Annotated in this window: 91 protein-coding genes, 1 tRNA gene and 2 pseudogenes (1 of these 94 cut by a window edge); 46 read left to right on the plus strand and 48 right to left on the minus strand. The window is 46.0% G+C overall.

Going from position 1 to position 99,156, the window contains the following annotated elements; genetic code table 11:
- The 9 genes from PMG71_RS15290 to PMG71_RS15330 form a co-directional block, all read right to left on the minus strand.
- On the minus strand, nt 1-240 hold the start of the coding sequence (locus tag PMG71_RS15290; RefSeq protein ID WP_283754572.1) for a bile acid:sodium symporter family protein. 639 nt of this gene lie to the left of the window's left edge; only the first 240 of its 879 coding nucleotides appear in the window; the start codon lies at nt 238-240; its stop codon lies beyond the left edge, outside the window.
- Nucleotides 241-323: 83 nt separating this feature from the next.
- Nucleotides 324-5,045 (minus strand): glutamate synthase-related protein, encoded by a 4,722-nt coding sequence (locus tag PMG71_RS15295; RefSeq protein ID WP_283754573.1) that lies wholly within the window; start codon nt 5,043-5,045, stop codon nt 324-326.
- A 465-nt stretch (nt 5,046-5,510) separates the two neighbouring features.
- Nucleotides 5,511-5,780: a ParE family toxin-like protein gene (locus tag PMG71_RS15300; protein WP_283754574.1), complete on the minus strand. Its 270-nt coding sequence runs from the start codon at nt 5,778-5,780 to the stop codon at nt 5,511-5,513.
- Nucleotides 5,777-6,010 carry a hypothetical protein gene (locus tag PMG71_RS15305; protein WP_283754575.1) on the minus strand — a complete coding sequence of 78 codons (234 nt, stop codon included), beginning with the start codon at nt 6,008-6,010 and terminating at the stop codon, nt 5,777-5,779. The genes PMG71_RS15300 and PMG71_RS15305 overlap by 4 nt, the downstream gene beginning before the upstream one ends.
- A 49-nt stretch (nt 6,011-6,059) precedes the next feature.
- A complete protein-coding gene (locus tag PMG71_RS15310; protein WP_283754576.1) occupies nt 6,060-6,458 on the minus strand; it encodes a retropepsin-like aspartic protease in 399 nt (132 codons plus the stop codon).
- Nucleotides 6,455-6,682 carry a hypothetical protein gene (locus PMG71_RS15315; protein ID WP_283754577.1) on the minus strand — a complete coding sequence of 76 codons (228 nt, stop codon included), beginning with the start codon at nt 6,680-6,682 and terminating at the stop codon, nt 6,455-6,457. The genes PMG71_RS15310 and PMG71_RS15315 overlap by 4 nt, the downstream gene beginning before the upstream one ends.
- A 260-nt stretch (nt 6,683-6,942) precedes the next feature.
- A complete protein-coding gene (locus PMG71_RS15320) occupies nt 6,943-7,173 on the minus strand; it encodes a hypothetical protein (protein ID WP_283754578.1) in 231 nt (76 codons plus the stop codon).
- Nucleotides 7,154-7,432, minus strand: coding sequence for a BrnT family toxin (locus PMG71_RS15325; RefSeq protein WP_283754579.1), 279 nt, complete (start codon nt 7,430-7,432; stop codon nt 7,154-7,156). Before PMG71_RS15325 ends, PMG71_RS15320 begins: the two co-directional genes overlap by 20 nt.
- A gap of 33 nt (nt 7,433-7,465) precedes the next feature.
- Entirely contained in the window at nt 7,466-7,642 is a 177-nt protein-coding gene (locus PMG71_RS15330; protein ID WP_283754580.1) for a hypothetical protein, read from the minus strand.
- Between PMG71_RS15330 and PMG71_RS15335 the strand changes: the two genes are divergently transcribed.
- The gene (locus tag PMG71_RS15335; protein ID WP_283754581.1) at nt 7,641-7,922 is read left to right on the plus strand and encodes a hypothetical protein; all 282 of its coding nucleotides are present in this window, start codon (nt 7,641-7,643) and stop codon (nt 7,920-7,922) included. The genes PMG71_RS15330 and PMG71_RS15335 overlap by 2 nt on opposite strands.
- Here the strand turns inward: PMG71_RS15335 and PMG71_RS15340 are convergent, their stop codons facing one another.
- Together PMG71_RS15340 and PMG71_RS15345 are read right to left on the minus strand one after the other, a co-directional pair.
- Nucleotides 7,923-8,204: a type II toxin-antitoxin system RelE/ParE family toxin gene (locus PMG71_RS15340; protein WP_283754582.1), complete on the minus strand. Its 282-nt coding sequence runs from the start codon at nt 8,202-8,204 to the stop codon at nt 7,923-7,925. It lies immediately after the preceding gene.
- Complete coding sequence (locus PMG71_RS15345; protein ID WP_283754583.1) at nt 8,182-8,412, minus strand: hypothetical protein; 231 nt, start codon at nt 8,410-8,412, stop codon at nt 8,182-8,184. The genes PMG71_RS15340 and PMG71_RS15345 overlap by 23 nt, the downstream gene beginning before the upstream one ends.
- Before the next feature lie 593 nt (nt 8,413-9,005).
- Here PMG71_RS15345 and PMG71_RS15350 point away from each other — a divergent pair.
- The 10 genes from PMG71_RS15350 (at nt 9,006) to PMG71_RS15395 (ending at nt 18,496) form a co-directional block, all read left to right on the plus strand.
- On the plus strand, nt 9,006-10,862 hold the full coding sequence (locus PMG71_RS15350; protein WP_283754584.1) for a phosphodiester glycosidase family protein: 1,857 nt from the start codon (nt 9,006-9,008) through the stop codon (nt 10,860-10,862).
- A 112-nt stretch (nt 10,863-10,974) separates the two neighbouring features.
- Complete coding sequence (locus PMG71_RS15355) at nt 10,975-11,646, plus strand: Uma2 family endonuclease (RefSeq protein WP_283754585.1); 672 nt, start codon at nt 10,975-10,977, stop codon at nt 11,644-11,646.
- Between the two features lie 102 nt (nt 11,647-11,748).
- On the plus strand, nt 11,749-12,198 hold the full coding sequence (locus tag PMG71_RS15360; RefSeq protein WP_283754586.1) for a cupin domain-containing protein: 450 nt from the start codon (nt 11,749-11,751) through the stop codon (nt 12,196-12,198).
- Nucleotides 12,199-12,225: 27 nt separating this feature from the next.
- Nucleotides 12,226-12,552, plus strand: a complete 327-nt coding sequence (locus PMG71_RS15365; RefSeq protein ID WP_283754587.1) for a HesB/IscA family protein — start codon at nt 12,226-12,228, stop codon at nt 12,550-12,552.
- Between the two features lie 116 nt (nt 12,553-12,668).
- The gene (gene rpsL / locus PMG71_RS15370; RefSeq protein WP_271936249.1) at nt 12,669-13,040 is read left to right on the plus strand and encodes a 30S ribosomal protein S12; all 372 of its coding nucleotides are present in this window, start codon (nt 12,669-12,671) and stop codon (nt 13,038-13,040) included.
- A 118-nt stretch (nt 13,041-13,158) separates the two neighbouring features.
- On the plus strand, nt 13,159-13,629 hold the full coding sequence (gene rpsG / locus PMG71_RS15375) for a 30S ribosomal protein S7 (protein ID WP_283754588.1): 471 nt from the start codon (nt 13,159-13,161) through the stop codon (nt 13,627-13,629).
- A gap of 189 nt (nt 13,630-13,818) precedes the next feature.
- Nucleotides 13,819-15,894 (plus strand): elongation factor G, encoded by a 2,076-nt coding sequence (gene fusA, locus PMG71_RS15380; protein WP_283754589.1) that lies wholly within the window; start codon nt 13,819-13,821, stop codon nt 15,892-15,894.
- A gap of 145 nt (nt 15,895-16,039) precedes the next feature.
- Nucleotides 16,040-17,269, plus strand: a complete 1,230-nt coding sequence (gene tuf, locus PMG71_RS15385) for an elongation factor Tu (RefSeq protein ID WP_283754590.1) — start codon at nt 16,040-16,042, stop codon at nt 17,267-17,269.
- A 116-nt stretch (nt 17,270-17,385) separates the two neighbouring features.
- A complete protein-coding gene (rpsJ, locus tag PMG71_RS15390) occupies nt 17,386-17,703 on the plus strand; it encodes a 30S ribosomal protein S10 (protein ID WP_271936222.1) in 318 nt (105 codons plus the stop codon).
- A gap of 148 nt (nt 17,704-17,851) precedes the next feature.
- Nucleotides 17,852-18,496, plus strand: coding sequence for an LON peptidase substrate-binding domain-containing protein (locus tag PMG71_RS15395; protein WP_283754591.1), 645 nt, complete (start codon nt 17,852-17,854; stop codon nt 18,494-18,496).
- 25 nt (nt 18,497-18,521) lie between these two features.
- On the opposite strand, the gene pheA is transcribed toward PMG71_RS15395, so the two are convergent.
- Both pheA and PMG71_RS15405 read right to left on the minus strand, forming a co-directional pair.
- The gene (gene pheA / locus PMG71_RS15400) at nt 18,522-19,379 is read right to left on the minus strand and encodes a prephenate dehydratase (protein ID WP_347179300.1); all 858 of its coding nucleotides are present in this window, start codon (nt 19,377-19,379) and stop codon (nt 18,522-18,524) included.
- A gap of 42 nt (nt 19,380-19,421) precedes the next feature.
- On the minus strand, nt 19,422-21,293 hold the full coding sequence (locus PMG71_RS15405) for a hypothetical protein (protein ID WP_283754593.1): 1,872 nt from the start codon (nt 21,291-21,293) through the stop codon (nt 19,422-19,424).
- Nucleotides 21,294-21,439: 146 nt separating this feature from the next.
- Here PMG71_RS15405 and trpD point away from each other — a divergent pair, with 146 nt between their 5' ends.
- From trpD to PMG71_RS15430, 5 genes and pseudogenes are all read left to right on the plus strand, one after another.
- The gene (gene trpD / locus PMG71_RS15410) at nt 21,440-22,561 is read left to right on the plus strand and encodes an anthranilate phosphoribosyltransferase (protein ID WP_283754594.1); all 1,122 of its coding nucleotides are present in this window, start codon (nt 21,440-21,442) and stop codon (nt 22,559-22,561) included.
- Between the two features lie 174 nt (nt 22,562-22,735).
- Nucleotides 22,736-23,524, plus strand: a pseudogene (locus PMG71_RS15415) (thiazole synthase); the annotation flags it as partial.
- Between the two features lie 380 nt (nt 23,525-23,904).
- Nucleotides 23,905-24,879 carry an HpcH/HpaI aldolase/citrate lyase family protein gene (locus PMG71_RS15420; protein ID WP_283754596.1) on the plus strand — a complete coding sequence of 325 codons (975 nt, stop codon included), beginning with the start codon at nt 23,905-23,907 and terminating at the stop codon, nt 24,877-24,879.
- A 10-nt stretch (nt 24,880-24,889) separates the two neighbouring features.
- Nucleotides 24,890-25,642 carry an SDR family NAD(P)-dependent oxidoreductase gene (locus PMG71_RS15425; RefSeq protein ID WP_283754597.1) on the plus strand — a complete coding sequence of 251 codons (753 nt, stop codon included), beginning with the start codon at nt 24,890-24,892 and terminating at the stop codon, nt 25,640-25,642.
- A 27-nt stretch (nt 25,643-25,669) separates the two neighbouring features.
- Complete coding sequence (locus PMG71_RS15430; protein ID WP_283754598.1) at nt 25,670-27,172, plus strand: MmgE/PrpD family protein; 1,503 nt, start codon at nt 25,670-25,672, stop codon at nt 27,170-27,172.
- 419 nt (nt 27,173-27,591) lie between these two features.
- On the opposite strand, the gene PMG71_RS15435 is transcribed toward PMG71_RS15430, so the two are convergent.
- From PMG71_RS15435 to PMG71_RS15455, 5 genes are all read right to left on the minus strand, one after another.
- Nucleotides 27,592-28,698, minus strand: a complete 1,107-nt coding sequence (locus tag PMG71_RS15435; protein ID WP_283754599.1) for an AbrB family transcriptional regulator — start codon at nt 28,696-28,698, stop codon at nt 27,592-27,594.
- A 65-nt stretch (nt 28,699-28,763) separates the two neighbouring features.
- Nucleotides 28,764-29,174: a hypothetical protein gene (locus PMG71_RS15440; RefSeq protein WP_283754600.1), complete on the minus strand. Its 411-nt coding sequence runs from the start codon at nt 29,172-29,174 to the stop codon at nt 28,764-28,766.
- Nucleotides 29,175-29,273: 99 nt separating this feature from the next.
- Nucleotides 29,274-30,260, minus strand: coding sequence for a protein translocase subunit SecF (secF, locus tag PMG71_RS15445; protein ID WP_283754601.1), 987 nt, complete (start codon nt 30,258-30,260; stop codon nt 29,274-29,276).
- Nucleotides 30,261-30,263: 3 nt separating this feature from the next.
- Nucleotides 30,264-31,670: a protein translocase subunit SecD gene (gene secD / locus PMG71_RS15450; RefSeq protein ID WP_283754602.1), complete on the minus strand. Its 1,407-nt coding sequence runs from the start codon at nt 31,668-31,670 to the stop codon at nt 30,264-30,266.
- 154 nt (nt 31,671-31,824) lie between these two features.
- Complete coding sequence (locus PMG71_RS15455) at nt 31,825-32,808, minus strand: alpha-ketoacid dehydrogenase subunit beta (protein WP_283754603.1); 984 nt, start codon at nt 32,806-32,808, stop codon at nt 31,825-31,827.
- A 227-nt stretch (nt 32,809-33,035) separates the two neighbouring features.
- On the opposite strand from PMG71_RS15455, the gene PMG71_RS15460 reads away from it, so the two are divergent.
- From PMG71_RS15460 to PMG71_RS15485, 6 genes are all read left to right on the plus strand, one after another.
- Nucleotides 33,036-33,626 carry a GNAT family N-acetyltransferase gene (locus PMG71_RS15460; RefSeq protein WP_283754604.1) on the plus strand — a complete coding sequence of 197 codons (591 nt, stop codon included), beginning with the start codon at nt 33,036-33,038 and terminating at the stop codon, nt 33,624-33,626.
- Nucleotides 33,626-33,997, plus strand: a complete 372-nt coding sequence (locus PMG71_RS15465; RefSeq protein WP_283754605.1) for an SET domain-containing protein-lysine N-methyltransferase — start codon at nt 33,626-33,628, stop codon at nt 33,995-33,997. The genes PMG71_RS15460 and PMG71_RS15465 overlap by 1 nt, the downstream gene beginning before the upstream one ends.
- Before the next feature lie 39 nt (nt 33,998-34,036).
- A complete protein-coding gene (locus tag PMG71_RS15470; RefSeq protein WP_283754606.1) occupies nt 34,037-34,942 on the plus strand; it encodes a Uma2 family endonuclease in 906 nt (301 codons plus the stop codon).
- A gap of 15 nt (nt 34,943-34,957) precedes the next feature.
- Nucleotides 34,958-35,794 carry a Uma2 family endonuclease gene (locus PMG71_RS15475; RefSeq protein WP_283754607.1) on the plus strand — a complete coding sequence of 279 codons (837 nt, stop codon included), beginning with the start codon at nt 34,958-34,960 and terminating at the stop codon, nt 35,792-35,794.
- Nucleotides 35,795-35,894: 100 nt separating this feature from the next.
- Nucleotides 35,895-36,314, plus strand: coding sequence for an element excision factor XisH family protein (locus tag PMG71_RS15480; RefSeq protein WP_283754608.1), 420 nt, complete (start codon nt 35,895-35,897; stop codon nt 36,312-36,314).
- Nucleotides 36,302-36,637 (plus strand): XisI protein, encoded by a 336-nt coding sequence (locus PMG71_RS15485; protein WP_283754609.1) that lies wholly within the window; start codon nt 36,302-36,304, stop codon nt 36,635-36,637. Before PMG71_RS15480 ends, PMG71_RS15485 begins: the two co-directional genes overlap by 13 nt.
- 26 nt (nt 36,638-36,663) lie before the next feature.
- Here the strand turns inward: PMG71_RS15485 and PMG71_RS15490 are convergent, their stop codons facing one another.
- Nucleotides 36,664-37,518, minus strand: a complete 855-nt coding sequence (locus PMG71_RS15490; RefSeq protein WP_283754610.1) for a tetratricopeptide repeat protein — start codon at nt 37,516-37,518, stop codon at nt 36,664-36,666.
- Between the two features lie 204 nt (nt 37,519-37,722).
- Here PMG71_RS15490 and PMG71_RS15495 point away from each other — a divergent pair, with 204 nt between their 5' ends.
- Nucleotides 37,723-38,058, plus strand: coding sequence for a XisI protein (locus PMG71_RS15495; protein ID WP_283754611.1), 336 nt, complete (start codon nt 37,723-37,725; stop codon nt 38,056-38,058).
- A 202-nt stretch (nt 38,059-38,260) separates the two neighbouring features.
- Here the strand turns inward: PMG71_RS15495 and ruvB are convergent, their stop codons facing one another.
- The gene (ruvB, locus tag PMG71_RS15500; RefSeq protein WP_283754612.1) at nt 38,261-39,373 is read right to left on the minus strand and encodes a Holliday junction branch migration DNA helicase RuvB; all 1,113 of its coding nucleotides are present in this window, start codon (nt 39,371-39,373) and stop codon (nt 38,261-38,263) included.
- 157 nt (nt 39,374-39,530) lie between these two features.
- Here ruvB and PMG71_RS15505 point away from each other — a divergent pair, with 157 nt between their 5' ends.
- Nucleotides 39,531-40,067, plus strand: coding sequence for a hypothetical protein (locus tag PMG71_RS15505; protein WP_283754613.1), 537 nt, complete (start codon nt 39,531-39,533; stop codon nt 40,065-40,067).
- A gap of 74 nt (nt 40,068-40,141) precedes the next feature.
- On the opposite strand, the gene PMG71_RS15510 is transcribed toward PMG71_RS15505, so the two are convergent.
- On the minus strand, nt 40,142-41,389 hold the full coding sequence (locus PMG71_RS15510) for an FAD-dependent hydroxylase (RefSeq protein WP_283754614.1): 1,248 nt from the start codon (nt 41,387-41,389) through the stop codon (nt 40,142-40,144).
- A gap of 96 nt (nt 41,390-41,485) precedes the next feature.
- Nucleotides 41,486-41,737: a glutaredoxin family protein gene (locus PMG71_RS15515; RefSeq protein WP_347179301.1), complete on the minus strand. Its 252-nt coding sequence runs from the start codon at nt 41,735-41,737 to the stop codon at nt 41,486-41,488.
- Between the two features lie 141 nt (nt 41,738-41,878).
- Between PMG71_RS15515 and PMG71_RS15520 the strand changes: the two genes are divergently transcribed.
- Nucleotides 41,879-42,616, plus strand: coding sequence for a phosphoadenylyl-sulfate reductase (locus tag PMG71_RS15520; RefSeq protein ID WP_283754616.1), 738 nt, complete (start codon nt 41,879-41,881; stop codon nt 42,614-42,616).
- Between the two features lie 51 nt (nt 42,617-42,667).
- Here PMG71_RS15520 and PMG71_RS15525 read toward each other — a convergent pair whose 3' ends face one another.
- Nucleotides 42,668-43,291, minus strand: a complete 624-nt coding sequence (locus tag PMG71_RS15525; RefSeq protein WP_283754617.1) for a hypothetical protein — start codon at nt 43,289-43,291, stop codon at nt 42,668-42,670.
- Nucleotides 43,292-43,311: 20 nt separating this feature from the next.
- Nucleotides 43,312-44,394: a peptidoglycan-binding protein gene (locus tag PMG71_RS15530; RefSeq protein ID WP_283754618.1), complete on the minus strand. Its 1,083-nt coding sequence runs from the start codon at nt 44,392-44,394 to the stop codon at nt 43,312-43,314.
- A 229-nt stretch (nt 44,395-44,623) separates the two neighbouring features.
- Here PMG71_RS15530 and PMG71_RS15535 point away from each other — a divergent pair, with 229 nt between their 5' ends.
- The 3 genes from PMG71_RS15535 (at nt 44,624) to PMG71_RS15545 (ending at nt 47,160) form a co-directional block, all read left to right on the plus strand.
- On the plus strand, nt 44,624-44,914 hold the full coding sequence (locus PMG71_RS15535) for a nucleotidyltransferase family protein (RefSeq protein WP_283754619.1): 291 nt from the start codon (nt 44,624-44,626) through the stop codon (nt 44,912-44,914).
- Nucleotides 44,904-45,263 carry a HepT-like ribonuclease domain-containing protein gene (locus PMG71_RS15540; RefSeq protein WP_283754620.1) on the plus strand — a complete coding sequence of 120 codons (360 nt, stop codon included), beginning with the start codon at nt 44,904-44,906 and terminating at the stop codon, nt 45,261-45,263. Before PMG71_RS15535 ends, PMG71_RS15540 begins: the two co-directional genes overlap by 11 nt.
- A 151-nt stretch (nt 45,264-45,414) precedes the next feature.
- A complete protein-coding gene (locus PMG71_RS15545; protein ID WP_283754621.1) occupies nt 45,415-47,160 on the plus strand; it encodes an ABC transporter ATP-binding protein in 1,746 nt (581 codons plus the stop codon).
- Between the two features lie 59 nt (nt 47,161-47,219).
- Here PMG71_RS15545 and PMG71_RS15550 read toward each other — a convergent pair whose 3' ends face one another.
- On the minus strand, nt 47,220-49,103 hold the full coding sequence (locus PMG71_RS15550; RefSeq protein WP_283754622.1) for a tetratricopeptide repeat protein: 1,884 nt from the start codon (nt 49,101-49,103) through the stop codon (nt 47,220-47,222).
- A 249-nt stretch (nt 49,104-49,352) separates the two neighbouring features.
- On the opposite strand from PMG71_RS15550, the gene PMG71_RS15555 reads away from it, so the two are divergent.
- The 3 genes from PMG71_RS15555 to PMG71_RS15565 all read left to right on the plus strand — a co-directional run bounded on the left by PMG71_RS15555 (nt 49,353) and on the right by PMG71_RS15565 (nt 53,249).
- The gene (locus PMG71_RS15555; RefSeq protein WP_283754623.1) at nt 49,353-50,639 is read left to right on the plus strand and encodes an FAD-binding oxidoreductase; all 1,287 of its coding nucleotides are present in this window, start codon (nt 49,353-49,355) and stop codon (nt 50,637-50,639) included.
- Between the two features lie 131 nt (nt 50,640-50,770).
- Nucleotides 50,771-51,802: an ABC transporter substrate-binding protein gene (locus PMG71_RS15560; RefSeq protein ID WP_283754624.1), complete on the plus strand. Its 1,032-nt coding sequence runs from the start codon at nt 50,771-50,773 to the stop codon at nt 51,800-51,802.
- A 13-nt stretch (nt 51,803-51,815) separates the two neighbouring features.
- Nucleotides 51,816-53,249, plus strand: coding sequence for an ATP-binding protein (locus PMG71_RS15565; protein WP_283754625.1), 1,434 nt, complete (start codon nt 51,816-51,818; stop codon nt 53,247-53,249).
- Nucleotides 53,250-53,443: 194 nt separating this feature from the next.
- Here the strand turns inward: PMG71_RS15565 and PMG71_RS15570 are convergent, their stop codons facing one another.
- From PMG71_RS15570 to PMG71_RS15585, 4 genes are all read right to left on the minus strand, one after another.
- Nucleotides 53,444-54,397: a HEAT repeat domain-containing protein gene (locus PMG71_RS15570; RefSeq protein WP_283754626.1), complete on the minus strand. Its 954-nt coding sequence runs from the start codon at nt 54,395-54,397 to the stop codon at nt 53,444-53,446.
- A gap of 282 nt (nt 54,398-54,679) precedes the next feature.
- Nucleotides 54,680-56,038, minus strand: a complete 1,359-nt coding sequence (locus PMG71_RS15575; protein ID WP_283754627.1) for a glycosyltransferase family 4 protein — start codon at nt 56,036-56,038, stop codon at nt 54,680-54,682.
- 232 nt (nt 56,039-56,270) lie between these two features.
- Nucleotides 56,271-57,725, minus strand: coding sequence for a sulfotransferase domain-containing protein (locus tag PMG71_RS15580; RefSeq protein ID WP_283754628.1), 1,455 nt, complete (start codon nt 57,723-57,725; stop codon nt 56,271-56,273).
- Nucleotides 57,726-57,732: 7 nt separating this feature from the next.
- Nucleotides 57,733-58,728 carry a glycosyltransferase family 2 protein gene (locus tag PMG71_RS15585; protein WP_283754629.1) on the minus strand — a complete coding sequence of 332 codons (996 nt, stop codon included), beginning with the start codon at nt 58,726-58,728 and terminating at the stop codon, nt 57,733-57,735.
- A 16-nt stretch (nt 58,729-58,744) separates the two neighbouring features.
- On the opposite strand from PMG71_RS15585, the gene PMG71_RS15590 reads away from it, so the two are divergent.
- Nucleotides 58,745-59,308, plus strand: coding sequence for a Uma2 family endonuclease (locus tag PMG71_RS15590; RefSeq protein WP_283754630.1), 564 nt, complete (start codon nt 58,745-58,747; stop codon nt 59,306-59,308).
- Nucleotides 59,309-59,315: 7 nt separating this feature from the next.
- On the opposite strand, the gene proX (PMG71_RS15595) is transcribed toward PMG71_RS15590, so the two are convergent.
- From proX (PMG71_RS15595) to PMG71_RS15625, 7 genes are all read right to left on the minus strand, one after another.
- Entirely contained in the window at nt 59,316-60,359 is a 1,044-nt protein-coding gene (gene proX, locus PMG71_RS15595) for a glycine betaine/L-proline ABC transporter substrate-binding protein ProX (protein ID WP_283754631.1), read from the minus strand.
- A gap of 70 nt (nt 60,360-60,429) precedes the next feature.
- Complete coding sequence (gene proX / locus PMG71_RS15600; RefSeq protein ID WP_283754632.1) at nt 60,430-61,449, minus strand: glycine betaine/L-proline ABC transporter substrate-binding protein ProX; 1,020 nt, start codon at nt 61,447-61,449, stop codon at nt 60,430-60,432.
- A gap of 36 nt (nt 61,450-61,485) precedes the next feature.
- Nucleotides 61,486-62,526, minus strand: a complete 1,041-nt coding sequence (gene proX, locus PMG71_RS15605; protein ID WP_283754633.1) for a glycine betaine/L-proline ABC transporter substrate-binding protein ProX — start codon at nt 62,524-62,526, stop codon at nt 61,486-61,488.
- Complete coding sequence (locus tag PMG71_RS15610) at nt 62,523-66,146, minus strand: glycosyltransferase (RefSeq protein WP_283754634.1); 3,624 nt, start codon at nt 66,144-66,146, stop codon at nt 62,523-62,525. The genes proX (PMG71_RS15605) and PMG71_RS15610 overlap by 4 nt, the downstream gene beginning before the upstream one ends.
- A gap of 343 nt (nt 66,147-66,489) precedes the next feature.
- On the minus strand, nt 66,490-66,774 hold the full coding sequence (locus PMG71_RS15615; RefSeq protein ID WP_283754635.1) for a hypothetical protein: 285 nt from the start codon (nt 66,772-66,774) through the stop codon (nt 66,490-66,492).
- Nucleotides 66,734-67,096, minus strand: coding sequence for a DUF6972 family protein (locus tag PMG71_RS15620; RefSeq protein WP_283754636.1), 363 nt, complete (start codon nt 67,094-67,096; stop codon nt 66,734-66,736). Before PMG71_RS15620 ends, PMG71_RS15615 begins: the two co-directional genes overlap by 41 nt.
- A gap of 554 nt (nt 67,097-67,650) precedes the next feature.
- Nucleotides 67,651-68,958, minus strand: coding sequence for a serine/threonine-protein kinase (locus PMG71_RS15625; RefSeq protein WP_283754637.1), 1,308 nt, complete (start codon nt 68,956-68,958; stop codon nt 67,651-67,653).
- Between the two features lie 339 nt (nt 68,959-69,297).
- Here PMG71_RS15625 and PMG71_RS15630 point away from each other — a divergent pair, with 339 nt between their 5' ends.
- Both PMG71_RS15630 and PMG71_RS15635 read left to right on the plus strand, forming a co-directional pair.
- The gene (locus tag PMG71_RS15630) at nt 69,298-69,711 is read left to right on the plus strand and encodes a XisH family protein (protein WP_283754638.1); all 414 of its coding nucleotides are present in this window, start codon (nt 69,298-69,300) and stop codon (nt 69,709-69,711) included.
- Entirely contained in the window at nt 69,699-70,034 is a 336-nt protein-coding gene (locus PMG71_RS15635) for a XisI protein (protein WP_283754639.1), read from the plus strand. Before PMG71_RS15630 ends, PMG71_RS15635 begins: the two co-directional genes overlap by 13 nt.
- A 222-nt stretch (nt 70,035-70,256) precedes the next feature.
- Here the strand turns inward: PMG71_RS15635 and PMG71_RS15640 are convergent, their stop codons facing one another.
- Nucleotides 70,257-71,300 (minus strand): serine/threonine protein kinase, encoded by a 1,044-nt coding sequence (locus PMG71_RS15640; protein ID WP_283754640.1) that lies wholly within the window; start codon nt 71,298-71,300, stop codon nt 70,257-70,259.
- A 157-nt stretch (nt 71,301-71,457) separates the two neighbouring features.
- On the opposite strand from PMG71_RS15640, the gene PMG71_RS15645 reads away from it, so the two are divergent.
- From PMG71_RS15645 to PMG71_RS15655, 3 genes are read left to right on the plus strand one after another with little or no spacing between them, the layout of a single operon-like run.
- A complete protein-coding gene (locus PMG71_RS15645) occupies nt 71,458-73,572 on the plus strand; it encodes a hypothetical protein (protein ID WP_283754641.1) in 2,115 nt (704 codons plus the stop codon).
- Nucleotides 73,573-73,580: 8 nt separating this feature from the next.
- Complete coding sequence (locus tag PMG71_RS15650) at nt 73,581-74,066, plus strand: hypothetical protein (protein ID WP_283754642.1); 486 nt, start codon at nt 73,581-73,583, stop codon at nt 74,064-74,066.
- 38 nt (nt 74,067-74,104) lie between these two features.
- Nucleotides 74,105-74,482, plus strand: coding sequence for a hypothetical protein (locus PMG71_RS15655; protein WP_283754643.1), 378 nt, complete (start codon nt 74,105-74,107; stop codon nt 74,480-74,482).
- A 27-nt stretch (nt 74,483-74,509) separates the two neighbouring features.
- Here PMG71_RS15655 and PMG71_RS15660 read toward each other — a convergent pair whose 3' ends face one another.
- The 7 genes from PMG71_RS15660 to PMG71_RS15690 all read right to left on the minus strand — a co-directional run bounded on the left by PMG71_RS15660 (nt 74,510) and on the right by PMG71_RS15690 (nt 80,133).
- Entirely contained in the window at nt 74,510-75,910 is a 1,401-nt protein-coding gene (locus tag PMG71_RS15660) for an MlaD family protein (RefSeq protein ID WP_283754644.1), read from the minus strand.
- Between the two features lie 39 nt (nt 75,911-75,949).
- Nucleotides 75,950-76,732 (minus strand): ABC transporter ATP-binding protein, encoded by a 783-nt coding sequence (locus PMG71_RS15665; RefSeq protein WP_283754645.1) that lies wholly within the window; start codon nt 76,730-76,732, stop codon nt 75,950-75,952.
- Nucleotides 76,733-77,039: 307 nt separating this feature from the next.
- A tRNA-Leu gene (locus PMG71_RS15670) sits at nt 77,040-77,123 on the minus strand.
- 85 nt (nt 77,124-77,208) lie between these two features.
- Entirely contained in the window at nt 77,209-78,363 is a 1,155-nt protein-coding gene (locus tag PMG71_RS15675) for an ABC transporter permease (RefSeq protein WP_283754646.1), read from the minus strand.
- A 101-nt stretch (nt 78,364-78,464) separates the two neighbouring features.
- Nucleotides 78,465-78,650: a hypothetical protein gene (locus PMG71_RS15680; RefSeq protein ID WP_283754647.1), complete on the minus strand. Its 186-nt coding sequence runs from the start codon at nt 78,648-78,650 to the stop codon at nt 78,465-78,467.
- Between the two features lie 83 nt (nt 78,651-78,733).
- On the minus strand, nt 78,734-78,916 hold the full coding sequence (locus PMG71_RS15685) for a hypothetical protein (RefSeq protein ID WP_283754648.1): 183 nt from the start codon (nt 78,914-78,916) through the stop codon (nt 78,734-78,736).
- Nucleotides 78,917-78,918: 2 nt separating this feature from the next.
- Nucleotides 78,919-80,133 carry a hypothetical protein gene (locus tag PMG71_RS15690; RefSeq protein WP_283754649.1) on the minus strand — a complete coding sequence of 405 codons (1,215 nt, stop codon included), beginning with the start codon at nt 80,131-80,133 and terminating at the stop codon, nt 78,919-78,921.
- 168 nt (nt 80,134-80,301) lie between these two features.
- On the opposite strand from PMG71_RS15690, the gene crtR reads away from it, so the two are divergent.
- The 3 genes and pseudogenes from crtR (at nt 80,302) to PMG71_RS15705 (ending at nt 83,828) form a co-directional block, all read left to right on the plus strand.
- On the plus strand, nt 80,302-81,201 hold the full coding sequence (crtR, locus tag PMG71_RS15695) for a beta-carotene hydroxylase (RefSeq protein ID WP_347179302.1): 900 nt from the start codon (nt 80,302-80,304) through the stop codon (nt 81,199-81,201).
- 59 nt (nt 81,202-81,260) lie between these two features.
- Nucleotides 81,261-81,428: pseudogene (locus tag PMG71_RS15700) on the plus strand (DUF433 domain-containing protein); the annotation flags it as partial.
- Nucleotides 81,429-81,485: 57 nt separating this feature from the next.
- Nucleotides 81,486-83,828, plus strand: a complete 2,343-nt coding sequence (locus tag PMG71_RS15705; RefSeq protein ID WP_283754652.1) for a pentapeptide repeat-containing protein — start codon at nt 81,486-81,488, stop codon at nt 83,826-83,828.
- Nucleotides 83,829-83,939: 111 nt separating this feature from the next.
- On the opposite strand, the gene PMG71_RS15710 is transcribed toward PMG71_RS15705, so the two are convergent.
- Nucleotides 83,940-86,291, minus strand: coding sequence for a S8 family serine peptidase (locus PMG71_RS15710; protein WP_283754653.1), 2,352 nt, complete (start codon nt 86,289-86,291; stop codon nt 83,940-83,942).
- A 68-nt stretch (nt 86,292-86,359) separates the two neighbouring features.
- Here PMG71_RS15710 and PMG71_RS15715 point away from each other — a divergent pair, with 68 nt between their 5' ends.
- Nucleotides 86,360-87,109, plus strand: a complete 750-nt coding sequence (locus PMG71_RS15715; protein WP_283754654.1) for a GUN4 domain-containing protein — start codon at nt 86,360-86,362, stop codon at nt 87,107-87,109.
- Nucleotides 87,110-87,140: 31 nt separating this feature from the next.
- Here the strand turns inward: PMG71_RS15715 and PMG71_RS15720 are convergent, their stop codons facing one another.
- The 3 genes from PMG71_RS15720 to PMG71_RS15730 are packed head-to-tail and all read right to left on the minus strand — an operon-like array spanning nt 87,141 to nt 89,876.
- Nucleotides 87,141-87,380, minus strand: a complete 240-nt coding sequence (locus PMG71_RS15720) for a hypothetical protein (protein ID WP_283754655.1) — start codon at nt 87,378-87,380, stop codon at nt 87,141-87,143.
- Nucleotides 87,381-87,414: 34 nt separating this feature from the next.
- Nucleotides 87,415-89,301 carry a mechanosensitive ion channel domain-containing protein gene (locus PMG71_RS15725; RefSeq protein WP_283754656.1) on the minus strand — a complete coding sequence of 629 codons (1,887 nt, stop codon included), beginning with the start codon at nt 89,299-89,301 and terminating at the stop codon, nt 87,415-87,417.
- Nucleotides 89,298-89,876 (minus strand): FHA domain-containing protein, encoded by a 579-nt coding sequence (locus tag PMG71_RS15730; protein ID WP_283754657.1) that lies wholly within the window; start codon nt 89,874-89,876, stop codon nt 89,298-89,300. Before PMG71_RS15730 ends, PMG71_RS15725 begins: the two co-directional genes overlap by 4 nt.
- Before the next feature lie 143 nt (nt 89,877-90,019).
- On the opposite strand from PMG71_RS15730, the gene phnC reads away from it, so the two are divergent.
- The 5 genes from phnC to glyS all read left to right on the plus strand — a co-directional run bounded on the left by phnC (nt 90,020) and on the right by glyS (nt 99,006).
- Nucleotides 90,020-90,760, plus strand: a complete 741-nt coding sequence (phnC, locus tag PMG71_RS15735; protein WP_283754658.1) for a phosphonate ABC transporter ATP-binding protein — start codon at nt 90,020-90,022, stop codon at nt 90,758-90,760.
- 132 nt (nt 90,761-90,892) lie between these two features.
- Nucleotides 90,893-94,357 carry a PAS domain S-box protein gene (locus PMG71_RS15740; RefSeq protein ID WP_283754659.1) on the plus strand — a complete coding sequence of 1,155 codons (3,465 nt, stop codon included), beginning with the start codon at nt 90,893-90,895 and terminating at the stop codon, nt 94,355-94,357.
- Between the two features lie 103 nt (nt 94,358-94,460).
- A complete protein-coding gene (locus tag PMG71_RS15745) occupies nt 94,461-95,963 on the plus strand; it encodes an adenylate/guanylate cyclase domain-containing protein (RefSeq protein WP_283754660.1) in 1,503 nt (500 codons plus the stop codon).
- Entirely contained in the window at nt 95,960-96,823 is an 864-nt protein-coding gene (locus PMG71_RS15750; protein ID WP_283754661.1) for a DMT family transporter, read from the plus strand. Before PMG71_RS15745 ends, PMG71_RS15750 begins: the two co-directional genes overlap by 4 nt.
- A 44-nt stretch (nt 96,824-96,867) precedes the next feature.
- Nucleotides 96,868-99,006 (plus strand): glycine--tRNA ligase subunit beta, encoded by a 2,139-nt coding sequence (glyS, locus tag PMG71_RS15755; protein ID WP_283754662.1) that lies wholly within the window; start codon nt 96,868-96,870, stop codon nt 99,004-99,006.
- Nucleotides 99,007-99,156 lie beyond the last annotated feature (150 nt).

The following is a 99,156-nucleotide window of genomic DNA, read 5'->3' on the forward strand; positions in this document are numbered from 1 at the left end:
CATGGTAGCCAAACCAAGTCGCACGGAAAAACTCATGGGAATCATCAGCTCAATTATCATCGCGGCTAAGGGAACGAAGATAAATGAGGCTAATAAACAGCGAATCAGTAGATTGGGTTTTCGCCACAGTAGCGACAGGTTCTTATATCCCTGAGAAAGCCCAATCGATAGCATCAGAATGAATAGGGTGAGTTGAGCATAGCTGCTCAAAATGGCTTGGATATCGAGGTCAATAGACATAATATCAAGTAAAAATTAAACCTTAAAAAGTGACAGCATGGTGCGTTACGCTTTCGCTAACGCACCCTACTTTTAACTGTCAATTAGGCCTGAACCGCCACCTTATCCGTAACCGGATTATCCGTCACTTCTGGAGAATTCGCTTCGGAAGGGGGAACCACTTGCCAGAACTTAGGTAGATAGGTTTCCCAATTCTCTAAAATCCGTTTTGCCTTCGGACTTCCGGTGCGGGAGTGATGGGACTCAATCAACTCTCGCAGAGAACTTGCACCTACCGAAGAGGTCACCCGTTGGATAGAGACAATTTCGGTATTAATTTTTTCCGAGAAATGTTCATCTTCATCCAGGATATAGGCTAGTCCTCCGGTCATGCCTGCGCCCACATTGCGCCCAGTTGCTCCGAGAACCACAACCACACCGCCAGTCATATATTCGCAACAATGGTCGCCTGCGCCTTCGATAACGGCTCGGCCGAGGGAGTTGCGGACGGCAAACCGCTCTCCGGCTTGACCATTGGCAAACAGGATGCCGCCGGTTGCTCCATAGAGACAGGTGTTGCCGACAATGACATTTTCCGAGGGGTCAAATGTGGCATTCGTTGCTGGAACGATAACAATTTCGCCGCCATGCATTCCTTTACCCACATAGTCATTGGCATCTCCTGTTAGGTGGAGGTGCATTCCAGGTAAATTAAACGCGCCAAAACTTTGGCCGGCATTTCCGGTAAAGGAGAGTTTCAGCTCTCCGGTAAAGCCGCTATTGCCATAGCGACGGGCAATTTCCCCAGAAATTCGCGCACCCACGGAACGGTCAGTGTTGACGATTTCCCAGGTTTTGCTCACTTGGGTTTGCTGCTCGATCGCCTGTTTGATCTCCCCGTCGGCTAGAATTTCGTCATCTAGAACCGGGCCATTGGAGTGAACCGGGCCATGATCGAGCCAACTGCGATCGCCTGTCGTATCCGGCAGATCATCAATGAGCGATCGCACATGGATATGATTGGTTTTGGTTAACTTCACATCCCGTACTTGCAACAAGTCAGCCCGACCAATAACGTCACTTAAAGAACGATAACCCAACCGAGCCAACAGTTGGCGCACTTCCTCAGCCACAAAATAGAAGAAATTGACCACATGGCCGGGAACACCGGTGAACTTCTGGCGCAGTCTCTCCTGTTGGGTTGCTACTCCTACGGGGCAATTATTGGTGTGGCAGATGCGAGCCATAATGCAGCCTTCCGCGATCATGGCAATGGAGCCAAACCCATATTCTTCAGCCCCCAGAAGTGCCGCCATCAGGACATCCCATCCGGTTTTTAGACCGCCATCGGCACGGAGTAAGACGCGATCGCGCAATCCATTTTCGATCAGCATCCGATGCACTTCAGTAACTCCCAATTCCCAGGGAACGCCCGCATGTTTAATCGAACTGAGGGGACTCGCACCCGTTCCCCCATCATGGCCAGAAATTTGGATCACATCCGCATTGGCTTTGGCGACTCCACAGGCAACCGTACCAATACCCACTTCTGCCACCAGTTTGACGCTCACCCCTGCATTCGGATTAATTTGGTGCAGGTCAAAGATGAGCTGGGCTAAGTCCTCAATGGAATAAATATCATGGTGGGGAGGCGGAGAAATCAGAGGAACACCCGGTTTAGAGCGCCGCAACATGGCGATATAGGGACTCACCTTTTTACCGGGAAGTTGACCCCCTTCACCCGGTTTCGCGCCCTGAGCCATCTTAATCTCAATCTGCTTGGCATTCATCAGATATTCGGGAGTCACCCCAAAGCGTCCCGAAGCCACCTGTTTAATGGCGCTGCTGGCCGTATCTCCGGTTTGTAGACCTTTGAGATGGGCAAAACTCGTGCTATTGCCTTCACCATCGACATCATTGAGGATGGTATAGCGTAGGGAATCTTCGCCGCCTTCTCCAGAGTTAGACTTGCCACCAATACGGTTCATGGCGATCGCCAAGGTCTCATGGGCTTCCCGGCCCAAGGATCCTAGGGACATGCCCCCGGTACAGAAGCGCTTAACGATACTTTCGACCGGTTCCACGTCTTCAAGGGGGATGGGTTGGGTATCGGGGCGAAACTCCAACAAGTCCCGCAAAGCGCAGGGGGGACGCTCTTGGAGGATGTTTTGATAGAGCTGGTAATGATCGTAACCTTCCAGGTTGGGTTTACCGTTTTCACCGCCAGAGGTAAGGGCGGGTTCACGGGATTTTTGGTCATCCAACCCAGATGTTGGTGAACCCGCCCCTACAGCGCGAACGGCCTTATGCAATGCCTTGGACATTTCCGGCGAATTCATGTGATATTCTAAGCCGGTGCGGTACTGGATAAAGCCGCGATTTTCCAGTTTTTTGCCGTCGAGTTCTGGGAATGCTTTGGCGTGGAATTGCAGCGTTTCTTGGGCCAACTCATCTAGGGATAAGCCACCGACTCTGCTGACTGTGCCTTCAAAGGCGAGATCGAGCAAGTCTTCCCCAATGCCGATCGCCTCAAAAATTTGCGCCCCATGATAGGAGGAAAGGAGAGAGATCCCCATTTTAGAGAGGATTTTCAGCAGTCCCAACTCGATCGCATGGCGGTAGTTGTTAAGGGCTTGTTCCATGGAAATTTTGGGCAGTTTTCCGCGCTCCATGAAGCCTTGGGTGCGATCGCTACTCCACCAATGGCGCACGGTTTCTAAAGCCAAATAGGGACAAACGGCTGAAGCGCCATAACCGACTAAGCAGGCTACATGATGGGTACTCCAACATTGAGCGGTGTCTACCACAATAGAGGTTTCACAGCGCAGTTTATTGCGAATCAGATGGTAATGAACCGCACCAGTGGCGACCATGGGAGGGATATAGGTTTGTTCTGGCGTAATGTTGCGGTCTGTGAGAACTACGACTTTCGCTCCTTCTCGGACTGCGGCATCTACGCGATCGCACAATTGGTCAATCGCCTCCTTCAAAGACTCTCCCACCGGGTAGAGCGTCGAAACTTCCCGCGCTTGCAACAGGGAATGCTCCAAAGTAGATAACTCCGCCTCACTTAAAATGGGCGTAGGAAGGCGCAATTGGGTGGTTTTGCGAGATTGAGGATCGAGTAAGTTCGGATGGTCACCCAAACGAATTTGCAAGGACATCACCAATTTTTCCCGCAGGGGGTCAATGGGGGGGTTGGTGACCTGAGCGAAGCGCTGCTTAAAGTAGTCATACAGCACATGGGGCTTACTCGACAGCACCGCCAAGGGAATATCATCGCCCATGCAGAAGGTTGGCTCTTTGCCGGTTTCTGCCATCGCTTGCACCACCATGTCCACATCTTCGGAGGTATAGCCAAAGGCGGTTTGAGACTTGATCAGGGTTGCCTCATCCAGGTTCATATGGGTATCCCAAGGCAGTTCATCGAGATCGTGGGTTCCCGCTTTCAACCATTCCCCATAGGGGTATTGACTGGCGACCTGTTGTTTAATTTCCCAGTTGTGCAGCACCTGGTGGTTTTCTAGGTCAATGGCCATCATTTGTCCAGGGCCTAAACGACCTTTTTCAATAACCTCGGATTCATCGAGGAGGATGCTACCGGTTTCTGAGGCAATCACAATATAGCCGTCTTTGGTTAAGCTGTAGCGAGCCGGACGCAGACCATTGCGATCGAGGGCTGCACCCACATAGCGACCATCGCTAAACACCAGAAGGGCTGGGCCATCCCAGGGTTCTTGGATACCCGCGTAGTATTCGTAAAAGTCGATAATTTCTTGATGGTCGTCGAGAGCGGGTTGATTGTGGAAGGCTTCGGGAACCAGGATCATTAAGGCTTCCATGGGGGTGCGTCCGGAGAGTACCATCAACTCGAAGACGTTATCGAGGTTAGCGGAGTCGGAGGCACTGCGGTTGGTCATGGGAAGCAGTTCTTTTAGGCGATCGCCCCATACAGGAGAGGTAAATTCTACCTCGCGAGTCCGCATCCAGTTCAAGTTGCCCAACAGGGTGTTAATCTCGCCATTGTGTCCCAACATCCGCAAAGGTTGCGCCAATGACCATCTAGGCATCGTATTTGTACTGAAGCGACGGTGAAAAATAGCATAACAACTGGTGTAGAGCGGATTCTTTAGATCTAGGTAAAAGTCTCCCAGGATAACCGATCGTACCATGCCTTTGTACAGAATTTGGCGGGTAGAAAAGGAAACAATATAAATATCGACTCCGGAGCGATCGGCATCTAAATGGGTTTTCTTCCGGGTCAAATACAACAGGCGTTCTAACTCCACTCCCGATAAATGAGGGGATTCTACCAGCAGTTGCTCAATTTGCGGTTCATTTTCCCTTGCTTGGGGGCCCAAAATCTCCAAGTTTACCGGCACTACCCGCCATCCAATGACCTTTAAGCCTTCTTCTTTCAGATGTTGCTCAAATAAGGCTTTGGCTTTATTTCGGGCTGCCCCATCTTGGGGTAAAAAGACCATTGCCACCCCCATGTGGCTAGGACTCGGTAGGGTAATACCTTCTTTCTGGCTCCAGTCTTGAAATAAGTCCCAGGGAATACCAGTCATCACCCCCGCACCATCTCCAGAGTCTTGGTCAGCGCTACACCCTCCCCGATGTTCTAAGCAGGTTAACCCGGATAAGGCTTTGGTGATTAAATCATGGCTGGCGATGCCTTGGGGGTGAGCAATTACACCTACCCCGCAAGCATCTCGCTCTTCGGTGAGTTGGCGTAAAACTTTGGGTTCTCGTCCTGAAGTCCCTAGGTCGGAAGAGCCGGTCAGTGGGCGATGCAGTTGATCTTGATTTAAGGTGTTGTCCATGGAATTCTTCAAAAGGTGTTTTCGGATTGGAAGTTGTGGACTGTGCTTCTTGTGCTACAAGTGCTGCTAAACTCAGCTATGCAGCCATCATATCCCTATTGATCGATAGGATTTCGTATCCATTACTGCTGGATGTGGGCAGATTTGTTGCTTTGGGTCGGGACAAGTGAATCCAGAGGGTGCTGTGGTTTGACTGGCCCCGATTTTGATGTGGATAATGATTGTATCGAATTCTAGTCAGTTCTGGCAATGGTTTCTGAGCGCGATACCTTCGGGAACGCCTCTTCCAGTATAGTCATTTTAATTAACATTGACACACCAAGATCTATCTACAGCAAGGGCATCTGTAGGGGCGAACGGCCGTTCGCCCCTACAACCATGTCCCATCCTTAATTAAAACAACTATAATTCAGTCATGTTCACTATCGTGATCAACAGCTTTGCAGTTATTGTAACTGGGTCTGACTACAACCGACGAAGTAACTGATCGTATTCTGTATGTATACCAATCCAAAACCAGTAAATACGATCGTCTTCTAATAACCCAAGAACTCGGTAGTTTAAACTTATACGAGCTGAATAAATGGATGGATTCTGGCGAACTTGTTTGAAATGAAGACTATTATGGTAAGGATCTAATCGCCAAAGGTCATAAGCTTTAGCTGCTTGTTCTTGAACTGAAGCAGGAAGTTCATCAAGTTTTTGACGAAAGGCTTTTGTGACACTTGATTTCATGGCGACTGAGGAGGAAAAACTTCATCAAGAGGTGTTGTTTCACCTGCTGCGATTTCTTTCCTGACGCTCTGGGCGATCGCCTCCCACTGCTCATCTGTAGTGGCTTCAAATCGTGCTGTCCAGTTCAGTTCGTCTTGGATCTCAGCCAGCAGACGAGCGGCGATCGCATCCTGCTGATCTTCGGGTAATTGCTTCAGTTGGGCGATCGCCTCTTCGAGTAATTGAGTCATATTCACGCTTCCAATTGATGGGTGTTCCTCTCATTGTAGCAAAGCCAACTTAACTCAAGGAAATTTCACCTTTAAAAACATCAATAATTGCCTTTTCTTCCCTGAGAAAATCAATTCCTAATAGTCCATTGGCAAAAGAACTCAGAGGTAAATCCATCGCTACTACAGAAAAATCCTCTTTACGGACTCCTAAACAATTAAACCAAGGAACAGAGACAATCGGCAATTTTACGGTAGCTGAAGCAGTCACAATCGTAGTGGTTTGAAGGGGGTGTTCCAAGTCACACCCTAAACATTCTAGGATTTGGCAGGGCAACACAGTATAACTTGAGCCTGTATCAAGCAATAATCTTAAAACAATGGGACTCTCCCTAGCTCGTCCTACTGATGCTCTCAACCAAAGTAAATTCCCCTGTCGATTTAGGCGATAGATTCTACGAGAACTCATAAAATAAAGGCCACATCTTCAGGAATTGGCCCTACATATTCGATCGCTAGGGGTTGCTCAGGAATAGAAGCCAACATTTCATAGATGTGTGACGGGTTGGGAGAATGAGCCAGCACTTCCCCTTCTATAACCTGCATCTGGTCATCAAGGTCTCTATAGGCAATCAGCAACCATTCCCCTTGATAATGTTGTTTCATTTCTTCAAAGGTCATTAGCTCAGACATTTTCTTGCTCTATCCGATCGCAGTCTTCCTGAATTGTTTCTACCATAATTTGTAGATCTTCGGGTAATTGTTTCAGTTGGGCGATTCGCTGCGCGATACCTTCGGGAACGCCTCTTCGAGTAATTGAGTCATATTCACGCTTCCAATCGATGGCTTTGCCCGTTATTCTAACGAAACTGACTGGGTTTATGGCGATCGCTCCGCTATACCTTCGGGAATGCCCCCCATTTTGCCATGAGAGGCCATTTTCTCATCAATGATTAGCGGCTCTGGCGTTGTGCGATTTCCATCAATAATCGTAAGGCTTCATTCACGGATTCTTCACTTGGAAAGGCTTTTGCCACATCAGGATCAAGCAAAACTAGATTATTGCCTGCTCGATAACGTTCCACATATTTTCCTTTGACTCCCCCTGTTAACTGGGAAAAATCATACTCAGGTCGCAGTTCATCATCCATTTCATTATTAATGTTATTCGTTTCCTTCTTCATAAAATCTTTGTTCCTGACGAGTGACTTTACGGGCACTAATAATTCTTACCTTCTCCGATCGCTCCGTATGTGCAACAATCAGAAGCTGCTTCCACCTAGATAAACCAATAATAATATAGCGACTTTCCCCAACTGAATGGTCTGGATCGGTAAATGTCAGAGATAGAGGATCGTTAAAGACAGTAGCTGCTTCTGGGAATGAAACTTGATGTTTCTCATAGTTTAACTTGGCTTTATCTGGGTTCCACTCAAATTCCATTGGTAGTCTAGAGAGGCGATCGCTCCTGAAATCCTAAGCCGATTCTAAATGCGTTACCGGAATGACTTCAGTTCTCTCTGGCAATTTCGCTCCGGTTGCCACCTGATGGACTTCATAAAGAATATCGGCTGCATAATAGCGATTACCACAGTTGTCGCAGACTCCAATGGTGACATTATCTGGATTTTCCGGTGCAGCTTCCCTCGGCATGTCAATTGCGGCTGAATATTTATCAGAAAATACTCGCATGACAACTGAGCAAATCCAGGCAGCTCTTTTACCAGCTTTAGCGGGAGGAACTAACTTTTCGGATTGGCGCGATTGGGATCGGGATAGTTTTCGAGCTTATCCCAATAACTATTCAGATACAGGAGTTCGCATTTACTATGATGCCGTAGATCCCCGTCCAGGTGGCTTCGGAATCATTGATGTGACAGTTAACGCTCATCGGTTAATCAAAGTTCCTCCGATCAGAGTCAATTTTGCTTAACTAATAAACTTCGTCATGACTGCCAATATCAATTAAAAAAATCACTTCTTCATCTCCATCTTCTTCATCAGAAAAAGCGAAAATAATCCGGCAATTATAAGCCACAGAACACGACCATAATCCGTTTAAGCTGCCCGTTAATTTATGAGATTTTAAGGAAGGAGTAAAGGGATCGGTAGCGAGAACTTTTAATACCTCGATCGCCTTAGCTTGTAATTGAGGGTGCTTCTTGGCCAATTTCTTAAACGCTCTCTTAAAGCTACTGCTCCAGACTATCTCCATCCTCATCCTCAAGTAAATCAGCAATGAGATTGTCCACTGTTCCTCGTTTAGCAGTTCCTTGCTGAAATTCTTGCTTCAGCATTTCAGCATTAGCAGCAATTTCTAAACGTCGCTGTTCAATTCTTCGCTTGCGGATTAACTCAAATAAATAATCTTGATCTTCAATAGATAACTGTTCGATGGAATTAATTAATTCTTGCATTTTCATGGATTTAACTTAAATGTCTGTAAAGGTTTTCATGAATGATTACAATGACGATATCCATGTTGATAATATATCCTATTTTCAGCGAAGTCGTGAAAATGTTTCCCTCAAACCATAATAATCAAGCGATATCTATGCGGACGGATGTGAAAACCGGATGGAGAAGATAACGATTCCAAGGATTTGACACTCCTCGACCTAAAGGTACGAGGATTCTTTAAAAGGAGATATCCACCGTTGGACATTGCTCGAACCACAACTCCCAATACCGTTTTTAGTCGAATACCAGTGTTGTGCGATAGGCGGTGTCAATTGCCGCTACTCTGTCCGGTGTTGCCACCATTCAGGCTACTTGTAAGTATTGTGCTTCACTCGCTCAAAGTCTTTGCTTGTGGGGGCTGTGTTCAGAGTGTTTCCACCAAGCTAACCATTTCGGTTAGCCGTCTTTTAACTGAGTGTCCCACCACGCTTGAGTTTCACCCGCCTTTAAGGTCAATGTGGCTTCTCCCTTATTATAACGTAAAGCCGTCCTAGAAGGACGGGGTTTCTACCCAATTTTGTGATGATTTTAGTTAGGGTTGTGGAGTGTGCAATTGATGCTGTCATTATTTTATGTTTCGCTGTTGGGCGCTGGGATTTTTGCTAGTGCGAATGTGCTTCCAGTTAAGGCTTGTGAGAATGGGTTAACTGAAGTTTGTCTATCAAGCCTGACAAGATCCCCCCAACCCCCCTTTCCAAGGGGGGCAGTCAGGCAAGTCCCCCTTATTAAGGGGGATTTAGGGGGATCGAGGATTCCCACTCAAGGGAATCAGATCATCATTAATGGTCAAACTTTACCCATTGCTTGGAAACAATGGCAGGATAATGATCAAGTCCGGATTGCGATCAGTGATGTGGGTTTGGCTTCCGGTTTTGGAGTGGAGTTGCTGAGTACCTCGAATCCTGCTCTACAACCGATTCAGTGGTATGGAACTCCGGGGCAAACTCGGTGGACGCTTCCGGCTCAGGTAACCTCGACGGGGCGATATGTGGAGGTGACGGAGTGGGTGCAAGAATTGGGATGGCGGATGGTTCCCCAGGGAACTGTGCTGAGGGTGGAAACGGCTTCAAGTCAGGTTTTGGGGATGCGTCAGGGGAAACAAACTTGGGGCGATCGCCTCGTCATCGCTCTGAACCAAGAAACTCCCGTACAAGTTAACCATGCTCCCGGAAAGACGGTGATTACGCTCGGTGCAGTGGCTTCTCCTGCTCTCCTGAATGCCTTTGCATCCCAGGCAGGGAATGCGGTTGATAGCATTAAATTTACCCCTGAATCAGGGCGCACGAAAATCGAAATTACCCTGAAAACCAAACAAGTTCGCCCCCAAATTCTGACTCTGAATGCTCCCTATCGGTTGGCGATCGATTTTCGTTTGGATGCGACTATTCCGGCTAAACAAATTCAATGGGCTTCAGGAATTGAATGGCGACAACAAACCGTGAGCCTCGGATCGTCACAGTTTCCTGTGTTTTGGCTGCAAATTGACCCCCGAAATCCCCAGATCCAACTGCGTCCTATTCGCACCAATAGCCAAGGGGCAGCCGGGACTTCTCCCTTAGTCACTTTAGCCCGTCAATCTCAAGTGGCAGCCGCCATTAATGCCGGATTTTTTAATCGTAATAATCGCTTACCCTTGGGAGTTATTCGCGACAATGGGGAATGGATTTCCGGCCCGATTCTCAACCGGGGGGCGATCGCCTGGAACAACCAAGGACAATTCCTCATCGATCGCCTAACCCTCACGGAAACCCTCACCACCCAAACCGGCCAGTATTATCCCATTCCCTACCTCAATAGCGCCTATCTGCAACCGGGATTATCCCGCTATACCAGTGCTTGGGGAACCACCTATACGCCACTGACTGATAATGAAACGATTCTTTCTGTAAACGGCGATCGCCTCCTCAGTCAAACCCAAGCGCCCCAAGCCGGAGTTGGACAAATTCCCATCCCCCCCCAAGGATATCTCCTCGTCCATCGCGGCCAAACTCCCCCACCCTTGATTCCCCCAGGAAGCCCCGTGCAACTACAAAGGCGCTCATCTCCCGATCTCGCTAACTATCCCTTCACCCTAGGCGCTGGCCCCCTCTTGGTTAAAAATAGTCGTATCGTGCTAGATGCTGAAGGAGAGACCTTTAGCAAAGCCTTTATTCAACAACAAGCCTCTCGCAGTGCGATCGGTATCACCCAAAACGGACAACTGATCATCGCTGCCGTCCATGACCGATCCTACGGCAAAGGCCCCACCCTCACCGAAATTGCCCAAATTATGCAACGTCTCGGTGCAGTCGATGCCCTCAACTTAGATGGGGGCAGTTCCACCGGACTTTATCTAGGAGGAGAATTATTAGACCGCTCTCCCCGCAGTGCTGCGCGTATTCATAATGGATTAGGCATCTTTCTCCAACCTTGACTGTACTAAAAATTTCATATTAGCTGGTCAAGATTAACTGACTAATCTTAGTGTATCTGTAGGCAGTTTTTTGGCATCCGCTATAGTGGGGACAATAACTGTAGAAACCGCCATGACAGCCACACTGAGACAGGAGCCAGTTGCAGCACCAAGCTGGGGCAACAGATCGCTCCTACTAAAGAATATTAGCTGGCCGACTTACGAATCTCTGCTTGAGGATTTAAGCGAACAAGCAGGAATGCGCCTGACCTACGACCGAGGATTGCTGGAAATTATGACTCCTTTAGCTCCGCATGAAGGCGATAAAACGCTGATAGGACGTTTTGTAGAAACTCTGACTGAGGAGTTGAATATAGAAATTCGCAGCCTGGGTTCCCTCACTTGCAAGCGCGAGGACTTAGCTCGCGGCTTTGAGCCAGATGAGTGCTACTACATTCAGAACGAGTCTCTCGTCTGGAACAAAAAGCAAATAGACCTCAGTCAAGATCCGCCTCCAGATTTGATCATCGAGATTGATGTGACTAGCCACTCTATTAATAAATTCGATTTATATGCCGATTTTGGAGTGCCGGAGGTCTGGCTCTATGATGGCGATCGCCTAAAATTCTATCAGCTACAAGGAAAAGAATATCAACAGAGCCAATGCTCCCTGGCTTTTCCTTTCCTGCAAGCGACGGAAATTATGGGGTTTCTGGAATTGAGAAAAACCACGAAGGAAACTGCATTAATTCGGGAATTTCGCCAGTGGGTGGGCACTCATGCCAAATTACCACCTAACAGATGACACTCAACAGAGAAGATTGTTATGGTTAGCGAAGGGGAACTCTTCTCCCCTTATCGATTCTGCAACCCAAGATTTCTAACCTTCTACGGAGAAAAATCAATCATGGTACAAGCTACAGAACGCCCAACCGTTAACTCAGACAAAGATCAAGACTCCCTTCCTAAGTCTTCTCCCTCCTCCAGTGGACTCTGCGAAGTGGGAGAACGCCCTTGGGGAACCTATACGGTATTGGAAGAAGGACAAGGCTATAAAATTAAACGCATCGAAGTAAAACCCGGTCATCGCCTGAGTTTACAGATGCACCACCACCGCAGCGAACATTGGATCGTGGTTTCGGGTACGGCAAAAGTCGTCTGTGGCGATAAAGAAATCATGGTGTACCAATACCAATCCACCTATGTTCCCCAAGGTAACTCCCATCGCCTGGAAAATCCCGGAGTGATTCCCTTAGTGCTGATCGAAGTGCAAAATGGGGAATATTTGGGTGAAGATGATATTGTCCGTTTCCAGGATGACTATGCCCGCAGTAACGGCAAAGAGAGTAAAGTTTAAATTAGAGATCCCTTAAAGAGTCCCCCGATGATTGATTTAACCCCTGCTGCTGCCACAGAATTAAAACGGTTACAAAGCCGATATCCCCAAGCTACTGCCTGGATACGTTTTGAGGTGCAGACAGGGGGATGTGCAGATTTTAGCTATGAGATCCGGTTTGACTCGGAAAAACAGGAGACTGATCAGGAGTATGCGTATGAGGCGATCGCCATCATCATCGATCCCAATCAATTAACCTATCTCGATCGCCTCAAAGTCGATTATTCCGATGATTTGATGGGGGGAGGATTTCGTTTCCATAATCCTAATGCCGCCCGAACCTGTGGCTGTGGTCAATCCTTTAGCATTAGCTAACCCTGAAACCCAAAGGGTTCAGCCAAAGTATTGACAAAAGTGATCTGGAGTTGGTAAAGTTAAAAATTGTCGTCAAAGTTGAACCAGAGACGGTTTATAGGAAACCTCCGTACCTTATGCCAACGATCCAACAACTCATTCGTAGTGAACGTCAGAAAATAGAACGGAAAACCAAGTCTCCAGCTCTAAAAAGCTGCCCCCAGCGCCGTGGAGTCTGTACCCGTGTTTACACTACAACTCCTAAGAAACCCAATTCAGCCCTGCGTAAAGTTGCCCGTGTACGTTTAACCTCTGGGTTTGAAGTCACCGCTTATATCCCAGGGATTGGGCATAATCTTCAAGAACACTCCGTAGTCATGATTCGCGGTGGGCGAGTCAAAGATTTGCCTGGTGTAAGATATCACATAATTCGCGGAACATTAGATACCGCAGGTGTGAAAGATCGGCGGCAAGGACGTTCCAAATATGGAGCAAAACGTCCCAAATAGTACCCTAAAACGGTTTAGTTTAAGGGATTAGAGTAAGCCGTTATAGCTTCCTGGTTCTAGTTATTTTAACGCCGATCGTTGTAGATATATACTGTCCCATTATTCAATTCTCAAACCTATGTCTCGTCGAGGAGTCTCTCATCACCGTTCTGTCCCTCCAGACTCGGTACACAACAGTCGATTGGTTAGCATGACCATTCGGCGGATCATGAAGAGTGGTAAAAAATCTATAGCCTCTCATATTTTATACGATGCTTTCAAGATTATCGAAGAGCGCACCGGTTCCGATGCTCTCACCCTATTTGAAAAAGCCGTTAAAAATGCCACCCCTTTAGTAGAGGTAAAAGCCAGACGGGTGGGTGGGGCAACCTATCAAGTGCCCATGGAAGTTCGTTCAGATCGAGGCGTGAGCTTGGCCCTGCGTTGGTTGATTCGTTTTTCCAGACAACGTTCAGGTAACTCCATGGCCATGAAACTGGCCAATGAACTCATGGATGCAGCAAACGAAACGGGAAACACCATCCGCAAGCGGGAAGAAACCCATCGCATGGCTGAAGCGAACAAAGCCTTTGCTCACTACCGTTACTAAGCCATCAGACAAACTCAGCGTCTAAATCTTTAGCTCAAAAGAGAAACCCTGACCCAAATCTAGTCTAAAAGCTTTTAGACTAGATTTCTTCAGGAACCATCGTACATTTGTCTTAAAAAAAGTATACAATTCTAATAGAGCAGAAAAATAAACAATCAAAAACTGCTTTTCAAGACCAAGGAGGTATCTGTGGCACGAAATATCCCGCTGGAGCGAATTCGCAATATCGGCATTGCTGCCCATATTGATGCGGGCAAGACAACAACAACTGAAAGAATCCTGTTCTATTCAGGCATTGTTCACAAAATAGGTGAAGTGCATGATGGGACGGCAGTGACTGACTGGATGGAACAAGAACGCGAACGCGGAATTACCATCACAGCAGCAGCCATCAGTACCAGTTGGAAAGACCATCAAATTAACATTATCGATACTCCAGGTCACGTAGACTTCACCATTGAAGTTGAGCGTTCCATGCGGGTATTAGATGGTGTAATTGCTGTATTTTGTTCGGTTGGGGGAGTTCAACCTCAATCAGAAACAGTATGGCGGCAAGCCGATCGCTATAAAGTGCCCCGGATTGTTTTTGTTAACAAAATGGATCGCACGGGAGCGAACTTTTTTAAGGTATACGAACAAATTAAAGATCGTCTCCGGGCGAATGCTGTCCCCATTCAAATTCCTATTGGCTCAGAGAGCAATTTTAGAGGTATTGTAGACTTGGTGCGGATGCGTGCCAAGATATATACAAACGATATCGGTACAGATATTGAAGAAACTGAAATTCCTGAAGATATTCTGGAACAAGCAGAAGAGTATCGTACCAAGCTGATTGAATCCGTCGCTGAAACCAATGACGCTCTAACCGAAAAATATTTGGAAGGAGAAGAGTTAACGGAAGAAGAAATTCATAATGCTCTGCGTCAGGGAACCGTCAATGGGACAATAGTTCCCCTGCTATGTGGTTCTGCCTTCAAGAACAAAGGAGTCCAACTGCTACTCGATGCAGTGATTGATTACATGCCCGCGCCCATAGATGTGCTGGCCATTCAAGGAACCTTACCCGATGGCACTCCCATAGAACGCAAAGCGGATGATGAGCAACCCTTCTCAGCCCTAGCCTTCAAAATCATGTCCGATCCCTATGGTCGCTTGACCTTCACGCGGGTGTATTCAGGGGTGCTGAAGAAAGGCAGCTATGTTCTGAACTCAACGAAGGGCAAAAAAGAGCGAGCCTCTCGGTTGATCATCCTGAAAGCCGATGAGCGGATTGAAGTCGATGAACTGCGATCGGGAGACTTAGGAGCAATCTTAGGTCTCAAAGACACCACCACTGGAGATACCCTCTGTGATGAGAGTTCCCCCGTTATCTTGGAATCTCTGTATATTCCAGAACCCGTGATCTCCGTTGCTGTAGAGCCGAAAACCAAGCAAGATATGGAGAAGCTCTCCAAAGCCCTCCAATCCTTGTCTGAAGAAGACCCCACCTTCAGAGTCAGTGTTGACCCGGAAACCAACCAAACCGTAATTGCCGGTATGGGAGAACTCCACTTAGAAATTCTCGTAGACCGTATGCTGCGGGAGTTCAAAGTAGAAGCTAATGTGGGTGCGCCCCAGGTTGCCTATCGGGAAACCATCCGTAAAGCCATCAAAGCTGAAGGTAAATTTATCCGCCAAAGTGGGGGTAAAGGGCAATACGGCCACGTAGTTATTCAGGTTGAACCGGGAGACCCAGGTAGCGGCTTCGAGTTCGTGTCTAAAATTGTCGGTGGCTCTGTTCCCAAGGAATATATTGGGCCGGCCGAACAGGGCATGAAAGAAGCTTGTGAGTCTGGCATCCTTGCGGGATATCCCGTGATCGATCTCAAAGCGACCTTAGTCGATGGTTCATTCCATGAAGTAGACTCTTCGGAAATGGCCTTTAAGATTGCTGGATCTATGGCCATTAAAGAAGCCGTTACGAAGGCATCTCCTGTACTTCTAGAACCCACGATGAAGGTAGAAGTGGAAGTTCCTGAAGATTTCCTCGGAGATGTGATGGGAGACCTCAATTCCCGTCGCGGTCAGATTGAAGGGATGGGTTCTGAAGAAGGGATTAGTAAAGTCTCGGCTAAAGTTCCTCTGGCAGAAATGTTTGGTTATGCCACCGATATCCGTTCCAAAACTCAAGGGCGGGGAATTTTTTCGATGGAATTTAGTCATTACGACGAAGTTCCTCGGAATGTGGCAGAAGCCATCATTGCCAAGAGCAAGGGAGAGGCATAAAATCCACTAGGGTCATTCAGAGTTTAGGACTCTTTGGTTCTCAACTCTGATGCCCTAGTCCCGATCCCTTTACTATCCTGACTTAGGGTCAGAAAACGTTTACTTCGTCTTTTATCTAGTCAACATTAAGCACATTTAATTAGTTATGGCACGCGCAAAATTTGAACGGAACAAACCTCACGTTAACATTGGTACGATTGGTCATGTTGACCATGGTAAAACAACCCTGACGGCGGCGATTACCATGACTTTGGCAGCCGGTGGAAAATCTCAAGCTAAGAACTACGAGGATATTGATGCCGCTCCAGAGGAAAAGGCGCGGGGAATTACCATTAATACGGCTCACGTGGAGTATGAAACGGATGGTCGCCACTATGCCCATGTGGACTGTCCTGGACATGCTGACTATGTGAAAAACATGATCACTGGAGCCGCCCAAATGGATGGTGCAATTCTGGTGGTGTCTGCGGCTGATGGCCCCATGCCTCAAACCCGCGAACATATCCTCTTGGCTCGTCAGGTAGGTGTTCCTAACTTGGTGGTCTTCTTGAATAAGAAGGATATGGTTGATGATGAGGAATTGTTAGAGCTTGTGGAACTGGAAGTGCGCGAGCTTCTGAGTGATTACGATTTCGATGGGGATAATATTCCCATTGTGGCCGGTTCTGCTCTAAAAGCTGTGGAAACGATGGCCGCTACACCCGATGCTCAAAAGGGTGAAAATGAGTGGATTGATGCCATTTATCAGTTGATGGATGAAGTAGATAACTATATTCCGACTCCAGAGCGGGATGTGGATAAGCCATTCTTGATGGCGGTGGAAGATGTCTTCTCAATTACGGGTCGGGGAACGGTTGCCACCGGGCGGATCGAGCGCGGTAAGGTTAAAGTCGGCGAAACGGTGGAATTGGTGGGAATTCGCAATACCCGCAGTACCACGGTGACCGGTGTAGAAATGTTTAAGAAGTCTCTGGATGAAGGGATGGCTGGTGATAATGCGGGTCTTCTACTTCGTGGGATACAAAAAACGGATGTAGAGCGGGGTATGGTCTTGGCTAAACCCGGTTCAATCACGCCCCATACTCAGTTTGAAGCTGAAGTTTATGTGCTGAAAAAAGAAGAAGGTGGCCGCCATACTCCCTTTTTCCCCAACTATCGTCCTCAGTTCTATGTGCGGACAACGGATGTAACGGGCACAATTACGTCATTCACCGCAGATGATGGCAGTGATGCAGAGATGGTAATGCCTGGCGACCGGATTAAAATGAACGTGGAATTGATCAATGCGATCGCTATTGAACAAGGAATGCGTTTTGCGATCCGTGAAGGGGGCCGTACTATCGGTGCGGGTGTGGTCGCTAAGATCCTGAAATAGCTGGGTCTTAGTCCTCCGTTCATCTTCATTCAACCCTTCCCTCAGTGAACCCTAAACTCATGGGGAAGGGTTTCTCTCTCAAAACTTTCACAGAACCTTGACAAGTGTAAATAATCATGGCAACTCTACAACAACAAAAAATTCGTATTCGTCTGAAAGCATTCGATCGCCGTCTCCTGGATACCTCTTGCGAAAAAATTGTCGATACCGCTAACCGCACCAACGCTACAGCAGTTGGCCCCATTCCCTTACCCACCAAGCGCCGCATCTATTGTATCCTGCGATCGCCCCACGTAGATAAAGACTCGCGGGAGCATTTTGAAACCCGTACCCACCGTCGCATCATTGATATTTATCAACCCTCCTCTAAAACCATTGATGCTTTGATGAAACTCGATCTTCCTGCTGGTGTAGATATCGAAGTGAAGCTTTAACGTCAAAAAGTTGCCCATTCCCTGGTTAAGAATTGAGTCCCCATCTCAACGGTGGGGTTTTTACAGCCTCAAACAATGCGATAGACTAAAAAGATGTTTCTGCTATTTTCAGGTCTTTATTGAGAGTCCCCAGAACAGGAAAATTATCATGACATCTTCTTCATCGATCGCAGTACGAGAACTTCCTTTGTTCCCCTTACCGGAAGTCGTCCTCTTTCCAGGGAGGCCCCTACCCTTACATATCTTTGAGTTTCGATATCGGATGATGATGAATACCGTCCTTCAAACCGATAGTCGCTTTGGGGTATTAATGTGGGACCCGCTCAAAAATGAAGCTGCTTCCGTGGGTTGCTGTGCGGAAATTATTAATTATCAACGCTTACCCGATGACCGTATGAAGATCCTGACTTTGGGACAACAACGGTTTCGGGTTTTAGAATATGTACGAGAAAAACCCTATCGCGTGGGGTTAGTGGAGTGGATCGAAGATGAACCGACGGATCGAGACCTGAGATCCTTGGGAATGAATGTGGAACAACTGCTTAAGGATGTGGTTCACCTGTCCTCTAAATTAACGGGTCAGGAAATTGAATTACCCGATAATATTCCCAGTCTTCCCATTGAGTTATCCTACTGGGTAGCCAGTAATTTATATGGGGTGGCGGCTGAACAACAAGCCCTCTTAGAAATGCAAAGCACGGCCGAACGACTGGAGCGAGAAACAGAAATTCTTACTTCTACTCGTAATCATTTGGCGGCTCGGACGGTACTGAAGGATACGTTTAAGGAATGAGTCATGAGTCAAAGAACTGTGGTATCTAAATATCGGTAACGGTATAGCTGCCGAAAATTTTTAATACTTCTGTGTACTCTTCGAGTTGTTGAAGAGTGTGTTGGATGCTGGGTTCTCTAGCATCAACTTCAATATCAATAAAAAATAAATATTCGCCTAGCGATCGCTTGGTGGGACGGGACTCAATGCGGCTTAAATTAATTCCTTGACGGGCAAAGATTTCTAGGGGTTTAACCAGCACCCCTGGAATATTCGCTAGGCTGAAGGCGATCGAGGTGTGGGTTTTGGGCTGGGATGGGGAATTTAAGTGGATATCAGTACCCGTAGAACTCATGGCCCAGAACCGAGTGCAGTTATCCGGGCGATCGTTGATGGGATAGGCTAAGATAGGCACTTCATAGAGTTTAGCGGCTCGTTGGGAGGCGATCGCGGCGATCGGTCGAACTGGCTCAAGATATTGAATGGACTCCGTAGTGGAGTTGGTGGGAATTAATTCCACTCCCGGTAAATGTTGCTCTAACCATTCTTGACATTGTGCTAAGGCTTGGGGATGGGAATAAACGGTTTTAATGGCAGATAAGTCATCTATCTGAGAGAGTAAACCATGATAAATGGGTAAGACATAGGCCTGTTGGATTTCTAAACCCTGTAATTGCCATAGAGTATCCAGAGTCATGGGAACACTCCCTTCAATGGAATTTTCTACCGGAGCGATCGCCAAATGGGACTCTCCTTTAGCCACGGCCTGTAAGGTTTGGGCAATACTGGGATAGGGACGCAATTCACTGTCATATCCTTGGGATTTAAGCTGCCCACTACAGGCGATCGCGGCCGCTTCAGAATAAGTCCCTCGTGGCCCCAGATAAGCAATCATCACCATAATCTCTTCTCCTTAGACCTTCTGCCAATATAGCTTAATTAGCAATTACCTATTACGATCGGCAGGATTTAATTGGGGTTGGGGAGTAGAATTATTTTTCTCCCCAATCTTTGCTCCTTCCAAAAGTTCAATCAGCAATAGATCCATCTCCTCAAACGTATAATTCTTCTGAAGTTCTGCTTGTAATTTTAGGCGAAAATTCTCCCCTAAACGCTCCTTCAATTGTTGTTCGAGCATATCGGGTGCTTGGGTTTGCCCCTTCAGATAAGATTTGCGGGGATTAAGAGTGAGCGCCTGAATAATTTGTTGGACTAATTTTTCCGCAATTTGATCCGGCACTCGGCGCACACCCGGTATTTTTTGTACGCCCTTATACCAACCCAATTTTTGCAGAGTTTTATCTACTTCATAGCGCAAAAATGCTTCTAAATCTGGGGAAATTTCTGGCAGTACATTACAAGCTGTTACTTCCCAAACTCTTCCCGTAATGCTGCCAAAACTACGCTGTTTTTGTGGGCTATTCTCTACAGTAACTTCCGCTTCAGGATTAGCATCGCGGGGGCTTTTTATAAACGCTTTCTGAATTAATCCATTACTAATTTTACTTTGTAGTTGTCCAATCCCTCGGTTAACTACTACCTGAGCAAGTTCTTGACCAAAACTGGCAATAAAATTTAATCCTAAATACTTTTGTACCGGCTCTAAGTCAATCAAATCAGATTCATTAAAACGAATCACTAGGGGAATTACGCGCAAGCCGGGAACCCAAGGTTGCAGCAAGAGTAAATCATAGGAACGAGAGCCGATCGCTATGCCTAAACCAATATCTTTCTCACGATAAAATCGGCACAAAACCTTAACAATAAAATCGATCCAGTAAATGAATAAAAATGGGAAATCCATGAGGATAAAACGATTGGCAAATGACCCAGTTCCATCCAAATGACGATAATACATGGACTCCACAGGAAAAAAGAGTTTATCTTTCATAAAGTCAAAGGAATCACGCCAAGTATTTTCCTGGAAATTCTCCAGAGATAAAAATTCATCAAAGGCTCCCTTAGAAGATAAATCTGCCCAGAGCAACTCTGGCGCAATAAACTGGACAATCCTAGGATCGCGGAACCAATTGAGCCGAGATCGAATCATTTCGCGGTTGGTTTGATTATCCTCACTATAGATGTGATTTTTCATAATCGATTTAATTTGATTAACTTTTCCTGATTTGTTAATCGAATTAATCGCATATTGTTCATCGATCATCTGATAAGTTAAATTTCTTAAGACTTCTAACTGCGGCTCAACCAACCCAGAATCTGGGCCTGCAAATTCTAAAATAGCTTTTAATTGAGCCACTTCTCGCACATACTCTTGCGCTCCTCGATCCGGTTCAATCCCCTTAATAATGTCATAATCAAGAACCGGTTCATAAAGCAGGAGTAAGGGGCGAATATGAATATTAAACTCTGTCCAATGGCTTTCCCAACCCCGACGGGCAATAAAGTCACGACTCCAAAATTGGGCGATCGCCGCATTTAAATCCGTTAACCCCGTACTCTCGATAATCCTTTGCTGTATCTGATGCAAATGGCTATACTTTCCTAATAACCGAAACGGGGGATTCTCGACTAAAATATCAAGACTTTCGGCTTGGACTTGGGAGAGTAAAGACTGTACCCCTAAAGACTCTAAACCCTGATTACTGACAGCCTGATTCAAGCCCTCCACCAAGGCGACATAATCTTCTTGGGGGGTATCTTGCCACTCAAAAATCTTCCAATTAATCCAGAGATGCTGATTGCGAGATTTGACATAGGTGGCATCAAACAAAACCAAGCCCACATTGAGTAAGATAATGAGGGCGATCGCTCGTTCGTACCACAGACGTAAAGGACGTAAAGACCGGCGCATAGTCATTCCAAGTTTCCCTCTAGTGATAAAATGACAAGAGATTAAAGGGCGGGTTGATTCCATTGATGATTTTGTCCCCAAACTCAACGTGAAGCCGCCCTTAAAACTCCACAATAATTGAATGTCCTCTATTTCCTGACAATCCTGGATTCATGGTAGATTCTGCCCAAACAACCCCATCCGATTCTCTCAGTTGGCCCGATTTACTGCAACAACTGATGGATAAACAGTCCCTCTCCCGCTTTCAAGCGGTGAAATTGATGCAGGGATGGCTCAGTGAAGAAATTCCTCCTGTTCTGTCTGGAGCCATTTTAACCGCCATTCAAGCTAAGGGAGTCGCCCCCACCGAATTAGCAGGGATGGCGCAAGTGCTGCAAGCTCAAGCTGCAAGTCCCTCGGAAGCCCTCCTACACACGGAACCGGTAATCGATACCTGTGGTACGGGGGGCGATGGTGCATCCACCTTTAATATCTCTACGGCAGTGGCGTTTGTTGCCGCAGCAGCCGGGGTAAAAGTGGCAAAACACGGAAATCGGTCAGCGTCGAGTAAAGTGGGTTCTGCGGATGTTTTGGAGGCGTTGGGCGTGAACTTGAAAGCCTCCCCCGATGCCATTTCTGCCGCCTTGGGTGAGGTAGGAATTACGTTCCTGTTTGCTCCGGGTTGGCATCCGGCAATGAAGGCGGTTGTGCCGATTCGCAAAACCTTGAAGATGCGGACGGTGTTTAATTTATTGGGGCCGTTGGTGAATCCGCTTAAACCCACAGGACAAGTGATGGGGGTTTATGACAGGAAGTTGGTTCCCGTTATTGCTAAAGCTATACAGCAACTGGGAGGAGTGCAGCGAGCCGTTGTTCTACATGGAAAAGAAGGATTAGATGAAGCCGGGTTAGGAGATGAAGTGATTTTTTCAACAGTTGAGGACGGTACTGTTTATCGTAACCCACATAGTCAGGATCGATACGACATAGGCTTTTTTAGTGATTACAGGACAATATCGCCCCAGAAGTTAGAACTCTCCCCTGCCCCTATCTCCGAATTATGCGGTGGTGAAATCGAAGAAAATACAACCATCTTGCGTAATGTTCTCCAAGGAAAGGGAACCCGCGCCCAGCAAGAAGTGGTAGCGCTCAATGCTTCCTTTGCCCTGCAAGTGGGTGAAGTGACTCCTTGGGGACTGCATCGTGAAGGAATTGACAAAGCTTTGGAAATCATTAACAGTGGTGCAGCCTGGGATAAATTGCAGGAGTTGGTGAACTTCCTGAAAGAGGCTTAAGGTTTGCCCTCTCCCGTGGGAGAGGGAGGCTCAGTTTTAGTTAAGTAATGAGGAAAACCCCTCAATAATGGGGGCAGAAACGTTAAGCTAGAAAATTGTCCAATGTCATACCCAACTATGCAAACCCTCGATCAGAGTATTTCCCAACACCAACCTGATGCTGATTTTCCAGGCGATCGCCCCTTAGAAATCGCGGGTAAAACCTTTCACTCGCGCCTGATGACGGGCACGGGTAAATATCGCTCCTTTGAAGAGATGCAACAGAGCATTGTGGCTAGTGGTTGCCAGATTGTAACTGTAGCGGTACGTCGGGTGCAAACGAAAGCACCGGGCCATGAAGGATTAGCTGAAGCCATTGATTGGCAAAAGATTTGGATGTTACCTAATACTGCCGGATGTCAAACCGCAGAAGATGCTGTGCGGGTGGCTCGACTGGGGCGGGAAATGGCTAAATTACTGGGTCAGGAAGATAATAATTTTATCAAGTTAGAAGTGATTCCTGACCCTAAGTATTTGCTTCCCGATCCCATCGGCACTTTAGAAGCAGCCGAGCAATTGGTGAAAGAAGGATTCGCCGTTTTACCCTATATCAATGCCGATCCTTTGCTGGCGAAACGTTTGGAAGAAGCCGGTTGTGCGACAGTGATGCCTTTGGGGTCTCCGATTGGTTCCGGACAAGGGATTAAGAATGCGGCCAATATTGGCATTATTATCGAGAATGCGAATATACCCGTGGTGGTGGATGCGGGGATTGGTACGCCTTCGGAAGCGGCAACAGCGATGGAAATGGGAGCGGATGCTTTATTGATTAATACGGCGATCGCCCAATCCCAAAATCCGGCTGCTATGGCTCAGGCTTTCCGCTTGGCAACTGAAGCGGGACGACTGGCAACTGTTGCGGGGCGAATTCCCATTAAGGCCTATGCTAGTGCCAGCTCTCCCCTAACGGGTACGATTAGTTAACGCCATCATTGCACATCACCGTAGTGCCGTGACACAGCTAAAATAGTGCATTAGTGTAGGGTGGGTTAGGCGGCTAAAACCTAGACTATGACAGCAATCTATTAATCCGCCGTAACCCACCATTTTAGGGTTGTCACGGCAGTAGGTTGGGCAGAGCCAGAGGTCAGTCAAATCTGCTTCTTGTCCTGCCCACCTTACCCCACGAATGCTACAGCAGTCGGCTCCATTCAGTTTAGCTATAGCCAATAGTAGGGGGCAGTAAAGGAAGAGTTGACCGAAGGTAAAAAAGCTCCTAACATTTATTATGAGGGAAAAATTTATTCGGTCAAGAATAACTTTATCCTTAAATGTTACCTTAGAATTCATGGATTAAAAAAAGCATGAGCGAAAAATTTGCTCTTGAGTTTAAATTGCACGAACACAAGTTCGGCTTATCAGCAAATGTCTATGAGTACCTGAACGGATATTGCAGTGACAGTCAATTTAAACCAGAGTTCAAAAGAAGATCCCATCTGTTTGTTCCTCTGAATAAGCCTCGATACTTAGAAAAAATTGGTAACAATGAAGTCCCTGCCGATGGCTTTATCTGGGACTTAGAAGACAGCATTCCAGCAGACCAAAAGCAAGTGGCAAGAGATAGCATTGCCAACCTCCCCCCCAAACCCAGAATCGTTGAGTATAACGTCAGAATTAATGTTGGGGAACCCCAGGAGTTAGAAAAAGACATCAAAGCGATCGCTCAATTTCCCTTTGATTCCGTCACCCTGCCCAAAGGAGAATCGGGTGACCAAATTGCCCGACTAATGGAGGCAATTGGAGAGGACAAAAACTACATCGTTACCATTGAGACGATCGCCGGTCTCAAGGCCATAGACGACATCGCCAGAGTTCTCAGAAAAGGCCGAGATGCACTAGGTTTTGGGGTAGGCGATATGTCAACCGACCTAGGTGTAGATCGAATATCAACCTGTGAAAGTCCTTTATTCCAACAAATTTTAGGTACAATTGCCCTCACGGGAAAAATACACGGACTGGCATTATTTGACAGCGTTTCGGCCAAATTTAACGATCCTGAAAGTTCTCGCAAAGAAGCCGAATTATCTAGTCATATCTACGGTTTTACTGGTAAAAAGTGCATCAATCCCAAACAGTTAGAATTGATTAATTTAGTCTATTCCCCCACAATTGCAGAGATAGAAGAAGAGCTAGAAACTCTAGAATCATTCTTGGGCGGCGCTAAAACTAACGCTCATGTGGTCGGTGGCGAGTATAAGGGAATGCCTGCTTTTAAGGCAGCCGATCGCCAAATCAAAAAATACTTGAGGCAAGGATATTTAGCGCCCATACACTTTTAACGGTTGAAATATGACTCAAATCAATTTAGACGGTAAAGTAGCCTTGGTGACTGGATCGAGCCGCAATATCGGGCGGGCGATCGCCTTGGAATTGGGGAAACAGGGCGCTTCTGTCGTTATCAACGCCCGTACCAGTGCCGAAGAAGCCCAATCTACAGCAAAAGAAGTAGAAGCTTTAGGAGTAAAGGCCATCTCCGTCCTAGCCGATGTTGCTGATGAAAACCAAGTCCAGGCTATGGTAAAACAGGTATTGGACGAATTCGGTCGCATCGATATTCTGGTCAACAATACCGGACTGCGGCGATCGCGCCCCATAACCGACATGACTACAGAAGAGTGGCGCAGTGTTCTCGGAGTCAACCTAGACGGCCCCTTTTTCTGCTGTCGGGCAGTAGTACCCAGTATGCTCTCTACTGGGTGGGGTCGGATTATTAATGTATCAGGACTCAATGCCTTCATCGGTAGAACCGAATGGTCTCACGTTTGTGCCTCGAAAATGGGAGCGCTGGGTTTGACCAGAGCGTTAGCAGTGGAATTAGCCACACAAAAAATAACAGTCAACCACATTGTTCCCGGACTCATCAACACGAGCCTTGGTAGTTCCACAGATGAAAAAACGGTAAAACGGATCGCCACTGTCCCTCAAGGACGCTTGGGATTACCCGAAGAAATTGCCAATATGTGCGTCTTTTTGGCCTCAGATGCAGCAAGTTTCATCACCGGTCAGACTCTGCACGTCAATGGTGGAGCGCTACGATACTAACATTTTTAGTTTATCAACAATACAAAAGTGAAAATTCATCAAGTCCGAACCTATCCATCTAAAGAGTATCTTCCCCGCGAAGATCAACTGGCCTGGAAAATTGCCGCCGTAGCATCCGATCCCGTTGCAGTAGAAGACAACGTTGTTGAGATGATTATCAACCGCATCATCGACAATGCTGCTGCTGCTTGTGCTGCACTCAATTATCATTCAGTCCAAACCGCCCGCGCTCAAGCCCTCGCTCACCCACGCACGGGTGGCGCGACCCTCTTTGGCGTTCCCCCAGAAACAAAAGTCTGTGCGGAATGGGCGGCTTGGGCCAATAGCGTCGCAGTTAGGGAACTCGACTTTCATGATACGTTCCATGCCGCAGATTACTCCCACCCTGGAGATAATATCCCTTCGATTATCGCAGCCGCTCAACAATGCGGTTGTGACGGTATGGCTCTGACGCGGGCGATCGCAACCGGCTATGAAATTCAGATCGATTTAGTTAAAGGCATTTGTCTCCACGAACACAAAATCGACCATATCGCTCACTTAGGGCCGTCCGTAGCTGCCGCAATTGGTACTCTCTTAGGATTAGATACAGAAACCATTTATCAAGCCGTTCAGCAAGCCGCCCACACCACCATCACCACCAGGCAATCTCGCAAAGCCGATATTTCTAGCTGGAAAGCTTACGCTCCGGCATTCGCAGGTAAAAATGGTCTCGAAGCCGTCGATCGCTGCATGAGGGGAGAAGGTTCACCATCCCCCATTTACGAAGGGGAAGACAGTATTATTGCCTGGATTTTAAGCGGCCCCGATGCCGTTTATCACATGCCCCTACCCGAACCAGGGGAACCCAAGCGAGCCATTCTCGAATCCTATACCAAAGAACATTCTGCCGAATACCAAGCCCAAGGACTGATCGATTTAGCCTTTCGGATGGGAGAAAAAATTGATGACTTCGAGAAGATCAAAGAAATAGTCATCCACGGCAGCCATCAAACCCATTATGTTATTGGTACGGGTTCCGGAGATCCCCAGAAGATGAACCCCAAAGCCACGCGGGAAACCCTAGACCATTCGATTATGTATATCTTTGCCGTTGCCCTGCAAGATGGACGCTGGCATCACTTTGATTCTTATACGCCAGAACGCGCTCAACGGGAAGATACCGTTCGTCTTTGGCAGAAGATACGCACCCTAGAAGACCCAGAATGGACGCGACGCTATCACAGCCGCGATCCCAAAGAACGAGCCTTTGGCGCTCGCGTTGAGATTTTCTTTACGGATGGCTCTAAACTTGAAGATGAACTCGCCGTTGCCAACGCCCATTCCTACGGCGCACGACCCTTTCAGCGTCCCAATTATATTCGCAAATTTGAGATGCTTACTGAGGGAATTATTGCACCTAAAGAGCAGAAAGATTTCCTCGAATTGGTGCAACAGTTACCGAAACTAGCTCCAGAGGATTTAATGAAGCTGAATTTAATCGCATCTCCGGGCTATCTGATCGAAAATACTGCTCCAGGAATTTTCTAATACCCTAGTGCTAAAGCTTTGGGAAAAAGGGAGTAGTGGACTGTTTCAGCTAATTTGATGCATTGGGGGAGTGCGTAGCGTAGCGTGTCCGCAGGACAAACGTCTCGCTCGCTAGGGAAAACAACAGCGAGCAAGATGCTCGCACTCCCCAGAGTAGGGACAGAAAATTGTTCGCCTCTACTATAGTCAATTTGAATAACAATGAGACATTATGTAGGTCAATTTGTAAGGTGGGCAGTGCCTAAAGCTTTGGGCAAAAGGGAGTAGTGGACTGTTTCAGCTAAAAATAGCGTAGGGTGGGTTAGGCGGCTAAAACCTAGACTGTAATAGCAATCTCTCAATCCGCCGTAACCCACCATTTTAGGGTTGTCACGGCAGTAGTGTCGTGACTGCATTAAATGTTACCCTTGTTAACCCAACTAAGTTGTATTGGTTTTTTTATCTGCGATCGAAAGGTTGAAGATATAAATTCCTAATAAAATCAACATTTGCCTGGTAATTTGTATGGCTAAGACCATGCCCGTATCACCGCCTAACTGATTAGCGGTGGCAATCATTGCTTCTATTCCTCCAGGGGTAAACCCTAAAATTGCGGTGACAATATTGATGTTAGTGAGGCGATGAAATTGATAGCCAATGACCATGCAAGATAACATCAGGACGATCACTAGCAGAATTTCTAGTAATACGGCTTTCCAAAGTTTGCGGACTGTTTGCCAATCAAATTTCCAGCCAATGGAGAGTCCGACTAAAATTAAGGCTATAATCCACAACCAATGAGGGACAAAGAATAAGTTGGGCGCAGTCCAAAATAATAATAGCCCTAATAAAAAAGCGCCTAAAAATCCAGTGGTAGGGAGCTTAAGCCACTGACCTAGGACAATGCCTAAAATACCACATATGCCCAAGACGGGTAAATTAAGAACCATGGGTAGGGTAGCTTCGTTAACGGTTGAGAGTGTAGTGGTTATGGGTTCTACTCCATCATCCGAAAAAATTAATAAAGTTAAAGTGGGTATAGTCAGGACAACAATGACCATACGGATATATTGAAGCAGGGTAACGGTTATGGGTTCTGCCCCAAACTCTTCGCTGATCATGGCTAATGTACCCGCAGAGCCAGGAATGGCTCCCAAAAAACTGCTTAATTTATCGACTCCTGTCCATTTCCACAGCAGGTAACCGTTGAACATACTTAAAGCACCCGTGATCAAAATACATACAATGATCGGTACAGCATAAGTTGTGGTTAACATTAAGGTTTCAGGGGAAAATCTGGAGGCAGAGTAGAGGCCAATCATGGCTTTGCCCACTTTGATAAAACTAGAGGGGAGGGGTTGGCGATCGCTGTCCATACAAGCATACACAATCGCAACCAGTAAGGGGCCGAGCAGCCATCCAATAGGAACTCCTAGCTCATTGCAAGTAAAGCCGAAAACGACAGCGAGAGTGAAGACTGGGATAATTCTTTTGAGGTTGTCCCAGTTTGAGCGTATGGCTTGATTCCAGGATGCCAAGATTTCCATATTTTTTCAATGTTAGTGTCTGTTACTTCACCTCTTCACCATTAAACAGCGTTTTGGGTTGAAGATTAATCTTCCCTATTCCGTTCACCTTCAACTACCCAACGCCACAGGGGATGACTTTTCCCTTGTTGACGAATGCGAAAAACTTTACGCTCCAAGCCTTTCTGGTAACGCTGGGGAAAACCAACGAGAATATTGCGACTTTGCCAGACTAAAACGGCGGTGGTTAAACCAATACTACTGGAAAAGGCGATCGCCTCTAGGGGATGGAAATAGAAGCTATAGTACAGTCCAGACCAGGTAAAATGGTCAAATAGGAGCGATAGGGGCGATCGCATCTTCCACAGACTAGGCAACCCCAAAACCAACCACCATAGGCTCACCACCAACCACCGTCCTCCAACCAGCAGCCGATGATAGCGCATCACCTGCGCCTGAAATTGGGGGTCATCGATCTGAGAATCTGGGGAAGTCAATGAACAATTAACAATGAATAATTAACAAGAGGCGGGTTTACAAAGATATTGGTGGGAAGACGAAAATAGGGGTGAACCCGCCCCTATATTTTAGATGACCTACTCTGAGGTTGGGGTCGAGTCTAGGATTTCTCCCTCTGTAGCTGTTGCTGTTGTTAGGATAGCCCGTCCAGTTCTCTCGCGCCACCAAGCTAAGAGGGTACTGGCAATAAAGATACTGGAATAGGCTCCGGAAATAAAGCCGACAATCAGAGCTAGGGCAAAGTATTTGAGGGTTTCGCCACCGAGGAAGAAGATAGCGACCAGGGGCAAAATAGTGGTAATGGTGGTGTTGAGCGATCGCATCAAAGTCTGATTTACCGCTTCATCCACCACATCATCAATATGCTTTTCGGGATAAAACTGGAGCGTTTCCCGCACCCGGTCATAAATCACCACTGTATCATTAACAGAAAATCCGATAATGGTTAGTAGGGAGACGATAAATAGGCTATCAATTTCCACTCCTGCCACTAAACCTAAAATCGCAAACATTCCCATGGTGACGAACACATCATGAAAGAGGGCGACAAAGGCAAAAAAGGCATAATCGAGTTGGAAACGAAAAGTTAAGTAGAGAGTAATGCCCGCAAATGCCGCTAAAAGGGCGAGTAAACCAGACGTAAACAACTGTTTCCCCAAAGTGGGGCCAACCGTATCAATTTGGGTTTGGGTGACATCAAATGTACCGATCGCCTCAGCTAAACTCTTTTGTAGTTCCGTGCGCTCGTCTACATCTAAATCCTTAGTGCGGATGCTCACCCCAGTCCGGTTTTCGCCGATAATCTGGATATTGGGATTAGAAATACCCAAATTATCAGTTACTTCTCGCACTTTAGCAATTTCAATGGGTTGGTCGCAATTTCCCGGTTGGCTACAGTCGAGTTCCAGTTGCAGACGGGTTCCCCCGACAAAATCCAGACCTGGCCTTAGGGGGGCCCCAATTTCTGGAGTTATCCAAGAAATCGCCATCGCCACAAACCCAGCGACCACCACGCTAAAGGAAATTGACCACCAGAGGTTACGTTGTTTAATAATGCTAATCATGGTTTACCGTTTGGGGAGCGGAGCAAGATTGGGACAAAAGAGGTTCGGTTTACGCAGTCCGGGGAACTGAAGCACGTATAACATCAGGGTACGACTGCATGTAACGGCGGTAAACATACTGATCGCGACCCCAATTCCCAGGGTGAGGGCAAAGCCTCGGACTAACCCTGTACCTAACCAGAATAGGGCAATACAGGAAATCAAGGTAGTCAGGTTACCATCGAGGATACTGGTAAATGCCCGATAAAAGCCCGATTCTACCGAGCGATACAGGGTTTTACCCTCTCGTAACTCTTCCCTGGTGCGCTCAAAGATGAGGACATTAGCATCTACCGCCATACCGATACTAAGGATAAAACCTGCAATTCCCGGTAGAGTCAGGGTAACTTGGAAGAGCTTAAACGCGGCAAAGGTGAGCAGAGAATAAACGACGAGGGCAATATTGGCGATCGCCCCTGGCAGCCGATAATAGATCACCATATAGATTAGCACCAGCACCAAGCCACCCAACCCTGCATAGATACTGCGACGGATACTATCTTGTCCCAACGTCGCCCCAACCGTGCGGTTTTCCACAATTTCCACAGGCACGGGGAGAGCGCCTCCTCGCAGTTGGATCGACAAGTCATTGGCGGCTTCGGCGGTAAAATTACCCGTAATTTCCGCACGTCCCCCCACAATTCCAGTTTCAGCAAATTCTACACCGACGGTGGGGGCGCTAACGAGTTTATCGTCCAAGAAAATCCCAATACTGCGACCGGTTCCCGCTAAATTTCTCGTCAGTTCAGCAAACTTATCTCCCCCTTCACCATTAAATTCAAGTACGACGGCCCAGTTTGCACCGCCTTGGGGAGGACGGGGTAGGGAGTCTTGCAGTTGCTCACCCGTTAAGCCAACTTTGTCAAATAGGGGGGCAATTTCCTCATTGAGTTTATTAATCTGCTCCTGATTTTCGGCGATTTCCTCTGCGCTCAGTTCCGGATCTTCCTCTCTCAAAAGGGACTGCTCAAACTGCAACGTTCTCAAAATTTGATATTGAGCGGCAAACTCATCTTCTGTCCCTTGCCGTTGCTGGCGAAACTCCAACTGAGCTGTGCCTCCCAATACCCGTTCCGCCTGAGCCGGATCGTTGACCCCTGGCAGTTGAATCGAAAGCTGATCCTCTCCCACAGTCTGAATCACCGCCTCCGAAACCCCCAAACCATTCACCCGATTTTCCATCACCGCTTGCACGGCTTCCAGCTTTCTAGGTGTAATTTCCGGCACTTCCGGTGTAGTTTTCACTTGAATCGTTAATTGTGCCCCCCCTTGTAGGTCTAAACCTAGGCGGGTTTCGACTTTCGCCAACACCGTGATCGCGGCGATCACCAGCACAATCATTAACGCTAAAATTGTTCGTTGTTTGCCCATTGTTGAATGAGTAATGAGTAATGAGTAATAAGTAATGAGTAATGAGCTTTTCATCTCTAGAAGAGGAAGAGGGAGTGCGAGCATCTTGCTCGCTTTTCACCTCTAGCGAGCAAGATGCTTGCACTACTTGCCTCATTCCCCATTCCCCCATCTCCTAAACCTGTAGGGCCATCATTTGTTTAACGGCTTCTACAATTTTACCCGGTTGGACAATGGTCAAATTTTCCAGGGTTCCATTATAAGGAGTGGGGATATCTTGGGAAGATAGGCGCACCACTGGAGCATCCAGTTCATCAAAAAACTGTTCATTAATCGAAGCTGTCAATTCTGCCCCAATTCCCCCGGTTTTCATGCATTCTTCCACAACAATCACTCGATGGGTTTTGCGAATCGATTGGCCAATGGTGTCAAAGTCTAAGGGTTTGAGGGAAATTAAATCAATGATCTCTGGATCGAATCCTTCTTGTTCTAGGGTTTTAGCTGCTTGCATAGCATGGTGACGCATCCGAGAATAGGTCAAAATCGTCACATCATCACCGCGACGGACGATTTCTGCTCGGTCTAAGGGCACTAAATATTCACTTTCCGGTAAGTTTTCCTTTAGGTTATAGAGCAACACATGCTCGAAGAATAAGACTGGGTTACCATCGCGAATGGCTGATTTCATCAGTCCTTTGGCATTATAGGGGGTGGAACAGGCGACAATTTTCAGTCCTGGAACGGCTTGGAAATAGGCTTCTAGCCGTTGGGAGTGTTCTGCACCAAGTTGTTTACCTACTCCACCGGGGCCCCGAATCACGAGGGGAATGGTAAAGTTGCCCCCAGAGGTATAGCGCAACATGCCCGCGTTATTCGAGATTTGGTTGAACGCGAGGAGCAAAAAGCCCATATTCATCCCTTCAATGATCGGTCGCAGTCCAGTCATCGCAGCGCCAACGGCTAGTCCGGTGAAGCTGTTTTCCGCAATGGGAGTATCGAGTACCCGCAGTTCTCCATATTTTTCATAGAGTCCTTTGGTGACTTTGTAGGAACCGCCATATTGGCCAACATCTTCGCCTAAAACGAAGACGGAGGGATCGCGGGCCATTTCTTCGTCGATCGCTTCCCGGAGAGCATTGAAGAATAGTGTTTCTGCCATTTGCTACGATAAATAGAGTGTGGGGTTAGGTCAAAGTAGCAGTTTAACAAAAAATGGGGTCTTCGCAGTCATGGCGATCGAATCTGCGCTCGATTGGTTGGCGGTAGCTGGATATTTGGCGTTTGCGTCGTTTATTATCTGGCAAGTGCTGACTCGTTCAAAATAGGCTGGTGTCAATGGCCAACACTAGGGTAAACTGGACTCTCGGAATCAACCCTTACAGCATAATGAACGAAACTCTTTGCTTAAAGCAAGAGCATAAGGCAACTCAATTAAAGATTTTTCTACTTCCTCTTAACGAGAGTCATATTCAACACTTAATTCGACTCGCCCAAGAGAAAGATTTAGTGAATCTCATGGGTTGGGATACGTTTTTTGAAATAGAGGATACGGCTGGATTTATTACAGCCATTTCCGAGTATGCTTTGCCGGACTCGATCGCCAGCGATCCGATAGTTTTAGGCATTTACTTAGATCGAGATGCCAAACCGATTGGATATGCTGTCCTCAAAGGATTGAATGAGCAGTTAAAAACGGCAGAAGTCGGTGTAGCTGTTCTCGATCGCAAATATAGAAATAAAGGCTATGGCAGGCTGGGCTTAAATCGAATCTTGGCTTATGCCTTCCAAGAATTAGGTATGACCCGGATTTGGGCAACCATTCTGCCGTCTAACCACTACTCCGTGAACATGGTTAAAAAGTCAGGTTTTTCGGTCAAAGAACTGATGCCCAATTCTTGGACTCTGCCCAATGGAGAGTTGGTGGATATGGTATGGATGGAAGTCACCCCTGAGACCTGGAGATCGGTAGATAAATAATGATTGAAATTCAACTTTTCCCAGAAAAAGGACGTGGAGTGGTCGCTACCCAACTGATTCCCAAAGGTACAGTAATTGAAAAAGCACCCGTGGTGGACTTTCCAGCAAAAGAGCGATCGCTTCTAGATAGTACAAAAGTATTTAAGTATTACTTTGTCATCCCTTCAGAATACGAGAAAGGGAAAGAGGTGAGGGCCTATCTGGTGTTTGGATTAGCCTCTTTCTGCAATCATTCCGAAAGCCCAAATACTCATATGAATTGGGTGGAAGAGGAGACGGGTTTATGGGCCCATTTAATCGCCTCTGAGGAGATTCAGCCAGGAGACGAATGTTTGATGTTCTATACCAATATCGATCAATATTCTTTCTAGCGATCGCCTACAATCAGAGAAACGGGATCTAGAAAACCTATGACTCAAGCCGTAACTTTTCCCACGAAACTCCCCAACCATATGGAATTGCCAGAGGAGGATGGCTCGGTTGTGAAGAACTTCCAAGAACACCCCCAGAGCATTATCCTCACAGATTCCATTGGCTCGGTGATGAAAAGATTGCATCCAGATGGACAGTATGCGATTGGACAAGATAGCGGTATCTATTGGCGACTAACCGATCCCCCGGAAAGAGGTTGTGAAGCGCCAGATTGGTTTTATATCCCCAATGTTCCTCCTCTGCTGGATGGTCAATATCGTCGTTCCTATGTCCTTTGGCAAGAACATATTCAGCCCTCAGTGGTGCTGGAATTTGCCAGTGGTGATGGTACGGAGGAGCGAGATAACACTCCTCTAGCGGTAGCGAATGGGACAAAGAAGAGCAAGCCTGGAAAATATTGGGTTTACGAACAAGTGATGCGGATTCCCTACTATGGCATTTTTTCCATGAGTGCCGGGACTTTGGAGGTGTATCATTTGCAAGACATGACGTATCGTAAATTGACCCCGAACGATCGCGGCCATTATCCCATTCCTCCTTTGGAAGTGGAGTTAGGACTGTGGGAAGGGAATTACCAGAATCAGCATCAAAAGTGGTTGCGCTGGTGGGATAACCAAGGGAACTTGTTACTCACAGGAGAGGAACGCGCTGCATTAGCAGAAGAACGGGTAACCCTGGTACAGCAGGAGCGCGATCGCGCCACTCAAGAGGCTACCCTAGCACAGCAGGAGCGCGATCGCGCCACAGAACGAGCAGAACAAGCGGAGCAAAACCAACGAGAAGCCATTTCTCGTCTTGCTAACATGGGATTAAATTCCGCACAAATTGCCGAAGCCTTGAATTTATCTGTTGAGGAAGTCAGGGCGATCGCGAACATTGAGTGACCAACTAGAACAGCTATGACTCAAGCCGTAACTTTTCCCACTAAACCACCTGACCATATGGACTTGCCAGAGGAGGATGGCTCGGTTGTGAAAAACTTCCAAGAACACCCGCAAAGCATTATCCTCACGGACTCCATTGGCTCGGTCATGAAAAGACTGCATCCAGATGGACAGTATGTGATCGGACACGATAGCGGTATCTATTGGCGACTAACCGATCCTCCCCAACGGGGTTGTGAAGCGCCAGATTGGTTCTATATTCGCAATGTTCCGCCTCTTCTGGACGGTCAATATCGCCGTTCCTATGTCCTTTGGCAAGAATATATTAAGCCCTTCGTGGTGCTGGAATTTGCTAGTGGCGATGGTACAGAAGAACGAGATCAAACCTCTCTTGCCGTAGCCAATAGTACAGAAAAAAGTAAGCCAGGAAAATATTGGGTTTACGAACAAGTGATGCGGATTCCCTACTATGGCATTTTTTCCATGAGTGCGGGGACGCTGGAAGTGTATAATTTGCAGGATATAACCTATCGTAAATTGACCCCGAACGATCGCGGCCATTATCCCATTCCTCCTTTAGAAGTGGAGTTAGGACTGTGGGAAGGGAATTACCAAAATCAACATCAACAGTGGTTGCGCTGGTGGGATAATCAAGGGAATTTATTGCTCACCGGAGAAGAACGGGCTGCGGTTGCGGAACTCGAACGCGATCGCGCCACAGAGCGAGCAGAACAAGCGGAGCGATCGCAGCGAGAAGCCATTGCTCGCTTGGCTAACATGGGCTTAAATTCCGAACAAATTGCCGAAGCCTTGAATTTATCGATTGAAGACGTGAGGGCGATCGTCCTCTAGAAAAAGGGGGTAAGGTGGGCAGGAGGATACTTGAGATGACTCTGAACTAGAGGAGATTCTCCAATGGATAAACTAGAGTTTTATCGAGATACTATTAAGAATGGCAAAAGATATCTATCATGAAACAGTTAAAATGGCTTTAATTAAAGATGGCTGGACAATTACCAATGATCCACTGTCCTTAGCCGTTGGAGGCCGAATGGTTTATGTAGATCTGGGCGCAGAAAAACTATTAGCTGCTGAAAAAGATAACCAAAGAATTGCTGTAGAGATAAAAAGTTTTGTGCGTCCATCTCCTGTACAAGATTTAGAAAATGCTCTGGGTCAATATGTGCTTTACAGAGGATTAATGCAAGAATCACCTCTTCATCAAGATCGTAAGCTATATTTAGCCGTTTCGGATTTAGTTTATTTTGATTTTTTTGAGGAAAAAATAGCTCAAATTGCTATTCGTACCAATCAAGTTAAAGTATTGACATTTGATGAAACATCACAGGAGATAAGCCAATGGATAGAGTAAATAAATATGGTCAACTGATCCAAGAAATTCTAGACTACTATGCCCAAATTCCTTATAGTCATGGTGATATTAAGAGCCATGTCATTGCTGATTGGACAAACCATCATTTTATGTTAGTGATTATCGGTTGGGATGGAAAACATCGGGTTCATGGGATGATTACCCATGCCCAGATTATTGACGGAAAAATCTGGATTCACCGCGATGGGATTGAAGATGGAATCACGGAAAAATTGCTAGAAGCGGGTGTGCCGAAATCGGATATTGTTTTAGCCTTTCACCCGCCACACATTCGCCCCCATACTGGATTTGCGATCGCCTAATTCTAGGGTATCTGTTAGAGCCTCCATCAGGAAAGACTTAAAAATCGCTCTAAGGCTTCTGTAATGGTTGGAGGCCAACGGCGGATGTTTTTCACCCAATCTATATCTTTATACCGAGAGTCTAAACCGACGGCGGCTACCCAGTTACTTTCGGCTTCTCCTTGTTTCCCTGCTACCCATAAGGCGGCGCTTAAGGCGGCTCGCATGTCGGCAAATTGGGGATATTTGCGGTTGAGATTTCGCATCATTTTGATGGCTTGTTCGGTTTCGCCGAGTTCGTAGGTGGCGAGGGCTTGACTGGCGAGGGCAAAGGCGAAGTTAGGGGCAAGTTCGTTACAGGTTTTATAATCGGCGATCGCCCCTTCCCAGTCTTGTAAGCCCATTTTGGCATTACCGCGATTGTTGTATGCCTGGGCATCATCGGGGTTAATCTCTAGGATATGATTGTAGTCTTCAATGGCTTCTGTATAGCGTCCTAGTCCTTCTAAGGCTGCTCCCCGGTTGAGATAGGGATCGGTGACAGAGGGAGCGAGTTCGATCGCTTCATTATAATCGGCGATCGCCCCCTCAAAATCTCCCTGACTCGCACGGGTAATCCCCCGATTGCTCCAAGCGGCGGCACTTTCGGGATAAGCCTCTAAAATTTCCGTCCAATCCGCTTCTGCTGTGGCAAAATTCCCTTGATTTGCCGCCGTAAACGCTTCCTGCGCCACCTCTTCTAAGTTCCTCGACTCATCCACCGCACTAATTAACTGAGGCGTAGCACTGTTTTGATCCCAAATCTGATGAGGAAATTCCCGCATGGAAATCGCCTGGGCTGGCAAAATAATACTGGCTACGAGAATGACGACAATTAACAGTCCTTTCCAAAATACATTCATAAGTACGATTATAATCAGGATATTTCTTAGAGTTTACTGATTCTGAAATAAATTTTATTATATCCTAAAAATGCCTTTTTGTACAGACACAAAACGATCCACATTCTAGGGGGTTGAGATGGCGAAAGACATTTATCACGAAACGGTAAAAACGGCTTTAATTAAAGTGTTGACGTTTGATGAAACATCACAGGAGATAAGCCAATGGATAGAGTAAATGAATATGGTCAACTGATCCAAGAAATTCTAGACTACTATGCCCAAATTCCCTATAGTCATGGTGACATTAAAAGCCATGTGATTGCTGATTGGACAAACTATCACTTTATGTTGGTGATTATTGGTTGGGATGGAAAATACCGCGTTCATGGTATGATTACCCATGCCCAGATTATTGATGGTAAAATCTGGATTCACCGCGATGGGATTGAGGATGGAATTACTGAAAAATTATTAGAAGCAGGCGTGCCGAAATCGGATATTGTTTTAGGCTTTCACCCGCCCCACATTCGCCCCCATACTGGATTTGCGATCGCCTGATCCTAGGAGATACAGCAGTTTTCGCTGCTATGGGGTACATTTGAATCGCCCTCAATCTGCCCTTATACAAGACTCAGAGGGACTTTCTTACTCATTACTCATTACTCATTACTCATTACTTAACAGCGCGAAGCGCTGTAAGCCCTCATCCCCCTGCCCCCTTCTCCCGCAGGAGAAGGGGGAAAGCAATACAGAACCTCGCTTAATACGGTTCATCGGGATGGGTGTATCCCAAATGCTTCCAAGCGGCAGGTAGGGCAATTCGACCGCGAGAAGTGCGCTGTAAAAAGCCAATTTGTAATAGATAGGGTTCATAGACTTCTTCAATAGTTTGGGAATCTTCTCCTGTGGCAGCAGCGAGGGTTTCCAAACCGACAGGGCCGCCACTAAAATTTTCGATCATGGCGCTTAAAATCAGGCGGTCTGTCCAATCTAAACCACAGGGATCGACATTATAGAGTTCTAAGGCTTGAGCAGCAATATCTTGGGAAATTTGACCGAGTTTTTTCACTTGGGCGTAGTCACGAACTCGGCGTAAAAGTCGGTTGGCAATGCGAGGGGTTCCCCGCGATCGCCGGGCAATTTCCGTAGCTCCTTCGGCTGTGATCTCTGTACTTAAGACTTTTGCGGCTCGTTCAACAATTAAACTTAACTCGTCTAACTCGTAAAAGCGCAATCTTTGCAGCAACCCGAAGCGATCGCGCAATGGAGAAGTTAACGCCCCTACCCGCGTGGTTGCCCCCACCAGGGTAAAGGGTTTCAGGGGAATGCTACGAGTTTTGGCTGTCTTCCCTTTACCCACCGTAATATCTAAGCGGAAGTCCTCCATGGCTGGATAAAGTAACTCTTCAGCCACCCTAGAAAGCCGATGAATTTCATCCAAAAACAGGATATCTCCCGGTTGCAAACTGACTAATAAACCGACAATATCGCGGGGACGTTCTAAAGCAGGTGCAGCACTAATTTTGCAGTTTACTCCCATCTCGGAAGCTAAAATTAAAGATATAGTCGTTTTGCCTAAACCAGGCGGCCCGTAGAGTAAGAGATGATCCAAGGGTTCCTTTCTTGCTTTAGCCGCTTGAATGGCAATTTCTAACACACTTTTGAGGTCTTGTTGTCCCACATAATCGGCTAATCGATGGGGACGTAATTTTTCTTCCTGCTTGTCTGTTTCCTCCAAGCTCGCTTCTGCTTGTAAGAGAGATTCTTCCCCCTCCGGTTCTCGGTTTTTCTGCGCTTCATAGGCTTTGCGACTGGTACGCATTCGCCGTTTTTTGGGATCGGGGAAGGATGGATAGGAAGACTCAATAGCCATAGTTTGGGAGTAAATGCGAAAAGACAGCAGGCAAGTGGGATTGATTAAAAATTAAAAATTAGATTTCAGATAACAAAGAGGAGAGTACAATGTTGATAGCGATCGCCTCATAAGCCATGGCGATCGCTCCTATTGATGTTGATTCAGCTTAATGATGATGTCTTATCCCTCCTTAACTGTGCCAGAAAACGTCAGCTTTGAACAGGCGATCGCCGTGACGCAAACTTTTCTTGACCTTCTGGAACAGGGAGAATTAGGCGAAGGGGTGATTCAAACTACCCTCAGTGAGTTAGTGAAAACCGAAAACGGAGCCAGGGGATTTTTTGTTACTTATTTGACCGATGAACGGACGTTGAGCGATCGCCCCACGCCCCCAGTCATAAGCGGATTACAAACCTCTCCCGAAATCGTCAGCGAACTCCTGGTGAAAAATATCGCCATGTCTACTGCCATGGCCATCACCCATACCCGCAATCAAAACCCCGACATGGCCGCTAGTTCTCAACGAGTCCAAACTCGCAGCGCCCACCTCATCCATCAACTGCAACTCCCCGAAGTCAAAGATAAGGCCAAGAGCTTACAGGAAAGCGCCCAAACCGGAACCGGAGCTTATCAAAGCTTCCTAGAGCGGTGGGGATACGATGCAGAGCAAAAACAAGCCATTCAAACCGCCCTAGGAGAGTGCTTGAATTAAGCAGACCCACTCCAGTATCAATCCTTGAGGGAGTGCGGGCATCTTGCCCGCTTCTCTTTTCCAATTAACCGAACTTAATTCACTTCTGGAGTGCGTCCCATTAAACCCGTCATCAATCTCAAGGAAAGAGTGCGACCGATAGCAAACTTCTGTAAGAAGAGTAACCCTAACCGGCGTATCCAGACCACAGGCAACCAGTCCGTCGAAAATGTCCGGTCTAAGAAATCCGTAAACCCTAAAATCATCCAATTTTCAGGTTTTCGCCACTGTTGATAGGGTTTGAGGTTCTTTAATTGGCCAATATCTTGATGCTGACGATGGCAAGCTTGAATCACTTCTGCCAAAGCAGCAGCATCGCGAATCCCTAAATTGAGGCCTTGTCCTCCCACAGGATGGCAACAATGGGCCGCATCTCCAGCCAAAGCCAGACGATGGTCAACATAGCGATCGCACTGCATCAATTGTACCGGAAACACAAACCGGGGCCCCGCCAACTCTAACCGTCCCAAAATACCCGCCGTTCGATATTCCAAGCGACGCAAAAACTCCGCCTCATCCAACTTTTGCAAAGCTTGTGCCTGTTCATGGGGAGCCGTCCAAACCACCTGTACCCGATTACCCGGTAAGGGCAAAACCCCCATCGGGCCGGTATACCAAAACCGTTCAAACGCCACATTATTGTGGGGTTTCTCTGTTTTAATCGTGGTTGCCACACAAGATTGCCAATAGCGCCATCCTTGGGTCGAAATTGCAGCCGCTTGGCGAATGGCAGATTTAGAGCCATCCGTCGCCACCACTAAGCGACTCTCAATCACAATCGGTTCTGGATGTTCGGCTGAATTCACCCAAACCTGGGCAAAATCCTCAAAATACCTCACCTCTTGCACTTGTGCGGGACACACCCATTCAATCTGAGGAGATTGATTGATCTGCCGTTGTAGGGCGGTTAAAATCACCCCATGTTCTCCCACATAGCCGAGATGGTCTGTACCTAAATCTTCTGGAGTTAAATCCACTACCCATTGATTGGCATCAGAGATCTGAATATGGTCAAATGTGACGATTTGAGGCAGAATTTCTTGCCAAACTCCTAATCGATCAAAAATCTTCCCAGAGAGCAAGGTCAGGGCATAGGCTTGGCGCTTAGACGCTGCTTGATCTTGGGGTTGAGCCTCAATCAAGGCAATGCTCAAGCCAGAGTCTTTTAAGGCACAAGCTAAAGTTGCTCCTACAATTCCGGCTCCCACAATGGCGATATCGGTTTTGTAGGTGGGGTGAGGGTGGATAGGGGGTGGCGCTGTCAGAGGTACAGCAGTAAGCATAAGTCAGGTGAGCTTGACATTCAAAAGAGGTTTTCTTCTCGTTATTGTGACGCGAAGATCGCTTCTGAGCAAGGTCGCGAGCCGACTCCCCATGGCCTAGCTATATTTCTCTAACAGTTTCTCCAGTTGGGCAACGGTTCCCCTAGGAGAGAAACGGGGTAAGCGCTGAGGGGGAGTGCCATCGACCACTAAAACCGGTATTTCATATTCATAGGCCTGCCACCAAGTATCATCAGTGGTGATATCCCGAACTTCTAACTCGAAGGAAATCTTCTGGACTTGTTCGAGCTTCTCCTGTAATCCCTCACAGAGATGGCATCCGGGTTTACTGTATAAGATTAAGTACATCATCGGCAATTTGACAAGCCATTACTCTGTGATTATCTCACTTGACGTTCTTTTTCCCCAGCATAAATCAAATAATATATGGGCACAATCTTAAGGTAAACTAAAGGATGGAGGTCACACCATAAAGGGTATTCAGTGTTCATGACCAATCTGACCGCAACTTTAGGCCAAGTTCACACTAACCTCGACTTACAGGAACTTAATCGCCGATTCAGTCATACCCATCCCTTACATATCATTGGTTGGTGCTTGCAGAACTTTCCCACGGGTTTAGTGCAAGCAAGCATTTTTAATGTCGATGATATGGTAATTACAGATATGCTGTATCGCTATCTGTGTCCCAAGCAGAAAATTCCCATACTGTTTGTCGATACGTTGTATCATTTTCCCGAAACTCTAGCGTTTCTCTCGGAGGCAAGCGCCTTCTATGATTTAGATCTAAAAGTATATAAAATGGAGACTCTGGGTACGCGCAAAGCGTTTGAAAAGTCTTACGGTCGAGAATTATGGGAAAGTGATTCAGAACAATTTGCTACGCTTACCCGTCGAGAACCTCTAGAACGTGGACTTAAGGAGTTAGAGGCGATCGCCTACCTGACGGGAAGACGGCGCGATCAAATGAGTAGTCATCATCAAATCGAGATCCTGGAACTCGATTCTATGGGACGCTTGAAAATCAATCCTCTCGCCTATTGGCGAGGGAGAGAAACTTGGGCTTATGTGTATGAACATGAAGTGGCGTACAACCCCCTCCATGACCAAGGGTATCCTTACATTAGCGATCAGCCCACCACATCCTTAATTCCCAAACCTGTAGAAGATGAATCCCTTAAACGATGGAGAGGTAGCCATAAAACCGAATGTGGGATTCGGTTTTAATCAGCTCTATTCTCTAGGATTGGCGATCGCCCTTAACTATTCCCTTCACCATTAGGGAGCCGTGGCGATCGCCGAATTTGCCATCTCTATCACTTGTTCCTTATCTGCGGCCTTCAAGCCTACACTGTAGTGCCCTCCGCTCTGTTCCCACATCACCATAGCATCGGAACAATTAGCCCCACAGACAGCCGGAACAAAATAGCCCGCAATCCCTTCAGCCAGGGTAACGGACTCTCCCCCTTCTGGAGGAGTTAAGGGCCCGGTTTGACCGGAAACTTCTCCCCAACGGCAAGCATTTCCCCCATTACAATCGGGACTAAATCCGAGTAGCACTTGATATTCAGAACCCGAAACCTCTGTAGTAATTGCATAAACCTGGGGTTGCTCTTTCTCTTCCGGTAGCACACTGGGCAAAAGTACTGGTAGCTGAGTCTGGCTCTGCAACTCGGATAAAATCGGCGCAAATACAGTATGGGGTAATTTGGCCTCAGCCGTCACAACCGGGGGCGTTTCTCCACCCGATGGCTCCTCCGTCGTTGACATTGGACTAGAAGAAGCGGTTGGCGATTCAGAAGAGGCAGAAGAACGGACAACCGGGGCTTCTTGACATGCACCCAGGGTGATGACCAGCAAAAGAGCCATCAGGTTTATAGGGGCCAACCATAGTTTATTCATAGGAAAGATCAGGATAGACGCTATAGAACTCTGTAATACTCTTCGGCGATCGCCGCAATCAGTCCGGCACGATCTAAACCATTAATAATCCGCCGAGCGCTATAAAAATCCCTGGTTGCTCCCGCAATAAAATGGCCCAAGCGATATCCCGTAAACGTGCCATCGCGCATCCCTATCACCAGAATTTTAGCGGCGATTTCCCAATCTTGGGCCAAAGTCGGACTGCCCACCAAATCAATCCCTAACCGTTTTGACCAGTCCGTATAATTACGCCGTCCCGTAATTTGCACAAATCCCCGACCCTTATACCGAGGCCCATCTCCATACTGAGTATTACCCAAATCTGAGCGATACTCATAAGCCCAACCACTCGCAAACTCTTCCATCCATTGACCTAAGCGGGATTCATGCTCTGCCGTGGCCAAAATATAAGCAATTTGCCCCTTATCTGTCACATTAGCTGCTTCAGCCGCCCGGACAATCAAGGGAATCGAATCCCAAGCATAGGAGCGGACATCGGGATAAGGAATCGAGTAAATCACCTTATCGAGATCGATAGACAGTACCAAATTGCCATAGGGTAAATAGGTTTCTACCTCTTGACCTGCCAACATTGACCAAGTTCTTTGCCCGGCTACCCCATCGGACACTAAATTATTAGCCTTCTGGAATTGTTTCAGAGCAGATTCCGTATTATTACCAAATTGCCCATCCACCGGAGAATTGGCCGGTAACATCTTGGCCTTTTTCAGCAAATCTTGCAGAATTTTCACCTCATCCTGCAAATCGGTAAAGGTAATGCCATCTCCCTTGCGTAAGACGGGATAGCGCAGTTTTTTCGGGGCCGTTGCCGTTGATGGCCCTGCCGACTCTAAAGCCGCCCAGGTATTGGGCCCGACGAAGCCATCAGCCCTTAAGCCTTTCTTAGCTTGGAATGCTTTGACTGCTTGTTCTGTCCCTGAACCAAAAAGACCATCAATCGGATCGGTGGGTTTGAGTACCCCCGCTTTCTGGAGTAAGCTTTGCAGGTATTTGACCGGTTCTTTCAGGTCGGGGTAATAGATGCCGTCACCTTTTTGTAAAATAGGCTTGTTGCTGGCCATAATTCAGTTTGGGTTGGGTGTAATTGTGATCATCCTTCAAAAATATCAGGATTCTAATTCAATTAGAAATTAAAAATTAAAAATTAAAAATTAAACTGGGGTGGGGTTGAGAAAGGGTAAGATGACTCAGTAAGCATGAGTCGCATCACAGGAGGTCGTTGTACCCGGTTCTTGACAAGAATGGAAATTGCTATACTGCCCTATAATCACGCGATTACTCTCTCGAACGATGAACAAAGAAGAGGTACTGGCCACGTTAGCCAGTCACCAAGAACAACTCGAAACCCTGGGAGTCAAGTCTCTCAAGTTGTTTGGCTCAGTTGCTAGAGATGAAGCTGGGCCGGATAGCGATATTGATTTTCTCGTAGAGTTCACTGAGTCTGGCGGGTTGTTTCAGTTATTTGCAGTACAACACTATTTAGAAGATCTGTTCGGTTGTGCGATAGACTTGGGCACAGAAGATTCCTTGAGAGAGCATTTACGGGAACCCGTTCTTAAGGAGGTGATTCGTGCCTTCTAGAGCCTGGGATCTACGGATACAAGATATTTTAGAGGCGATCGCCTGCATTCAACAAGCTACTGCGGGCATGAGTTACGAGGAGTTTGAAGATCTCGAAAGACTCACTTTACATGGTATCCTTTACAACTTTATGATTGTTGGCGAGGCTGCTGTTAATGTCCCGGACTCCATTCAATCTCGCTATCCTCAAATTCCTTGGCGATCAATGCGTGATATGAGAAATGTGATGGTTCATGAATACTTTCAAGTGAATCTTGACCGGATGTGGATCACCATTGATGAAGACTTACCTTCTGTGGTTCCCCTGCTAGAGGAGCTATTGCAGCAAGAGAGGGGAGAACAAGGATAAGGTGTTTACTGGCCTAGATCCAGAGAAATTGGCGATCATGGGCGCGACTGATCCCAGTTTCTAAGTGGCTTTTACAAGAGAAGTAGTTTACCCATTACCGCCCGTAGCGCGATGTGTCACCATAGAAAGAGTTTAAACTCTGCCTTTCCCTATGGCTCAATCGAATTTACAGAAACTCGTATCTTACCTGCGCCCCCATTGGAAACCAGCCAGTTTAGGTATTTTTGCCCTCTTAATTGTGAATGGTTTGGGGGTTTATCTACCTCTACTGATTCGGGATGGGGTGAATAATCTCCAAGTGACCTTCAGCGTGCAGACGGTGGTGGCTACGGTGCTGTGGTTGTTGCTGTTAGCCTCGATTATGTGGGGAATTCGCATGGCTTCGCGGATTTTGTTGTTTGGGGTGGGCCGTCAGGTGGAGTTTGACCTCAAACAGGCGATCTTCGGGCATTTTTTGCGCCTAGATTCGGGGTATTTTGCGACGCATACGGTGGGGGACTTGATTAACCGGGCGACCTCGGATGTGGACAGTATTCGCCGTCTGTTGGGGTTTGCGGTGTTGAGTTTGGCGAATACACTGTTTGCTTATGTGCTGACGCTGCCGGTGATGCTATCGATTCATTTGCGGTTGAGTGTGTTGGCGATCGCCGTTTATCCCTTAATGTTATTCGCCGTCCAGATTTTCAGCAACCGATTGCGCCAGGAACAGCAGGATGTTCAGGAAGAACTTTCTCGCGTCAGCGATTTAATTCAAGAAGACATGAGTGGCATTTCTTTAATCAAGATCTATGCCCAAGAAGACAATGAACGGCAAGCCTTTCGCCAATTTAATCAGAAATTACTTGATGCCAACCTCAAGTTAGCCCAAACCCGTAATTTTCTCTTTCCCTTAGTTGAAGCGCTTGCCTCCTTAAGTTTGCTGGTGATTCTCTGGATGGGAACTCAAGAAATTGCCAGAGGTACGATTACCATTGGGGACTTTTTAGCCTTACTGCTTTATGTGGAGCGCCTCGTATTTCCCACTGCTTTACTGGGCTTTACAATCAGTGCCTATCAGCGCGGAGAAGTGAGCATTAACCGCATCGAAGAAATTCTCAAGGTACAACCTAAAATTCAAGCAAATGCCCAAGCTTTAGATTTAAAAATTTCTCCTAAAGGTCAACTGGTTGCTCGTCATCTCAGCTATACCTATCCAGAGAGTTCTACCCCTGCTCTGAATAATATTAATTTTACCATTCATTCCGGTGAAACGATTGCCATTGTCGGCCCTATTGGTTCCGGGAAATCGACCTTAGCTAAAGCGCTACCGCGCCTATTGCCGATTCCTCCAGGGCGAGTTTTTCTGGACAATTATGATATTACAAAACTGAATTTAGCTGATTTGCGCGGGGCGATCGCCTTTGTTCCTCAAGATAGTTTCTTGTTCAGTACGACGATTAAAAATAATATTCGCTATGGCGATCCTTTGGCGGAACAGCCCAAGGTGGAAGGAGCAGCAACTTTAGCTCAAATTCATCCAGAGATCCTAAATTTTCCCCAATATTATGATACTATTGTGGGGGAGCGGGGGATTACTCTATCGGGAGGACAACGGCAGCGTTCTGCCCTAGCTCGCGCTTTGCTTGTTGATGCCCCGGTTTTGATTTTGGATGATTGTTTATCGAGTGTAGATAATCAAACAGCTACGGGAATTTTAAAGAATTTGTCTACAGGTACGCGCAAAAAAACGGTGTTGTTTATTTCTCATCAACTTTCAGCCGCAGCCACTGCCGATCGCATCTTGGTGATGGAACGGGGGAGGATTGTGCAAATGGGACACCATCGGGAATTGATCGAGCAAGAGGGACTGTATAAAAGCCTTTGGAATAAGCAACAATTTGAGGAATTACTGAAATAGCTTAGAAAACAGTCAGTTGTAAAGTTATCCTCGGAATCTCTTTCGTTTCTTAGAGTGTCTCAGAGTCGATTAAGAATTTCGGGTAATAAGCTTCTCGGAACTTGGGCTAGGGCGCGGTTTTGAGCGTCAATACCACCTTCATTGTAGAGCGATCGCACTGCTTGCAGTAAATAATTGAGCGCTGTATTCGCCATTTGCGGGTTATTTTGCCATCCTAACCAGGCTTGGATATGATGATTTAAGGACAATTCCAGGGGTTCTAAGATATCGAATTGTTCTCTAGAGCTAACTTGATGGGCAGTCATGGCAAATTGATAGAGAGCCACACCCAGATTATTATGGGTAGCAACCGGATCGAAGCTGAGAGATAAAGACTTTTGGTCTTCAGTATTTCCCATAGCTTCAATCACTTTATGATAGGCTTTAATACACTCTTTTAAATACTTTCGCCTCTCTTCAATGGGTGAGTCGGGTTGATTGGCTAAATGCCAATAGGTGGTTCCTAAATTATTTTGCGTCGCTGTATAGCCAGTGGGATGGCTTTCTGGGGTACGATATTTCAGGGCCAGTTGATAAGACCAAATGGCTAATTGTAAATAGTCTTTAGCATTGTGATATTGGGATAAATTCCAGTAGGCAGTTCCTAGGTTATTCTGAATCATGCCATAACTGAGGGCATCGCGATCGGGATGATAATATTTGAGGGATTCTTGATAAGCGCCGATCGCCTGTTTTAAGTTTTGAGCCGGTTCTTGATGTTGAGCTAAATTCCAATAGGCGGTTCCCAGGTTATTCTGAGTTGAGGCATAGTGCTGTAAGTCTTGTTCCGAAAGTTGCTCATAGGATTGATGCGTAGGTTGTCCTCGATAGTATAAGGCTGCCTGATATGCGGCGATCGCCTTTTCTAAGCCTTCTACCGGGTTCTCATGGCGCGATAATTCCCCATAAGCAATACCCAGATTATTCTGTAGGCGAGCATAAGCTTGGGGTTGGGAGTCAATCTCCGGATGGGATAAAGCTTGTTCATAGGTTTGAATGGCTTGTTTGAGCGCTTCTAATCCCTCTTCCCGGTTGGTCGTTTTCCGAGATAAAATCCAGTAGAGATTGCCTAAATCATTGAGTAGATCTAACCGGGCGATCGCCTCTTCCTCTAATTCCTCTAAAACTTGCTTTTGCGCGGCGATCGCCCCTTGCACCTCTTTAACAGTATCCGTTTTAACAGCTAAAGGACGCACTCTTTCCCCTACGGCTACCCCCCCTTTCTCCTCTTGCTGAGGGACATCCTCCAACCCTTTGACTCGTCCATTTAAGCTGACTCCCCCCCGCGAAGTTGCCGGAAGAGGTTCAGCCACAAATTCAAATAACCCCGTATGACAATGCCAAAATCGAGGAACCGATTGTTGAATCGAAAATAACCAGGGGCGCGGTATCCAGATCAGTAAATTCCAGTCCCATGCTAAATCCAGATACCGTTGGGCAATATATTCTAAATTTTGCAGAAAAGACCATTGTTGAGTAGGGGATTTTTGCGTCAGACGGTGTACGCCAAAAAACTGGAACCCAGGGGAAAACTCACGGGGACTATGGGGAGAGAGATCTAAAGGCGAAACCTTCATCCAGTCATCTTTGCGTCGTCTGGGGGGAGAATTTGACGTTGAAGGCAGAGATTTCTGGATTTCTTTATGATTAGCGGTATTATACCAGCGATCGATCTGGTGAACTAAATTCGGATCGTCTACCTCTAACTCCAGAGTCACCCATCGCAGCATCTCCGAATCTAGGGGGGTTCCATTGCATCTACTCTCCATATCCAACTGATTCACCAAATACTGGCAAAAATTCGGATCGTCACAAACGGCTAAAAAGAGTTGGCGACGGATGTTTAAGTTGAGCGCTTCTTTTAAGTCACGGTAGGTTTGCCAATTTTTATCTTGCAACATCATATGAATGAGGAATAAGGAGTCAGGTAATCAGAGATGTCAATGCTATACTTCCATACTCCAAGGAATTAACCCCCAATTCAGGATTTTTCCCCATGGCTTAGTCTTGATTCTGGCCAGTAGCGCTTACTCGCCTGTTAAGGGGCTATGGTAGAATTAGAGGGCAATTTCTGAAGGGATCAGATGATTTCACTACAGCTCAAAAACCACTGGGATCAATTTGTGTCAGTCCTAGAGGGGATAGAGTGGACAATGCAACCAAATCAGGTGGCAAAATTATCCCAAGATTATTTTCATTTTAGCCCACTTTTACAGCCTTTATTAAGGGAGAAACGGGCGGATATTATCGTATTTCCTCACAATCAGTCGGATGTTTTACGAGTAGTTAAGGCATGTGTAAACTATAAAATTCCGATTACGGTTCGGGGGGCGGGAACGGGAAATTATGGCCAATGTGTGCCTTTAGAAGGGGGAGTGGTTTTAGATTTAACTTATATGAAGAATATCCTGGCAATGGAACCCGGATGGGTGAGAGCAGAACCCGGAGCAAGGTTAGCCCAAATTAATAAGTTAGCTTCAGAAATGGGTTGGGAGTTGCGCTTACTTCCTTCTACCTATCGCACGGCAACTTTGGGGGGGTTTATTGCCGGAGGGAGTGGGGGAATTGGATCTATTTTATACGGATGGTTGGGCGATCACGGCAATTTCCTCGCTGCCAAAGTCGTCACCGTCGAAGAAGAACCCCAAGTGCTGCAATTACAAGGCGATGAAGTTCAACAAGTCAATCACGCCTATGGAACCAATGGCATTATCATTGAGCTAGAGATGCCCTTAGCGCCCAGTTATCCCTGGGCTGAAGGTATCATTGTTTTCTCAGATTTTATGGCAGCAGCCAGGTTTAGTCAACAGTTAGGCGAATCCGATGGTTTAGTGGCTAAACTCATCAGTCTTCATGCTTGGCCCATTCCCTCCTATTTTACGGCTCTTCAGCCCTATTTACCCGATGGCAAGCACGCGGTTTTACTTATTTTTGATCGCCCTAGTTTAGTCAGTTTAGAATCCTTGGTACGAGACTTTCAAGGAGAAATCACCTATATTTCTTCCATGGCTGAAAAACAGCTTAACTTAGGCGAGTTCACTTGGAATCATACCACCCTCCATGCCCGCGCAGCCGACCCCAATTTAACCTATTTACAAAGTCGCTTTCCTTACGATCCAAAATTAGAGTTAGTACAACAGTTTTATGAGCGGTATGGGAACGAAGTAATGATGCATTTAGAAATTGTCCGCTTTCAAGGGCAAGTTTGTCCCTGTGGGTTACAGGTGGTGCAGTTTACCCATGAGGAACGATTACAGGAAATTATGGAGGATCACGAGAATCATGGGGTTTTAATTTTTAATCCCCATACTTATCTTTTAGAGGATGGGGGGAGTGGAATGATTAATCCTCTGCAAGTGAATTTTAAGAAACAAGTCGATCCCTATGGTTTGTTGAATCCGGGAAAAATGCGGGGTTGGTTGGAACAAATGAATCTATAACACAGCTAAAATAAGCTGAAATTTGTGCAAACTTATAGAAACATTAAAAAATCCGGGCAAGTTCTGAGAACATTTAAACGAAACCGTTAAAATAAACAGATAAATCTCTCAAACTGACTGGGAATCTGCCCATGTTTAAGCCATTCTCCAGACACTACCTCAGACCCTTATGGGTTACCCTGGCGCTGTTCACCTTGATAACCAGCTTATTCTTAAAAGGGTGCAATGTTAACAGCGATCGCCTAACAACCCTGCAAGTAGGCACAAATACTTGGCCAGGATATGATGTGGCGCTCTATGCACAAGAGGCAGGACTCTTTGCAAAACGGGGTTTAGAGATTGAATTTTCCCGGTTTGATGTGGCTCAAGATACCATTCGCAGTTTGCTCGCTGGCAATTTAGATGCTGCCTTCATCTCCCTCTGGGAATTAATGCAGGTAGAACCAGGAGATGATCCCCTAGTGTATATCATGGTGACTAATATTTCCTATGGCTCCGATGGATTAGTGGTGACGGAAGATATCGCATCGGTTTCAGACTTGAAAGGTAATACCATTGGAGCAAAATTAGGAACCGTGAGCCATTTAATTTTACTCGAAGCCTTAAAAAATAATGGACTCAATCCAGAAGATGTCAATATTCGAGATATTTCTAATCCAGTAGCGATTGAATCCATCCAGCAAGGGAACATCAAGGGAGCAGTATTGTGGGAGCCAGATTTAAGTGAAACAGCACAAGCTATTAATGGCAGCATTCCCTTTACCACCGCAGATGTCGATAGTTTAGTGATTGATGGTTTTGTATCTCGTGCCAGTTATGTACAAAGTCATCCAAAAGAACTGACCCAATTTATCTTAGCTTGGTTTGATTTAATGCAAGAAGTTGAAACCCAGCCCCAAGTCGTCTTTAATGTCGTCGGAGAATTACTGCAACAAAGTGGAGACTCTTTTGCCAGTGATTATTCGGGGTTGAAAAAAGGAGATATTGAGATGAATCGTCGCATGTTTGCTGCCAATGGACGCTTAGAAGAAGCAGTAGCAGAAATTGCCCAATTATTGCAGGAAGACCCCCGTCATAACCGCACGATTGTGGAAGATGTTAAGATTGACCCAACACAGGTGATGTCGGCGATCGCCACTTGGGAAGACGAACAAAACCAGTAAAACACTACAACTAATGAAATTTCTGCGTCAGGAACACTCTCAATGGACAGTATCTCAAAGACTTCTTAGCACGTTTATCATTGCCTTTTTAGCCGTGGGTTCAATTGCATTGATTGTAGAATCTTGGTGGTTGCGAAGAAACTTGGTAGAACAGGTTGAAAGTCGGGCTGAAGCTTTAGCCAAGAGCTTGATTTTTTCAGTAGAAGGGATTGTTGAAGGCAGTTATCGGGCGAGTCTGAACCGGACGGTACAAAACTATGCCACTTTACCGGCAGTTTTGGAAGTTGTCATTCTTAGCTCTAATCAGCAGATCGTTGCCCATAGCAATACTATTTTTCCGAGAAGTTTATACTTTCGTTTGCAATCGGATATCCAAGCCTTAGAACCTTCGCTGCGAATGGAACAGCATGTTCATACAGAAGTGGTTTTAGACCAAAAATCGATTCTGATTTTTAAGGTTCCATTTTATAGCTCGATTTTTAGTTCTTCGAGTGGTGCAGTCATGCTATTTATCGATCGGGCGGAAATGGAAAGACGATCGCTACAGACATTTATCTTCTCTACTGTTATCCTCCTTTCTGCTCTGATCGTGATTCTTCTGGTACTGGGATGGGCGATTCAGCACACAGTATTACAGCCTCTTAAAAAAATCAATCAGGCCATAGAAGAGAGCCAAAATAATCAGAATTGTGTGATTGCAAATCGGTTTAATTCTCAAGAATTTACTCATCTAGCGCAAACGTTTTCAGATGCCTACAATCAGTTACAAACAGAAATTATTGAACGTCGCCAAGCTGAGGATGATCTGCGAAAAAAATCTGATGAGTTGGAAAAGTTAATTGTGGAGTTGAAACAAACTCAAATTCAACTGATTCAAACGGAGAAAATGTCCAGCTTAGGGCAGTTAGTAGCTGGTATTGCCCATGAAATTAATAATCCCGTTAGTTTTATTGCGGGTAATTTGCTTCCGATTGAAGGCTACTTCGAGGATTTTTTGCACTGCTTGAAGGCTTATGAAAAATACTATCCTGAACCTGTGCCAGAACTTCAAGAGTTAAGGGAAGATTTGGAACTTGATTTTGTGCTACAAGATGTTCAAAATATCTTAAAATCGATGAAACATGGAACGGATCGTATTCGCGATATTGTTGTATCGATGCGGAATTTTTCCCGTTTGGATGAAGCGGAGATGAAGGAGGCGGATATTCATCAAGGAATTGAAAGTACGCTGCTGATTTATATTGCTGATAATGGTGCGGGAATTTCAGAATCCGATCAACAGCGCTTGTTTGACCCATTTTTTACGACTAAGCCGGTGGGAGAAGGAACGGGTTTGGGTCTTTCGATTAGCTATAAAATTGTGGTCGATCGCCATAAGGGTCGTTTAGTGTGTCATTCTGAACTGAACAAGGGCACGGAGTTTGAGATTGAGATTCCAGTGTCTTAGGTAGTGAGGGTTTCAATCCCCTTTTTTGGAAAGTTACAGAAGAGGGGTAATATCAAATCCTTAAATGGTTGCTACATATAGTCAATTGGCATAAGAATGAGACATAGCTGTAGGGGCGAGCGGCCGCTCGCCCCTACATATACCGTTGTTGTCGATTGATATGTAGCATTCTCTTTTAGATTTGATATAAGAACTCAATCCTCCCAATCATTCTCTTCTGGGCTACTATTTTCTAGTTTAGTTATTGCTAGTTTAATCACTTGGGAAACTGAGGGTTCACTTTCCTGGGTTAAGGCAGTTTGCAAGGGTTCTATCGCACTCAGATCGCCGATTTTCATCAGGGATAGGGCGGCACTTTTTCGACTGTCTGGATCTGAATGTTGTAGAAGTTCTAAAAGTTGGGGAATGCCATGGGTATATTTGAGGTTGCCTAATGCGGTGGCGGCTTCACAACGGACGATAGAGGCGGGATCGTTTAGGGATTGTAATAATAATTGGTATTCATGATTATGCTCCGCATCGCTGGCGCGATCGCCGTTTTCGAGATTTTCTTGCACCACTTGAGCCATCACTTCTATCACTGCTGCTCGCACTTCTGGGGACTCGGATGCCATTTGTTGATACACTAAATCCTTGGCTTCTGAGCCAATAAATGCCAATGCCCAACCCACTAATCCCTTATAATTTTCGGGATGATTGGCATCGGCTAGGATCTCCAATAGAGCAGGAACGGCAACTTCACCGGTTCTGGCTAAAGCGCCTACCGCAGAGCCTTTAACCACCATATCATCATCATTGAGTAGGGCTTCTACCAAGGTGGGAACGGCTGTGGGATCGGCAATTAGGGTTAAGGTTTTGGCTGCTGCTCGCCGCACAACGGGGTTAGCATGATGTCGCAGAGCCTCTAATAATACTGGGGTGGCGGGTGTACCAATTTTTCCTATGGTTTCGGCAAAGCTAAGGCGCACCATCCCCCTAGAGTCGCCCAAGCATTCTACCATTTGCTGCAAAACTTGGCGATCGCCGCTATCAAACTCTCCAGCCAACATTTGCCCTTGCACGCTCTGCAAAAAAGCATCAGTTTCTTCAGTAGACAGACAGCCTAGGCGATCGGAAGTCGAAAATTCAGCAGGAGAAGGATGATTCATGACAAACGACAGTCAGCACAGACTCAAATTGTATAACAAAAAGAGTACGTTTACTCAATTCATTTCAGTCATATCATATCAAGTCCGATTGTTCATGTCCGCGAAGCGGAAATACCATGATTAAAAATTTAGGGAGCGAGACGCTCCCACTCCAGTAATATCAAGGGATTAGAGGAGTGCGAGCATCTTGCTCGCTATAGCAACACCATTCTATTCTTTATTCCCTTTAACTGGATTTGATATGATTACCGAACACCTCATCAATTTTTAATTTTGACTTGGCTACGGCAGAGCAAACCCCTTAGATTTCTTCTTCTTACCCTTCGAGGATTTCGGATTGCCCTTTTGCATATACGCTTTCATCTGCGGGGTAAACCCATCTCCATTAGCATTGGGTAAATTACCCTTAGCCACATTTTCCACAATTTGCATATGCTGAGGTAACAAATCCTTCAGGGCATATTTTTCCACAATTAACTGCCTCGCCTTTTCGCGCAAAGGAGCCATTTTTTCTGGATTGTCTAAAGCTTCGCCCACTCGTTTAGCAATCTCTTTCGGCGAGAAGAAATCCACCAGCAAACCATTCTCTCCATCCTGGATCATCTCCCTTACTGGAGCCGTATCTGAACCCACAATCAAACAGCCAGTTGCTAAGGATTCCATCATCGACCAAGATAACACAAAGGGTCGGGTTAAATACACTCGTACAGTAGAGGCTTGCAGCACCTGTAAATAGAGTCCATAGGGTAGAGGGCCGGTAAAATGTACCCGTGACATATCCAAGTTTAGGCGCTCTAACATGGCCTGTTTATAGGTTTTGCCATTGGGCAAAGATTTACCATAACAAACTCGGTCTTCTCCCACAATCACCACATGACAATTGGGGCGCTGTTCCTGAAGATAAATAATCGATTCCATGAACTGGGGAAAACCGCGATAGGGTTCCATTCCCCTGGTGGCATAGGTGACAATTTCATCAACTCCGGATAAATCCAGGGGATCGATAGGCTTACCAAATCCTTCACCAGTAAATTTTAATTTTGCGGCGGGATTGGGCTTAAAATAGTCTGTATCAATGCCATCAAAAATAACGGATAATTTACTTTGAAATTCGGGCGGAAATTGGGACTTTTGCCACTGGGTCGGACATACTCCCCAATCACAGTTATATAGGTCTTGCAGGATGGAAGCATTTTTAATCCGAATTCGACATAAAGCGTCGGCAGAAAGGGGTTCAGAGGGGTCAAAGTCGGCATCACTTCCCCTAGCATGATAAAACCATTCGTAATAGCACATGAGGGGAGTGTGGGGAAAAACTTCTTTTAAGAATAAGGTTGGCCCCCATCCGGAATGACCATACATAATATCGGGAATAAAGCCTTCGGATCTGAGTTTTTCGGCGACTCGATACACACTTTGACCATATAAAACGGCGCTTTCTAAGGGCTGAACATAGTGATGAGTTTCTGGTCTCGGTTCTCGACTGGGATTAAAGAGAACTTTTCGCACTCCGGGAATGACCCATTCGGGGCGTTCGTTTTTGGTGATGAAGACCACTTCGTTGTTAGGGTCGCTGCCAAAAATGTTGGCTAAATGACGGAATTGGGCGGGAAAGTTGGGGTGTAAAAATAGAATTTTCATGTAGGTTTAATGAACGGTTGGACAGATACGGTGGATTTCAGTCACGACGGTAAGGTGCGTTACGCTGTCGCTAACGCACCCTACTGCCGTGATAACCCTAAAATGGTGGGTTACGGCGGATTGAGAGATTGCTATCACAGTCTAGGTTTTAGCCGCCTAACCCACCCTACGCTAATGCACATTTTTAGCTGTGTCACGGCACTACTATTTCGCAATGACATATTGTAACTGATTATTCAGATTTGATCTTATCTTCGGGTGCGCGACAGATCCAAATACAATCTCTGGGCACTAATTCCGTATTTTGTTCTAAGATTTCATAGCCCAAGGTGGTGAGGAATTTTTCCATGATTTCATTGGTCATAATAGAGAAGGCGGTTCCATCTCGTTTTCCGAGAAGATTATGGGGATAATCGTTGAGGAATTTTTCCCATCCGAGGGGGGAGAGGATGTTACTATGGTGGAATAAACAGAGCCGTCTGCCGCGCAAAAGTGGGGGAATTTGTGCGAGATAATTGTAGATGTCTCTTGGTTCGATGTGAACCATGGTATCGTAACAGAAACAGACATCAATACTGCCGGGTTGAATGCCGTCTAGGGTGAGTCCATTGAGTTTGACGTAGGATGTGCGTTCAGTTCCTAATCTTTCTTGGGTGGCTTTGAGCATTTGGGCGGAAATGTCGGCACAGACTAATTCTTGGCAATAGTTTAATAATAGGGCTGCGGTTTTGCCGCCGCCAATGCCAATTTCAAGGACGCGATCGCCAGATTGAATATACGGCGCGATTAAATGGGTTTCGATTAACTGTTCGTATTCTGACAGGGAAGAGGCTGCTCCGGCTTGTTTGCCGATCCATTCATCACCAACATGCTGATAATCTGGAGCGGTAGATGTCCAATTTTGGGCATAATTATCCCAAGCGCCTTCATAGTCAATGGGGCTGGATGGTTTAGTCATAGTCCAAGGTAAGGGTTGACGAAGATAAACGGATAAACGCTGGTTGTGAGGGGTAAAATAGTCGGCGAGCTGTTGATAGAGTTGGGGGGAAATGTTGGGGTAGTCTCCAGCATCATAAATAGGGGTTTCTGTGAGATCGTGGGGGGGTAATTCCAGGAATTCATAGACTTGATTGGCGATCGCCTGGGGATGGCTGTAAAAGTCTTCAGCCAGTAAAATTAAGAACTGCTCCGAGGGGAAATACTCGTACCAACGCAGCAGTTGATCCAGGTATAGCCCCCGGTCTAAATAACTGTAATGGCGATGATTAAAGCTATGATACAGGGGATTGGCTTGGATTTTTGCCACTTCTCCTTGTAGTCTTTGGGGTTCACTGGCGATCGCCTCCTCTAAGCCTAACGTTTCAAATCCCCACCGCACCTCATGATAGTAATGGGAAATGGCCCGTTTAACTGGATCTCGCAAGAGTACAATCAGTTTCACGTTGGGATAGCATTGGTGAACCCGTTGGGGAGCCAAAGGATGATAGAGATAATAGGGACTCGCTTCCCCTCTCATTCCCGGTTGCGGAAATTGGGCTTCATACCAAGAAACCCCGCGATCGAAGTGTAAGCTAAAGAAATGGAGTTCCTTTTCTGTCGCTGAACCGATCCCTGGATGTTCAATCAGATGATGATAGAGGGAAGTTGTCCCACTTTTTTGCGCTCCTATAATGAGGTAATCCACCATAAACCGGTTATCGAGAGTTGTTAGGAAGGCTAGACCCACCCCTGCTTAATAATCTTTTAACATCTTTGCGGCATTTATGGACAAAAACTCGGAGGGCAATTCCCTGGGAACCATACCCCGCTTGCCAACTGCGCCAGCCTAGCTCTAGGATGGGCAAACCGAAGTTGAGAACAAGATCGCTAAAAGGGTTATTTTTCACCTCTTGGGGATTGAGGTTGAGGCGATCGCAGACTGCCTGATTCAAATTACGATGGGTAATGTAGCTTCTTCCCGTCATTTTTCCGATTTTCTGCCATGCGGCGATCGCTTCCTGGGAAAGAGTCCCCGCATTTTCCACCACTCCCACCGCGTTGCTCTCATGGATGCGATATCGCACCAGGGGATGGGGGATATGAGCGATTTTGCCCTGATGGGAAGCAATTAGGGCAATCCACCAATCATGATACCAGTCGCCCCCATTTCGGGCAGGAAAGGGCAGCACCAGCGAGAGTAGTTGGGGACGAAACATCATCGTACATCCGGTGAGGGTGTTGCGGAGGAGGAGGAGTTGGGGGGTGAGGTTTTGCGGCGCTCTTTTCTCAAACTGCCATGCAGAAGGGTGTCGGGTTTGGTCTTGTGCGTCGATCAGCTCTAGGTCAGAATGGACTAAAAGGGCTGATTCTGACTCTAAAGTGTGCCATTGACGCTCTAGTTTATCCGGTAGCCAAATATCATCCTGATCGCAACAGGCGATCGCCTCTAAACTCGGATCTCCCAGACACAACTGTAATCCCCGCTCAAAGTTATGATAAGAACCCACATTTTCTGAGTAGGAATGGAACCGGAAACGCGGATCTGCGGCAATCAGGGCTTGAATTTGGGTTTGGCACGCTTCAGAGGAGCGATCGTCAACCACATAACAAATCCAATCGTGCCAAGTTTGCCCCCGTAAAGACTCAATTTGTTTTCGTAAATATCCCAAATCCGGGTTATAGGTCGCTAGAATAATACCAATTTTCCCCATTACCCATTACCCATTTATGTTTCTAACCGTTGAAGACCTGGAAAAACTGCAAATCCAATTAACTGATGCCCATCTGGACTATCAGACAGAATTAGTAGATGGTAAAATTATTATCATGGGATTATCCGATTACGTTTCCGAAGTTATTATTGCCCGATTAGTCTTTTTCTTGCAAAATTGGGTGATACCCCGATCGCTAGGTTATGTGACCTGTTCTTCCGCCGGATTTCGCCTACCGGACGGCAATCTGCGGGGCCCCGATGTTTCCTTTGTACCGGCTCAGAAAATGCGGCAAGCTCCCCGTGCGTTTGCAGAAATTGTACCGGATTTGGCGATCGAAGTCCGGTCAGCCTCCGATAATATTAAACCCCTGGTGGAAAAATTGGAAAAATTCCTAGAATTAGGCTCTCAAGTGGGGATATTAGTTGACCCCAAAAACTTAACCGTGACAGTGTATCGTCCCCAGAGCGAACCCCAGGTTCTCACCAATGGGGATACCTTGGCGATCGCCGAACTGCTACCGGGTTGGGAATTGGCGATCGCCGACATTTGGCCCCCCGTATTTGATGAAGCGCCATAACCTGATGTTATTCACCCGCAGCTTTCGCCTCTTCGATCCAGCGATCGAACTGCTCTTGATTTTTACTCACCCATTGTTCTGCCATACGCCGCAGATCGTCCGGCTTATTTTCCCCTTCTTTAATCCGCAAACTGACTTCATTCATATCTTCCAGGGGAATTTGCACCAACTCAAACCAGCGTTTTGCCACTGGATTTTGTGCTAAGAACTCAGGATTAGACATCACTTGCTGAGTGGTTGCTGGCAAGCCCAAATTTTTACCATTAAATGTGGTATCTGCTTCTGATATATTAGTCGCATCCTCTGGCAAAGACGTAAAAGGAACTTCTAACCAAATTACATCTTCACCTGGCCTTAAAACAGCACCCACCCAATGGGGATTATAAGCATAGTAAAAAATCGGCTCTCCTTCTTCGTAACGAGTAATAGCATCTGCTAACAAAGCCGTATAACTTCCTTGATCGTGTTCTACGGTATCTTCAAGTTCATAGGCTTGAATATGATGATTGGTAGTTTTTTCACAACCCCAACCCGGATTACATCCGGTTAAATTAGCTTTTCCATCTCCATCAAAGTCAAATAACTGGGCAATTTTTGGATCTTGAAACTGTTGAATATTCGTGATTCCATATTCATCGGCTGTTTTTTTGTCAATCAGATATCCTTGGGTTCCTGATTCAATTAAAATTCCTACACCTGTTAATTTTTCTTCACCTCCAGCATTGTTAAAAAACTCTTCATGCCCAGGCTTGTAATAGGCCACACTATAATCTACATCTCCATTGGCAACGGAAAGATAAAGGCCAGGATACTCCAACTCTTTTGGCGAATCAACCTGATAACCGAGCTGTTCTAGACCAATATTCACCACCTGAGTTTGAAAACTTTCTTCCACCCAGGTACTATGTCCTGAGCGAATGGTGACCTCTTCAGGGGGTAAACTACCACTCGAAGAACTAGACTCGGATGCGGGTTGACAAGCCGTTAATCCCAGAAACAGCGACACACAAGTGGTGAGCAGGATAGTTTGGGGAGATAATTGGGTTTTCACAGTCTTCTTAAAGGTTTTATCTAGGACAAAAAGGGTATAATTGTTTTAGTATAATATATTTTGTCCCAGTTTACTCCCCCGCAGCCTTTGCCTCTTCAATCCAGCGATCGAACTCCTCTTGATTTTCAGCAATCCATTCCTCTGCTAAAAGGCGAATCTTCTCCGGACTATCCTCACCCTCTTTAATCTGCAAACTGACTTCACTTATATCTTCAAGAGAAAATTGCACCAATTCTAACCACCGTTTCGCCACTGGATTAGCGGCAGCAAAGTCTGGATTTAGCACAATTTCTTGTGCCCCCCCTGGAAACCCTGTATTTTTACCATTAAACGTTGTTTCTGCTTCACTCAACTCCTCATTTTCTGGCAAAGAAGTAAACGGAACCTCTAACCAAATTGTATCCTGCTCCGGTCTTAACATCGCAGAAATCCAATGAGGATTATAAGCATAAAATAAAATGGACTGCCCTTCTTGATACCGACGAATCCCGTCATCAAGCAGAGCTTCATAAACACTTTGCTCTTGTTCAACGGTTTCTTGCAATCCATACACTTCTATATGATGGTTGATGATGGATGCACATCCCCAACCGGGATTACATCCGGCTAAATTCGCTTTTCCATCTCCATCCCAGTCAAACAATTTAGCCAGGTCTGGATCTTTCAATTGTGCCAGATTTGTAATTCCATATTCCTCAGCCGTTTTGCGATCGATTTGATAACCTCTATTACCAATGGGAACAAAAACTCCTAATTTTTGTATTTTTTCCTCGCCCCCTGCTTGGTCAAGCATACCGTCATGACTGGGACTATAGTAAACAACGCTGTAATCTAAATCCCCATTAGCCAGAGACAAATAAATTCCTGGATACTCCAATCGTTTCACGGGAGCAATTTGATAACCGAGTTGTTCTAGACCAATATTCACCACCTCAGTTTGAAAAATCTCGTCAAGCCAGGTACTATGGGCGGAACGAATGGTTACGTCTTCGGGTGACAAGTTGCTCCTCGATGGTGCAGTCGAATCGCAACCCGTTAATGCCATACCTAGAGATAAGACAGTAGAAATAAATAATGATTTTGAAGCCAACTTTCCTATCATGAATTTGAGATCATTGATCTGGTTTTATTCCCCCGCAGCTTTCGCCTCTGCAATCCAGCGATCGAACTGCTCTTGATTATCACTTACCCATTCTTGAGCTAAACGGCGAATATCTTCCGGTGTATTTTCACCTTCTTTAATCCGCAAGCTCACTTCATTCATATCTTCAAGAGACATTTGAACAGATTCTAACCAATGTTTCGCAACTGGATTAGCGTCTGCAAATTCTTTGTTGGCTACGATTTCTTGACCGCCACCTGCAAAACCGACGTTTTTACCATTAAATGTGGTGTCTTCTTCTGTAATATTTGGATTATCTGGTATTGATGTGAAAGGAACTTCTAACCAAATCACCTCTTGATCTGGCCTTAAAACCGCAGACATCCAATGAGGGGTATAGGAATAAAACATAACTGACTGTCCTTCTTCATACCGAGTGATTACATCAGCCAGTAGCGCTGTAAAGTTTCCTTGGTTTTGTTCAACTGTCTCTTGCAGTCCATAAGTTTCTATATGGTGATTGATAACTGATTCACAAGTCCAACCGGGATTACAACCGGCTAAATCTGCTTTTCCGTCTCTATCCATGTCAAAAAGGGCAGCAATTGCGGGATCTTGAAACTGCTCTAGATTAGTAATTCCGTATTCTTCAGCCGTTTTTTTGTCAATCTGATACCCTCGACTACCGATAGGAACTAGAACTCCTAATCTTTGTAATATTTCATCGCCCCCGGCTTGGTCAAACATGGTTTGATGACTGGGACTATAGTAAATCACACTATAGTCTAAATCTCCATTGGCCAGAGAGAGGTAAATTCCTGGATACTCTAGTTCTTTGACAGAATCAATCTGATACCCTAGTTTTTCTAGACCAATATTAACAATTGCAGTTTGAAAACTTTCTTCTATCCAGATACTATGAGCTGAACGAATAGTAACCTCTTCGGGTGGTAAGTTACTACTCGAATCACTCGATTGTTGAGTCGGCTGACAAGAGATTAATCCCACCGCGAGAGAGAACAGGGTGGAAATCAATAGAGATTTTGATAAAGATGGCTTGTTCATTCAGAGTTAGAAATCGATGATTGGGGTTCATGTTGCAGTACAACTTCTTTGACCATTTCCAGGTGTTTGGGTAATTGTTTCTGGTTGTCAAATAAGCGATTGACTCGTGCATAGGCATTGCCGCGCAAACGGTTGGCGTAGTCGGTGTCGATCGCCTCCACCAGGACGTTGGCTAACGCCTCTGGATCGCCAGGACGCACCAAATACCCCTCGTGGCGATCGCCGATCATCTCCGGTATGCCAAACACATTCGTACTGACAATCTTTAGCTCAAACGCCATCGCTTCTAAGACTACCCTAGGAAAGGACTCTTCAAAGCTGGTACAAACAAATATATCCGTTAAGCCAAAAAAGTCAAACACATAGCGCGTTTCTGGATACATTTTCACATAATCTAACTTCAGCCGCTCTTGCACCTGGCGCAAATAGTCCAGATAGATAATTTCGCGGGTTCCCACAATCAAAAACTCTAGATTCTTAAACTTCGAGGCGGGATACATCTTCTCTAACTGCTTGATCGCCTCTAGGAAAATATGTTGCCCCTTACGCTCGCAGGTAGTTCCAATCACCGAAATAACGGTTTTTTCCTCCGCAATCCCATATTTTTGCCGCAAATAGGACTTGCTATTACTGCGGCGAAACTCCGCTATTTTCCCTAAATCCATGCCTCCGGGAATCGTGCGAAACCGGCCATGAATGTCCAAATCATGGAAAATTTTCCGCGTGGCATCGGCGACAAAAATCACCCGCGAGGCATTCTGAAAACAACGCTCCAGTACACCGCGCATCACTTGCGGGGGAGAGTCGCCAAAAAAGTTGCGTAAACTGCGCTCAACGGTGCAACTTTCATGGATATGCCAAATACTGGGTAAGCCAAAAAGTTGCGCCAATTCGATGCCCCAAAACCCGACCATGGTATTGGACATCACCAAATCGAACTCATTCAGCTCTAGGAGTTCGCCCACCTTTTGAAGACGCTGATGGTAGGTTTCTAGGCTATTATCCACCCGTTGCAGATTATCTTCTATCAGTTTGACGGGAATATTTAACGCTTCGTAATCGTTGCGTAAGGGGCCATCAACGAGGGAGACAACATTAACTTGGCACTCTCCTGACTCGACAAAATGCTTGGCAAAATTGTAAGCCATTAAGGGAGCGCCTTCAAGGGCTAAATTGTGGGTGACTAGCAAGATTTTAATCCCGGAAATGCGACCACTATGGACATAATGCAAGGGGTTTAAGTCCATGGCCATGGAATCAATGTTAATATTGGGGTTAATATAAGGGTCTTTTCTGCCCTGATATCGTCCCATGAAATTTAGGTGTTCCTTGGGGTTATAATAGTCTCCCCGTGAGGCACTGCCTTGGTGAATGAGGGTGGCTTGGGGGGTATAAACGACGCGCTTACCGGTTTCTTGCACGCGCAAACAATAGTCCACATCGTTGAGTTCTAAGCCTAATTTTTCTTCGTCAAATCCCCCCACCTGATGGTAAAGTTCGGTGGAAGTGAGCAAACAGGCTCCGGTTACTGCTGAGACATTTCGGGTGGTGTGGGGATAGAATAAATAGCCTAATTCTTCTTGCCGTAACCCGTGGAATAAATGACCCGCTAATCCGCCATTGGGGCCGATACAAACTCCGGCATGTTGTAGGGTATTATCGGGATAAAGGAGACGAGCGCCAACGACTCCGACTCCTTCGATGGACATCCAACCTACCATGTCTTCGAGCCAACCGGGGGCGATCGCCGTAATATCATTGTTAAGCTGCAACATTAGGGGAGTCTCTACCTGTGCAGCGCCAATATTCACCAAGCGAGAGTAGTTGAAGCCCTCCCGTCCGGTTACACTGGGGTCAGGTCGTTGGCTTCTAATCACCCGATAGGTTAATTTTAATTCATTGGGTAGGGACGTATGTAGGGGCGAACGGCCGTTCGCCCCTACAAGGTACTGATAAAATTCCTCTGTGTTCGCTTCTGTAGACTGGTCATCTACAATAATCACCTGCACATAACGCGGATCTACGGTTTTCTCCAGACTGGCAATACACTGAGATAGGATTTCCGTGCGATCGCGGGTCGGAATCACAATAGTAACCGGATTTTCTGCTAAAATCGAGCTATCCCACTGCAACTGATGCAAGCATAACCCATACTTCGTTGCCAACTCCGGTAAAAAAGGTTTCGCCTTTAAATTGCGTCGCTCCAGGGTATCGGAAATTGCCCGATACGCACTATCAAACACATAAGTTTTCTGAGTTCCCTTCGATGCCGTGCTTTCCGGATGGACGCGCCAATGATAACAAACATGGGGAATATGACGCACCTTATCCAGGGTCGTTTTTTCACGTACTCGCAAGTAAAGATCGATATCCTGCGCCCCCTCCAAACCCGGTCGCAACCCTCCCACCTCATCAATTAAGCGCTTGCGAATGATGGCTAGATGGTGCGTATAATTGTGGGCGATCGCCATTTCTGGACTCCAAACCCCCTTCATCTGATACCCGTAGCGCTCTCCGGTGGGGGTAATTTTGTCCTCGTCGGTGTACATCCAATCCACATCGGGGTATTGATCCACACATTCCGCCACATGGAGCAGCGCATCGGGAGAGAGCAAGTCATCATGGTCTAAAAGGGCGATATACTCCCCCGTTGCCACCTCTAGAGCCGAATTCGTCGCCTTGACAATATGACCATTTTCGGTTCTAAAAACAACCTTAATCCGAGGGTCTGAGGCTTGCGCTTGGGTCAAAACCTGTTTAACATGGGGTTGGCTAGAAGCATCATCCGCAATGCATAACTCCCAATTGGGATAAATTTGTGCTTGTACAGAGGCGATCGTTTCTTCTAAAAAACCTTTCGGTGGATTATAAACCGGAACCACCACACTAATTTTCACCCCCGTTTTTTCCAACCTCTGGGCCGACTCCTCCATCAATTTCTGCACCTTAGCCGTTAAGCGATTATGGGCTAACCAACGCTGATAGGGGTCTTCCTGTTGCCAAGGATGAATCATCGTCGAATAGGAGGCAAATTCCTGAGTTTGGGTGTGGTCAACATAGCGCTTAATAAACCGAATCCAAACCAGAGGCGATAAAGGAATTCCACCACGCTGTTTATAGGCTAAAATCACCTTAGTCATGAACCCAGAAATCACCTGGGAAACCTTCACCTTCGGCGGACGCTCGTACACATTTTGAATCGTAATTGTCCGAGCAAAACAACAGACCGAATCCCCATTATCCAACTGCGCCATAATTTTAAGGGCAATCTCCCCAGAAAAATTCGGCTCAATGGGTAAATTCCAACCAAAGCCACTCTTCTCAGCCGAGGGAAAATCAATAAACGCTTGCGCCACATCCGGACGGGGTTCCCCATAGGTAATGGTTTCCTCTTGACTCCCCTCTTGAATCAGGGTCAGCGCCTCAATTTCATGTCGCCGATGAAACACCCAACCCGCGATTCGCAATACCCCACTGACATTCCGTTCAATGGCATTGGGACTCTCTAAGAACCCCTGGAGGTCTCCTGTGGGGTTTACCTCTAAGTTCGGCGCTCTCTTCAGCAAAGCCTTCAGGGGAGATTTCACCATTTGTATCAGGGGGTTCAGGGATTTTTTCATGCAAAGACAGTCCACTCCACATCAAGCTGGAACCCGCAGGCCCAGAGTCGATTAGCAACACTGTAACAGAATAACTTAAGATTTGATCCCTGAGACAAGGAAGAAACCGGGTTTTGGGGTTGAATGCATCGGGTGGGGGAAAGAAACCGGGTTTCTACCCAAGTTGAAGACACCAATGAGAAGATAAAGTTGATTCAATGAAGGTTGAGACACTCACAAGTAGGCACTGCCCACCTTACACATTGAGTTACATCATGTCTCATTGTTATTTAAATTGACTATAAACAAGAAACCCGGTTTCTGGGTTGAGCATGGAGGGATAAATTGTTAATTGTTAATTGTTCTACGGTTGATAAAACCGACCGGTAACCCGCTCATATTCATCTTCTAATAACCACATTTGGCTTTCTTCGTAAGTATTGCTAGTGAAGATCGATTGATAGTTTTGGGCCGGATTTTTAATATGAAATTGACCCGATTCTTCCTTGACCAACATCAAAATATAAGGGGGTGACAGCCAAGGGTCAACCCATAGTTCTGCAAATTCCCATTTTAATTCGGGTATTGACTCCAGATTCCCTTCTGTATCAACAGTTGGTGGTGCGGGGTTTGGTGCGAGGGATGACATGATATTGACCTGTGGACTTTTTGATTTTGACTTCTCCATAGTAGAGCGGAATTCGGGTTCCATCTAATTTTAGAATATAACCAATGGGTTCGGCAAAAAAGAGTCCATAACGTTCATAGGGGTCATGTTCGTCATCGGCTCCTGTTTGTTCTCCATGATTGAGAATCTCAGACGCGACTCTTTCCAGAGTATCGCGGTCATTAAATAGATAAACAATGCCTTCTTTTTGTAGTTCCCTTTGTGATTTGTCTGTCCCCGGAAGATGTTTATCAATGAGACTGGTTCGACTTTCTAGCTTAATCTCTCGCTCAATACCACTCATGTCTTTTGTTTGAAAATACCGGGATTATTTTACCCCATCAGAAGAAACCCAGTTTTTGAGTTAAGTGGGATTACCGGTGGGTGGGGCGGGTTTCCGCTTCGCGGACATGAATAGAAAATTGATTGGTTTGTGTCCTAAATATTGGTTAAACCCGCCCCTACGAAATGGATGGATAATGATCAATCGTGGGGGCAAAAAAACCGGGTTTCTAGATTGAATTGAATTGTAGGGGCAGGTTTATCCATATCTCTCGCTTCCCACCGATAACCTTGGTGAACCTGCCCCCAACCCTTACCGGGAGTGGGGGCGGGTGGGATTACCGGTGGGTGGGGCGGGTTCAGTAAATTGATTGGTTTGTGTCCTAGATTTGGGTTAAACCCGCCCCTACGAAATGGATGGATAATGATCGATCTTGGGGGCAAAGAAACCAGGTTTCTGCCAAAGTTGAGGAGACGAATGAGAAGATAAGCAAGAAACCCGGTTTCTGGGTTGAGCATGGAGGGATAAATTGTTAATTGTTCATTGTTCATTGTTCATTGATTACAGGTTACAATCTACAAGTCTCGACGCGAGAGAAGAGACAACCGTGAACCCCACCCCATCCACCACCCCACAACACCGGGGAGGTGACCTTTTATACTCAAAGAAAAGGTGAGGTCATTGTAGTCCATCCATTCTCCTTTTTCGCGCCAGCCGACGCGATCGCCAAAATTACGCCAGATTTCTGCATTATACTCCCTTGTGCCCCCCAAACTCTGGTAAATTTTCTTCTGTACCGAAAACCCGAATTGACCCTTACTATATTTAACCCACAACCGGTCAATTGTTCGCAGGTCAGTACAGGGAAAATTATCAATATCTTCCACATCCAGCCAACCCTGTTCTTCCCGTCCCGCGACTTCCAGCATTCTCCTGGCTGTTTCCATATCTGCTTCTTTCCACTGCTGCTGCTGCAACAATTGCTGCAAGTAGCGATAATCAACCTCTTTATCCGACCTTAAATCATCCTCCTCTTCCCCAGAAAACGGGTCAGAAAAAGACTTTAACCACTCCTCCATCGACTGCGGCCGGTCTCCCGGCTCTAGCGCCATCGCCCAGATAATCGCATCATTCACCTGAGAACTTATCGACTTCTCAAGTCGAATCGGCTCAATTAACGGCTCATTATCCAATTTTCGCGCATTAGAAAGGGTTGGCACTTGTTGCGTCACCGCATAATATAACGATGCGCCCAACGTATAGATATCGCACTGTTTTTCCCGTTCTCCTAACATCAACTGTTCATAGGGCGCAAACGCTTCATTCCCAAACTTCCGAGAAAACGAACTGGGGGGACAATCTCCAGCAATACCAAAATCAATTAACACCGCCTCCTTTTGCGGGCGAATCATAATATTCATCGGTGTAACATCCCAATGCACCAACCCCCGCTTGTGAACCTCAATCAAAGCATCTCCAATCTGCCGCACATAGCGCACTGCCTCCGTTTCCGGCAGTTTCCCGCTCTGATACACCGCCATCTCCAGGGTATCCCCAGCAATAAAATCCATCACCAAGCAATCAATCTCAAACCCCGGATAATTCTGATGGGGTTCCCGAAACAAGTCAAACACGCGCACGATATGGGGATGGGGCTTTTGTTGTGCCAACTCCGCCAACCGCCTGCCCTCATCCCGAAACCGCTCCACAAACCGGTCATAGTTCCGCTGTTTCCGCAACCACGCGCCAATCGCCTTAATCACGCAAAAGGAACCCAACTGACAATGTTTAGCCTGATACGTGAGTCCAAACCCGCCTTGTCCCAACTCATCGACAATCTCGTATCGACCCCCACCAATGCGTTCTCCCCTTGTCCAATACATGATATTCGTCTCGGTTAAACAGTAATCACGCCATGTTACCTATTATTCCACAAGATTTTGCCCTCTCCCTATATCCCTCTCCCACGGGAGAGGGACTTTTCCCCCTTCTCCCTTCGGCTTCGCTCCCTTCGGCTACGCTCAGGGCAAGCAGGACAGCGCCTGCGGGAGAAGGGGCAGGGGGATGAGGGCTTTTCTATGGGTTTATGCCCTCTCCCTATATCCCTCTCCCACGGGAGAGGGACTTGTTCTCCCCTTCTCCCGTGGGAGAAGGGGCTGGGGGATGAGGGCTTTTCTGTAGGAAAGTTATAATCAAGCTAACCCTACCTCACTCAATCCACTATGGCCAAAGACCTATTTCATGATGTGGTGAAACGTGCCTTAGAAAAAGAAGGTTGGCTGATTACCGACGACCCTCTAGAAATCAAGACGGGTGGCGCGACTGTAAAAATTGACCTAGGAGCTGAACAAATCCTAGCCGCAGAACGAGATAACCAAAAAATTGCTGTTGAAATTAAAAGCTTTCTTGGCTCCTCTAACCTTTATGACTTTCACGGAGCCGTAGGGCAATTTATGACCTATCGACTTGCCCTCAAAGTAGAACAACCAGAGCGCACACTTTATCTCGCCGTCCCCCTAGATGTCTACCAACAATTCTTTTCTCTTCCCTTTGTGCAAATGGTTATTAATCAGTATGAAATTGCGTTAATTATTTATGATTCTGTTGAAGAGGTAATTGCAGAATGGAAAAAATAGAGCGATATCGTTCCTACATCCAAGAACTGTTAACCGAACACGCTAAACCGTTTAAATCTGAGGGTGAAGCGCAAACCGAACTGGTTTTTGATCTCCAACGAGACCATTATCAAGTCGTCAATACTGGTTGGGAAAACCGCCGACCTCAGTATGGATGTCTCTTACACTTATCGATTAGACAGGATAAAATTTGGATACACCATGACGGGACAGAAATTGGTATTGCCAATGAACTGGTGGAAAAAGGTGTGCCTAAATCCGATATTGTTTTAGCCTTTCGCGAACCTTTGATGCGTCCTTACACAGGATTTGCTGTTAATTAATCGGTAGATTTTGCCCTCTCCCTATATCCCTCTCCCACGGGAGAGGGACTTTTCCCCCTTCTCCCTTCGGCTTCGCTCCCTTCGGCTACGCTCAGGGCAAGCAGGACAGCGCCTGCGGGAGAAGGGGGCAGGGGGATGAGGGGCAGTTATCCCTCTCCCACGGGAGAGGGACTTATTTCTCCCCTTCTCCCGTGGGAGAAGGGACTGGGGGATGAGGGCAACTTAACCCTGATTCTCAACTGTTTCCTCCTCTGAAGGAGTGGGGTCTACTTCAGGGGATGGAGTCGAGTTTTTCAAGCTCATAAACCCAAAATAGATAGCGACAAAAACTCCAGCAACCGCAGCTAATGCCCCCAGTGCTGTCCACTTGGGAACATGACGCTCTTCAAAACAATCTAAATTGAGTCGATATCCCCCTAATAGATTCAACCAAGCTTTCACGGTTTGCGGTCGATTTTCTCGCTTAATTGCCATGCCTTTTTCAATGGCATTTTTAACCCGGTTGGAAATCTCTTGATCAAAGTCTGCCAGAGATTTTAATGGTTTTGTCCCTTCATGTCGGTCTTTTGCGCTAGGGGGAACTACACCCGTTAATAACCAATATAAGAGGGCTGCTAAACTATAAACATCGCTCCAGGGCCCCAATTTTCCTAACTCTTTATCTTCTGTTAGATACCACTCCAGTGCCGCAAATCCATCAGAGGCAAATTTTTGAGTTTCTTCACTTAACCCATGGGACGGCGCTCTAGAAAAATCAAAGCCAATTAACACGGCTTCATCTGTTTTTTGCCGGACTAAAATGTTATCGGGTTTAACATCCAAATGCACTAACCCTTTTTTATGGACAGCGATTAAGGCTTCTCCAATTTGGCGAATATAGCGCAGGGCTTCTTTTTCGGGTAAAACTCGCTGGTTTAACTTTTCTAAACTCACGCCGCAAATATATTCCAGAGGCAGACAAACCCATTCATTCCTAAAACTATCGGTTTCTGTAAATTCTTCATCAATCAATTGAACCACATGGGGATGGTCGCATTTGCTTAACTTGGTCGCTTCTCGATGTAATTTATCATTTAGTTTTTTAATTTCCTCTGACGATTTTGGCGTTCGATTTTCGTCAAACATCCGCAAGGTTTTAATCACCAAACGTTCATCTTTACGATCGCCTGCCGTATGATAGGCTAACAGGGTTTGGGAAAAACGCCCCGATCCTAATACTCTCTCAACCGTATATTTACTGTTATTGAGCTTACGTTTCTCACCCATAACCCAAACCTCCCCAGCGCCTCCAGACAACCCGTAATTATACCCCCTCTGTGTTTCTCCGTGCCTCTGTGGTTCAATAGAATGGCGATCGCCCACTAACCCAGATTCAGATCGGTCTATAATAGGGAACACGGCTCGACCTTGGCCCTCCCCAATCATGAAAATTCGACGCAAACGAACCCTTCAAGAACCCGTGCAACCCAAAACTCAGTTGCCGAAATCTCGTCCTTGGGTCAACCGCAGCCCTCAAGCGATCGCACAGAGCGAACCCTCAGTCACCCCTACGGTGCAATCTCTACCCGTGAACACTGGGGAACTGTTGGGCGGAGTCTCCACTTTAGCGCCGCAAAAGAATTTATACCGATCGCCAGCTCCCCCCGAAAAACCCGGCGCAAGCCTCTATCCCAAGCATCTCCCTAGGCGCGATCGCACCATTTCCCCACCCCACAACTCGCCCCTTTTGTCAAGGAGTCGGCGATCGCCACAACCCCAATCTTCAACTCCCCCAAAACACCACCTCAACTGGGGACACCTCTCCTCACCCCTCCAACGCCAACCCGACAACTCCCCCTTACCCACACCCTGGAAACCCACCCACCTCTTGCAGCGCCAAAGCCTTATCCAGCGCAAAGACGATCCTCCAGGAGGAACAACCCCACCAACTCCCGCACCTCCAACCCACCCCGCTCCCCTACCCCCCAATCAACAAGACTCTGAGCAACAAAACCGCCCCCAACCCCCCAGCCACAAAGCTCCCGACACCCCCGATAAAATTCAGCTCCAACAACTCATTGCAGAATTAAACCAAGCCCAAAGTCAATTTCTAGCAGAAAAAACTCAGAAAGAAAAAACCTTATCATCCCTATTAACCCCCATTGATAATTGGATTGAACGCAAAGCCGGTCAATCCGGTTATTCCGATATTTTCTATATCTATAAAAATCAAGGGCCCCTACAAAGGGCCATGATTTTATCCCAGCTAGGAGTCAGTAACTTTTCCCTAGACGAAGCCAAATCTAATCTCAAATCCAGACAACTCAGTAAACTCGGTCGTAAAGGCTTTAATTGGGCCAAATTTTCTGACGCACTGCAAACCGTCAGAGCCGTAAATCCTTGGGATGATACCTTTATCCAAGATATGTCCGAACTCGGTGGTGCAGTTGCTGCCGTTGGTTCTGCCTCCGTATCTCAGATGGCTAATCTGGTTGGAGGTCAAGCCGTCGCCGATTGGAGTAGTGAAGTTGCCTCCCTTTTGGGCGTTGTGGGCCTACTGATTACAGCCTATCGAGAATATACAGAACTTTTAGCCGATAACGATCTGGCTCTCTATAAAACTCGCGTCGGTAAGCTCGGTTCTACCCTAGCCGACATCGGCCGCTATACCAGTACCGGACTGGTCACCCTATCCAACGCAGTCGAAAAGACAGGAATACTCAACACCCTGGGAAGTGGACTCTCCACCGCAGCCGCCACATCCGCAGCCGGAGCGTTTGCCATTGTTGGCGGGGCCATTAATATCGGAGTAGGAGTTGGCCAATATCGTCAAGCCGCAAAAAATAAGCAAGAGTTAGAAGCAATTGGTAGCCGTGATGATCTCCATAGCGACCTGACCAAAGGAGCAAAATTAGGCGCAGAAAACCAAGGTTGGGATAAAAAAGCAGGTGCAGCCAAAGTTCTGAAAGGAACCGCCATGATCCTCGGTGGCGCTCTGCTATTAGCGGGATTAGGGCCGGCTGGATGGATTGCTCTGGCTGTGGCTGGAGTCATTGGTGGTACGATCGCTTTAGCCAAGTATTTTGCTTGGCTAAAGCGCAAAACCGATTTTGTCGATGAAGAATTAGGCGTGAATGAACGATATCATCGGCAGACCGGTCGAAGTGTGAAAACCGGATTTATGGCCACAAAATTGGGTTTATCTAAACAAGAGAAAGGACGGGATCAAATTAGGAATGATACTTTGAAACAGCAAGGATTTGTCAGTGCCGATCAATATTATTTCTATCGCCTCAATCAAATGGCTGGAACCATCTTAGAGAAGGCCCAAGCAGAAATGCAAGTCTTGCAGCAACGGGACGATCTGCAAGCAGATACCGCTAAAAAGGATAAGACTAAACTGCGGGATTATCTGCAAGCCAACGATCTCGATCCGAAGCAATATCCAGGATTATGTATTTTGATTGGTTTGGGTCTCAAACTTACAGTTAAGCGCATTGTCAATAACCGATTACCGAAGCCCAGTAATGTTGTTACGCAACTCGATTATAGTAAGTAGAGGGAATCATGGAGCCTTTAGAACCTCCCGATGAGTTATTGGTGGCAATTCAAGAGAGCTTAAACACTTGGGAAATCGAAAATCAATGGATTGAGCCTACTGAAGAAGTTCCCTATTATGGTTTGATTGCTCGGTTTTATCTGTTAGAAGGTATCCCGATAGATTGGCAGTTTTGTATCTTGCCAAAAATGCATGAAAGTGAAGCATTTGCCACCCAAGAATTCTTACAATTGTTTATTGAGTTAAGCAAAAATGTAACTCCCGAAAAGCTCGATAAAACCCTCAGAAATCTGGCCCAAATCAATTTAAACTTACCCTTTGGCGCGTTTGGAGTTGCGGAAGAGTTGCAGATTCTCTATTTTAAGCACAATACCTTAATTGATAGGAGAGGCGATCCGATTATCACCCTAGACCTACTCCAAAATCAATGGAGTATTATCCTATACAGTCTGAATTGTTTTTTTGAATCCTTAATGCAAACCCTGGAGAATTGATTACACTAGGTAGAATTGCACTCAAAACGCCTGTTCTCATGTTCACCGACATTTTCCCGTTCTCCTTTTCCCTCGATACAACGGCGATCGCCGGAACCACCCTTTGGTCTCTCGGTCTTTACTTAGGTTTTTCTCCCCTTGGGGATTGGATTATGGTGCAACTGACTCGGTGGTTTAACTTTGCCGAACGCAGTCTCTATACCTCCGTCGAAGAGTTCGAGCGCACTCGCGAAAGCCGGGAAGCGCAAAACTCCTTTTATGCCTCCCTCTTTAGTATCATCCCCTTCCTAATTGTCGGTGCTTTATTTAACTGGGCCGTAGAAGCAACATTAGGCAATAGTTGGGCCATTAGCATGGGATTATTAGCCTGTGTCGCTTGTGGAGTTTATGAATTAGGACGCAGAGATGGTCAGTAATTTACCGCGAATAATCCCCCCCATCTCCTACGGATCAAAATCAATCGGTGGTGTTGAGGACGAAACATTAGGGGAGGAAAATTCTGGATTAACTTCAAAGAGCATTTTGGGTTCAATCTTAAAATCAGTTTTGAGATTAGAGTCGGTATCCTGGGCTAGATTCCAGTCCGTTAACTCAGGAAGATTGGAGGATTCCCATTGCCCAAACTCTGGTGATTCAATTTGGGTTTTGATTGGCTCTAAAACCTGAGCAATTTGGGCTTGTTCTTCTAGCCGTTCTGTCGAAGAGACTAATTGACCAAGACCATTAACCAAATTACGAATATTTTCCCGAAATTGGGGATCGCCGATCAGATCGTCCATATCTGAGGTGATTTTCTGGGCATTTTGAAATGTCGATCGAGCAGAATCTAAAGTTTGCTGAAGCATGAATAATGTAGTCGGATTATTGATTTGATCCGATAAATCCTTGAGATTTGCAGAAGCTTCGGCCGCATTAGCAGAAAGGGTTTCTAGATTATTAATTAACTCTCCTTGTTGCACTTGACTGAGAATAGGAGTCAACGTCGATACAGCCGTTTTCATTTCCTCTGAAGTGCGCTCTAAATTAGTCAGAGTATTGGTAATATTCGTGCGGTTTTGGGCAATCAAACCATTCATATTTTGTAGTGCCGTTCTCAGTTCGGCGCTTGTACTTTCTACTTGGCTGGTGAGTTTGGCGCTACTTTCTGTAAATTGGGTCGTGGCTTGCAGAGTAGATTGACGAATTTGATCGGCTGCTGCACCTACAGATTGGGTAGTTTCAGAAATATTACTAATTTCCCCCTTAGCTAGGGTCGTGAGTTCTGCGAGTTCTGCGCTCAGAACGGTGAATTGTTCAGCGGCCGTGGTGGCTTCTTCTAAAGTAGAGATTAGACGAGTATAAAATTCTTCTGAACTAAAGAGTTCTGCCATTTCTATTCCTCTGCGTAGGAGTTCAATATAGCTGACTCCCACTTGCCCAGGAAGTATAGTCCCATCACAGATAGCCACTTGGCGATCGCATGAACTCCCTACAGCCGAAGTCACATTCGCAGGCACAGATGATAAAGGAATAATATCAATCGAAGTAGAACCCACTAAACCCGCTTGATTCGCTTCGATGACCACATTTTTGGGCATCACCAAATTCGCTTGATGAATATTAAGGGTGACTTCAACCCCATTTGATCCCGGATTAATAGCAGCCACAGAACCGATTTCGACCCCACGATATCGAACATCGGCCCCAATTTGCATTCCTTCAATATTTGGAAATTCCACAATCATGGAGTAAGTGGGTTTACCAAAGGTCGCCCCACGCAACCAAAGGATTAGACCCCCAAAAAGTCCCACCCCTGCTATGATAAGTAACCCGACTGAACCTTCTCGAATTGTCCGTTGACGCATGATGGTTTTTACTGACTCCAGCACCGTATCAGCTTTATCTTAACTGATGACGGGAATCGGGCCATCTAAGCTCCCTGCCGCAAATTGGCGAATATAGGGATTATCCGTGTGGTCAATTTCTTCGATTTTGCCATCCCATTGGACTTTACCCTGGTGCATAAACACAATACGGTCAGTTGTACGGCGAATGGTACTTTCCTGGTGAGTGACCATCACATAGGTGCTACAGCCCCCTTGTTTCTCTTTCAGGGAGCGAATCAGGTCTTCAACGACGGTGGAGGCGATGGGATCGAGTCCTGCGGTTGGTTCATCATAGAGGAGGACTTCTGGATGATCTTGGGGATCTTGGGGATTTTCCATAATGGCTCGAGCAAAGCTGACTCGTTTACGCATTCCTCCGGAAAGTTGGGCTGGGAAGCGATCGCTAATTCCTGATAATCCCACCAATTCCAGTTTTTTTTCGACCATTTCCCGGATGTGCTTCTGAGGGATTTTTCCCTCTTGATAGAGTCGAAAGCCCACATTTTCCCCTACTGTTAACGAGTCAAATAAAGCCGCTTGCTGAAATACCATACCAATCGTAATGGGATCTTGGACATCTCCCACTAAGCCTTCCCGCTTTTGTCCAGCCACATAAATTTCCCCCGCATCGGGCTGATGCAGACCGGCGATAATTCTTAAGATGGTTGATTTTCCTGTGCCAGAGGGCCCAATAATCCCTAATGCTTCTCCTTTATAAATGGTCAGATCCAGATGATCTAATATCTTGCTCTGACCAAAGGTTTGACAAATACCGTGCAGTTCAATTAAGGGTTCGCCCATGGGATATACTGAAATTTAACGCAAGAGAGTGTCGATTAATATTCTAAAGGGCAAAAACCTCTGAACGGTTTTCAATTCAGACATAAAGTATATGTTCTGGGTGTCTAGGAAAATAGCCACAACACCCATAGTATATGCCCTTGTATATGTTTATGGTAACCATTGGGTACTTCCATGGTTTGACCTATTACTTTACTTCCCAAAAAAGGGAATGTTATGGTGAGTTTGTGTGAAATATGTGTGAGCGGGTTCTAGTGTCCGCAATGACTTCGTGATGAAAGTCTTACGGGATAACGTTTTTTGATGATGCGGAACCGGGGACTTGAACCCCGAAGTCCTTGCGGACACTAGAACCTGAATCTAGCGCGTCTACCAATTCCGCCAGTTCCGCTTCTGGGAGCGTTTCAGTAACCTGATTAAGCACTCCGATCTTCTACTATTATCTATTTTGAGTTTAAAGTCAAGCTATTTTTCAATTAAGACCGTAAAGCTCTGACCGGATCGAGTTGACTGGCTTGCCACGCGGGGAAAAAACCGGCTCCCATACCCACGACTAGGGCTGCTCCGAGGGAAAATCCAGCGACTTGGGGATCGAAACGGTAGGGTAAGTCAAATTGATCGACGACAATGAGGGTTAAACCGTGAACGGTGGCGATCGCCATTACCCCACCCACTAAACTGAGTAAGGTAGCTTCTAGGATGAATTGAAATAAAATATCGCGCTCTGTTGCACCAATAGCTAAACGCAGGCCAATCTCTGCTCTTCTTTCCATCACGGAGGCAATGCTAATATTGGCAATACCAACACCACCGACGAACAGAGCAATTAATCCCACTAATGCTAGTCCTTGGGATGCTAAGTTTAGGGTTGCTCGCTGTTGTAGGATATCGTCTATATTCGTTCCTGCCCAAAAGTGTTGCTGAGGGAATCTTTGTTGGACTAAACTTTTAACCTGTTTTTCTAGAGGATCGAGCTGCTCTAAGCTTTGGGGACGAATCAACAGTTGACGGAAGTTCGGAGAGCCGCTCAAGGCATAATGAATACTTGAAGGAATCAATACCAGTCCCCGTTGCTCCCCCTCGGCTGGAAGGCTTGCTACTACACCGATAATGGTATACGGTCTGCCCTCAGCATATATACGTTGATTAATGGGATCGCGGTCTTCAAAGAGTTGATCGACTAAGTATTGATCGATAATTGTCACTGCACGAAACGCTCTAAAATCTTTAGGTGTAAAGGATCTGCCCTTGATGAGTTGGCGGCCCGCAGTTGAAATAAAGGCTTCAGATACAGCACTGGTAGTCGCTTGGGCTTCTTGGTCTTCAAAAAAGACTGAACCATTCCAACTAATAAATTCACTTGTAGCGATCGCCTCAATTTCTGTCAAGCGTTGCTCGAAAAAAGTCCTATCTTCTGGAGTCATTCCCCATTTCCAGACCTGTACCCGTGGAGCTTCCCGTTTCGCTAACTCCATCTCCATGACGGCTGTAGAAATGGTACGAACTTTGAGAGTTGCATCAACGGCAAACACTCCCATAAATATTCCAACCAAGGTCAAACCCGATCGCAAGGGGTTTCGCCATAGGGAAGTCCAAGTCAGGAGTATGAGATGAGGTAAAGATAAACTCATAGCTCTTCTTAGGTAAAGGATTACCTAATTATGGCTGATTAACCCTAACTTTGTGCCTCTTCAGGAGGAGAAACCGGGGTGAGACCGTTTGATGCCAGGCGCTATTTTCGAGCCATTAATTGAATCTGCTGCAACAAACACTCTACTTCAGCTTCTAAGTGCAAATATTTGACTTGTTGATCTGCTTGATACAAGTTCTGCATCTTTTTCCAGGATTCCTTGGCTTGAATGGAGGTTGATACAGATTTATTTTGGGTAGCTAAGGCAACAGTAGAAGAAGTTGTCATATTTTTTAGGAGTATATGCTTATTTAAACCACGGGAGAATTATAGCCTAACTCTCGCGAATCATCAAGTTTTGTAACGAGCAACTAGAAACGGGTGATGCTCAATTGAAGGATACCAGCAGCGATCGCCGTCCAGAGCAGCAAAATGATGATTCCTCCAGGAATAAAGGTCAATAGCCCAATTCCTCGGAGTACCCAGAGAAGAACAGCTCCTAGAAGGCTAAATACAAACAACCAGTAGACTGGACTACTCGATCTCATATTCATCGTTATTTGGCAAACTCCATCCTAGATTGAGGTTTTGGCCAAGGAATGTTAGCATGTTTGGCCAAGTAGTGAGCAACGGCGATCGCCCCTCGTTGATTAATATGGCTGGGATCGGCGAAATAGCCCGGATTTTTGAGGTTATCTAATTCCCGACTAACCAGATTGACCACCTGTAAGCCCTGATGATCCGACCATTGGTTAAGTTCCTGGTGAAAAGCTTGTTCATACCCTAAACGAACTGGATCGAGATAATCAGCAGTCAGGGGAAGATTAACAAAGACGAGGGGAACTCGTTGTCTTTGAGTATAGCTGAGGAGATTAGAGAGGGCGATCGCCTGTTCTCCCTGAAGATAGAATTGACTATAATCCCCATCAAACTGTCCAGCGATGCGAGGATATTGGCTATAGTAAGTTTGAGGATTAAACACCTGCTGAACCGGTAAAAAGCCCAAAGGAGTTAAATCACTCAAGGTGCGGTTAGCCTGGATAGTCGCTAAAGCCTTATCCCAGATTGAAGCTTGATGGCGTTCCGAAACGGGAGGCAAGAGACAAGGGGAACTGAGGGCACTAGAAATTAAAGAAACCGATGGTTCTGAACTCGCAAAGGGTACAGGAAAGTCATAACACTGCTCAGAATTCGCTAAAGGTAGGGGAACCATCGGACGCACTCCGGCTAAAAGCAATTGATAGCCTTCAGATGCAAGAATCGATTCATAAGTGCGATCTGGGCGACCACTATTAAATGCTCGTACCCCATCAGCCCACAGAAGGAGACGGGGAAGTTGATCGGGGGTGAGAATTTCTCGAATCAACAGATCTACCACTTGGGCGGTTGCACCGTTGATGCCAAAATTATAAATGCTCAATTCTTGCCCCTGTTCCTCTCCTAGGGCTTTTCTCAAGGCAAAGGGATCGACCCCTTGCAGGGCGCGGGAACTGCCCACAATCAGAATATCCGGGGGGCCATAGAGGGCCACCTGATGCAAATACCAGCCCAAATGCTCATTGAGGCGTTGAGAGCCAAAATTAGCGGCAGTAAAGCGGGTTAAACCCGGTTGGGGAAAGCCTCCTTCCATGGCTAACCAACCAGAAAACCTGGGTTCTGGAGTTTCTAGGCTAGAAACCTCAGTGGGAGGCAGGGCATAGCCTTGCCAGGGGCGATCGCTACTTCCCGAAGTTAGAAGTACACTGGGCAATAGGAATAACAGGAGCTTCATCACTATAGATCCATTTTGATGCTCTGTTCCTAAGATAAAGGCGATCGAGGGATAACAGTATAGATTTATTAAATGAGTTGATGTTACAAAACTTTATTATTTACCCCTCATCCTCTATACTACCCAAAGGCTTATTTGTACGAGTTACATGAAGGAGTACAGAATCGCATGATGGTGTCGGAGGCACAAAGACCCCTGACCGTTCCCAAAGAGTTGCTTCATCCACCTGAGACCTTTTTGAATCTCAATGTGATCATGTTTATGGCAGCTCTGATCTTAATTGGGCTGTCAGTCTGGGGATATTGGTGGGGGGGGTTACCCCATTGGCTCTCATTTGTCGAGAGTATTTTGGCATTGCATTTAGCAGGAACGATCATTCATGATGCCTCCCATAATGCTGCCCATCGCGATCGCCTACTCAATGCCATTCTCGGCCATGGTAGCGCCCTCATGCTCGGTTTTGCCTTCCCCGTCTTCACCCGCGTCCATATTGAGCATCACCTCAACGTCAACGATCCTGAAAACGACCCCGATCATTTTGTCTCCACAGGGGGCCCCCTCTGGCTGATTAACGCCCGCTTCTTCTACCACGAGATCTACTTTTTCAGGCGCAAGCTCTGGAAAAACAATGAACTGCTCGAATGGTTTCTCAGTCGGTTGTTTTTAGTGGCGATCGTTACCGCAGCTTATCATTGGGGTTTCTTGAGCTATATCCTTAACTTCTGGTTCGTTCCCAGTGGCATTGTTGGTTTAGCCCTCGGCCTATTCTTCGACTATCTTCCCCATCGTCCCTTCCATGAAACCGCCCGATGGAAAAATGCCAGAGTTTATCCAAGTCCAATTCTCAATCTATTAATTTTTGGGCAAAACTATCATCTTGTTCATCATCTTTGGCCCTCCATTCCCTGGTACTACTACCAAAAAACCTATGGAGTAATGAAACCTTTATTAGACCGCAAAGGCTGCACCCAAACCCTAGGACTTCTAGAAAAACAGAGTTTCTGGAGTTTCCTTTACGATGTCTTCATCGGCATTCGTTTCGGGGGTCATGGGAAATCTAAGGATTAGTCAAGATACGCAGTGAGTTGGTCTAAAATCCAATTATCCTCTGATTATTCCTATCGTCCATGACTAGCCAAGAACTAGAAGAGCAACTGCTGACTCTATCGCTTGCTGAAAAAGCTGCGATCGTTCAGCATTTGACCCAAAGCATGAGTCTCAGGGGCAAAGGGATCACAAAAAAAACAGGTGTTTGTGGTGGAGAAGCTTGTATCGCTGGCACTCGAATCGCAGTCATTTCCGATTAAGAGTCATCAGTTATAATTGCTCCAGTGACAGGGAGAAGCAGTGATATGGCTGATGAAATGGCTCAATATCATTCCCAGGTAGATGGGGAAATTAAGGGGTTGTCTATTGGTACGGGCAACGTTATCTACAATTATTTCTACAGCCATCCCAAAGCAAGCACAAATGAGGACGTTACCGAAACCGATAGCCTTCGTTGTCCCTATCGAGGATTATTTCACTTTAGCCCCAAGGATGCTGAATACTTTTTTGGTCGGGATGACTTTATTAAGGAACTCTATCAAGCCACTCAAACTCGCAATTTTATTCCCGTTTTGGGTGCGTCAGGGAGCGGCAAATCTTCCGTGGTGTTTGCGGGGTTAGTGCCGAAACTACAGGCGGAAGGCTCTTGGCAGTTTACTTATTTTCGCCCTGGTGTGATTCGCAAACAAGATAAACAGGAGATTGCCGACCCCTTTTATGCTCTGGCTACAGCCCTGGTTCCTCTGTATACGCCTGATTTGAATAAAACAGAACAACTGGCTCAGGGCAATACTTTGGCGGATCTCCTCCGCCGTGGGGAGGTGTTGCTCTCGGATGTTATTGCGACGATTCAAGACAATTATCCTGGCGATCGCCTCCTCTTAATTGCCGACCAATTTGAAGAACTGTATACCGTCTGTACCGACAGAAAAATTCGCGATCGATTTCTCGATATTTTAATTGACAATATCTATACTCCCAGTTCCGATTCTCCCTTGGTGTTGGTACTCACCATGCGGGCGGATTTCTTGGGTAATGCCTTGTCCTATGCCTCCTTTGCTCAAGTGCTGGATGACGATCTGAAATTGGGAGCAATGAATGATACTCAACTGCGCGAGGTCATTGAAAATCCGGCGCAAAAGCTAGGGATAACTTTTGAACCGGGTTTGGTAAAAACTATTCTTGAGGATCTAGAAAATGAACCGGGAAATTTGCCCTTGCTGGAGTTTACCCTTACTGAACTTTGGAAGCAACGTACAGGCAAGCAAATTACTCTTAACGATTATCGTGCCATTGGTACAGTTAAGGGCGCACTAGCTCGTTATGCGGATGGTATTTTGGATGACCCGAATTGGAATCCGGAACAAATAAAAACAGCTCAACGGATTTTTCTGAAGTTAGTCAATCCTGGAGAAGACGAGCGAGATACTCGCAAACCGGTAATGAAAGCGGATCTCAACCCATCTGAGTGGAATTTTGTCAATAGATTAGCTGATAAGCGCTTAGTAGTTACCGGACAAAATAGTAACCAGGAATACATTGTGGAAATTGTCCATGAAGTTCTGATTGATCGATGGCCTAGACTGCGAAACTGGGTTGACGAAAATAGAGAAATTATGCTTAGAGGCAAAACACTTGAAATGCAGGCAAAAGAGTGGGAAAAAGCAGCAAAAAACAAAGATTATCTATTACAGGGAGAACAATTAAAAAATGCTCAATATTTTCAGGATAAATATAATGATATTTTTGTGTTTTCAAAGTTGGCAGAAGATTTTTTAAACGAAAGTCGAGAAGAAATAAAAATCGCCCGTGAAATAGAATCGTATGCTAATGAATGGGATCGCAATGGCAGAACAAAAGACTGGCTATTGTCATCTAATGAACTAGCATATTTAAAATCAAAATTGTCACAATTTCAACTGGCCAATCGGGAGGTAGAGGTATCTAATTTAGCAAAAAACTTTATCAAAAAAAGTGAAAAATACGATATTTCTTTTCAGAAAAAAAATACAATAATTCTTAGACTCTTCACATTCTTCACATTGATGATCGCTACTCATACTTTTATCATTGAGAGTGCTAATTCAAAAATTTCCGAAGTTAACTGTAAGCGAGATTTGACTCACCTTTCTATAAGATATTTATTATGGTTTAGTCGCTTTGGAAATCAACGGGATTGGGCAAACAAAAATTTTTGTAAAGAAGACTTTTCAGGAATTGATTTTTCTAATCATAGACTCAAATTAGATTCTGCTGATTTTTCAGATGCAATTCTTCACAATGTAAGATTCAGACAAGGCAGTCTTTTTAAAGAAGTTGACTTTGAAAATACCGATTTTAATCTTGCCATTCTTGAAGATGCTGTCTTTATAGATTCAAATCTTAATGGAGCAAACATGACCAATGCAATTTTAGCAAATGCAAAATTTATTGATACTACACTTCAAGCAACTTCTTTTTCTGGTACTACTTTAGACCGTGCTATTTTCATTAGATCTGACTTGTTAAATTCAACCAATTTAACAGAAGATATAGTTGATAAAATTATCTCAGGTAATATTAAAATTTGTCACTCTGAATTGCCTTCAAATATTAACGTTCCTCCTAACCGAGATTGCGAAGATGAAACCGTTAATAGGTGGAGGTAATCCCAAATCCGACTACTACAGGGTGTATACGCCAAATGCTACTGCTTGCGACGCAAGCAGTAGCCAATTCGGTTTATATCCTACATAGGGCTTGCTGTACAAGTCTGAAACTTAGACTGGATGGCAGTCACAGTAAAATTGACCTTTGCGATCCTGACATTCGTCCTTACACTCATAATAACTGGTATCGTCTTGTACGATATGGTATCCGTCGTTATTCTCCTTTACATACCTACACTTTTTAATACGATCTTGAAGTTTAGCCCGCACATCAAAAACTGAGTTTAGATTGCGGCCATGACTAGTCGGCAAAGCAAAGCGACTATTTTCTTCACTAAATTCGCCGAGCGCCTTAGCAGCTTCTTCGGAGATATCCGACTTTGGTGAATTCATACCAGCAATGAGAACGCGGGTGGCGAGTTTTTGATATTCTCGAACTTTCAGCAAGCTTTTGGCTGCATAAATATGTTTTTTGCCAATTTCAGGTTTAGCCTTGCGTGCTTCTAGGATATTTTCTAATCCGTTTTTAAAATCTGCATTATCGCTTAATCGCTTTTCTAAGTCTTCAGTCATCAAACCTTTAGCCTTAAGGGTTTGAGTAATCACTTGATGGATGTCGTCTACAACCGTTTTACTTTCTTCATCTGGATCGACTTCTTTTACACAAGCAACTAAGGCTAGAAGACCATCGGTTCGGGGCGATCGCGAACTAAAATGATGCTCTGATAGCGAAAGCTGGACTTCTTCAATTTCTCCAGCGTCAATCTTGCGCTTGATGATCGCATCAAACTCATTGCGAATTTCGTCTAATTTTTCTCTGAGCTTGGGATAATCAGCAGACATTTTCAGTTTCCTCTTAGATAAAACAGTGGGCGATACAGTGGGTTCAGATGGGGATGAAAATAAGGTGACGCTTGAGGGTTGAAGTCCAACTTCCTGAGTTATGACGGGTGGGGTAGATGCAGGGGTAGAAATGGGCGGAGGGTTTTCTGTTACGTTGGGTTGAATGGCTTGAATGGCTTCCCAGGCGTTGGCTAAACCATGTCCGGTGTGAATGTCATGACCGATCGCCACCTGATGTCTTGGATAAGCCTTGGATTCCAATGTAACATCAGTGGCTGTATCCTCCAGAATGTTGGCAATTCTTTCTGGAGATAAACTGGGGTCAATTTGTTTCATTAAAGCACAGATGCCCGCCAGTTGGGGAGCGGCTGCGGATGTGCCGCTAAAAGCTGCCCAGCCATCGTTAGCAGTTGTGCCATCTCCCCGTTGGGCATATTGATCGTCCGTTTGACATCCCGGTGGAATGGGCAACATCAGATACTGACCGTGGGGAAGATGTCCCACCAAACCACAAACATCGGGAACCGTGCGATCGCGATATACGGGACTAATAAACCCACTGCTATAACTACTCGCTTCGAGTTCGTGCCGATGAGACTCATCCAAAGGCATGTAAACACCTCCAGCAGCAATGACTTCTGGATGTTGGGCCGGAAATCCCCAATGACCGTTACCCGCAGCAAAAATGACAATAATGCCTTGATTGATCGCTTCAGCCACCAAGCTGGCTAGGACTTTATTGTAAGGAGAGAGGATGGAGCGTCTCTGGTCACTGCCCCAACTACAGGAAATGATATCCGGTTTTAGGGCGATCGCCTCCCGCAACGCGGCGATCGAATTCAGATTCCGCGACGGCCGCTTATACAGGGCCACATCTGCCTTAACCATGGTAAAGTCTACCTCTGGCGCGATGGCAAACAAGTTCGCCGACTCTCCCGTTCCATGGCCATGATCGTCTTTTTTGGGTTCCGATGAACCGGGAGCTAACACCACCTTTCCTCGGTATCCATTTCTTCGGAAAAAGGGATGCTCGTACCAACCGGAGTCCACCATCACCACTTTCACCCCTCGACCCGTAATTCCGAGTTGATGCAGGCGATCGCCGTTCAACCCCTTGGCAATATCCTTGGGTGCATAAAGATGGCGCGATCGGTCAATAAAAGGAGGAAACGCTGCCGGAATATTGGGTCGAATGGCATAATAAATCGGCTCATTAATGGCAATACCTGCCACTTCATTTGCCCAAGTCGTTTTAGAGGTATCAATTTCGCCTTTGGGTTTATTATCCAAAGAGTCCAGATAAGTCCCCATAGCGCAATCTGAAAACCCTTTGTTGACCAGGCGCTCCCGTGCGATCAGACGGGTATTAAATTCTCGCTCATATAATTCTGGCGGCCCAGCAATACTAATCGAGGAGCGACCCACGGATAAGACTTCAAATTTTGCTTTTCGCAGACGATTTTCAGTTTCTTCAAGTAAACGAGGGTCAGCATCAAACTGAGCCACATTTTTACTGGTGACTAGGGTGGGAGAGGAAAGCAGAGATTCTCCCGTTGCTGCCACCACAACAGCTTCTGCATAAACTTTGGGTGGTAACTCTGTGGAACTTTGCCGATACATTGAGTTTTGTTCCTTATTCTTAGATCATTTTAATATCAATTCTGGATCAATGGGGAAGGCGATCGCTTGTGACACAACAACGGCGAATAACATTATCGAATTATGCCCAACAGATGGGGGTTTCCTATAAAACAGCTTGGCGCTGGTGGAAGCAGGGACGGTTGATGGGGGAGCAGTTGGAGAATGGTGCGATTTGGATTGAGGAGTCGATGTTATGGACAGAGGAGGAACGGGAACAGGATTGGTTAAAGAAACAGCTCAAAATTGCGGCTCAGGAGCGGGAAGAGTTGAGAAACCTTTTGTATGAGGTTTTAGCGCAATTACAACAGTTACAGGGCACTCCGGAGCCTAATCCTTGGCCGTCTGAGGTGGGGATGGACTATAGTCATCTGGTAGATTTGTTGGCGGCGGGGAGTTGGCAAGAGGCAAATGAGTATACCTGGTTGTTAATGTTGGCGCTTGCCGGATGTGAGGAGGGGAATGAGCTGGGGTTGGAGGAGATGGAAGGGCTGCCGAGGACGGATATGGAGACGTTGGATCGGCTGTGGTATGAGTATAGTGAGGGTCGGTTTGGGTTTGGGGTGCAGGAATGGATTTGGGAGGAGTGCGATCGCCATTATGAGGTATTCTGCGATCGCATTGGTTGGCGCTCTCAGTCCAAATGGTTAAGCACCGATCAACTCATCTTTTCTTTGTCTGCACCTGTGGGACATCTTCCGGCGATTATCTGGCGTAACCGGGCGTGTTATGGTTTAGGCTATCATTCTCCAGAAGAAGTGTTAGAAGCCTTGTTTTCAATTGTACCCAAAGCAATATAGTTTACCATCGCTACGGCGATCGGGGATCTATTTATGATTGATTATCTCGATCCAAATTCTCTAACACTTCAGTCACCGTTTCTAGAGGCAGATCCAATAATTGGGCGATCGTTTCTGGAGATAATCCATAAGTCGCCATCCGAGGAATGTTCTCTAGTTGGGCTTCTTGTCGTCCTTGCTGTTCTCCTTGCTGTTCTCCTTCTTGGAAAGCTTCTTGGTAAACCTTGGTTTGTCGAATATCGCTCAGTCCTAACAGGGTATCAGTTTTCATATTAAGTCCGATTAAATGATGATTGTGATTTTAACTAGCTATAAAATCGGTAAAACTCGTAACTGTCTTGAAAGGGAATATCCTGAAAAGCGTGATGGATGATCTGGCGATCGCACAATACTTGCCCTAACTGCACCGCTTGCCCTTGTTTGAGCTTCAGTTCTTTCATCCACCAATCTATGGCTTCTGCGGCTACAAATACACCGGGATAAAAATTGCCCCGATACCATCGATCCTTAATTTCTATTCCTTCTTGCCCTTGCATTTTCTGCACCAGATACTCCAATGCTGTATCGGTTAACTCTAAAGGGGGAGTGTTCTCTGGTTGTGGATCTTCTTTACTCTTTTGCAAGTGCTGTAAAATTTCGTCTAAATGGCTCGATCGCAAATGTAAATCCCGTTGAGGATAGGGAATTTCCATCTTATAGTAGCGTAGGGCTTTCTCTAAACGAAAATAGAGGTCACTTTTGAGCTTAAACTGTCCGCGAGGTTCCCTAATCCATACCAATAGCTCAAAATCTAAAGAACTCTCTCCAAATCCCTTAAATAACACTTGGGGAGGAGGATCAACCATCACATCTGTATGGGAGTTGGCCGTGTTTATAAGTACCTGGCGAACCTGTTCCGGGTCGCAATTATAGGAGACTCCCACGGGTAATCGCAGCCGCGACACTGGGTTACTATGGCTCCAGTTAATCACCTCCGTCTCCAAAAACCGGGAATTGGGCACAATAATGGAAACCTGATCTAAGGTTAAAATCTGGGTGCTGCGAGCGCCTACCTGTTCGACTGTTCCCATTAAATTAGCGACTTCAACAAAATCACCTGCTTGCACATGGCGCTCAAAGGTAATAATCAAGCCACTAATCAAATTATTGGCGATATTTTGCAGTCCAAACCCAATCCCTACCCCCAACACACTGGCAATAATGGTTAAAGAGCTAACATCTAATCCCCAAATCTGTAAAATAAGTAACAGCCCTAGAAACATGAGTAGGGATTGCACGAGTACCCCTAATACGTCTTGCACGGCGCGATCGGTACTGGTAAAGGCTAGGACACGGGTTCGGAAGAGGCGAGTGAGCGATCGCACCCCAACCCATAACCCGGCGGTTAGTCCGATTAAAGTGAGCAGATCTAGCAGAGAGTAGCTATTCTCATTCAGGGTAAAAATGGGGTCGATCAAACTTTCCAGAATCAGATCAAAAAGCCAATAGCGCGATCGCCGCAACAGGGGAAAGAGATCGGTGAGATAATACCCTACGGCCCACCACAACCCAAACAGCAGCCCAAAACGGACTAACTTAATTAGCCGATGCAGTAATTTTTCCGAAATTTGTAAGTTCCGAATCCGTAATTCTCCAGCCGAGATCCAAGTGCCCAGACGACGCTCTCCTAGCTTGACTCCCTGATTCATCCCTAGGTGAAGGGAGATCGCCGCTAACAGCACCCCCAGCATTACCAATACCGCTTGGCGGAGATACTCACCTGTGCGCTCATACTGAGCTGTCTCAATCTCATTTAAAATCAAAGCGGCATAGCGCCGCGCTTGGGATTCTACCGTTCGCTCTCCTCGCACATCCTGGGGAGTCACGGTTAACAGATAGGAGCGATCGAAACTTAAAATCGCTTGCTCATTATCTGGATCGATCTCGTATTGGGGGGTACTGTTGCGATCTTGGAGATAGGTTTGCAGCAGTTGTTCTAATTTGAGGTTAATCACCTCCGCCCTCTCAGGAGCTGGAAATCCTACAATACCGGTAATTTCAAATAAAACCTTACCATCCATTTGCACGGTGGCCCGTTCTTCGATGGGACTAAAGGGCGATCGCCCCCAACTGGGGTAAGCGACTACAGTCAAAAGACACACCAATAGGCTCACCAGTATCCAACGTTGCGATCGCCACCCCAATTTAATCATTTCTGTAATTCCACCCTCAAAGCCTCTTCTACACCCGGTTTAGAGGGTCTAGACTTCTCTAACAGCCAACTCACTAGGGCCCAAGTTCCCACAGCCAGGCAAACGGCCATCACAGCGCCCATCATACCAACGATCCAGGACTGAGACCACCAAGGGGTGGAAGAGATTTGAGTGGGAGAAATTAAGGTGGATCGGCGGGTGCTTTCGGGTTCCGTGGCTTGTGGATCGTACTGACTCACCAAGGTTAAGGTGATTTGATAGGGGCCAATTTCGATCTGATCCTGACTCTGAAGGGGTAAGGTTCCCTGTTGCAGAAGATGATTGTGTAATCGAGTGCCATTAACACTGTGATCGGTTAATAGAATTTGCTTTCCTTCTAGAGTAATCAGGGCATGGAAGCGAGAGACTTTTTTATGGTTGAGTACCACGGGGGTAACGGTCTGATTTTCTAGGGTTTTGGGCATCGAGACCTCTTCTCGGCCCAAGGCAATCGGTAAGGGAAATACGGGATCTTGGCGATCGCCGGTTTCCGGATCTTGCCAACTTAACTGAATGAAAAATGGCTCCTGAGACATAGGGAAAAGGCAACAGAAGAAAGTATCGGTCAATAACCTGTGCTTCTAAGCTATAGTTTCAGCGTTTAATTGACAACACTGGACGAAAGATTGAGGCATACTACTCCTTAGAGGGGAAAAGTTAAATCTCAGGGATAACGGACTTGCTCAGAGTTGAAGGACTGACTAAAACTTATCCGGGAAATCAGATCGCCTTAGATGAGGTGAGTTTTACCCTGGTTCCTCATCAGTTTACGGCGGTGTTGGGGCTGAGTGGGGCGGGAAAAACGACTCTGATGCGGTCGATTTTACAGGTATTGCCGGTCGATCGCGGTCGAGTGTGGTTAGGAGATCGGGAATTGACCAATACTTCACCCCAGGAGTTACAAGATATTCGCGCTCAGATTGCTTTAGTGGCTCAACAGTTTAATTTAGTTCGTCGTCGCAGTGCCTTAGAAAATTGTTTGGGGGGACGGTTGCGGGAGGTTTCTCTATGGCAGTGTTTAACGGGGAATTTTGGGCGATCGCTCTTACTCGAAGGACTGGCAGCCCTAGATCGGGTTAAGTTGGTGGATGTGGCTTTTCAGCGAGCCGATCGCCTGTCGGGAGGACAACAGCAACGGGTGGCGATCGCCCGCGCTCTGGTGCAAAATGCCCAGTTAATCTTAGCGGATGAACCGGTAGCCAGTCTCGATCCCCAGACTTCTCATCATGTCTTACAGATTTTGCGATCGCTCTGCGAACAAGAGGGGTTAACGGTTTTATGTAATTTACATCAAGTTGATTTAGCCCAAACCTACAGCGATCGCATCTTAGGACTGCAACAGGGAAAATTAGTCTTAGATGTAGCCAGCGATCGACTCACTCCAGAGCAATTGAATTATCTTTACACGGATCTCCGCTAAATTCGTTAATTCAATCCCGATTTACATTTATCATAAGCATAAATAACCGATTCCAGGTTGTAGAGTTCAGCACAAATCCGATCGTTCTGATTGTTTCTCCGTATCCTGTTATTATCTTGGGAATTTGCAAATATGCTGTATCCCTCTTCCTCGTCACCGATCAATATCATTGTCGCCCATCCCCAACCGGAATGTTTGGCTTGGCTCTCTACCTTTCTGGTTGAACAAGGATACTCTGTTAAATGGGCTACTGAAATTTCCCAAGTTTTAACCTTAGTGGATACCGTCGATCCGAGTTTAATCTTTTTAGAAGTTGGGATTTCTAATTTTGCCCCTTTAAAGATTTGTACTGCCCTTCACCCTTATCTAAATGTACCAATTTTAGCCCTAAATTCCTCCGGTGCTTCCGTAGATAAGACTCAGTTCTTTGAAGCAGGAGTTAAAGATTATCTAGTGGCTCCCTTCAACTTGATGGAACTACAGGTGAAGACCGCTAGTTATACTCAGCATCAAAAAACACAGAAAGCAAACCAAGCTTTATCGCGATCTCTCCAGAAAAAAGACTACATTATCGAACAACTCGAAGCCAGTTGGGTACTATCAGAAGAGCGATTTCATAAAATCTTCTTTTCTAGTCCCAGTTTACTTTTTTTGATGAGCTATGAACAGGGAACAATCTTAGAAATAAATGAACACTTCCTGAACTATACAGGCTACGATCGAGCGGCAATAATTGGAGAAGATATATCCCAGTTAAATTCTTTTTTATCTTCTGAAAACTGGGATTACTTACATCAAATTCTCGCCAAAAAGAAAGAAATATCGAATATAGAAATCAGCTTTTTCAACAAAGATCATGAGCAAAAAACAGGTTTAATTTCAGCCCAAGTCATTCAACTCGGAGGACAAAAATATTTATTATTTAATATCAGTGATATTACTGAATTGAAATCCTCTAAGCAGTTATTACAAAATTCAGAAAATCAGCTCGTTGCCATGTTTGGGGCTATGGATGAAGCAATTATGGTATTTAATTATGAAGGAGAATGCATTAAAGTTGCTCCCACTCGCTCCCCCATTCATTCACATCACAATCTTGAAACCATTGCTCCCGCCAAAGTGGCTGAATTTCACCAGTATTGGACACGCCATGTTATCGATAAAAATACGACCATAGAAAACCTTGAATATTGTTGGCCTATGGATGGAGAAGAACATTGGTTTGTGGCGACCATTTCTCCCTTAAAACACAATACAGCTCTTTGGATATGTAGTGAAACTACTGATCAAAAATATGCAGAAAAAAAACTAGGACTACTGGAGCGGGCGATCGCCGCCAGCACCAATGGTATTATTATTAGCGACTCCACTAAACCAGGAAATCCCATTGTCTACGTCAATTCCGGATTTGAAAAACTCACTGGTTATACCCAAGCCGAAATTCTCGGTCGAACTTGCACCATTTTACAAGGAAAAGACCGGAATCAACCTGGATTAACCCACTTAAGACAAGCTCTCAAAGAGAAAAAATCTTGCCGAGTGACGCTCAAAAATCACCGCAAAGATGGTACTGTTTTCTGGAACGATCTCTCCCTCTCTCCAATTTTTAACGAGCAACAAGAACTCCTCTATTATATTGGCGTGCAAACCGATGTTACAGAGCTGAAATTAGCCAAAGATGCCCTTGATGAAAACTATCAAGTATTGCAAAAAGAAATAGAAGGACGCAAACAGATTGAATTAGCGTTGCGGAAGAGTGAAACCCAATATCGTCAGTTGGTTGATTCTGCAAACAGCATCATATTACAAATCGATTGTCAAGGAAATGTTGTATTTTTCAATGAATTTGCTCAACGTTTTTTTGGCTACACCGAAGAGGAAATTATCGGTCAAAACATCAAAGGGACAATTGTGCCCATAAAAGATACAGATGGGCAAAGTTTATATCCGATAATTGACCAAATTTTAGCCAGCACAGAACAGTATGCCACCTATGAAAATGAAAATCAGTGCAAGAATGGCGATCGCGTGTGGGTTGAATGGACAAATCGCGTACTCTATAATGAATCTGGACAAGCGATCGGTATCTTGAGTGTCGGTATGGATGCTACCGCTCGGAAACAGATCCAAATTGCCCTACAAAGTGCCAAACAATCGGCAGAAATAGCAAACCAGACCAAAAGTCAATTTATTGCCCGGATGAGTCATGAACTTCGCACTCCCTTGAACGCGATCCTAGGATTTACCCAAATTCTCAAGCAGGAATCTTTGCTCAGTGGAGAACATCAGGAATATTTGCACATTATTAATCGTAGTGGTGAACATTTATTAGACCTAATTAATGATATTCTCTCTTTATCTAAAATTGAAGCCGGTAAAATCAGTTTAGAAGAAACTTGCTTCGATCTACATCGGTTGGTCTATGAAGTACAGGATATGTTAAGACTCAAAGCAGATCGCAAAGGACTTCGGTTATCGACTCACTTTGATCCCAAAGTTCCCAGTTGGGCGATCGCCGATCAAGGCAAATTGAGACAAATTCTGATGAATCTATTATCGAATAGCGTTAAATTTACTGATCGAGGAATAGTGAGTATTCGAGTCTTTCCCGCTCCTAATAGGGATCAACGTCCAACCCAAGAGTATATCTGGGAAATCCAAGATACAGGTGAAGGCATAGACCCAGAGGAATTACCCTTACTGTTTGAACCCTTTATACAAACTCGCTCAGGGGTGAAATCTGGACAAGGGACTGGACTCGGTTTGACCATTTGTAAACAACTGGTGCAACTGATGGGGGGGGAGATTAAAGTTTCTTCCCAAGTAGATGTTGGCACTTTAGTGACGATGCAACTGCCCTTACGAGAGGTTCATCCAGAAGATATTCCAGAGAAAACGGTGGAAAAACAGCCTATAGCCTTAGCTCCCCATCAACCCATCTATCGAATTTTAGTCGTGGATGACCGTTGGGAAAACCGGCGACTGTTATTGAAACAACTTCAACCCCTAGGTTTTGAGGTCTGGGAAGCAGATAATGGGGAAACCGCCTTAACGCTATGGGAAAATTGCGCTCCTCATCTGATCTGGATGGATCTGCAAATGCCTGTTATGGATGGGTATCAAGCCACTCGTTTAATTCGGATGCAAGAGGAAAAAACTGGCCGAGCTGCCATTCCGATTTTAGCGCTCACAGCCAGTGCATTGGAGGAAGATCAAGTTTTGATTGAGGCGGCTGGATGCAATGAATTAGTTCATAAGCCGGTGACTCAAGCTGTTTTATTGGCAAAAATGAGTGATTATTTGGGTGTGGAATATATCTATGAAACCCCTGAAAATCAGGAGATTGTTCCCCATCCCAGTTATGAGACAGAGAGGACATTATCCAGGGAGCAGTTGATGGAGATGCCGATCGATTGGGTCAATGAATTATATCAAGCTGCTCTTGAAGCGGATGAAGAGTATATCCAAAAATTGTTGCTAGAGATTCCTAATCATCAGTCTGACTTAAGGGAGGCGATCGCCGATTTAGTCGCCCATTACCGCCTGGATCTGATTCTGGAGACCACTCTAGAGGCGATCGAGGGTCAAAGATCTTGATCGGAGTCAGGAATACCAATGTTATAACGGGAAAGAGGCGATCGCAGCTCAGGGGTCTTGGCTATTGCCTTCATAGCCCCATTTTCATTTGGGATTTTAGAGAATGCCAGACAATATTAGTTCACCCTCTTGTCAGGATATTTTAGTCGTTGACGATAATCCGAATAACATCCGATTTTTATCTCGGATTCTCACCGAACAAGGGTATCGTGTTCGCAAAGCGATTAATGGAGAATTAGCCCTCAATGCCGTCCACTTTTCGCCCCCTGATTTAATTTTGCTGGATATTATGATGCCCGATATGGATGGGTATGAACTCTGCGAACGAATTAAATCTAATCCAACCTATCGATCTATACCCGTTATTTTTGTCAGTGCCTTAAGCGGAGATTTAGATAAAAACAAAGCCTTTAAAGTTGGAGGGAATGATTATATCACAAAACCCATCCAAGTTCAAGAAGTTCTTTCTAAAATTAACATTCAACTCAGTCTACTCAATTTGCAACATTTGCTCACCCAAGAAGCACAAGCTCGGCAACAAGCGGAATACAATTATCGCAGTATTTTTGAAAACGCCATTGATGGCATGTTCCAAAGCACTGCGGAAGGTCAATTTATCAAAGCTAATTTAGCCCTGGCTCAACTTTATGGCTATGATTCCCCAGAAGAACTGATGGCTACCATTACCAATATCAATGAAAATTTTTATGTTCGTCCTCAACGCCGAGATGAATTCTTAGCCTACATGGAAATCTATGATTTTGTAGAAGAGTTTGAATCAGAAATTTATTGTAAAAATGGCGATATTATTTGGATCTCAGAAAGTGTGCGTAAGGTGACCAACGATCGTGAAGAGTTGCTCTATTTTGAAGGAACAGTACGAGATGTTACCGAAAAAAGACAGATTGAAGATGAACTTCGCAAACAAAGAAGAATGTCTGAAGAACTGCTGCTGAATATCTTACCTCAATATATTGCTGAAAAACTGAAAAGAAATCGTCATACCATTGCCGATTACTTACCTGAAGTAACAGTTTTATTTGCTGATTTAGTCGGATTCACAGAGCTTTCAGCCAAAATCAATCCTACGGAGCTGGTTACTTTGTTGAATGAAATTTTTTCAGACTTCGATCAACTGACCAATCATTATGGACTGGAAAAAATAAAGACTATCGGGGATGCTTATATGGTGGTAGGAGGATTGCCCGTTTACCAGAATATTAAGCATCGAAAATCAATTGAACGAGTCGCTAAACTTGCTTTAGATATGCAAAAAGTTATCAAAAAATTTAATCGTCCCCGCGTTCTAGAAAAATTCCTGGAAACCGATGACGATCAACCCTTTGAACTGCGAATTGGGATCAATACGGGTGCGGTAGTTGCGGGTGTCATTGGAGTCAGTAAACTGCAACTGGATTTATGGGGAGATACAGTAAATATTGCTTCTCGGATGGAATCCCAAGGGTTGCCGGGGAAAATTCAAGTGACTGAAGCAACCTATGAGCAATTGAAAGACAAGTTTATTTTAGAAAAAAGAGGAATCTTTAATGTGCGAGGTCGAGGAAAAATGACCACCTATTGGTTAATTGGTGAGTGTGAATCATGAAGAATCAATCCCGTTGGCTGGGATGGGGGTGTGCGCTTTTGTGTATCTTGCTGTGGGGTTCCGCTTTTCCGGGAGTTCGCTATGCGGTGCAAACGATTCATCCCCTAAATTTAGTGGCCTTTAGATTTTTGATTGCTGCTTTGATCTTAGCCCTCTTTGCTGCAATTTCCGGCAAAATACGTCTCCCCCATGCTGGAGATTTACCGCGATTATTGCTGCAAGGATGTTTAGGGGTGTCTTTCTATCATTTCCTATTATCTTGGGGACAGACTGTAGTTCCGGCAGGAACAGCGAGCATTTTAAATGCTTCAAGTCCTTGTATGGCGGCAATTCTAGCGACTGTTATGCTCAAAGAATCTTTGCCCCTTCAAGGGTGGTTAGGCATGGCTTTGGGGTTAGGGGGAATGGTGTTGATTGTTGTCGGAAAAGGAGAAGATTTGAGTTTTGCGGCTTCTTCTGGACTGATTTTAATAGCGGCTTTTTCCCAAAGTGTCTATTTTGTCCTGCAACGCCCGTTTTTTAAGCGTTATTCTCCTTTAGAATTAGCCAGTTATACGGTCTGGTTAGGAACATTACCGATTCTCTTCTTTGTGCGATTCCCGGATACGGTGGAAGTGGGTTTAGTGGTGGCTTATTTGGGGATTTTTCCGGGGGCACTGGCCTATATTGCTTGGACATATACTTTAGCGCACTTACCGACGGCCCAAGCGTCGAGTTTCCTCTATTTAGTGCCTATTATTGCTACCCTCATCGGTTGGCTGGTGTTGGGGGAACCGTTAACGCTGAATGTGGCGATCGCCGGTGCTATGATTCTGGTGGGTGTATTTTGGGTTAATCAGAGCCAGAGCAAGGTACACTGAAACTTTGGATAGCCATCATTATCGCTCTCGAAACATCCGGCAATATGTCTACATTCCTCTTAGAAGTGGGTACAGAAGAACTCCCTGCTGATTTTATCACCAGTGCTATCGACCAGTGGCGATCGCTCATTGCCCAAAGTTTAGCAAATGAACTCCTCACCCCCAGAAGTATCGAGGTCTATGGCACTCCCCGTCGTCTCTGTGTCCTGATTGACGGATTACCTCTGCAACAACCTGACCGAGAAGAAGAAGTCAAAGGCCCCCCCGCAAAAGCGGCATTTAAAGACGGCAAACCCACAAAAGCAGCAGAAGGATTTGCCAAAAAACAAGGGGTAAATATAGAAGATTTTGAGATTCGACCCACGGAAAAAGGGGATTTTGTCTTTGTTCGCCAACAGATTCCCGGCCGCTTACTTGCTGAACTGTTGGCTGCATGGGTTCCCCAATGGATTTCTGGGTTAGAGGGAAGACGGTTTATGCGTTGGGGAGATGGCCAAATTCGCTTTCCTCGTCCCATCCGTTGGTTAGTCGCCCTGTTGGATGACCAGGTACTGCCGATTGTACTCGAAAATGGTTCAACTCAAATTGTCGGCGATCGCCTCTCCTACGGTCATCGCGTCCTCCATCCTCAACCGGTGAGTCTTGAGCAAGCATCGGACTATCTAGCAGCCATGGAGTCGATTTTTATTCAGGTTGACCCGCAAAAGCGCGAAGAAATCATCAAAACTCAAGTTAAAGCTTGTGCGGAAAAAGTGGGCGGATATGCCCGTATTTCACCGGATTTACTAGCAGAAGTGACTAACTTAGTCGAATATCCGACGGCAGTGGTGGGCAAATTTGATGATGACTTTTTGCAAATCCCCACCGAAGTCACCACCATGGAAATGGAATCCCATCAACGCTATTTTCCGGTGTTTCAATCGGAAACATCAGCAGAACTCTTACCCTATTTTATTACCGTTTCTAACGGTGACCCCGCCAAATCTGACCTGATTGCCCAGGGAAATGAACGGGTGATTCGCGCTAGACTCGCTGATGGTCAGTTTTTCTATCAAGCAGATTTAGCTCAACCCCTAGAACGTTATGTCGAGAAGCTGGAAACGGTCACATTTCAGGAAAAATTAGGCTCCGTTCGCGATAAGGTGGAGCGCATTCGCACTTGTGTGCGGGTGTTGGCCGAGCAACTCCAGTTAAGCAGTGAAGAGCGGGAATTATGCGATCGCACGGCCCTATTATGTAAAGCCGATTTAGTCACCCAAATGGTGTACGAGTTCCCCGAATTGCAGGGAGTGATGGGAGAAAAGTATGCCCGTGCTAGTGGAGAATCGGAAGCCGTTGCTACCGGCATTCTAGAGCATTATCTGCCCAAAGGGGCTGGGGATAGTTTACCGCAAACTCTGGTCGGTCAAATCGTGGGAATGGGCGATCGCCTGGACACATTAATTAGTATCTTTAGTTTAGGCATGATTCCCACCGGTTCCTCCGATCCCTTCGCCCTCAGACGCGCTGCTAATGCCATCATTAGTATTACCTGGGATGCCAACTTACCCCTCGATCTCCACCAACTGCTCACTGATAGTGTAGCCTCCTGTTGGCCCAATGCAGAGCTTCCCGATTTAGTCCCCACCCTAGAAGACTTCTTCCTACAACGCATCCGCACCCAACTCCAAGAAGATAAAAGCATTGATTACGATCTCGTCAATGCCGTTTTAGGGGAAGATGACCCAGAATACGCCAGTCGTGGATTAGCCGATCTGCTAGACTTGCTCAAACGCGCCCTATTTTTGCAAGAAATCCGCACATCGGGCAAATTAGACGAAATTTACGCCACCGTCAACCGTTCCACTCGGTTAGCGGTTAAAGGAAGTTTGGATAAAGAACAACTCGATCCCGTAGGAGTCGTCAAACCCGACTTATTCGAGCAAGCCTCAGAACAAGCCTTTTACGATGCCATGGTAAAAATTGTTCCCCAAACCCAACGCTGTCAAGAAACCCGCAACTATCAAGATTTAGTCACTGCTTTAGCGGAAATTGCGCCGACGGTGAGTCGCTTTTTCGATGGCGAAGATAGCGTTTTGGTGATGGCTGAAGACGAAAAAATACAAACAAACCGGTTAAATTTACTGAGCATTCTGCGGAATCATGCGCGGGTATTGGCGGATTTTGGGGCGATCGTCAATTAAAGAAAAGGTGATACAGCGCAAAGCGCTGTATCGGTGGACAGTAGGAAAAGATCCCCCCTTGCCCCCCTTAAAAAGGGGGGAATAGGAAAGTCCCCCTTTTTAAGGGGGATTTAGGGGGATCAAGATGTCCCACATAACAGCGAAAACTGC

Source organism: Roseofilum acuticapitatum BLCC-M154 (assembly GCF_030068475.1).
Taxonomy (GTDB): Bacteria; Cyanobacteriota; Cyanobacteriia; order Cyanobacteriales; family Desertifilaceae; genus Roseofilum; species Roseofilum acuticapitatum.

Coding starts and splice junctions, on each gene's coding strand:
- PMG71_RS15675 (WP_283754646.1), bottom strand. CDS start 78,363: ATGAGTTTATCTTTACCTCATCTCATACTCCTGACTTGGACTTCCCTA.
- PMG71_RS15310 (WP_283754576.1), bottom strand. CDS start 6,458: ATGAGTTCTCGTAGAATCTATCGCCTAAATCGACAGGGGAATTTACTT.
- PMG71_RS15470 (WP_283754606.1), top strand. CDS start 34,037: ATGACTCAAGCCGTAACTTTTCCCACGAAACTCCCCAACCATATGGAA.
- ruvB (WP_283754612.1), bottom strand. CDS start 39,373: ATGGCTATTGAGTCTTCCTATCCATCCTTCCCCGATCCCAAAAAACGG.
- PMG71_RS15680 (WP_283754647.1), bottom strand. CDS start 78,650: ATGACAACTTCTTCTACTGTTGCCTTAGCTACCCAAAATAAATCTGTA.
- PMG71_RS15660 (WP_283754644.1), bottom strand. CDS start 75,910: ATGCGTCAACGGACAATTCGAGAAGGTTCAGTCGGGTTACTTATCATA.
- PMG71_RS15690 (WP_283754649.1), bottom strand. CDS start 80,133: ATGAAGCTCCTGTTATTCCTATTGCCCAGTGTACTTCTAACTTCGGGA.
- PMG71_RS15485 (WP_283754609.1), top strand. CDS start 36,302: ATGGATAGAGTAAATAAATATGGTCAACTGATCCAAGAAATTCTAGAC.
- PMG71_RS15665 (WP_283754645.1), bottom strand. CDS start 76,732: ATGGGCGAACCCTTAATTGAACTGCACGGTATTTGTCAAACCTTTGGT.
- PMG71_RS15705 (WP_283754652.1), top strand. CDS start 81,486: ATGGCTGATGAAATGGCTCAATATCATTCCCAGGTAGATGGGGAAATT.
- PMG71_RS15610 (WP_283754634.1), bottom strand. CDS start 66,146: ATGAAAAAATCCCTGAACCCCCTGATACAAATGGTGAAATCTCCCCTG.
- PMG71_RS15580 (WP_283754628.1), bottom strand. CDS start 57,725: ATGGTGGATTACCTCATTATAGGAGCGCAAAAAAGTGGGACAACTTCC.
- PMG71_RS15335 (WP_283754581.1), top strand. CDS start 7,641: ATGTCAATTGCGGCTGAATATTTATCAGAAAATACTCGCATGACAACT.
- PMG71_RS15565 (WP_283754625.1), top strand. CDS start 51,816: ATGAAATTTCTGCGTCAGGAACACTCTCAATGGACAGTATCTCAAAGA.
- PMG71_RS15535 (WP_283754619.1), top strand. CDS start 44,624: ATGAACAAAGAAGAGGTACTGGCCACGTTAGCCAGTCACCAAGAACAA.
- PMG71_RS15510 (WP_283754614.1), bottom strand. CDS start 41,389: ATGCTTACTGCTGTACCTCTGACAGCGCCACCCCCTATCCACCCTCAC.
- PMG71_RS15560 (WP_283754624.1), top strand. CDS start 50,771: ATGTTTAAGCCATTCTCCAGACACTACCTCAGACCCTTATGGGTTACC.
- PMG71_RS15475 (WP_283754607.1), top strand. CDS start 34,958: ATGACTCAAGCCGTAACTTTTCCCACTAAACCACCTGACCATATGGAC.
- PMG71_RS15570 (WP_283754626.1), bottom strand. CDS start 54,397: ATGAATCATCCTTCTCCTGCTGAATTTTCGACTTCCGATCGCCTAGGC.
- PMG71_RS15710 (WP_283754653.1), bottom strand. CDS start 86,291: ATGTATCGGCAAAGTTCCACAGAGTTACCACCCAAAGTTTATGCAGAA.
- PMG71_RS15685 (WP_283754648.1), bottom strand. CDS start 78,916: ATGAATATGAGATCGAGTAGTCCAGTCTACTGGTTGTTTGTATTTAGC.
- PMG71_RS15300 (WP_283754574.1), bottom strand. CDS start 5,780: ATGAAATCAAGTGTCACAAAAGCCTTTCGTCAAAAACTTGATGAACTT.
- rpsL (WP_271936249.1), top strand. CDS start 12,669: ATGCCAACGATCCAACAACTCATTCGTAGTGAACGTCAGAAAATAGAA.
- PMG71_RS15740 (WP_283754659.1), top strand. CDS start 90,893: ATGCTGTATCCCTCTTCCTCGTCACCGATCAATATCATTGTCGCCCAT.
- PMG71_RS15555 (WP_283754623.1), top strand. CDS start 49,353: ATGCAACCAAATCAGGTGGCAAAATTATCCCAAGATTATTTTCATTTT.
- PMG71_RS15295 (WP_283754573.1), bottom strand. CDS start 5,045: ATGGACAACACCTTAAATCAAGATCAACTGCATCGCCCACTGACCGGC.
- PMG71_RS15425 (WP_283754597.1), top strand. CDS start 24,890: ATGACTCAAATCAATTTAGACGGTAAAGTAGCCTTGGTGACTGGATCG.
- trpD (WP_283754594.1), top strand. CDS start 21,440: ATGGTAGATTCTGCCCAAACAACCCCATCCGATTCTCTCAGTTGGCCC.
- PMG71_RS15340 (WP_283754582.1), bottom strand. CDS start 8,204: ATGGAGATAGTCTGGAGCAGTAGCTTTAAGAGAGCGTTTAAGAAATTG.
- PMG71_RS15490 (WP_283754610.1), bottom strand. CDS start 37,518: ATGAATGTATTTTGGAAAGGACTGTTAATTGTCGTCATTCTCGTAGCC.
- glyS (WP_283754662.1), top strand. CDS start 96,868: ATGTCTACATTCCTCTTAGAAGTGGGTACAGAAGAACTCCCTGCTGAT.
- PMG71_RS15395 (WP_283754591.1), top strand. CDS start 17,852: ATGACATCTTCTTCATCGATCGCAGTACGAGAACTTCCTTTGTTCCCC.
- PMG71_RS15590 (WP_283754630.1), top strand. CDS start 58,745: ATGTTTCTAACCGTTGAAGACCTGGAAAAACTGCAAATCCAATTAACT.
- PMG71_RS15545 (WP_283754621.1), top strand. CDS start 45,415: ATGGCTCAATCGAATTTACAGAAACTCGTATCTTACCTGCGCCCCCAT.
- PMG71_RS15345 (WP_283754583.1), bottom strand. CDS start 8,412: ATGAAAATGCAAGAATTAATTAATTCCATCGAACAGTTATCTATTGAA.
- PMG71_RS15420 (WP_283754596.1), top strand. CDS start 23,905: ATGAGCGAAAAATTTGCTCTTGAGTTTAAATTGCACGAACACAAGTTC.
- PMG71_RS15455 (WP_283754603.1), bottom strand. CDS start 32,808: ATGGCAGAAACACTATTCTTCAATGCTCTCCGGGAAGCGATCGACGAA.
- PMG71_RS15655 (WP_283754643.1), top strand. CDS start 74,105: ATGTTCACCGACATTTTCCCGTTCTCCTTTTCCCTCGATACAACGGCG.
- PMG71_RS15465 (WP_283754605.1), top strand. CDS start 33,626: ATGATTGAAATTCAACTTTTCCCAGAAAAAGGACGTGGAGTGGTCGCT.
- PMG71_RS15515 (WP_347179301.1), bottom strand. CDS start 41,737: ATGTACTTAATCTTATACAGTAAACCCGGATGCCATCTCTGTGAGGGA.
- PMG71_RS15640 (WP_283754640.1), bottom strand. CDS start 71,300: ATGGGTGAGAAACGTAAGCTCAATAACAGTAAATATACGGTTGAGAGA.
- PMG71_RS15575 (WP_283754627.1), bottom strand. CDS start 56,038: ATGAAAATTCTATTTTTACACCCCAACTTTCCCGCCCAATTCCGTCAT.
- PMG71_RS15520 (WP_283754616.1), top strand. CDS start 41,879: ATGACCAATCTGACCGCAACTTTAGGCCAAGTTCACACTAACCTCGAC.
- PMG71_RS15530 (WP_283754618.1), bottom strand. CDS start 44,394: ATGGCCAGCAACAAGCCTATTTTACAAAAAGGTGACGGCATCTATTAC.
- secD (WP_283754602.1), bottom strand. CDS start 31,670: ATGGGCAAACAACGAACAATTTTAGCGTTAATGATTGTGCTGGTGATC.
- PMG71_RS15585 (WP_283754629.1), bottom strand. CDS start 58,728: ATGGGGAAAATTGGTATTATTCTAGCGACCTATAACCCGGATTTGGGA.
- PMG71_RS15320 (WP_283754578.1), bottom strand. CDS start 7,173: ATGAAGAAGGAAACGAATAACATTAATAATGAAATGGATGATGAACTG.
- PMG71_RS15745 (WP_283754660.1), top strand. CDS start 94,461: ATGCCAGACAATATTAGTTCACCCTCTTGTCAGGATATTTTAGTCGTT.
- PMG71_RS15405 (WP_283754593.1), bottom strand. CDS start 21,293: ATGACTATGCGCCGGTCTTTACGTCCTTTACGTCTGTGGTACGAACGA.
- PMG71_RS15365 (WP_283754587.1), top strand. CDS start 12,226: ATGATTGATTTAACCCCTGCTGCTGCCACAGAATTAAAACGGTTACAA.
- PMG71_RS15305 (WP_283754575.1), bottom strand. CDS start 6,010: ATGACTCAATTACTCGAAGAGGCGATCGCCCAACTGAAGCAATTACCC.
- proX (WP_283754633.1), bottom strand. CDS start 62,526: ATGAACAAGCCATCTTTATCAAAATCTCTATTGATTTCCACCCTGTTC.
- PMG71_RS15435 (WP_283754599.1), bottom strand. CDS start 28,698: ATGGAAATCTTGGCATCCTGGAATCAAGCCATACGCTCAAACTGGGAC.
- PMG71_RS15645 (WP_283754641.1), top strand. CDS start 71,458: ATGAAAATTCGACGCAAACGAACCCTTCAAGAACCCGTGCAACCCAAA.
- PMG71_RS15750 (WP_283754661.1), top strand. CDS start 95,960: ATGAAGAATCAATCCCGTTGGCTGGGATGGGGGTGTGCGCTTTTGTGT.
- PMG71_RS15330 (WP_283754580.1), bottom strand. CDS start 7,642: ATGCCGAGGGAAGCTGCACCGGAAAATCCAGATAATGTCACCATTGGA.
- PMG71_RS15620 (WP_283754636.1), bottom strand. CDS start 67,096: ATGAGTGGTATTGAGCGAGAGATTAAGCTAGAAAGTCGAACCAGTCTC.
- PMG71_RS15725 (WP_283754656.1), bottom strand. CDS start 89,301: ATGATTAAATTGGGGTGGCGATCGCAACGTTGGATACTGGTGAGCCTA.
- rpsJ (WP_271936222.1), top strand. CDS start 17,386: ATGGCAACTCTACAACAACAAAAAATTCGTATTCGTCTGAAAGCATTC.
- PMG71_RS15615 (WP_283754635.1), bottom strand. CDS start 66,774: ATGTCATCCCTCGCACCAAACCCCGCACCACCAACTGTTGATACAGAA.
- PMG71_RS15525 (WP_283754617.1), bottom strand. CDS start 43,291: ATGAATAAACTATGGTTGGCCCCTATAAACCTGATGGCTCTTTTGCTG.
- PMG71_RS15650 (WP_283754642.1), top strand. CDS start 73,581: ATGGAGCCTTTAGAACCTCCCGATGAGTTATTGGTGGCAATTCAAGAG.
- PMG71_RS15315 (WP_283754577.1), bottom strand. CDS start 6,682: ATGTCTGAGCTAATGACCTTTGAAGAAATGAAACAACATTATCAAGGG.
- PMG71_RS15495 (WP_283754611.1), top strand. CDS start 37,723: ATGGATAGAGTAAATGAATATGGTCAACTGATCCAAGAAATTCTAGAC.
- PMG71_RS15720 (WP_283754655.1), bottom strand. CDS start 87,380: ATGAAAACTGATACCCTGTTAGGACTGAGCGATATTCGACAAACCAAG.
- PMG71_RS15625 (WP_283754637.1), bottom strand. CDS start 68,958: ATGTATTGGACAAGGGGAGAACGCATTGGTGGGGGTCGATACGAGATT.
- PMG71_RS15480 (WP_283754608.1), top strand. CDS start 35,895: ATGGCAAAAGATATCTATCATGAAACAGTTAAAATGGCTTTAATTAAA.
- PMG71_RS15355 (WP_283754585.1), top strand. CDS start 10,975: ATGACAGCCACACTGAGACAGGAGCCAGTTGCAGCACCAAGCTGGGGC.
- PMG71_RS15505 (WP_283754613.1), top strand. CDS start 39,531: ATGTCTTATCCCTCCTTAACTGTGCCAGAAAACGTCAGCTTTGAACAG.
- crtR (WP_347179302.1), top strand. CDS start 80,302: ATGATGGTGTCGGAGGCACAAAGACCCCTGACCGTTCCCAAAGAGTTG.
- PMG71_RS15350 (WP_283754584.1), top strand. CDS start 9,006: ATGCTGTCATTATTTTATGTTTCGCTGTTGGGCGCTGGGATTTTTGCT.
- PMG71_RS15460 (WP_283754604.1), top strand. CDS start 33,036: ATGAACGAAACTCTTTGCTTAAAGCAAGAGCATAAGGCAACTCAATTA.
- PMG71_RS15360 (WP_283754586.1), top strand. CDS start 11,749: ATGGTACAAGCTACAGAACGCCCAACCGTTAACTCAGACAAAGATCAA.
- PMG71_RS15730 (WP_283754657.1), bottom strand. CDS start 89,876: ATGTCTCAGGAGCCATTTTTCATTCAGTTAAGTTGGCAAGATCCGGAA.
- tuf (WP_283754590.1), top strand. CDS start 16,040: ATGGCACGCGCAAAATTTGAACGGAACAAACCTCACGTTAACATTGGT.
- secF (WP_283754601.1), bottom strand. CDS start 30,260: ATGATTAGCATTATTAAACAACGTAACCTCTGGTGGTCAATTTCCTTT.
- rpsG (WP_283754588.1), top strand. CDS start 13,159: ATGTCTCGTCGAGGAGTCTCTCATCACCGTTCTGTCCCTCCAGACTCG.
- PMG71_RS15635 (WP_283754639.1), top strand. CDS start 69,699: ATGGAAAAAATAGAGCGATATCGTTCCTACATCCAAGAACTGTTAACC.
- PMG71_RS15630 (WP_283754638.1), top strand. CDS start 69,298: ATGGCCAAAGACCTATTTCATGATGTGGTGAAACGTGCCTTAGAAAAA.
- PMG71_RS15550 (WP_283754622.1), bottom strand. CDS start 49,103: ATGATGTTGCAAGATAAAAATTGGCAAACCTACCGTGACTTAAAAGAA.
- PMG71_RS15325 (WP_283754579.1), bottom strand. CDS start 7,432: ATGGAATTTGAGTGGAACCCAGATAAAGCCAAGTTAAACTATGAGAAA.